The organism is Quisquiliibacterium transsilvanicum (assembly GCF_014202215.1).
GTDB lineage: Bacteria > Pseudomonadota > Gammaproteobacteria > Burkholderiales > Burkholderiaceae_E > Quisquiliibacterium > Quisquiliibacterium transsilvanicum.
Genome location: NZ_JACHGB010000003.1, coordinates 392,408 through 505,569, shown reverse-complemented (window position 1 = coordinate 505,569; position 113,162 = coordinate 392,408). Strand labels below are relative to the sequence as shown.

The following is a 113,162-nucleotide window of genomic DNA, read 5'->3' as shown; positions in this document are numbered from 1 at the left end:
GGGAGCGTCGGCCGCGGGGGTCTTCACGCGCAACCGCTTCTGCGCCGCGCCGGTGCGCGTCTGCCGCGAGCACCTCGAGCGCAGCGGCGGCGCAGTGCGCGCGCTGGTGGTCAACACCGGCAACGCCAACGCGGGCACCGGCGAGCGCGGACTTTCCGATGCGCGCAGCACCTGCGAGGCGCTGGCCGCCTCCCTGGGCTGCGCTCCCGAGCAGGTCCTGCCCTTCTCCACCGGGGTCATCCTCGAGCATCTGCCGATGGACCGGCTGCTGGCCGGGCTGCCGGCGGCGGTCGCCGACCTCGCGCCCGCAAGGTGGGCCGAGGCCGCCGAGGCGATCATGACCACCGACACCGTGCCCAAGGCAGTGTCGCGGCGCGTCGAGATCGAAGGCTGCCCGGTGACCGTCACCGGGATCTCCAAGGGCGCTGGAATGATCCGGCCCAACATGGCCACCATGCTGGGCTTCATCGCCACCGACGCCGCAGTGCCCGCGGCGCTGCTGCAGCGCTGGGTGCGCGAGGCCGCCGATGCGAGCTTCAACCGCATCACCATCGACGGCGACACCTCCACCAACGACTCCTTCGTGCTGGTCGCCACCGGCGCGGGCGGCCTGCGCATCGACAGTGACCAGAGCCCGGGCGCGGCGCAGCTGCGGGCGCTGCTGGTCGATGTGTCGCGCGAACTCGCCCAGGCGATCGTCCGCGACGGCGAGGGCGCCACCAAGTTCATCTCGGTCGTGGTCGAGGGCGCGCGCACCGGGGACGAGGCCGCCGCCGTCGCCTATGCGATCGCGCACTCCCCGCTGGTCAAGACCGCCTTCTTCGCCTCGGATCCCAACCTCGGCCGCATCCTGGCCGCGATCGGCTATGCCGGGATCGAAGACCTGGACGTCGACCGCGTCGACCTCCACCTCGACGACGTCCAGGTTGCCAGCCGGGGCGGGCGGCATCCCGCCTACCGGGAGGAGGACGGCCAGCGGGTGATGAAGCAGCAGGAAATCACCGTGCGCGCCGTGCTCGGCCGGGGCGACGCCTCGACCACGGTCTGGACCTGCGACCTCTCCCACGACTATGTCTCGATCAATGCCGACTACCGCTCCTGAAGGCCGCGCGGATCCGGCGCTGCAGCTCGAGCGCCTGGTGAGCCGCGCCGAGTCGCTGCTGGCGCGGCTCGAGCAGGCGCTGCCGCCCCCTGCCGCCGAGATCGACTGGAAGGCGCAGGCCTTCCGCTGGCGCCGCCTGCGCACCGCCTTCGGTGCGCAGGGCTGGCTGCAGCCGGTGCGCACCCTGTCGCGCATCCGGCTCGCCGACCTGAAGAACGTCGACGAGCAGAAGAAGGTCATCGACCGCAACACGCGGCAGTTCGTGGCAGGGCTGCCGGCCAACAACGTGCTGCTGACCGGCTCGCGAGGCACCGGGAAGTCCTCGCTGATCAAGGCCTGCCTCAACGCGCACGCGAAGAAGGGGCTGCGGCTGATCGAGGTGGACAAGGACGACCTGGTCGACCTGCCCGACATCGTCGACCTGGTTGCGGAGCGCCCGGAGCGCTTCATCGTTTTCTGCGACGACCTCTCCTTCGAGGAGGGCGAGCCCGGCTACAAGGCGCTGAAGGTGGCGCTCGACGGCTCGATCGCTGCGCAGTCGGACAACGTGCTGATCTATGCCACCTCCAACCGGCGCCACCTGATGCCGGAGTACATGGCTGAGAACCTCGACGCGAAACACCAGCCAGACGGCGAGATCCACCCCGGCGAGCGGGTCGAGGAAAAGGTCTCGCTGTCGGAGCGCTTCGGCCTGTGGGTCGCGTTCTACCCGTTCCGCCAGGACGACTACCTGTCGATCGTCGCCCACTGGCTGGGCACGCTCGGCTGCGCCGCCGAGGAGGTGGAGGCTGCGCGCGCCGACGCGCTGCGCTTCGCGCTCGAGCGCGGCTCGCGCTCCGGGCGGGTGGCGTGGCAGTTCGCCAAGGACTGGGCGGGCCGGCATCGCCGCGGATGAGCGCCAGGTCCCCGCTCGAGGTGGCGGTCGGCGTCGTGTTCCGCGCCGACGGCGCCGTGCTGCTCGGCCAGCGCATTCCCGGCAAGCCCTATGCGGGCTGGTGGGAGTTCCCCGGCGGCAAGCTCGAGGCGGGTGAGACGGTCGCGCAGGCGCTCGCGCGCGAGCTGCACGAGGAACTCGGCCTCGAGGTGCTCGCGTCCGATCCCTGGGTGGTGCGCGAGTTCACCTATCCGCACGCCAGGGTCCGCCTGCACTTCAGGCGCGTGACCGAATTTTCCGGCGCGCCGCGCTCGCGCGAGGGTCAGGCCTTCGCCTGGCTGCACCCTGAGGCGATCGACGTGGCTCCGCTGCTGCCCGCCACGGTGCCGGTGATCGCCTGGCTGCGGCTGCCGCCGGAGCTGCTGCGTTCCGCGGCTGCGGCGCTCGGCGACGATGCCTTCGTCGATGCGCTCCAGCGCCGGCTGCGCACGAGCCGCTCCGCGCTGCTGCTGCTGGACGAGCCGGCGCTGCCGGCGCCGCGCTTCGAGCGGCTGTTCCACCGGGTGCTCCCGCTGTGCCGCGCGCATGGCGTGACCCTGCTGGTGGGGCCTTCGCACCCGGCGAGTTTCGCTCGCGCTGCGGGCGGGCAGCTGCTGTCGGCGCCGCCGCCGGGGCCGCAGTCGGGTTCACCGTCGGGGCCGCAGTGCGGGCCGGCGCGTGCGCCCCTGCGGATGACGGGCGCCCTGGTCCGCGATCGCGAGAGCATCGCGCGCGCCGCCGCAGCCGGGCTGGACTTCGCGCTGCTCGAGGGCTGTCCGCCGGCGGCCTGGGCCCGGATGCTCGACGTCGCAGCGTTGCCGGTCTACGTGGCGACCGGGGGTGACGGCCGCGAGGTCGCGGACGCAGCGCGGGCTGCGGGCGCGCACGGAGTGGCGCCCGGCGCCGCCGTCTGGCAGCATGAGGGTCCGCGCGGCATTCAGCCGGGGAGGCTGACCATGGATCTGAAGGCCATCGAGGCGCTGTTCGCGCCGATGTTTCCCGGGCTGATGGGCGTGAAGATCGAGGAGGCCGAGCCGGATCGCGTGGTCGCGTCGATGCGCGTTCGCCCGGACCTCTGCACCGCGGGCGAGAACCTGCACGGCGGCGCGTTCATGGCCTTCGCCGACACTCTGGGGGCGGTCGCCACGGTGCTGAACATGCCCGCGGGGGCCCGCACCACGACCATCGAGTCCAAGACCAATTTCATGTCCGGGGCGCCGGTGGGCAGCACGGTGCGCGCGGTGTGCACGCCGCTGCACCGCGGCCGCAGCACGATGGTCTGGCAGACCGAGATCACCTCGGCAGCGGGCAAGCGCTGCGCGATCGTGATCCAGACGCAGATGGTGCTGCCCGGGGCGCCGCCCGCCTGACGCGTCCGGCGCGGTCGCTCACGCTCCCCGGGGGCGCCCGGGGCTGGCGCGGCCCCAGGCGCTCCGTTCAGTCGTTGCGGCGCGGCGCGTCCGGCCCGGAATCGCCTTCGTCGGGCGGCTCCTCCTCCCCCGGCGCGCCCCCGATCACGTAGGCCTCGCTGGCCCAGGCTCCGAGGTCGGTGGTCTTGCAGCGCTCCGAGCAGAACGGGCGCCAGCGATTGCTCCGGTCGTAGGCCAGCTTCCGGCCACAGGCCGGGCAGGCGACCATCAGGGGTCCATCCTTCTTCATGCGGGAATGGGCGCCGTGCCGGCGCCGGTCAGAGGTTGCACAGCGCGAGCTCGAAATCGACCGCATGCTCGAAGGGGCGCGGGCGCAGGTCGCCGTCCTGCGAGGTGAAGCGGATCCACAGCAGGTACTTGTTCGCGCTGATCTCGGGGATCGCGCCGAGCGCGGGGTCCAGGCGCACCTGGACCATCTGGTAGGCCTTGCCGCCCATCTGCTGCTGGAAGCCGCCGCCCGGCTGCGCGGTGAGGGCGATGCGCTGGGCGTTCTCCCGCAGCAGCCGCAGCACGATGGTCAGGCTGTCGTGCAGCGGACGGAAAGGGGCGGCCCAGGCGGCGATCTCTTGCCGACGCGCCTCGGCCGGCCGGTGCTGCCAGGCGTGGTACGAGGGCAGGTCGAATTCGCAGGCGCCGCCGGCGATGATGGCGCGGCTGCGAATGCTCATCAGCCAATCGTTGTCGCGCAGGTGCTGCCCGGTGCGGCCGGTCGTCGCGTTCAGCCCGGCCCAGGCGTTCTCGATCTGCGCGAGGATGCGCTCGAGGGTGTCCAGCGACACGCCCGGCGTGGTCCGGTACTGGGCGAGCGCCTGCCGTTGCCGGTCGAGCTCCTGCAGCAGGTCCGATTTCAGGTCGGCGCGGCCGGCGATGTCGAGGATGTCGAACAGCGTCATGATCGCGACGTGATGCTCGAGCGGATGCTCGCCCGCGGCGAAGTAGTCGAGCCGCTCGAACAGGTCCTCGAGCCGAAGCAGGATCCGGACGCGTTCGTTCAGGGGGTATTCGTAGAGGATCAAGCCGGCGATTCCGTGGCTGGATGGCGAGCCCGAGACGCGGGACGATTTTGAAGGAAAGCCGGGTCCGTGACAAACCTCGGGGGCGGCTGCGCGAAGGCCGGGCGCCGTTGCGCGGCCGACAGGCTCATGCCGCGCAGCGAAGCGCTGCCAGCTCGAGGAAGCGTTGGTGGATCGGGCCGATGCGCTGCGGCAGGGTCGAGGGCTCGCCCGCGTTGTCGACCACCTCGTCGGCGGCGGCCAGCCGGCGCTCGCGCGGGATCTGCACCGCGACGATCGCTTCGACCTGGGCGCGCGGCAGCCCGTTGCGTTTCATCACGCGCTCGAGCTGGACCTCCACCGGGCAGTCGACCACCAGCACCCGGTCCAGCCAGGTCTGCCAGGCGCCGGATTCCACCAGCAGCGGCACGACCACGATCGCGTAGGGATGATCCGCAGCCACAGCGATCTGCCGCCAGGTCTCCTCGCGGATCATCGGGTGCAGGATCGCTTCCAGCCGCTTGCGGCTGGAGGGATCGGAGAAGGCCAGTTCGCGCATCGCGGCGCGGTCCAGCCGGCCGTCCTCGGCGATCACGCCGGCGCCGAAGGCCTCGAGGATCGCCGGCATTGCCGCACCTTTCGGACCCGTGAGGGCATGGGCGATCAGGTCGGTGTCGATCAGGGGCACTCCAAGCTCGCCGAAGTGCCCGGCCACCGTGGTCTTGCCGCTGCCGATCCCGCCGGTCAGTCCGACCAGCAGGGCAGGGCGTGTCTTCGGGCGCGTCGTCATCGCCCGGAAGATAGCAGCAGAGTCCCCGGCGGGCCAAACGGTCCGCGGCGCGGCAGAGGTCCCGGACCGTTCAGGCCAGACCGAACCAGCGTGAGATCGGCTCCCCGAAGTAGAGCGCAAGCAGGCCGGCGCCGGCCAGGTAGGGGCCGAAGGGAATGGGGACGTCGCGGCCGTGGCGGCGGAAGATCATCAGGGCGATCCCGACCGCGGCGCCGACGATCGAGGACAGCAGGATGATCGCGGGCAGCGACTGCCATCCGAACCATGCGCCGAGCGCGGCCAGCAGCTTGAAGTCCCCGTAGCCCATTCCCTCCTTGCCGGTGGCGAGGCGGAACAGCCAATAGACGCCCCACAGCACCAGGTAGCCGGCGATCGCGCCGATCACCGCGGACTCGAGCGGCGCGTACACCCCCCAGAGGTTGAACAGCAACCCGAGCCACAGCAGCGGCAGCGTCATGTCGTCCGGCAGCAGCTGCGTGTCGAGGTCGATGAAGGTCAGCGCCACCAGGAAGAAGCCGAGCAGCAGCGCGCCGGCGCCGGCCGCGGTCGGGCCGAACTTCCAGATCGCCGCCAGGCTCAGCAGGCCGGTGAGCACCTCCACCAGCGGGTAGCGCGCGGGAATGCGCATCCCGCAGGAGGAACAGCGCCCGCGCAGGAAGAGCCAGCTCAGCACGGGGATGTTCTCGAGCATGCCGATCGCATGGCCGCAGCCGGGGCAGTGCGAGCGCGGCGTGACCAGGTTGAAGGCGGCCGCCTCGGTCTGGTCTTCGCCGCGCAGTTCAGCCGCCTGCTGCTGCCATTCCAGCTCCATCATCTTCGGCACGCGGACGATCACCACGTTCAGGAAGCTGCCGACGCACAGGCCGGCGACGAGGGCGACGGACAGCGCGAGCGCCGGGGATTGCTGCAGCAGCGTCAGGAGTTCCATGGGTCGGGCGGATGCGGTGTCTTCGAGGGGCGGGCCGCGAGGCGTCGACTATAGCCGAGGCGCCGGCGGCCCGGAGCGGGGTTCAGACCACCTGGCCGAGCTTGAAGATCGGCAGGTACATGGCGATCACGAGCCCGCCGATCAGCACGCCGAGGATCACCATGATCATCGGCTCGAGCAGGCTGGACAGGCTGGCCACCGCCTCATCCACCTCGCGCTCGTAGATGTCGGCGGCCTTGCCGAGCATCGAGTCCAGCGAGCCGGACTCCTCGCCGATCGACGACATCTGCAGCACCATGTTCGGGAACACCTGCGCGTTCTGCATCGCGACGGTCAGGCTGGTGCCGGTGGCCACCTCCTGCTGGATCCTCTTGGTCGCCATCAGGTAGACGTGATTGCCCGAAGCCCCGCCGACCGAGTCCAGCGCTTCGACCAGCGGCACGCCGGCGGCGAACATCGTCGACAGCGTGCGCAGCCAGCGCGCGATCGTCGCCTTGCGGATCACCGCGCCGAACACCGGGGTGCGCAGCACGGCGCGATCGAAGGCCATCTTCACCTTGGGCGAGCGCTTCCAGGCCTGCATCCCGAAGTAGCCGACTGCGCCGAGCGCCCCGAACAGCAGGTACCAGTTGTCGACGAAGAAGTCCGACAGCGCGATGACCATCATCGTCGGCGCGGGCAGTCCGGCGCCGAAGCTCTCGAAGACCTCCTTGAACGAAGGCACCACGAACAGCATGATCACGGTGACGACCACCGCCGCCACGACCATGATCGCCATCGGGTAGAACAGCGCCGACTTGATCTGTCCCTTGATGGCCTGGATCTTTTCCTTGTAGGTGGCGAGCCGGTCCAGCAGGTCGTCGAGGATGCCGGCCTGCTCGCCGGCGCCGACGAGGTTGCAGTACAGCGAGTCGAAGTGCAGCGGGTACTTCCTGAAGGCCTGGGACAGCGCGGTGCCGGTCTCGACGTCGCCGCGGATGTCGGTGAACAGCCGCGAGACCGCGGCGTTGCTGCTGCCCTTGGCCACGATGTCGAAGGACTGCAGCAGCGGCACTCCGGAGCGCAGCATGGTCGAGAGCTGCCGGGTGAACAGCGTGATGTCCTTGTCGCGGATCTTTCCGCCGCGGGCGTAGCGGCGCTTCTTGATCTTCGTGACGGCGATGCCCTGCCGGCGCAGCGCGGAGTTCACCACCGCCTCGCCGCCGGCCCGCATCTCGCCGCGGATCGTCTTGCCTGCCCGGTCCCGTCCCTCCCAGAGGAAGGTCGCTTCCTTGACCCCGCGGGGAGCCATCGCGCTGGTCGCCATCGTCATTCGCCTCGTGTGTCGGTTCGTGCGGGTCCGCTCGTGATCACTCGTTGGTGACGCCGAGCACTTCCTCGATGCTGGTGACGCCATGCATCACCTTGATCAGTCCGGAGCGCCGCAGGTCGCGCACGCCCTCGCGCCTGGCCTGGTCGGCGATCTGCAGCGCGTTGCCGTTGCCCAGGATGATCCGCTGAATCTCCTCGGTGATCGGCATCACCTGGTAGATGCCCAGGCGGCCCTTGTAGCCGCTGCCGCTGCAGTGCTCGCAGCCCACCGGCCGGTAGGGCTGCCAGCTGCCGTCCAGGTCGGACTCGAGGAAGCCGGCCTGCAGGAGCGCGTCCTCATCCAGATCCAGCGGCTGCTTGCAGGCGCATAGCCGGCGCGCCAGCCGCTGCGCGGTGATCAGGATGACCGAGGAGGCGATGTTGAACGGGGCCACCCCCATGTTCATCATCCGGGTCAGCGTCGTCGGCGCGTCGTTGGTGTGCAGCGTCGACATCACCATGTGGCCGGTCTGGGCGGCCTTGATCGCGATGTCCGCGGTCTCCAGGTCGCGGATCTCGCCGACCATGATCACGTCCGGATCCTGGCGCAGGAAGGAGCGCAGCGCCGCCGCGAAGCTCAGTCCCGCCTTGTCGTTCACGTTGACCTGGTTGATCCCCGGCAGATTGATCTCGGCCGGATCCTCCGCGGTCGAGATGTTGATGCCAGGCTGGTTCAGGATGTTCAGGCAGCTGTACAGCGACACCGTCTTGCCCGAGCCGGTGGGTCCGGTGACCAGGATCATCCCGTACGGCCGCCGGATGGCCTCGAGCATTGCCTCGCGCTGGTCGGGTTCGTAGCCGAGCGCGTCGATGCCCAGCTTCGTCGCCTGCGGGTCGAGGATCCGCATCACGATCTTCTCGCCGAACAGCGTCGGCAGCGTCGAGACCCGGAAATCGATCGACCGCCCCGGCCCGATCGCCAGCTTCATGCGGCCGTCCTGCGGCACCCGCCGCTCGGAGATGTCCATCCGCGAGATCACCTTGATTCGCGACGCCAGCTTTTCCTTGATGGCGAGCGGCGGCTGCGCGAACTCGCGCAGTTCGCCGTCCACCCGCATCCGGATCCGGTAGAACTTCTCGTAGGGCTCGAAATGCAGGTCGGACGCGCCGGCCTGGATGGCATCCAGCAGCACCTTCTGCAGGAACTTCACCACCGGCGCGTCGTCCACCTCGGAGTTCGTGTCGAGGGTGGCGGCGCCTTCGTCCGAGGCGAGGTCGAGCTCCAGGCTCTCGTCGACCAGCTCTGCCAGGCGCTGGGCTGCGCTGCGGCCGAGTCGCTCGACCAGCTTGAGAAGCTTGTCGTGCTCGACCACCACCGGGTCGAGCGTCGATTCGGTCTGGAACTTGATCCGGTCCAGCGCCTGCAGGTCGGTCGGGTCAGAGATCGCCACCGACAGCCGGCTGCCGCGCTTGCCCAGGGCGATGACCCGCGTCTCGATGGCGAGCTTGCGGTCGATCAGGTCGCCCGGGAGCCGCTCCACGTCCACCGCGGCGAGATCGAACAGCGGGTGGCCGAAGGTCTCGGCCACGAAGCGGGCGAGCTGCAGCGCGGGGAGGTGGCCGCCCTGGGTCAGTTCGTCGATGAAGGGCGTGCGCGCGGCGTCGGCCTTCTTCTGGATCGCCACCGCCTGGTCCGGGCGCAGCAGGCGATGCTGGACCAGCGCGCGCGCCAGTCCTGCCAGCACAGTCTGTTCCGTCGGATGCGTCGGTAGTGTCGCCACGGCCATGGGTCTTGATCGGGTCTGGCCCGGAAAGGAGCCGGGAGGGGCCCATCATGCGTCGTCGCGAAGGCCGCGAGAACCGTCGCGACCGGATCGCTTGACGAGCGGCGGTGCAGCGAAGGATGAACGGCGGCGCGGTGGGGCTTCAGGACACGTCGGCGTCGTCCGGCGGCGCCGGGGACGCAGTCGGCGCGCCGCCGATCCGGTGCAGGCGCAGGCTGCGGATGGTGCGGTCCTGGATCTGGACGACCTCGACGACGATGTTGCCGAAGCGCAGGCTCACGTTGCCCTCGGGGAGCTCCTCGATCGATTCGAGGACCAGGCCGGTGAGGGTCCGGGGGCCGTCGAGCGGGAATTCGGTGCCCAGCCTGCGGTTCAGCTCGCGCAGCGGGGCGGCGCCCTCCACCATCACTTCGTCGTCTTCGTCCCAGCGCAGGCCGCCGTCGCCGCCGGGGGCGGTGGTGGTGAATTCGCCGATGATCTCCTCGATGATGTCCTCGAGGGTGACCAGCCCGAGCACCTCGCCGTATTCGTCGACGACCATCGCGATCCGCTGCCGGTTCTCCTGGAAGAACTGCAGCTGGGTGAAGACCGGCGTTCCGCTGGGAACGAAATAGGGCTCGGAAAGCTGCTCGCGCAGCTCATCGGTGTCGAAGCTGTCGCGCGACAGCATCGAGAGCGCGCGGCGGACGTGAAGCACCCCGATGATCCGGTTGACCTCGCCCTCGTGCACCGGCAGCTTGTTGTGGAAGCAGGTCTCGAGCTGCTGGCGGATCACCTGCTCCGAGGTGGCGATGTCCAGCGACTCGATCCGGTGGCGCGGAATCATCACGTCGTCGACCGTGATGTCCTCGAGCTCGAACAGGTTGACCAGGATCGCGCGGTGCTTCTGCGGCATGAAGGTGCCGGATTCCAGCACGATCGTGCGCAGCTCCTCGGTGGACATGCGCGCTGCCTCGGGTCGGGTGTCGATCCTCATCAGGGCCAGCAGGCGGCCGACGACGAGGTTGATCGTCCAGACCGCGGGCGACGCGACCTTCATCAGCACGTTGAGCAGGTAGCTGGCGGGCAGCGCGATCCGCTCGGGGTAGGTGGCGCCGATCACCTTCGGCGTGATCTCGCAGAACACGATGATCAGCAGCGCCACCGCCGTGGTGGCGATCACCAGCGTCCGGTCGTCGTCGCCGTACTGCCGGATGGCGAGCGCAGTGACGATCGCGGTCAGCGCCGTGTTCGCGACGTTGTTGCCGAGCAGGATGGTGCCGAGCAGCTTCTCGGTCTGCTTCAGCAGAGACGAGGCCAGCGCCGCGCCGCGGCGCCCCTTCTTGACCAGGTGGCCGAGACGGTAGCGGTTAAGCGCCATCATGCTGGTCTCGGCGATCGAGAAGAACGCGGAGACCAGCAGCAGCATGAAGAGGGCGAGCAGCTGCGCCCAGAGCGGGATGTGTTCCAAGGCGGCGGTGGGAGTCGCAGACCCCCGAAGCGTACCCGATGCGACCGCGGGCACCGCTGCCCGGGGATTGCGGGAGGCCGAAGCGCGGCGCGCTGCGGAGCAGCATACTGGTGACTACCCGTATTGCGGCGCGCCGTGCCTGCCCCTAACCTCCCCTCAACACGGCGGCAGTGCCGGGCTTCAGTCGGTGCGATGACGACAGACTACATCCTAGAGACCCGGGACCTGGTACGGGAGTTCAAGGGCTTCGTGGCAGTGAACGGGGTGAACCTGAAGGTGCGCCGCGGGCAGATCCATGCGCTCATCGGGCCCAACGGCGCGGGCAAGACCACCGTCTTCAACCTGCTGACCAAGTTCCTCATCCCGACCAGCGGCAAGATCCTCTACAACGGCCACGACATCACCGCCGAGAAGCCCGCGCAGGTCGCGCGCCGGGGGGTGGTGCGCTCCTTCCAGATCTCCGCCACCTTCCCGAACCTCACCGCGCTCGAGAACGTGCGCATCGGTCTGCAGCGCGCGACGGGCACTTCCTTTCACTTCTGGAAGCCGGAGCGTTCGCTCGACGTGCTCGACGATCGCGCCATGGAGCTTCTCGAGACCGTGGGCTTGAGCGAGTTCGCCGACATCGTCACCGTCGAGCTCCCCTACGGCCGCAAGCGCGCGCTCGAGATCGCGACCACGCTCGCCACCGAGCCCGAGCTGATGCTGCTCGACGAGCCCACGCAGGGCATGGGCCACGAGGATGTCGAGCGGGTCACCCAGCTGATCAAGAAGGTCGCGGCGAACCGAACCGTGCTGATGGTCGAGCACAACATGAACGTCGTCTCCAGCATTGCCGACACCATCAGCGTGCTGCAGCGCGGCCAGGTGATCTCGGAAGGCCCGTACGAGACCGTGTCCGCCGATCCCCAGGTGCTCGAGGCCTACATGGGCAACGCCGACGCCGGCCTGGAGGGCGCCCATGGCCACTAGCAAGCCGGTGGAGTTCCTGCGCCTGACCGACGTCCACGCCTTCTACGGCGAGTCGCACATCCTGCATGGGGTCGACCTCACCGTGAACCGCGGCGAAGTGGTCACGCTGCTCGGCCGTAACGGCTCGGGCCGCACCACCACGCTGAAGTCGATCATGGGGCTGGTCGGGCGGCGCAGCGGTTCCATCATGATCAACGGCGTCGAGGCGGTCGGCCTGCCGCCGCATCGCATCGCCCAGCGCGGCATCGGCTACTGCCCCGAAGAGCGTGGCATCTTCGCCAGCCTCAGCTGCGAGGAGAACCTGCTGCTGCCGCCGGCCGTGGCGTCCGGCGGAATGGGGCTGGACGAGATCTACGCGATGTTCCCCAACCTGAAGGAGCGGCGCTCCAGCCCGGGGACGAGGCTGTCCGGCGGCGAGCAGCAGATGCTCGCCGTGGCGCGCATCCTGCGCACCGGCGCAAAGCTGCTGCTGCTCGACGAGATCTCCGAAGGGCTGGCGCCGGTGATCGTGCAGGCCCTTGCGCGCACGATCCGGATGCTGCGCGAGAAGGGCTTCACGATCGTCATGGTCGAGCAGAACTTCCGCTTCGCGGCGCCGCTTGCGGACCGTTTCTACGTGATGGAGCACGGGCGCATCGTCGAGGGCTTCGCCGCGGCCGAGCTGAACGACAAGATGGGCATGCTGCACGAGTACCTGGGCGTCTGAACATGCAGATGCGCCTTCATTCTGACTGGTAAAGGAGTGGGACATATGAAACGCAAGCTCTCGTCGATCCTGGTGGCTTCGGCGCTCGCCGCCGCGGCCGGTGCCGCCCAGGCCCAGATCTCCGACGGCGTCGTCAAGATCGGCGTCCTCAACGACATGTCCGGGCTCTACGCCGACATCACCGGGCCCGGCTCGCTGCTCGCCGCGAAAATGGCCGTCGAGGACTTCCAGAAGACCTCCAAGGCCGGCCTCAAGATCGAGGTCGTCTCCGCCGACCACCAGAACAAGCCCGACGTGGGCTCCACCATCGCCCGGCAGTGGTACGACGCCGACAAGGTCGACGCCATCTTCGACGTGCCCACCTCGTCGGTGGGCCTGGCGGTGAGCCAGGTCACGCGCGACAAGGGCAAGGCCTTCGTGAACAGCGGCTCGGCCTCCGCCGACCTCACCGGCAAGGCCTGCTCGCCGAACACCGTGCACTGGCTGTACGACACCTGGATGCTGGCCAACGGCACCGGCACCGCCGTGGTCAAGACCGGCGGCGACACCTGGTTCTTCCTGACCGCCGACTACGCCTTCGGTCATGCGCTTGAGCGCGACACCTCGGCGGTGGTCACCAAGAACGGCGGCAAGATCGTCGGTGGCGTGCGGCACCCGCTGAACACGCAGGACTTCTCCTCCTTCCTGCTGCAGGCGCAGGCCTCCAAGGCCAAGGTGATCGGCCTGGCCAACGCCGGCGGCGACACGATCAACTCGATCAAGCAGGCCGCCGAGTTCGGCATCACCAAGGGCGGCCAGAGCCTCGCCGGCCTGCTGGTGTTCCTGCCCGACGTCCACGGCCTCGGCCTGGACAAGGCGCAGGGACTGATGGTCACCGAGACCTTCTACTGGGATCTCAACGACCAGACCCGCGCGTGGTCCAAGCGCTTCGGTGCGCAGCACGGCGGCAAGATGCCCTCGATGGTCCACGCCGGCGTCTACGCCAGCGTGCTGCACTACCTGAAGGCGGTCGAGGCCGGCAAGACCGACGACGGCACCAAGACCATCGCCAAGATGAAGGAGCTGCCCACCGACGACCCGCTGTTCGGCAAGGGCACGATCCGCGCCGACGGCCGCAAGCTCCATCCGGCCTACCTGTTCCAGGTCAAGAAGCCCAGCGAGTCGAAAGGCCCGTACGACTACTACACCCTGAAGGCGACCATCCCGGCGGATCAGGCCTTCCGCCCGATCGACCAGGGCGATTGCCCGCTGGTCAAGAAGTGACCGGGGCCTGAGCCCACCACAAGCGCTGCTCGCGTTGCGCCGGACTCCCTGAGGTCCGGCGCGCCGCGAGGCGGCTGCACAAGAACGACAGCGACTACGGGTTCACGGCAAACATGGAGATCTTCGGCGTACCGACGCAGGCCCTCTTCGGCCAGCTGCTGATCGGGCTGATCAACGGCTCGTTCTACGCGCTGCTGTCGCTCGGCCTGGCCGTGATCTTCGGCCTGCTGAACATCATCAATTTCTCGCACGGCGCGCAGTACATGATGGGGGCCTTCGTGGCCTACCTGGGGCTGAACAAGCTGGGCATCGGCTACTGGCCGTCGCTGGTCGTGGCACCGGTCGTGGTCGGAGCCATCGGCATGATCATCGAGCGGCTGATGCTGTCGCGGCTCTACAAGCTCGATCACCTCTACGGGCTGCTGCTCACCTTCGGCATGGCGCTGATCATCCAGGGCCTGTTCCGCAACGAGTTCGGTTCCTCCGGGCAGCCGTATCCGATCCCGGCGGAGCTTTCCGGTGGCCAGAATCTCGGCTTCATGTTCCTGCCCAACTACCGGGCCTGGGTGATCGTCGCCTCACTGATCGTCTGCCTCGCCACCTGGTACGTGATCGAGCGGACCAAGCTCGGCGGCTACCTGCGCGCAGCCACCGAGAATCCTTCGCTGGTCCAGGCCTTCGGCATCAACGTGCCGCGGATGATCACGCTCACCTACGGTTTCGGCGTGGGACTGGCCGCGCTCGGCGGCGTGATGGCAGCGCCCATCTACCAGGTCAGCCCGCAGATGGGCGCCGACCTCATCATCGTGGTGTTCGCGGTCGTGGTCATCGGCGGCATGGGCTCGATCCTCGGCGCCATCCTCACCGGCTTCGGCCTGGGGCTGGTCGAGGGTCTGACCAAGGTCTTCTATCCCGAGGCATCGAACACCGTGATCTTCGTGGTCATGGTCATCGTGCTGCTGATCAAGCCCGCCGGCCTGTTCGGCACCGAAAAATAGGTTCGCAATGGCAGCTGCCGCTCCTTCTTCCGCGACCGTGCAGGCACCGCGCGGCGCCATGGGCCACATGCGCGTGGCCTTCCTGCTGATGGCCGCGTTCTTCGTTCTGGCCCCCGCGGTCGTCTACCCGGTCTTCCTGATGAAGGTGATGTGCTTCGCGCTGTTCGCGTGCGCATTCAACCTGCTGATCGGTTTCGGCGGACTGCTCTCGTTCGGACATGCGATGTTCCTGGGCACGGCCGGCTACGCCTCGGCGCACGCCGCCAAGGTGTGGGGGCTGACGCCGGAGCTCGCGCTGCTCTTCGCCACCGCGTGCGCCTGCCTGCTGGCCTGGGTGACCGGGCTGCTGGCGATCCGCCGCCAGGGCATCTACTTCGCGATGATCACGCTCGCGCTGTCGCAGATGGTGTTCTTCTTCTACCTGCAGGCGCCCTTCACTGGCGGCGAGGACGGCATCCAGGCCGTGCCCCGCGGCAGGCTGTTCGGCGTATTCGATCTCACCAACGTCACCGCGATGTACGTCTTCGTGCTGGTGGTGTTCCTGGGCGGCTTCCTGCTGATCTGGCGCATCGTCCACTCGCCGTTCGGCCAGGTGCTCAAGGCCATCCGCGAGAACGAGCCGCGCGCGGTTTCGCTGGGCTACGACACCGACCGCTACAAGCTGCTCGCCTATGTCCTGTCGGGTACCGTGGCGGGGCTGGCCGGGGGCACGAAGTCGCTGGTGTTCCAGCTGGCCTCGCTCACCGACGTCCACTGGTCGATGTCCGGCGAGGTGGTGCTGATGACCCTGCTGGGCGGACTCGGCACCCTGTTCGGTCCGGTGGTCGGCGCGGCGATCATCATCACCATGCAGAACTACCTGGCCCAGCTCGGCGCCTGGGTCACCGTGGTGCAGGGTGTCATCTTCGTGGTCTGCGTGCTGGCGTTCCGGCGCGGCGTGGTCGGCGAGATCGCGCACTTCATCCGCAAGCCGCTCTAGCTCCCGGCAGCCCTCCCGGAGCTTCCGCGCGCGCCCATCGCGGCGCGCTTGCAGGGATCCGCGATTCCGGTCCGAACGGAATGCTTTCTAGTGGAATACCCGCTGGTAACCTGGCTTGCGTCCGATGGTCCGACAGCATATAAATGCGGGTCCGCGCGGCGGGCCTCCCGTCGCGGGATCGAACAACCAACCAGGGAGCAGCTCGAAGAGCTGCAGAGGAGAGACATGGCGGCCACCAGCGACGCCCTGCTCAGTGTGCGTGGAATCACGGTCCGCTTCGGCGGCATCACGGCGCTGGACGGGGTGACTTTCGACGTTCCGCGCGGCGGCGTATGCGGGCTCATCGGCCCCAACGGCGCGGGGAAGACCACGCTCTTCAACTGCCTGAGCCGGCTTTATCAGTATCAGGAAGGCGACCTCCTCTGGGAAGGCAGGTCGATCACCAAGACGCCGATCCACGAGATCGCAAATCTCGGCATCGGCCGCACCTTCCAGAACCTTGCGATGTTCCGCACGATGACCGTCGAGCAGAACATCATGGTCGGCGCGCACTGCCGGTCCAAGGGCGGCTTCTTCGCCAACTCGGTGCGTCTGCCGGTCGTGAAGGCCGAAGAGGACCGCGTACGCCAGGAAGCCAGCGAGATCATGCAGTACCTCGACCTCGCGGTGCACAAGGACCGGGCGGTGGGCGACCTTCCGTTCGGCATCCAGAAGCGCGTCGAGATGGGGCGTGCGCTGGCCGCCAAGCCCAAGCTGCTCCTGCTCGACGAGCCGGCGGCCGGCCTGAACCACGAGGAGCTGAGCGGCCTCGAGGAACTCATCAAGGACATCCGCACGCGCATGGGCATCACCATCCTGCTGGTGGAGCATCACATGAGCCTCGTGATGGCGGTCACCGACCACATCGTCGTGCTGAACTTCGGCCGGAAGATCGCGGAGGGCACGCCCGCCGAGATCCAGAGCCATCCTGATGTGATTGCCGCGTATCTGGGGGCTCCGGCCGATGCCTAAGTTGCTTGAAGTCAAAGGATTGAACGCGTCCTACGGTGCGACGCAGGTGCTGTTCGGGATCGATTTCGCTGTCGAGCAGGGCAAGATCACCGCCGTCCTCGGCGCCAACGGCGCCGGCAAGACCACCTCGCTGCGCGCGATCTGCCAGATCGTCCAGACCAGCGGCAGCATCCTGTTCGACGGGCAGGAGATCATCGGCAAGTCCACTGCGAACATCGTCCGGATGGGCGTGGCGCACGTGCCCGACGGCCGCGGCACCTTCACCGGCCTGACGGTCGAGGAGAACCTGCGGCTGGGCGCGTACACGCGCAAGGACAAGGCCGAGGTCGAGCGCGACATCGAGAAGATGTACGCGCGCTTCCCGCGCCTGAAGGAGCGGCGCAGCCAGCAGGCCGGCACGCTGTCGGGTGGAGAGCAGCAGATGCTCGCGATCAGTCGCGCGCTGATGCTCCGCCCGCGCCTGCTGCTGCTCGACGAGCCTTCGTTCGGCCTGGCGCCGCTGATCGTGCTCGAGATCTTCCGGATCATGCGGCAGATCAACGAGGAGGATCAGGTGAGCATGCTGCTGGTCGAGCAGAACGCATCGATCGCTCTGGACCTGGCGCATGACGCCTACCTGCTCGAGACCGGGCACGTCCAGCTGTCCGGAACCAGCGAGCAGATCAAGGCCGACGAGACGGTTCGCCGCTCGTACCTCGGCTACTGATAACACAACCTACGGACGAGAACGGCATGGAGGCATTTCTTCATCAGGTCTTCTCAGGGCTGTCCACCGGGGGCATCTATGCCTCGGTGGCGCTGGCCCTGGTCATGATCTATCAGGCAACTCATCACATCAATTTCGCCCAGGGCGAGATGGCCACGTTCAGCACGTTCATCGCCTGGGCGATGATCAACAGTGGGATGCCCTACTGGGCCGCCTTCTTCCTGACCGTGGGCATCTCCTTCGTCGGCGGCTACCTGATCCAGCGCATCATCCTGAAGCCCGTCGAGAAGGCGCCGGTGCTGACGAACGTGATCGTGTTCATCGGCTTGCTGGTGATCTTCAACGCGATGGCCGGCTGGATGTTCGAGCACACGATCAAGGCCTTCCAGAGCCCGTTCCCGAAGGATGCCTGGTACGCGACCAAGTACTTCTCGGCGCATGAGTTCGGCTCGATCGGCGTCATGCTGTGCGTGCTGGGGCTGCTCTACGCGTTCTTCCGCTTCACCCCCCTGGGGCTGGCGATGCGCGGTGCAGCGCAGAACCCCGACTCCGCCAACCTCGTCGGCATTCGCGTGTCGATGATGCTCGCGATGGGCTGGGGCCTGGCGGCCGCCATCGGTGCCGTGGCCGGCATGATGATCGCGCCGGTGGTCTACCTTGATCCGAACATGATGTCCGGCATCCTGCTCTACGGCTTTGCCGGCGCCCTGCTCGGCGGCATCGACAACCCATGGGGCGCGGTCATCGGCGGACTCATCGTCGGCGTGCTGGAGAATCTGCTCGGCGCCTACGTGATCGGTACCGAACTGAAGCTGACGGTCGCCCTCGTGCTGATCGTCACCGTGCTCACGCTCAAGCCGAATGGTCTTTTCGGCAAGGTCCTGGTGACTCGCGTATGAACCCGTTGACGCTTTTCAAGAACTCCGGCGCCACCGCCGACCGCCAGAAGGGTGTCACCACCCTTGCGTGGGTGGGCGGCATCGTCGTCCTCGTGGCGCTGCTGTGCCTGCCCTTCCTGGTCAAGAACTACCGGGTATTCCAGTTCAACCTGGTGATCGTCTACGCGATCGCGCTGCTGGGCCTGAACATCCTCACCGGGTACAACGGTCAGTTTTCACTCGGGCACGGGGCGTTCTACGCCATCGGTGCGTACGTCACGGCGATCCTCATGGACCGCTACGACATGCCGTACTGGATCACGCCGGCGATCTCGTTCGCGGTGTGCCTGGTAGCCGGCTACCTGATGGGCTTTCCAGCCCTTAGGCTGGCAGGGCACTTCCTCGCACTTGCCACCTTTGCGCTGGCGCTGGCGACTCCGCAGATGCTGAAGTTCAAGGGCATCGAGGACTTCACCGGCGGCGTGCAGGGCCTGGTGCTGATGAAGCCGGAAGCTCCGTTCGAGTTCTCGATGTTCGGCCAGCCGCTGAACGCCGACCGGTGGCTCTACTTCTACACGCTGTTCGTCGCCGCGATCATGTTCCTGGTGGGCTGGAACCTGCTGCGCGGTCGCGTCGGCCGGGCGCTGATCGCCATCCGCGACCATCCGATCGCGGCTGCAGCCATGGGCATCAACCTGCCGGTGTTCAAGTCGATCACCTTCGGCATGTCCGCGGCTTTCACCGGGGTGGCGGGCTCGCTGGGCGCGATCGCGGTGGCCTTCGTGGCGCCTGACAGCTTCACGGTGTTCCTGTCGATCACCTTCCTGGTCGGCGTGGTCGTCGGCGGGCTGGCGACGATCTGGGGCGCGGTGTTCGGGGCGATCTTCATCCAGTTCATCCCGAACGTGGCCGACGAAATTTCGAAGTCGGCACCCTGGGCGATCTACGGCGTGTTCCTGATCGGTCTGATGTACCTGATGCCCACCGGCGTCATGGGACTGCTCAAGACCATCAAGTCCAAGCTGTTCCGTCCCAAGGCAGCCTGATCGGAGGCGGCGTCCAGCCGCCCACCGAGAAAACGCCGCGGTTCGCCGCGGCGTTTTTTTTTCGGTCTGTTCCCATGCCCGACGAGGCCACCTTGCAGGCCCGGCGAAGGGGCGGGCGGGCCATGGACGGGCCCTCGGACTGTCCCGAATGGTGTTTCCCCTATCATGGAAATCGATAGCCCGCGCTACGCCAATTCCATTACCGCGTCAAGCCAGTCGCCGCTATAGTCGTTTCCGGAACTCATTCCAACAGGAGACGACGGACATGAAGAGTCAGATTCGCCGCATGGTGCTCGCCGGGGTTGCCGGCCTGAGTGCAGCACTCATCGCCACTCCCGTGCTGGCGCAGAAGAAGTACGACACCGGCGCAAGCGACACGGAGATCGTCGTCGGCGGCATCAGCCCGTACTCGGGCCCCGCATCGGCCTATGGCGCGATCGGCAAGCTGTTGACGGCGTACTTCACAAAGGTGAACTCTGAAGGTGGCATCAACGGCCGCAAGATCAGGTTCGTCACCTATGACGACGGCTACAACCCGGCCAAGACCGTGGAGATGGCGCGCAAGCTGGTCGAGCAGGACGAGGTGCTGTTCGTGTTCAATACCCTGGGAACGCCGCCGAACTCGGCCATCCACAAGTACATGAACCAGAAGAAGGTGCCGCAACTCTTCGTGGCCACCGGCGCCACGAAGTGGGGCGACCCCAAGAGCTTCCCCTGGACCATGGGCTGGCAGCCGAGCTACCAGTCGGAAGCGCTGATCTACGCGCAGCACCTGCTCCAGACCAGGCCGAACGCGAAGATCGGCATCCTCTACCAGAACGACGACTACGGTAAGGACTACCTGAAGGGCTTCAAGGACGGGCTGGGCGAGCAGGGCCGCAAGCAGATCGTCGCGGAACTCACCTACGAGGTCACCGATCCGACGGTCGACAGCCAGCTCACCACGCTCAAGGGCTCTGGCGCCGACGCCTTCTTCAACATCACCACGCCCAAGTTCGCGGCCCAGGCGATCAAGAAGATGGCAGAGATCGGCTGGAAGCCTCAGCACTACCTGAACAGCGTCTCGGCGTCCGTCGGTGCGGTCATCATTCCGGCCGGCCCGGAGAACGCGAAGGACGTCTATACCGTCCAGTACCTGAAGGACCCTACCGATGCCCAATGGGCCAGCTTCCCGGACTACAAGGCCTGGAGCGAGTTCATGAAGAAGTGGCATCCCACCGGCGACCTGAAGGACGCGAACAACGTCTACGGCTACGTGGTGGCGCAGGGCCTGATGGAGGTGCTCAAGAAGGCCGGCGACAACCTCACCCGGGCGAACATCATGAAGCAGGCGGCCAGCCTCGACCTGCATTCGCTGCAGATGATCCTGCCCGGCGTCAACGTGAAGACCTCGGCGGACGACTTCTACCCGATCGAGCGACAGCAGATGGCTCAGTGGAACGGCAAGAGCTGGATCCTCGACGGCAAGACCTACGGCCGTTGATTCACCGCTCGGCCGGAGGGCGGCTGCCCTCCGGCCGGAGGCCGGTGCGCAGATGTGAGCTGCGCGTCCGGGATATCCCTGCCTCGCGTATTCCCCACTTAGGGTCAGGATTGCTTCGTCGTATCGTCGAAGGCTGTGCGCAGTTCGATCGGCGCCCGAGCCATATAGAGACAACGATGGAGACGATTGCATGACCATGAACAGACTTCGCCGCGGAATCGTCGCAGGCGTCGCCGCCGGCCTGCTTGCAGGCCCGGCCTTCGCACAGAAGAAGTACGACACCGGCGCGAACGACAAGGAGATCGTCATCGGGGGTATCAGCCCCTACTCCGGACCCGCATCGGCGTACGGGACGATCGGCAAGGGGATTGGCGCCTACTTCGACAAGGTCAACGCCGAAGGCGGCGTCAATGGCCGCAAGCTCAAGTGGGTGTCGTACGACGACGGCTACAACCCGGCCAAGACCGTGGAAATGGCGCGCAAGCTGGTCGAGCAGGACGAAGTCCTGCTGATCTTCAACGTGCTGGGCACGCCGCCGAACTCGGCGATCCACAAGTACCTGAACCAGAAGAAGGTGCCGCAGCTGTTCAACGCCACCGGCGCCACGAAGTGGGGCGACCCCAAGAACTTCCCCTGGACGATGGGCTGGCAGCCGAGCTACCAGTCCGAGGGGCGCATCTACGCGCAGCACGTGCTCGAGACCAAGCCGAACGCGAAGGTCGCGGTCCTCTATCAGAACGACGACTACGGCAAGGACTACCTGAAGGGCTTCGAGGACGGTCTCGGCGACAAGGCCAAGACCATGATCATCAAGAAGATCACCTACGAGGTCACCGATCCGACCATCGACAGCCAGCTCGTCGAGCTCAAGTCGAGCGGCGCGGACGTCTTCTTCAACATCACCACGCCCAAGTTCGCGGCGCAGGCGATCAAGAAGGCGGCCGACATCGGCTGGAAGCCGGTGCACTACCTGAACGGCGTGTCTTCGTCGGTGGGCTCGGTGATCATGCCGGCGGGCCCGCAGAACGCGGTGGACGTCATCACCGCCTACTACCTGAAGGACCCCACCGACTCGCAGTGGCAGGCCACCCAGGAGTACAAGGACTGGCTCGCGTGGATGCAGAAGCACCACCCCTCCGGCGACCTGAAGGACGCGAACAACGTCTTCGCCTACACGGTGGCGCAGACGATGGTCGAGGTGCTCAAGCGCGCCGGGGACAACCTGACGCGCGAGAACATCATGAAGGTCTCCGCCAACCTGGACCTCACCCTGCCGATGTTGCTGCCGGGCGTGAACGTCAAGACCTCCCCGGAGGACTTCTTCCCGATCGAGCGCCAGCAGCTGCAGCGCTGGGACGGCAAGCAGTGGGTGCGCTTCGGCAAGATCTACGGGCCCTGAGCTAGACTTCGCGTCCCGCGATCAGGAAAGGGCGGCTTCGGCCGCCTTTTCCGTTGCGAACGACAGGCGAGGGCGGCGAGTGACGGTGGCGTGGACGAGGGGCGCGGCAGGGGCCGCATCGGGTTCCGGCAGGCCGACGGGGCGTCGCCTTGCGCTTCGCGGCGTGCTGGCCGCGCTCCTTGCGGGGGCCGCTGCGATGTTCTCGCTGGTCTCGGCTTCGGCTGCAGCATCGGCGGCGCCCGCGTCCGGCGGCCCCGCGCCGCGCGAGATCCGCATCGGCCACCTGGCACCCTACTCGGGACCCGCGTCCGCGTACGGCGTCATCGGCAAGGCGATCGGCGCCTGGTTCGACAAGGTCAACGCCGAGGGCGGCGTCAACGGGCGCAGGCTGGTGCTGGTCAGCCGCGACGACGGCTACAACCCGGGCAAGGCGCTGGAGATGACCCGGCGGCTGGTCGAGCAGGACGAGGTGCTGCTGGTCTTCAACCCGCTCGGCACTGCGACCAATACAGCGATCCGCAAGTACCTGAACGACCGCGGCGTGCCGCAGCTGTTCGTGGCCTCCGGGGCCACCAAGTGGGGCGACTCCAGGCACTTCCCCTGGACCATGAGCGGCCAGCCCAGCTACCAGGCCGAGGCGCGCGTCTACGCGCGGCACATCCTCGAGACGCGGCCGAACGCGCGCATCGCGGTGCTCTACCAGAACGACGATTACGGCAAGGACTACCTGAAGGGACTGCGCGACGGACTGGGCGAGCGGGCCGGCGAGATGATCGTCGCGCAGGCATCCTACGAGGTGGCGGACCCGACGATCGACAGCCAGATGGTTTCGCTGAAGGCTTCGGGCGCCGACACCTTCTTCAACGTCACCACGCCGAAGTTCGCGGCACAGGCGATCCGCAAGGCCGCCGAGATCGGCTGGCGGCCGCTGCACTACCTGAACAACGTCTCCAGCGGCGCGCGCTCGGTGATGCTGCCGGCAGGGCCGGAGAACGGCGTCGGCGTGATCTCGGCCTTCTACCAGCGCGATCCCACCGATCCCCAGTGGGCCGACAGTCCCGAGTACCGGGAATGGCTCGCCTGGGTGGGTCGCTGGCATCCGCGCGGTGACGTGGCGGACAACCTGAACGTCTACGGCTACAACGTCGCTCAGCTGCTCGTGAAGGTCCTCGACCAGGCGGGTGACGACCTGACCCGCGCGAACGTGATGCGTCAGGCGGCCAGCCTGGACACCTCCCTGCCGATGCTGCTGCCGGGGGTGCGCGTGAAGACCTCGCCGCAGGACTTCTTCCCCTTCGAGCAGGCGCGGCTCGCGCGCTGGAACGGCAGCACCTGGGTGCTGTTCGGGCGGGTATACGGGGACTGATCGGTTCTGATCGGTGCTGCTCGCTGCTGCTTGCCGTTCAGCGGCCCAGCACGCGCATCGCCGCGCCGGTGCGGTTCTCGACCCCCAGCTTGCGGTAGATGTTCTGCAGGTGCTTTCCCACCGTGCGCGGGCTGACGCCCAGCAGCTCCGCGATGCCGGCGTCCGACTTGCCCGCCGTGATCCAGCCGAGCACCTCCGCTTCCCGGGCGGTGAGCGCCGTCGGGCGGACGCGCCTGCGCGGCGACTCGCCGGCCACGCGCTCGATCAGCAGCGTGCATCCCTGCGCATCCGGGTCGGGCACGCAGTGCAGGGCGAGGCTTGCGCCGTCGGGGACATCGACGACTGCAGGCTGCGGATGCGCTCCGGCCATGGCCGCGGCTTCGCCCATGCGCCCGCGAAGCCAATGCCGGAGCCCGGCTGGCAGCGCGCACCCGTCCGTGCCGGGCATGCGTCGGGCGCTCTCGCCGAGCCAGGCCAGCGCGGAGCCTGACGCGTCGGCGATGCCGAGGTTGCGATCGATCCGCACCGAGCCCAGCCGGTCGTTCGCAGCGAGCTGCCGGAGCATGGCGGTCGCACAAGCGGCGCAGGCCGAGGCCAGCGCCTGCCGGTAGAGCGCGCGCATCGGCCATCTGAGCTTCTCGAGGAGGCGCACCTCCTCGTCGGAGAAATCCTCGCCGCCGCGGTTGAGCTCGATGCCCGTCAGTCCCATGACATCGACAAGGTGCAGCGCGCATTCACCACCGGCACCGGGCTCGGCTGGCACGAACATCATCCCCTGCTCTTCTCGGGCACCGAGCGCTTCTTCCGTGCGGGGTACAACGCGCACCTGGTGCCCGAATGGATCCCTGCCCTTGATGGAGTCGATGAGCGGCTGCGCGCGGGGGCGAAGGTGGGCGACGTGGGCTGCGGCTTCGGCACCTCGACGATCGTGATGGCCAAGGCCTACCCGAAGTCGACCTTCACCGGCTTCGACCATCACTCGAAGTCGATCGACACGGCGCGCGAGAAGGCCCGCGAGGTCGGGGTCGCGGATCGCGTCAGCTTCGAGACCGCCGGCGCCAAGGACTACCCGGGCAAGGGCTACGACATGGTGGCGTTCTTCGACTGCCTCCATGACATGGGCGACCCGGTGGGCGCGGGCCGGCATGTCCGCGAGACCCTGGCGCCCGACGGGACCTGGCTGATCGTTGAGCCCTTCGCGGCCGACACGGTGGCCGAGAACATGAACCCGGTGGGGCGCGTGTACTACTCGGCCTCCGCGATGGTGTGCACGCCGTGCTCGCTGTCCCAGGAGGTTGGGCTCGGCCTCGGCGCCCAGGCCGGCGAGCGTCGCCTGCGCAAGGTGGCGGAGGAAGCGGGGTTCGGCCACTTCCGCCGTGCCACCCAGACCCCGTTCAACCTGGTCCTGGAGGCCCGGGCCTGAGGGCTGATCGCGTCCGGCGGGTCCCGGCGCCGCAGCGGTGCGCCGGGCCCGGCCGGCCGGATGCCCGCTGCCGGACGGCGAGCCCGGTCCGTTTCGCACAGGGGGGGCGCAACACGGCCGCGGGTTCGCGCCGATAATCCGGCCAAGCCTCGCCACCGGAAGCGCCTCCCGCCGTGTACCACCCGATCACCGAGCACGTCTGCCGGACCCCGCGTCACACCACGTTCTACCTGTCCTGCGGCGCGCAGGACGCGCCGCTGCTCGTCTTTGTCCACGGCTGGCCGGACCTCGGGATCGGCTGGCGCCACCAGCTCCGATGCTTCGCCGCACTCGGCTTCCGCGCGGTGGCGCCGGACATGCGCGGCTACGGGCGCTCGACGGTGCACCGCGACAAGGGCGCCTACGCGATCGAGGAGAGCGTCGCCGACATGCTCGAGCTGCTGGCGCACCTCGGCCGCGACCGGGCGATCTGGGTCGGCCACGACTGGGGCACGCCGGTGGTCTGGGGGCTGGCCGCGCATCACCCGGAGCGCTGCGCCGGCGTCGCAGGGCTGTGCGTCCCCTACCTGCCCGCGGGGTTCGCGCCGCCGGTGCTGATCCCCCTGGTCGACCGGTCCATCTATCCGGAGGACCGGTTCCCGGCCGGGCAGTGGGACTACCAGCTCTACTACGAAGAGCATTTCGAGGACGCGCAGCGGGTCTTCGAGGCGGACGTGCCCGCCACCGTCAGGGCGATGTTCCGCAAGGGCAATCCAAAGGGGCGCGGCAGGCCCGCGAAGTTCGCGACCACGCGCAGCGACGGCGGGCATTTCGGCGGCCTCGGCCGGGCCATCGACCTGCCGCTGGACACCGACATTCTCGGCGAGGAAGAGCTGCATCACTACGCCGCCACGCTGGAGCGCAACGGGTTCTTCGGCCCGGACGCCTGGTACGTCAACGGCGCGCGGAACATGGCCTTTGCGCAGCGTGCGCCCGGCGGCGGCCGGCTGCGGATGCCGGTGCTGTTCTTCCACGCCGAGAACGATTTCGTCTGCGAGACCCTGGAGTCGCGGCTTGCCGGGCCGATGCGCGCGCACTGCGACGACCTGACCGAGCTGCGCGTGCCTACCGGGCACTGGATGGCGATGGAGCGGCCGCAGGACGTCAACGCGGGGCTGGCGAAGTGGCTGGCGCTGAAGTTCCCTCGGCTGTGGGGGCCCCCTGAGGCAGGTTGAAGTGCTCATCAGGGAATCGACACAAGAAGCGCCGCGTAACACCGGCATGTCGATGACCGTCGGGGCCGTCGCACGAATGAGCACACTGGAGAAGTCATGAGAGCACGAATCAGATTCCTCGCGGCTACCGCGCTCGCGGCGGCTGCCGTCACGCTGCCGGCCACCGCGCGCGCTGCCGACCCTGCATACCCGTCGGGGCCAGTCACCATCGTCCTGCCGTTCCCGACTGGCGGCATCACCGACAACATCGCACGGCTGCTCGCGGGCGAGCTGTCCACCGCCTGGAAGCAGACAGTCGTCGTGGAGAACCGCCCAGGTGCGAGCGGGATGATCGGCGCAGGTGTCGTTGCCCGCGCGCCCAAGGATGGTCACACCGCGTTGTTCACGATCACCACCCACGTCCAGCTGCCGTCGCTGCACACGAAGATGCCCTACGACTCGGTGAAGGACTTCGCGCCGGTGAGTCTCATTGCGCTGTCGCAGACCGTGCTGGCGGTGGGGCAGGGCGTGCCGGTCGACTCCGTGAAGGGGCTCGTCGACAAGCTCAAGACCGAGCCCGGCCGCCACCCGTACGGCTCCTACGGCACCGGCACCACCGGCCACATCTACGGCGAGCTCTTCAGGAGGCAGGCGGGCGTGGAAATGCCGCACGTGCCGTACAAGGGCGGCGCACCCTTGGTCGCCGACCTGCTTGGCGGCCACGTCGGGATCGCATTCGTCGACGTCGGCACCTCGATGCAGCACCTGAAGTCGGGTCGCCTGAAGCCGCTGGGAATCATCGGCACGAAGCGTTCGGACATCTTCCCGACTGTGCCCACGTTCCAGGAGCTTGGGTACAAGGGCTTCGAGCCCTACGGGTGGATGGGGCTGTTCCTGCCCGCGGGCACGCCCAACGACCGCGTCGAGAAGTTGTCCGCGGAGGTCGACCGCATCCTGAAGCGACCGGATATCGTCAAGAAGCTGCACGAACTGAACCTGCAGCCGATGGGCGGCACCCCAGCGCAGTTCGCCGAGAACCTGCGTCGTGATGGGCCCATCTGGAAGGAAGTGATCGAGCTCGGCGGCGTGAAGCTCGATCAGTGATGCCTCTCGCGCCGCGCAGCTTCGCAACACGACACGAGAACGACAGGAGACAAAGCAGTGCCAGACCAGACCCTCGCAGACATCATCCGGCGCCAGGGCCGCGAACGCCCGGATGCCATCGCCTTCATCACGCCCGAGCGCACCTGGACTTTCGGCGAGATCGACGCGGAGTCGAGCCGCGTTGCCGCCGGGCTCGCGGCGCTGGGCCTGGGCCCGGGCGACCGCGTCGCCTGCCTGACGAAGCACATGGCCGAATGCGGCGTCCTGCTGCTGGGCGCGGCCAAGCTCGGCGCGGTCTGCATGCCCGTCAACTGGCGGCTGGCGCCCCCCGAGATCGAATACATCGTCGACCACGGCCAGGCGAAGTTCATGATGGCCGACGAGGCCTTCCTGCAGCTGCTGGCGCGCACCAACCTGCCTTCGCTGCGCGAGACCGTGGTCACCGAGCCGGGGCGCAGCCGCCTGCTGCCCTCGTTCGGGGAGTGGCGCGCCGGCTTCCCGGCGAGCGATCCGGGCCACCGCGCGGCGCCGATGGACACCGCGCTGCAGCTCTACTCGTCGGGCACCACCGGCCTGCCCAAGGGTGTTGAGATCGCCAATCGCGGTTACTTCGAGGTGCTGGACATCGGCCCGAAAATGGTCGGGCTGGACCCCTCGAGTTCGGTGATGCTCAACGTGCTGCCCACTTTCCACATCGCCGGCATGGGCAACCTGATGATGCCGCTGAAGGCCGGCTGTCCGTCGGTGTTCCATCCCGAGTTCGACCCCGCGAAGGTGATCGCCGCGATCGGCGAGCACCGGGTCACGCACAGCTTCCTCGTGCCCGCGATGATCCAGTTCGTGCTGCAGTCGCCGGCCGCCGCCGCTGGCGATTTCTCGTCGCTGCAGGTGATCTCATACGGCGGGTCGCCGATCAGCGACACCGTGCTCACCGAGGCCAAGCGGGTGCTCGGCTGCGGACTGCTGCAGGCCTACGGCATGACCGAGGCGCCGTTCATGACGCACCTGCTGCCGCAGGACCACGACCCCGATGGCCCGAAATCCCACCTGCTGCGCTCGGCGGGAACGCCGGTGCCGGGCGTCGAGATCCGCATCGTCGATGGCGAGGGCAGGGACGTTCCCGCTGGCGGGGTGGGCGAGGTGTGGGCCCGCACCCGGCAGAACATGAAGGGCTACTGGCGCAACCCGAAGGCCACCGAGGAGACCTTCCCCTGCGGGCGCGAGGACGGCGTCGGCTGGATGCGCACCGGTGACGCCGGCTACCTGCGCGAGGGCTACCTGTTCATCCATGACCGGATCAAGGACCTGGTGATCTCGGGCGGCGAGAACGTTTATCCGGCCGAGGTGGAGAACGTGTTGGCCCGCCATCCCGCGGTCGCCGAGTGCGCGGTGATCGGCGTTCCCGACGAGCGCTGGGGCGAGGCGGTGAAGGCCTGCGTCGTGCTGCGCCCGGGGCAGCAGGCCACGGCAGGCGAGATCATCGAATTCATGCGGGCCAACATCGCCCACTACAAGTGCCCGAAGTCGGTCGACTTCTTCGATGTGCTGCCGCGCAATCCGAGCGGCAAGCTGCTCAAGCGGGTGCTGCGCGAGCCCTACTGGTCCGGGCGCGAACGCGCCGTCAGCTGAGGAGACGCTCATGGCAGCGCCGGCAGGCTTTCTCTCCCCCTATCGTGTCGTCGACCTGACCGACCATCGCGGCCTGCTCGCCGGCCGGATGCTCGCGCAGCTCGGCGCCGACGTCCTCCAGGTCGAGCCGCCCGCCGGCTCGCCGGCCCGCGGTCTCGCGCCGCTGGATGCCGAAGCTCCGGTGGGCCAGCAGTCGCTGTACTGGGCGGCCTACGCGTGCTGCAAGCGCGGCGTCACCTGCGACCTCGACAGTCCCAGCGGCCAGGAGCTCCTCCTGCGCCTGGTCGAAAAGGCGGACTTCCTGATCGAGTCGGAGCCGCCGGGCGTGATGGCGGCCCGCGGGCTGGGCCACGAGCGGCTGCTCGCCGCCAATCCCGCGCTGATCCACGTCTCGATCACGCCCTTCGGCCCCACCGGGCCGAAGGCGGACTGGGCCGATTCGGAGCTGGTGCTCTGGGCGGCGGGCGGTCCGCTGCTGCAGGCGCAGGACGGCGACCGGGCGCCGCTGCGGATCAGCGTCCCGCAGGCGTACCTGCACGCGGCCGGCGACGCCGCCGGCGGCGCGCTGGTCGCGCACTTCGCGCGGCTGCGCAGCGGCCGGGGCCAGCACGTCGACATCTCGGTGCAGCAGAGCGTCGCGCAGGCCACCCTGTCCAGCATCCTCGCCGCCGCGGTGGGCCACGAGAACTTCACGCTGCGCCCCGAGCCCAAGAGCCGGACCCGCAAGACGCTGGACCTCAGCGGCAGCGGGGCGCGCACCCGCCGCTCCAAGTGGCCGGTCAAGGACGGCCTGGTCGAGATGCACCTGGCGATGGGGCCGGCCGCGGGGCGCTTCACCAACAACCTGTTCGCCTGGATCCACGACGAAGGCGGTTGCGACGCGGCGCTGGCCGCCTGGGACTGGGTCACGCTGCCCGCGCGCATCGAGGCCGACGAGATCACCGAGGAGGACCTGGAGCGGGTGCGCAACCTGGTCGGCGCCTTCCTCGCGCCGAGGTCCAAGGCGGAGCTGGCCGAGATCGCGATGCGCCGCAAGCTGCTGCTCGCGCCGGTGGCCACCACCGAAGACCTCGCCAACAGTCCGCACCATGGCGAGCGCGGCTTCTTCCGTACGGTGGAGCATGCCGCGGGGCGGGAAATGCGTCTGCCTGGCAACTTCGCAATGGGCGTGCCGCAGGGCTTCGTTCCGGTCACGCCGGCGCCGCTGCCCGGACAGCACGACGAGGAAGTCTGGTGCGGCCTGGTCGGTCTGTCGGCTGGCGAGCTGGCCAAGCTTCGCAACGAGGGGGTAATCCGATGAGCCGCGACGGCATGCAGGGTGAGCCGGTGAGCGCGCTGCCTCTGGACGGACTGAAGGTGCTCGACCTGGCCTGGGTGGTCGCCGGGCCGGTGATCGGGCGGATGCTCGCCGACTACGGCGCCACCGTCGTGCGGGTCGAGTCGACCAAACGGGTCGATACTACCCGGGTGATGGGGCCCTTCCCGGGCGGCCGGATCGACACGCGCCAGTCGGCGCTCTACGAGAACTGCAACGCCGGCAAGCTCGGCATCACGCTGGACCTGGCCTCGCCGGGCGGCCAGCAGGTGGCGCGCGATCTCGCCAGGTGGGCCGACGTGGTCGTCGAGTCCTTCTCGCCCGGCCAGATGCGGCGCTGGGGCCTCGGCTACGAAAGCCTGCGCGAGTCGAACCCTGGCCTGGTGATGCTGAGCACTTCGCTGATGGGCCAGACCGGCGCCTACGCGTCCTTCGCCGGCTACGGCAACATCGGCGCCGCAATGGCCGGCTTCCAGCAGCTGGTGGGCTGGCCGGGCGAGCTGCCGATCGGCCCCTACGGTCCCTACACCGACTACGTCGGGCCGCGCTTCGGCATCGTCGCGCTGCTGGCTGCGCTGGACCATCGCAGGCGCACCGGTGAAGGCTGCCACCTGGACATCTCCCAGGCCGAGGCCGGGATGCAGTTCCTCGCGCCGCAGATCGCCGACTACTCGGTGACCGGCCGCGTCGCAGCCCACGAGGGCAACCGCGATGCGCAGATGGCCCCGCATGGCGTGTTCCGCTGCCGCGGCGATGCGCCGCCCGGCGCGATCGAGCGGCCGGCGCCGCATGCTTCGGGCGAGCCCGCCCCCGAGGCCTGGGTGGCGATCGTGGCACGCAGCGACGCCGAGTGGCTGGCGCTCGCGGCGCTGGTCGGCGGCGAGGAGCTGGCCGGCGACCCGCGCTTCGCGACGCTGGCGCAGCGCAAGGCCAACGAGGATGCGCTCGAGGCGATCGTCGCCGGCTGGGCGGCGCAGCGCGATGCCGACGAGATCGTCGAATCGCTGCAGTGGCTGGGCGTGCCCGCGCACCGCGCATCGTCCAGCCTGGACATGATCGAGGACCCGCAGCTGCGCCAGCGCGGGCACTTTGTCGGCGTCGCGCATCCGCTGATGGGAACGAGCTGGGTGGAGGGCTCGCGCTACCGGCTGTCCGACACGCCCGGCGGGCCCCAGCGCTGCGCGCCGATGCCCGGCGGCGACAATGAGCATGTGCTGCGCGAGCTGCTGGGCTATGGCGACGACGAGATCGCGTCGCTGCGGGACGCCGGCGTGCTCAGCTGAGCGCGCCGCGGACGTCCGCCCCGAACCCCCTCACTTTCCAGACCCATTCCTTCGCAACATGAACCACAGACCCGAGAACACCCCGGTCATCGTCGGCGTCGGCGAGATCACCCACCGCACCAAGGACCTCGAGCAGGGCATCGAGCCGATCGACCTGATGGCCGGCGCGCTGCGCGAGGCCGAGCGCGACGCCGGCGCCGCGCTGCTCGCGCAGCTCGACTCGCTGGACATGGTGCTGGTGCGCTCCTGGCCCTATCCGGATCCCTGCGGCCTGATCGAGCGCCGGCTTGGCGTGAAGCCCGCGCGCAACGTCTACGGGCCCTCGGGCGGAGAGTCGCCGGTGCGGCACATCCACGAAGCGGCGCTGCGCATCGCGCGCGGCGAGAGCAGGGTGGCCGCAGTGACCGGCGGCGAATCCCGCTACACGGTCGAGGCTGCCAGCAAGGCCGGCGTCACGCTGCCCTGGTCCGAGCGCGAGCCCTTGCAGCCCACGCCGGTGGCCGCGGCCTTCCTGCACGAGGTGGCGGTAGCCCATGGCATGTTCCTGCCGATCTACCTGTACCCGCTTTACGAGAACGCCTCGCACGCCGCCTGGGGCCAGACCCCGCGCGAGGCGATGGCCGAGTCGGCGCTGCTCTGGTCGCGCTACTCGGAGGTCGCCGCGACCAATCCCTACGCGTGGCTGAAGAAGACCTACTCGCCCGCGCAGATCGGCGAGGCCACCGCCCACAACCGGATGATCGCCTGGCCCTACACCAAGCACATGGTCGCGAACCCGCTGGTCAACATGGGTGCGGCAGTGCTGATGACCGGCCTGGGCGTGGCGCGCGAGCTGGGCATCCCCGAGGAGCGGCTGATCTACGTCTGGGGCGGGGCGCAGGCCAACGAGCCGCGCGACATCCTCGGGCGCGACCAGTATGCGCGCTCGCATGCGCAGGACCTGGTCATGGAGACCATCCTGGCGCAGGCCGGCGGCGACGCGTCGGCGTTCTCGATGCTGGAGCTCTACAGCTGCTTCCCGGTGGTGCCCAAGATGGCGCGGCGCACGCTCGGCCTGGCCGCCGACGCGCGGATGACCTCCACCGGCGGCCTGAGCTTCTTCGGCGCGCCGCTCAACAACTATATGACGCATGCCGCCGCGGGCCTGGTGCGCGCGCTGCGCGAAGACCGCGGCAAGCTCGCGCTGCTCTACGGCCAGGGCGAGTTCGTCACCAAGCACCATGCGCTGGTGCTGGCGTCGAAGCCGCCCGCGCCGGATGCGCTGCAGGAGGACTACAGCGTGCAGTCGGCCGCGGATGCGCGCCGCGCGCCGGTGCCGCCGGTGGTCGCCGAGCATGCTGGGCCGGCGACGATCGAGACCTTCACGGTGATCTACGAGCGTGACGGCAGGCCGAACCGCGCCGTGGTGGTGGGCCGCACGCCCGCCGGCGCGCGCCTGATGGCCAGGGTCGACGCCACGGAAACCGCGACGCTGGCACAGCTCACCTCGCTCGAGCGGAGCCCGATCGGCAGCCGCGGCGAGGTATCGAAAGGTCCGGACGGGCTGCTGCGCTGGAAGGCGTCGGCCTGATACGTCGCCGGCGCCGCAGTGGCGACCCGGAATGTCAGGGATTTCGCTGGCTGCGGAATCGAGGTGACCGAACCGTGGCGTGGGGTGGCGGCCAGTCCGGCAGCAGATTGACGCAAGACCGCTCGGTGGCCGGCCGATACGCTCTTCACTCGGCAGGCAACCCGACCCCCAAGACTTCGAGGCGACCAGCATGAGCGCAACCGCGAACCCCAGCCCCTTCGACCTCACCGGCAAGGTCGCGCTGGTCACCGGCTCGACGATGGGCCTCGGCGAGGCCACCGCGCGCGTGCTCGCCGCGCAGGGCGCCCATGTGATCGTCAGCAGCCGCAAGGCCGAGGCCTGCGCCGAGGTCGCCAGTGCGATGAGCGCGCGCGGGCTCAAGGCCGATGGCAAGGCCTGCCACATCGGCCGCATGGAGGACATCGCCGAGATGTACCGCTGGATCGACGAGCGCTTCGGCCGCATCGACATCCTGGTCAACAACGCAGTGCTGAGCCCCTGGCGCTCGATCGAGGACACCGACGTCGGCATCTTCACCAAGGCGGTCGAGGTCGATCTGCGCGGCTACTGGTACATGTCGGTCGAGGCCGCGAAGCGGATGAAGGCCCAGGGCGGCGGCAGCATCGTCAACATCGCGTCGGTCGCCGCGCTGCACCCGGACCGGATGCTCGGCCTGTACTCGACGCTGAAGACCGCGCTGATCGGCATGAGCCGGTCCTTCGCGCTGGAGTTCGGCAAGGACCAGGTGCGCGTGAACACCGTGCTGCCCGGGCTGTTCCAGACCCAGCTCGCGGATGCCTACGACGAGGAAGCCAAGAAGCGCATCACCGACAAGGCGGCGCTGGGGCGGCTGGGGCGGGTCGAGGAGATCGGCTACGCGGTGGCCTACCTGAGCTCGGCGGCAGGTGCCTACGTGACGGGGGCGAGCCTGGTGGTGGACGGCGGGCTCAGCATCGCAAGCATGTAGCGGCCCGCCGCACGGTGCGGCGGATCATGATGGCAGAGCGGTCACAAGGCCGCCGATGAGGAGACAGGACATGCGATTGAAGGGCAGGACGGTGATCGTCACCGGCGCAGGTGGCGGCATCGGCCGCAGCATCTCCACGCGGCTCGCTTCGGAGGGCGCTCACTTGGCCCTGTTCGATGTCGCGGAATCGGTCGAAGAGACCGCGGCGCTCGCCCGAGAGGCCGGCGCCGCGGCCGGCGTGCAGGTGCACACCGCCCGCGTCGACGTCGGCGACGCGGCGCAGGTCAACGATGCGGTCGCCGCGGCGGCCGCGCGTTTCGGCGCGCTCGACGGCCTCGTCAACAACGCCGGCCTCACCGCCAACCTCGCGCCGATCACCAGGATGAGCGACGAGGCCTGGGCGCGCGAGCTCGCGGTCAATCTCACCGGGCCCTTCTACATGACCCGCGCGGTGCTGCCGCACATGGTCGAGCGCGGCTGGGGCCGCGTCGTCAACATCTCCTCCGGGGCGGCGCGCGGCGGGCTGTTCCGGCAGGCCGGCTACTCGGCGACGAAATCCGGGCTGCTCGGCTTCACGCGCAACGTGGTGCTCGAGTACGCGCAGCACGGCATCACCTGCAATGCGGTGCTGCCCGGCCTGATCGAGACGCCGGTCGTCGCGAAGATGCCGCAGCCGATCAAGGACTTCGCGCTGAGCATGACGCCGGCGCGCCGGATGGGGCGCACCGAGGAGATCGCGGCACTGGTCGCCTTCCTGTGCTCGGAAGAATCGGCCTACGTCAACGGCGCGGAGATCGACATCGATGGCGGCGGCCGGCTGTCGCCGATGGTGCTGGGCAGCGTGCGCGAGATCGAGGCGCGCCGCAACTACCGCAGCTGAGGATTCAGGATGAACATCGAAGGCAAGGTGGCCGTGGTCACCGGCGGCGGCAACGGCATCGGCCAGGCGCTGTGCCGGGCGCTGGCTGCGGCAGGTGCGCGCGGCGTGGTCGTGGCCGACCTGGAAGGCGACGCGGCCAGGGCCACGGCCGACGGAATCGGCGGGCTGGCGGTGCGCTGCGACGTCTCGCGGGAGGCCGACGTGATCGAACTCGTCGCGCAGGCGCGGGACCGCTATGGCGACATCGACCTGTTCTGCTCGAACGCAGGCCTCGCGGTGGGCGGCGGTATCGAGACCACCGACGCCGACTGGCGCCGCGTGATGGACGTCAATCTGATGGCCCATGTCTACGCGGCGCGCGCGCTGCTGCCGCACATGCTCGAGCGCGGCGAGGGCTACCTGATGCAGACCGTGTCGGCCGCCGGGCTGCTGTCGGTCTCGGACCCCTCGTATGCGGTGGCCAAGCATGCGGCGCTCGCGTTCGCCGAGTGGCTGTCGATCACCTACGGCGACCGCGGCATCAGGGTCAGCTGCTTCTGCCCGCAGGGCGTTCGCACGCGGATGCTGCTGGGTTCCAGCGGCGGCGCCGACCTGCCCGTGCTGCTCGAGGGGTCGGTGTCTCCCGAGCAGGCGGCACAGGCGATCCTCGAGGGCCTGGCGGCCGAACGCTTCCTGATCCTCACCCATCCCGAGGTGCGCGACTACGTGCGCCGCAAGGCCGAGGACCCCGACCGCTGGCTGCGCGGCATGCGCCGCTTCCAGGGGACGACGAAGAACGCTTCCTGATCCGCCCCGCAAACGGGCCGGTTCGACGACGACAACCGAGAAGGACGCAAGGATGGATTTCGAGCACAGCGACAGGGCGCGCGAGCTCCGTGACCGGATCGCCGGCTTCATGGACCGCTACGTCTACCCCGCGGAGCACCTCTACGAAGAACAGGCCACCGGCGCCGGCCGCTACGACAACCCGCCGATCGTCGAGGAGTTGAAGGCGAAGGCCCGCAAGGAGGGACTCTGGAACCTGTTCCTGCCGGGCTCGCATGGCGCGGGACTCTCCAACCTCGACTACGCGCCGCTTGCCGAGCTGATGGGCCGCGTGGAGTGGGCCTCCGAAGTGTTCAACTGCTCGGCGCCGGACACCGGCAACATGGAGGTCCTGTCGATGTACGGGACGCCCGAGCAGAAGGCGCAGTGGCTCGAGCCGCTGATGGCCGGCGAGATCCGTTCTGCGTTCTCGATGACCGAGCCCGAGGTGGCCTCCAGCGACGCCACCAACATCCGCTGCGAGATCCGCCGCGACGGCGACGAGTACGTGATCAACGGCCGCAAGTGGTGGACCTCGGGGGCGATGAGCAATCGCTGCAAGCTGCTGATCGTGATGGGCAAGAGCGATCCGGACAATCCGCAGGTTCACAAGCAACAGTCGATGATCCTGGTGCCCAAGGACACGCCCGGCGTGCGCATCGTGCGCGACATGCGGGTGTTCGGCTACGACGACGCCCCGATGGGCCATCCCGAGATCGTCTACGAGAACGTGCGGGTGCCCGCCACCAACATGCTGCTCGGCGAGGGCCGCGGCTTCGAGATCGCGCAGGGCCGCCTCGGGCCCGGACGCATCCACCACTGCATGCGGCTGGTCGGCGTCGCGCAGCGTGCGCTCGAGCTGATGTGCCAGCGCGCCGAGTCGCGCGTCGCCTTCGGCAAACGGCTCTCCGAGCAGGGCTCGGTGCGCGAGGACATCGCCAACTCCTTCTGCGACATCGAGCAGGCGCGCATGCTCACCTTCATGGCCGCCGACAGGATGGATCGCGAGGGCAACAAGGCCGCCAGGGACCTGATCGCAGCGGCCAAGATCGTGGTGCCCCGGATGGCGGCGCAGGTCTGCGACCGCGCGATCCAGGTGTTCGGCGGCAAGGGCGTCTCGCAGGACACCTTCCTCGCCAAGGCCTATACGTACGCACGCATCATCCGCATCGGCGACGGCCCCGACCAGGTCCACCTGTCGGCGCTCGCCAAGCATCTGCTCAAGATCCACGGCAATGGAGGCCGCGCATGAAAGCAGTTCTCTGCGAGAAATTCGGTCCGCCCGAGACCCTGGTGGTCCGCGAAGTGGCGGATCCGGTCGCCGGCAAGGGCCAGGTGGTGATCCGGATCCATGCCGCCGGCGTGAACTTCCCCGACACCCTGATCATCGAGGACAAGTACCAGCTCAAACCGGCGCTGCCCTTTTCGCCGGGCGGCGAGATCGCCGGCGTGGTCGAGTCGGTGGGCGAGGGCGTCACGCGCGTGAAGGCAGGCGACCGGGTCATCGCCTTCCCGGGCTACGGAGGCTACGCGGAGAAGGTCTGCGTCGACCAGACCCGCATCACCCGGCTGCCCGAAGGAGTGAGCCTGGTGCATGCGGCAGCGCTCACCACCACCTACGGCACCACCCACCACGCGCTGAAGGATCGCGCCCAGATCAGGCCGGGCGAGACCCTGCTGGTGCTGGGCGCCGCCGGCGGCACCGGCATCTCGGCGGTGGAGCTTGGCAAGCTGATGGGCGCGCGCGTGATTGCGGCCGCTTCCAGCCAGGAGAAGCTCGACTTCTGCCGCGCGCACGGCGCCGACGAGACCATCGACTACAGCCGCGAGGATCTGCGCGAGCGGATCAAGGCGCTGACCGGGGGCAGGGGCGTCGACGTGGTCTACGACCCGGTGGGTGGCAAGTACAGCGAGCCCGTGATCCGCAGCATGGCCTGGAACGGCCGCTTCCTGGTGATCGGCTTCACCGCGGGAGAGATCCCGCGCATCCCGCTGAACCTGCCGCTGCTCAAGGGCTGCTCGATCGTCGGCGTCTACTACGGCGGCTCGCTGCAGGCCGAGCCCGAGCGCGGCGAGGCGAACATGGCCGAGCTGATGGAATGGTTCCGCAGCGGCCGCGTTACGCCCTACGTCTCGCAGACCTATCCGCTGGAGCAGGCGGCGCAGGCGCTGGACGACATCGCCAGCCGGCGCGCGAAGGGCAAGATCGTGCTGGTGACGGCGGCCGGCATGCTTGATCGATAACCACCGAACGGAGACGCAATGAAGGAAGTCTGCGCAGACCTGCTGGCCGAGTACACCGAACTGGCCGACCTTGCCGCCACCCTGACGCCCGAGCAGTGGCAGGCCACCACGGCCTTCTACGGCTGGACGCCGTGGGACGAGATCGCGCACCTCTGCTATTTCGACGAGACCGGCCTGCTCGCCGTCACCGACGCCGGGGCCTTTGGCAGCGACGCCGCGGCGATGGCGCAGGCGATGGCCGCGGGCAAGGAGATCAGCCAGGTCACCCGCGAGAAGTACGGCCACATGAGCGGCGCGCAACTGCTGCCGTTCTGGCGCGAGCGCTTCACGAAGCTGGTCGCCGCGCTCGCCGCGCGCGATCCGAAGGACCGGCTGCCCTGGTACGGGCCGACGATGAGCGCCCGCTCCTTCGCCACCGCCCGGATGATGGAGACCTGGGCGCACGGGCAGGACGTCTTCGACGTCGCGCGCAAGCGCCGCCCGGGCAACGCACGGCTGAAGCACATCGCCCACATCGGCGTCACCACCTTCGGCTGGTCCTTCGTGAACCGCAAGCTGCCGGTGCCCGCGCAGGCGCCGTACATCGAATTGCGCGCCCCCGACGGCAGCAGCTGGACCTGGGGCGAGCCCTCCGCCACGGAGTGGCTCAAGGGCGACGCGCTGGACTTCTGCCTGGTCGTCACCCAGCGCAGAAATCCGTCGGACACCGGGCTGCGGTTCGTCGGCGAGGGCGCCACTGCCTGGATGAAGATCGCCCAGTGCTTCGCTGGTCCGCCGGCGGACGGCCCGGCGCCGGGCGTGCGCAAGGTGGAGTACATGGACGCGTGACCCCGATCGAGACCCTGCAGCAGGCCGGCGACGCCGGCTCGCCGGCCGCTGCTTCTGCTGCTTCCGCGGCGGGCGGCGTCCAGGCGTTACCGGCCGGCGAGTCCGGTCAGCCGCTCGAGCTTGGCCTGCTGCAGTCGATCGAGCCGGCGCTTGCGCGGGTGCGGCAGGCACTCGGCAGCCGCGCGCTGTCCGAGTACGCGTTCGCCAACCTCTACCTGTTCCGCGACGCCCACGCCTATCGTCACCTGCCGGGCCCCTGGCCCTGCGTGGCCGGCCGCACCTACGACGGCGCGCGGCACCTGCTGCCGCTGTTCGATCCGCGCGAAGCATCTGCCGACACCCTGGCCGGGCTGCTGCGCGGCCACGACTGCTTCTTCCCGATCCCGGAAGAGGCGCTCGGTGCGTTCGATCCCGCCCGCTTCGAGTGGAGCACGGTGGCCGACGATTCCGACTACCTCTACCCGGCGGCCAACTTCCGCGACTACCGGGGCGAGAAGCTGCGCAAGAAGCGCAACCTGATGAAGCAGTTGCTGGCGGCCCACCGCGTCGAGACCTTCCCGCTGGACGCCTCGCGCATCCTCGATGCGATGAAGCTGCTCAGCGGCTGGATGGACGACAAGGGCAAGGTCACCGGCGATGCCGACGAGCTGCCCTGCATCGACGCGCTGCACCTGGTGGCTCACTTCGGCCTCGACGCCGAGATCCACTACGCCGACGGCCGGCCCGCAGGCTTCGTGATCGCGCAGCCGATGGCAGCGGGGGTGGCGGTGATGCGCTTCGCAAAAGGCGTCGAAGCCTACAAGGGCATCTACCAGTACATGTTCCACATCTTCTGCGCCCGCCGCGAGGGCCTGATCGACTGGCTGAACTTCGAGCAGGACCTGGGGCTGGCGAACTTCCGCAGCACCAAGCAGTCCTACCAGCCGCTGGCGCTGCTGCCCAAGTACCGGGTGCGGCTGCGCGCAGCAGCTTGACGCAAGAACCGCTCTGCGCGCTGCGCTAAGCTGTTGCGTTCGCGCACGCGAGGGCGAAGCGCGGCCCTGGACAGCGCAAAGACCGCGTCCGTCCCCGAACCGGCGGACGCGCAACAGACGGACCAACAGGAATCTCCCGGAATGGCACAGATCGAAACCAACATTTCGACCGGAAGCGAGGCGTTCAAGGCCAATCGCGACGGCATGCTGGCGCTGCTCGCGCGCGTGCGAGGGCTCGAGGAACGCACCCGCAAGGCATCTGCCGCGTCGAAGGCGCGCTTCGAGAAGCGCCAGCAGCTGCTGCCGCGCGAGCGCATCTCGCTGCTGCTCGATCCCGGCACGCCCTTCCTCGAACTGTGCTCGCTGACCGGCTACCTGCTCGACAACCCGGACCCCGAGAAGAGCATTCCGGGCGGCGGCAGCATCGCGGGCATCGGCTATGTGTCCGGCGTGCGCTGCATGGTCTCGGCGAGCGACTCCGGCATCGACGCCGGCGCGCTGCAGCCGCGCGGCCTCGACAAGGCGCTGCGGGTGCAGGAGCTCACGCTGGAGAACAAGCTGCCCTTCCTGCAGCTGGTCGAGAGCGCCGGCGCCAACCTGATGCAGTACAAGGTCGAGGACTTCGTGGTCGGCGGCCAGACCTTCCGCAACCTGGCGCGCATGTCCGCTGCCGGCCTGCCGGTGGTCACCATCACCCACGGTTCCTCCACCGCCGGCGGCGCCTACCAGACCGGCCTGTCCGACTACATCATCATGGTGCGGGGCAGGTCGCGCGCCTTCCTGGCCGGCCCGCCGCTGCTCAAGGCCGCCACCGGCGAAGTGGCCACCGAGGAGGAACTGGGTGGCGCCGAGATGCACACCCAGGTCTCCGGCCTGGGCGACTACCTCGCCGAGGACGATCGCGACGCGATCCGCATCGCGCGCGACATCATGTCCAAGCTCGACTGGAACGCCCACGTGCCCCACGAGCAGTCGCGCAGCAGCAAGCCGCCGCGCTACGACGCCGACGAGCTGCTCGGCATCATGCCGATGGACTACAAGCGCCCGGTCGACATGAAGGAGGTGATCGCGCGCATCGTCGACGATTCCGATTTCCTCGAGTTCGGCGCGCTGTATGGTTCCTCCACCGTCTGCGGCAACGCGATGATCGAGGGCATGCCGATCGGCATCATCACCAACAACGGCCCGATCGACCCGGCCGGCGCCGCCAAGGCCACCCACTTCATCCAGGCCTGCTGTCAGGCGCAGGTGCCCATCCTGTACCTGAACAACACCACCGGTTACATGGTGGGGCGTGCCTACGAAGAGGCCGGCATCATCAAGCACGGCTCCAAGATGATCCAGGCGGTCACCAACGCCACGGTGCCGCAGATCACCATTTACTGCGGCGCGTCCTTCGGCGCAGGCAACTACGGCATGTGCGGGCGAGGCTTCCATCCGCGCTTCTGCTTCTCCTGGCCCAACGCCAAGACCGCGGTGATGGGCGGCGAGCAGGCCGCGAAGACCATGTCGATCGTCACCGAGGCGGCGATGGCGCGCAAGGGCGCGCCCGTGGATCGCGCGCAGCTCGACAAGATCGAGAAGAAGATCATCGACAACTTCGACTCGCAGATGGACGTCTTCACCACCAGCGCCCGCGTGCTCGACGACGGTGTGATCGATCCCCGCGACACCCGCGCAGTGCTGTCCTACGTGCTGTCGATCTGCCGTGAGGCGGACGCGCGCAAACCGCACAAGATGCAGTTCTCGGTGGCCCGTCCCTGAACGCCCGGATCCAGACGCCATGACCAAGAAAACGCCTTTCCAGAAGATCCTGATCGCCAACCGCGGCGAGATCGCGCTCCGGGTGATCCGCACGGCGCGCGCGCTGGGCTACCGCACGGTGGCGGTCTACTCCAGCGCCGACCGCGATTCGCGCCACGTGAGCGCCGCCGACCAGGCGGTGCACATCGGCGAAGCGCTGCCGGCGCATTCCTACCTGAACATCCAGAACATCATCGACGCCGCGAAGAAGAGCGGCGCCGACGCGGTGCATCCGGGTTACGGCTTCCTGGCCGAAAACGAGGACTTCGCCCAGGCCTGCCGCGACGCGGGCCTGGTGTTCATCGGCCCGTCGCCCGAGGCGATCGTCTCGATGGGCAACAAGGCCGGCGCCAAGCGCCTGATGCTGGATGCGGGCGTGCCCTGCGTGCCCGGCTACCAGGGCGAGGACCAGGGCGAAGCCAATCTGATCGCCGAGGCGGCCAAGGTGGGCTTCCCGGTGATGATCAAGGCCACCGCCGGCGGCGGCGGGCGCGGCATGCGCCTGGTCGCCGACGCGGCGTCCTTTCCCGACGCGCTGCGCAGCGCCAAGAGCGAGGCGCTGGGCGCCTTCGGCAGCGAGGAGGTGATCCTCGAGCGCGCCATCGTCGAGCCGCGCCACATCGAGATCCAGGTCTTCGCCGACCGCCACGGCAACGCGATCCACCTCGGCGAGCGCGACTGCTCGGTGCAGCGCCGCCACCAGAAGGTGGTCGAGGAGGCGCCGTCGCCTGCGGTGTCGCCCGAGCTGCGCGCGCGGATGGGCGCCACCGCGGTCGCCGCGGTCAAGGCGATCGCCTACGAGGGCGCGGGCACGCTCGAGTTCCTGCTCGACGCCGCCGGCAACTACTACTTCATGGAGATGAACACCCGCCTGCAGGTCGAGCACCCGGTCACCGAGGCGATCACCGGCCTCGACCTGGTCGAGCTGCAGCTGAGGGTCGCCGCGGGCGAGCCCCTGCCGATCTCCCAGGAGGACGTGCGCTTCCAGGGGCATTCGATCGAGGTGCGGCTGTGCGCCGAAGACGTCGCTCAGGGCTTCATGCCGCAGAGCGGAGTGATGTCGCTGTGGCAGATGCCGGCCAGCATCCGGGTCGAGCATGCGCTTGGCTCGGGCGCGGAGATCTCGCCCTACTACGATTCGATGATCGCCAAGCTGATCAGCCACGGCGCCGACCGGGACGAGGCGCGGCGCAAGCTGGCCAGCGCGCTGGACGACACCGTGGCGCTGGGCGTCACCACCAACCAGTCCTTCCTGGCCAACTGCCTGCGCCATCCGGTGTTCGCCGCCGGCGGCGCCACCACGGCCTTCATTGCCGCGCATTCCGATGCGCTACTGAAGCCCGACGCCGAGGCGGACGCCCGCGCCCATGCGCTGGCCGCGGTGCTGCTGTACGCGACCGCGGCCGAAGGCGCCGGATCGCTGCGCCGCGGTTTCCGGCAGGCCGGCTCCTCGATCGCGCACCGCCTGCCGATCGCGTTCCGCTTCGAGGCGGACACGCGCGCCTGCGTCGCGAGCCTGGTCAACCTGGGCGAGCGCCGCTACGGCGTCAGCATCGGCGAGCGCGAGTTCGCGATCCGCATCGTCGAGCTGGACACGAACCGCGTGCGCTTCGACTGCGACGGCCTGGGCGAGAGCGCGGTGCTGATGCGCGACCGTGCCGAACTGCTGCTGCAGTACCGCGGAGTCGCCTACCGGATCCAGGACCAGACCCACGCGGCGGCGGTGCGCCAGGGCGCGGCCGCCGGCGACGGCAAGATCCGCGCATCGATGAACGGCCGCGTGGTCGCGGTGCACGTCGCGGTCGGCGACATGGTCAAGGCGGGCCAGCCGGTGCTGACGCTCGAGGCGATGAAGATGGAACACGTCCACTCGGCGCCGGTCGCCGGCAAGGTCGTCAGCCTGGCCGCGGCGATGGGCGACCAGGTCTCGGCCTTCCGGGTGGTCGCCGAGATCGAGAATCCTGAAGCAGCCAAGGGAGAGCAGGCATGAGCGAGAGCAAAGGAAAGATCGTCCGCATCGGCGGCGCCTCGGGCTTCTGGGGCGACAGTTCGGTGGCCGCGCCGCAGCTGGTGCTGGGCGCGAAGATCGACTACCTGGTGTTCGACTACCTTGCCGAGCTGACCATGGCGATCATGGCCGGCCAGCGCAGCAAGCGGCCGGAGATGGGCTATGCCACCGACTTCGTCGACGTGGCGATGCGCAGCGTCCTGCCGGAGATTGCCAGGCGCGGCATCAAGGTGGTCGCCAACGCCGGCGGAATCAACCCGCAGGGCTGTGCCGACGCGCTGGCGAAGCTGATGGACGAGCTCGGCGTCAAGCTCAAGGTCGCGGTGGTCGAGGGTGACGACGTCAGCGGCAGGATCCCCGCGCTGCGCGAGGCCGGGGTCAGGGACATGTTCACCGGCGCGCCGCTGCCCGAGCGCATCGTGAGCGCCAACGCCTACCTGGGCGGAATTCCCGTGGCGCAGGCGCTCGCTGCCGGTGCCGACATCGTCATCACCGGCCGCTGCGTCGACAGCGCGGTGACGCTGGGTCCGCTGATGCACGAGTTCGGCTGGAAGGCCGGCGACTATGACAGGCTCGCGATGGGCAGCCTGGCCGGCCACATCATCGAGTGCGGCGCGCAGGCCACCGGCGGCCTGCACACCGACTGGGACAAAGTGCCCGACTGGGCCAACATCGGCTACCCCGTCATCGAGTGCGAGGCCGACGGCAGCTTCACGGTGACCAAGCCCGCCAACACCGGCGGGCTGATCGCTGCGGCCAACGTCGCCGAGCAGATGCTCTACGAGATCGGCGATCCCGGCGCCTACATCCTGCCGGACGTGGTCTGCGATTTCCGCGACGTGAAGATCGAGCAGCAGGGGCCGGAGCGCGTGCGCGTCAGCGGCGCGAAGGGCCTGCCGCCCACCGACACTTACAAGGTGTCGGCCACCTACATGGACGGCTTCCGCTCGGCCGGGATGATGGTGATCGTCGGCATCGATGCGGTCGCCAAGGCGCAGCGCACGGGCGACTCCATCCTGGAGCGCACTCGCGCGATCTTCCGCCAGCGGGGCCTGCCCGACTTCACCGCCGCGCACGTGGAGGTGATCGGCGCCGAGACCTGCTACGGCCCGCACTCGCGGGCGCGCGGCGCGCGCGAGGTGCTGATGCGCGTGACGGTCAACCACCCGGTGAAGCAGGCGCTGGACATCTTCGCCCGCGAGATCGCGCCGGCCGGCACCTCCTGGTCGCCGGGCACCACGGGCCCCGGCTTCGGGCGTCCGGGCTCCTCGCCGCTGGTCAAGCAGTTCGCCTTCACGCTGCCCAAGCGCGAGCTGTCGGTGCGCATCGTGGTCGACGGCCAGCCCCAGCCGGTGCAGATCCCGGTCGACGGCGGCTGGCGCCCGGCGCCCGAGGCGCCGGACACGGTCACCGCGCCGCCGCTGGCTGGCGCCGCGCCCGCCGCAGGTCCCGCGGCGGCGCCCGCGGGCAAGGTGCGCGTGCCGCTGGTGCGGATCGCCTACGCCCGCAGCGGCGACAAGGGCGACAACTCCAACATCGGCCTGATCGCGCGCAGTCCCGAGCTGCTGCCGGTGATCCTCGAGCAGGTGACGCCGGCCGCGGTGCGCGACTGGTTCGCGCACATGGTGAAGGGACAGGTCAAGCGCTACGCGGTGCCCGGCATCCACGCGGTCAACTTCCTGCTGTTCGAGGCGCTCGACGGCGGCGGCACGGCCTCGATGCGGCTCGACCCGCTGGGCAAGGGCATGGGCCAGATGCTGCTCGACATGCCGGTGGACGTGCCCGCCGAGCTCGCGCGCGGGCTCGAGGGTGGCGCGACGCAGGCGCAGGGCGCGGCGGTTGCGGCCTGAGGCCGCGGCTGCTCATTCCAACGAACAGACGGCATCGAGAAGACGGCAAGCAGATGGAAATCTCCAACACCCTGACCGCGTTCCGCAACCCCCTCTACTACACGCCGGACCATGAGCAGTTCCGCGACACGGTGCGCGCCTTCGTCGCGAAGGAGATCGCCCCCTACGCCAACGAATGGGACGAGGCAGAGACCTTCCCGCGCGAGCTCTACAGGAAGGCCGCCCAGGCCGGCCTGCTCGGCCTGGGCTACGACGAGCAGTATGGCGGCACCCCCTGCGACCAGTTCTACAAGCTGATCCTCTCCGAGGAGATGTCCCGCTGCGGCGCCGGCGGCGTGGGCGCCTCGCTGATGTCGCACAGCATCGGTTCGCCGCCGATCGCTGCCGCGGGCAGCGAGGAGATGAAGCGGCGGGTGCTTCCCGCGGTGCTGGCCGGCGAGAAGATTTCGGCGCTGGCGATCACCGAGCCCTCGGGCGGCTCGGACGTGGCCAGCCTGAAGACCACGGCGGTCCGCGACGGCGACCACTACGTGGTCAACGGCTCGAAGATCTTCATCACTTCGGGCATCCGCGCCGACTACTTCACCGTCGCGGTGCGCACCAACCCGGCGGACCCGGGCGCGGGCGGGGTGTCGATGCTGCTGCTCGAGCGCGACATGCCGGGCTTCACGCGCACGCCGCTCAAGAAGATGGGCTGGTGGGCGTCGGACACGGCGCAGCTGCACTTCGAGAACGTGCGGGTGCCGGTTTCGAACCTGATCGGCCGGGAGAACCAGGGCTTCCCGATCGTGATGCGCAACTTCAACTCGGAGCGCATCGGCATGGCTGCCGGCGCGCTGGGCCTGGCCCAGGTCTGCTACGAGGATGCGCTGTCGTGGGCGCGCGACCGCAAGACCTTCGGAGTGCCGCTGGTCGAGCGGCAGGTGATCCGGCACAAGCTGGTCGACATGGCGGTGCGCATCGAGACCACGCGCGCCTTCGTCGAGGACCTCGCCTGGCGCGTGGAGCACAACGCTGGCGACCCGAAGATCCTGGTCGCGCAGCTGTCGATGCTCAAGGTCCACGCGATGCAGTCGCTTGCCTTCTGCGCGGACACCGCGGTGCAGATCCTGGGCGGCATGGGCTTCATGCGCGGCACTCGCGTGGAGCGCATCTACCGCGAAGTGAAGGTCAACATGATCGGCGGCGGGTCCGAGGAAATCATGAAGGACCTGGCCTCCCGCCAGCTGGGCTTCTGACGGCATAGGCTTGCAGTCCCCCACGGGCCCGGCCGGGGTGCGGGAGACGCACCGGATCGTCCGGCTGGTCATGGTCGCGGCGTTCGCGAGCAGCGCCGCGATGCGGGTCTGCGATCCGATGCTGCCGGAGCTTGCCGCCGAGTTCGGCGTCGGGCTCCCGGCGGCGGCCGGCGTCATCACCGGGTTCTCAGTCTCCTACGCCCTGCTGCAGCTCGTGATCGGGCCGCTGGGCGACCGCTTCGGCAAGTTCCTGGTCATCCGGCTTGCCACGACCATGGCGGCGCTGGCTTCGCTGGGCTGCGCGCTGGCGCCCGGCCTCGACTGGCTGGTGTTCGCCCGGGTACTCGCGGGCGGAGTCGGCGGCGCGATCATGCCGGTGGCCTTCGCGTGGATCGGCGACGAGGTTCCCTACGCAGAGCGCCAGCCGGTGCTGGCGCGCGTGATGAGCGGCGCACTGCTGGGCGTGATCTGCGGTCAGCTGATCGGCGGCATCTTCGTGGACACGGTGGGCTGGCGCTGGGCCTTCGCTGCGCTCGCGCTGGTGTTCTCGGTGGTCGCAGTGACGATGTGGCGCAGTCCCGCGGCCCGGCCGGCCGCGGCGTCCCTGCCCGCTGGCGCGGCGCTGGGCCCGGCGACCCTGCTGCGCGACTACGCAGCCATCCTCCGGCCCCGGTGGTCGCGCTGGGTGGTCACGGTGGTGCTGGTCGAGGGGGCCCTGTTCTATGGCGCGCTGGCCTTCGTGCCGTCCGCGCTGCACGCGGGTTTCGGCATTCCGCTCTGGCAGGCGTCGATCGCGTCGGCGGTGGTCGGCGCCGGCGGCTACCTGTACACGATGATGGCCTCGCGCCTGATCGCCCGCTTCGGCGAGCGCGGCCTGGCCGCGGTGGGCGGCTCCTGCGTCTGCGCCGCCCTGCTGTCGATCGGTTACGCGCCGGCGCCGGCCTTCGCGGTTGCCGCGTGCCTGCTGCTGGGCGTCGGCTTCTACGGTTTCCACAACACGCTCCAGGTCCATGGCACGCAGCTCTCGACCAGCCACCGCAGCATGGGCATGGCGCTGTTCGCGCTTGCGCTGTTCGCAGGTCAGTCGGTCGGGGTGGCCACTGCGTCGATGCTGGTGGCGCTGGCCGGGTTCCCCGCGGCCTTCGCCTGCGCCGCGCTGGCCTTCCTGCTGCTGACCGTGGCGCTCGTCCGCTCGCTGCGCACCCGCCCGCCGGCGGCGCCTGCCTGAAGCGGGAGCATCTCCGCCAGCGAATGCGGACCATTTTACCGACCAAGCGCTTGCTTGGTGTTCGGCGCTGTGGCAGGCTCAAGTCTCTCCGGTCGCGGGATGCCGGCAATCCGGTTCCGGCACTGCGGGCTGCACGGGCGGCAGCGACCCCGCGCGGACTGGCCGGCCAAACGATGCAGCGAGGGGAAGAGATGGCGCAGATCCTGACGCGCGCGCGGAGCGGCGCGGCAATGCGGTCATCGGTGCGGGCCGGCAAGGTCATGATCCTGGGCCGGGACCGGGTGGCCTATGCGGGCCTGCTGGGCGAGCCCACGGTGCGCAACTTCGGCTGCCTGACCGTCTATTCGGCACTGGCAAGTCCGCTCAAGGTCCTCGCGCAGGGCGGCAGCTTTCAGGCCGCCGGCATGGCGGTCGTCCCTCCCTACGTACCGCACCGCGTGTCCACCAGGGACCGCATGATCGGCGTCCTGATGATCGAACCCGAGAGCGTCGACCCCGACGGGCTGCCGGGCTGGCTGGCTGGCGCGCAGGCCCGCGAGGTGACCGATCCGGTGGCAGCACGCGTGCGCGACTCGTTCCTCGGGCTGGTCCGCGGCGACTATGGCCGCGACCTCACCGGGGTGGATACCGACCAGCTGTTCCTCGGCCGCACGTTCGAGCCGCGCGCGCTGGACCCGCGCATCGCTGCGATCGTCGGGCGCATCTGCGGCAGTCCGCACGGACAGCTCTCCGCCGAGGAGAGCGCGCTGCTCACCGAGCTGTCCTTCTCGCGCTTCCTGCACCTGTTCCGCGCAGAGGTCGGGGCCACCTTCCGGGGCTTTCGCGCCTGGAAGCGCGCCCGCAGCTTCCTGCGCTACGCCAACGGAACGGCCAGCCTCACCGACCTGGCGCTCGAGATCGGCTACCCGGACTCGACGCACTTCAGCCATACCATCCGGCAGGTCTACGGGCTTCGCCCGAAGGACATCTTCGCCGGCTCGCGCGACCTGTCGATCGTCCGCCAGGACGTCGAGCGGCTGGCCCCTCCGATGGGCGCCCCGGCGGCTGCGAGATGAGCGAACCGGCGATCCAGCGGCAGGAGCGAGGCGGCGGCTCGATCCCGCGCGAGCGCATCCTGCACGCGGCGGCGCGCCTGTTCAGGGAGCGCGGCTACCAGCGCACCACGGTTCGCGACATCGCCGAGCGCGTCGGCATCCTGTCCGGCAGCCTCTTCCATCACTTCCGTTCCAAGGAGGAGATGCTGCTCGAGATCATGCGCGAGGCGGCGATCGCGGTCTGCCTGAAGGCCGAGGACATCGTCTTGCGTCAACAGGGCGCGGCGCAGCGGCTGCGCGCGCTGATCTCGCTGGAGCTCGATTGCGTGGTCGGCGATCCCAGCAGCGACTACCACGCGGTGCAGTTCACCGAGTGGCGCGAGGTGCCGGAGTCGGCGCGCCCCGAGTTCAGGATGCTGCGGCGGCGTTACGCGGGCGTCTGGCTCGCGGTGCTCGAGGACTGCGAGCGGCAGGGGCTGCTGCGCTGCGAGCCGCTTGCCGCCTTGCACGTGCTGCACGGCGCGATGGTGGGCGCGATGACCTGGTTCCGGCCGTCGGGCCGCTACAGCGTCGGCCAGTACGCGGACATCCTCGCGCAGCTGGTGCTCCAGGGGGACGGTGCGCCGGCCCCGGGCGCCGGTGCGCCGCGGACCGGCGACAGGGCCGGCGACGGGACCGGCGACGAGGCGGGTGCAGGTGCGTAAGGCGGCGCTTCAGTCCGCGAAGCGGTAGGCGCCTCCGCGCGCCAGCGCCCTGCGGTAGGCCGGCCGGTCCTGCATGCGGCGCACCCAGGCGTCGAGGCTCGGGTAGGCGCTGCGCTTGCCATAGCTGCCCGCCACTTCGCCGATGAAGCTCATCTGGATGTCCGCCGCGCTGAAGGTGTCGCCGAGCAGCCAGCGGCAGCCCTCCAGGCAGACGTTCACGTAGCCGAGATGATTGGCGATCTCGCTCTCGATGCGCGGCCACAGCGGCGCGCCGGCCTCGCCGAGACGCGACACGTACAGGTGCAGCATCATCGGCAGCATCGCCGAGCCCTCGGCATAGTGCAGCCATTGCTGGTACTCGTCGTAGTCGGGATGCTCCGGCGCGGGCTGCAGCCGGCCGCCGCCGTGGCGTCGCACCAGATAGTCGACGATCGCGCCCGACTCGATGATCGTGCGTCCCTGGTCGACGATGACCGGCGCCTTGCCCAGCGGATGCACGTCGCGCAGTTCCGGCGGCGCCAGCCGCGTGTGCGGGTCGCGTCGATGCAGGACGATCTCGTAGGGGAGCTCCAGCTCCTCGAGCAGCCAGAGCACGCGCTGCGAGCGGGAGTCGTTCAGGTGGTGGAGTGTGATCATGGCCTGGCTTCCGGTGGCACGGCGGTGGGTGGAGAGGCCAGTTCAGTATAGCCATCGCCGGGCGCCGCCGGCTTGCGGTACGCTGGCCGTTTTCCCGGAGGACGTCCGATGACGAAGTGCGTTGCAGCCGTGCTGCTGGGGCTCGCAGCCAGCGCCTCGGCCGAGCAGATCGGCGAGGTGGACACCGTGTTCAAGTGGATCGGTCCGGACCACAAGATCGTCGTCGATGCGCATGACGATCCCCGGGTCGCGGGCGTCACCTGCTACGTCGCCCGCGCCAAGACCGGCGGAATCAAGGGCGCGGTCGGCCTCGCCGAGGACCGCTCGGAAGCCTCGCTCGCCTGCCGCCAGGTCGGCCCGATCTCGTTCAAGGGCCCGCTGCCGGAGCAGGAGGAGATGTTCAGCGAGCGCATCTCGTTGGTCTTCAAGAAACTGCGCGTGGTGCGAATGGTCGACCGCACCCGCAACACGCTGGTCTACCTGACCTACTCCGAGCGCGTGATCGAGGGCTCGCCGCAGAACAGCGTCACCGCGGTGCCGGTCGACCGGTCGATACCCATTCCGGTGAAGTGAGGCGGACCGCCGGCGCTCACCCGCCGGTGAGCGCCGCGTTCATGCAGGTTCCCTCCTCAGGACACCTTGCTGGTCTTGTTCTTGAAGCCCTCGATGCGGGCCTGCATGTCGGGGCCGCGGCCCTCGGTGCGGTGGATCTCGTAGGACAGGCCGGCGCGCAGCGGCATGCCCTCGGTCTCCATGTAGAGGCGCTTGTTGGCGCGCAGGCTGAACCAGGAATTCGCGAGGATGCTGCGGGCGAACTTCTCGAGTTCCGCGTCGAAGCCGGCATCGGGCGCGCACCAGTTGGCGAGGCCCATGTCCACCGCCTCGCGGCCGGTGTAGGTCCGCGCGGTGTAGGTCATCTCTTGAGCCTTCGCGATGCCGACGCGCCGCGGCAGCCGCTGGCTCATCCCCCAGACCGGCGTCAGCGCCCAGCGCGCATGGGTGTCGGCGAACTTCGCGGATTCGGCGGCCACGATCATGTCGCCGGCCAGCGCCAGCTCCAGCGCGCCGGTGTAGCAGTGGCCGTGCACCGCGGTGATCACCGGCTGCGGCAGGCTGGCCAGCGCCTCGATGACGTCGGCCTGGAAGCTGGGCTTGGGCGGGCGCTCGCCGGCGGAGATGTCGGCCAGGTCGTGCCCGGCCGAGAAGCACTTGCCTGCGCCGCGCAGCACCACCAGGCCGATGCGCTCGGTCTCGGTGGCGAGCCGCAGCACATGCTCGTGCAGCTGCTCGAAGACGGCGACCGTCAGCGCGTTGAGCTTGTCGGGGCGGTTGATCGTGAGGGTGGCGAGGCCGTCGCGGTCTTCGCGCAGGACGAGGTCGGTCATGAGGGGCTCCTTGGTGCGGTTCGGTGGGCGTTGCCGTGCGCGCAGGATACCGCCGCCGCTTGCGGCCGCTGCTGCCGGAGCCCCCGAAATCGGTCCGCGCGCCGAGCCGCTCAGCGGGCTGGAGGCAGCACCCGCTTCGCCTGCAGCACCGCGAACCACTCCCTGAACATCCGCTCGGTGTCGATGCAGTCGCCGAAGCCGGCCTCGCGCAGCCTGATCGTGCTGACGATCACCGGCGGCGGCGCCTCCCGCGCATGGAAGCCGAAGCAGAAATCGGCGTAGTGGTGCGATTCGCCCAGCAGCGCCGGCAGCCGCATCTGGCGAAGCCCGTGCCGGGCGACGGCGCGATCCCAGGCTTCGGCCTGCGCGGGCAGCCACGCGGCCATCGATGCGGGCGTGTCCGGCCCCTGGGCCACGCCGAGCGCCTCGCAGATCGCCGGCCAGACGTTGCGCCAGACGAAGACGTCGCCGTTGGTCACGTTGAAGGTCTCGCCGTGCGCGGCTGGCGCCCGGGCGGCCCAGGCGAAGGCGCGGGCGAGCAGCCGCGCGTCGGTCGCCTCGAGGATGTTCGAGGGGCCTCCCGGGAAGGCCATTGGCAGTCCGAGCTCGCGGCAGACCGCGGCGCAGGCGCCGATCACCGGGATCAGGTTCATCGCGACCCCCAACTGGTCGCCGAAGACCAGCTGAGGCCGCCAGATGGTGAACGCGAAGCCGTGGCGCGCGGCAGCCTCGCGCAAGTGGTCTTCCTGCAGCCAGTAGAAGTTCTCGTGCGGATCGCGCGGGCTGCGTTCGCGGGCCGGGATCGCGACCGGGTGCAGGTGCACGCCGTAGGCCTTCGTGCCCTGCAGCAGGCTGACGTGCTGCAGGCCGCCCGCCGCGCACAGCGGATCGAGCAGGTTGCGCAGCATCGCGAGGTTGCGCTGCATCTGGTCGTGCTCGCGCCAGCCACGCACCAGGCCGGGCTTCTCGAAGAGCGCGGCGTACACCAGGTGCGTCACGTGCGGCATCGAGGCCATCGCTGCCCGGCAGGCCTGCGCATCGGCGAGATCCAGGGTCAAATGTCGGCCGGCAAAGCCTTCGGGAAGCTCCGGCGCGCGGCGCGAGACGGCGATCACTTCCCAGCTGCCGTCGCGCGAGAAGTGCTCCAGCGCGGCATGGCCGACGACGCCGGTGGCGCCCGCGATCAGAACGGTCGGTTTCGACATCAGGGATTCCTCGAAGGCATGCGCCGATCATAACCACAGGAAGTACACTCGACGCCGATGAATTGGCGCAGCAGTCCCGGAGACACGGGGCGCGCGCCGCAGGTCCGGTCCCACGGAATTCTGGAGGAGACGAAATGAAGATTGCTCGCAGCATGGCGGCGGCAGCCGCGTTCGCGTTCGCAGCCTTGGCCGGCGTGGCCCAGGCGCAGCCGGTCAAGGTCGGCACCATCTTCCCGCTCAGCGGCGGCGCGGGTCCCCAGGGCCAGCACCTTGTGCAGTCCATCGAGGCGATGGCGGCGCTGATCAACGAGTCGGGCGGCGTGATGGGCCGCAAGATCGAGATCGTCGCCCGCGACGACGAGTCCACCCCGGCCGTCGGCGTGTCCCGCGCCAATGAGCTCATCTCGGCGGGCGTCTCGGTGATCATCGAGGGCTGGAACAGCCCGGTGACGCTGGCGATGCAGCCGGTGATCAGCCGCGCGGGCGTGCTCGACATCACCGCGATCTCCAAGGCCGACCCCATCCTCTCGGGCGAGGGCAACCCGCTTGCAGTGCGCCTGAACAGCTCCAACTCCCAGGACGGCGCGGTGATCGCCGCCTACATCGCCAACCGCGCGAAGGCGAAGCGGGTCGCCTTCATGACCCAGAACGATGCCTACGGCAACGGCGCCCAGGCCTCGATCGAGGGCGAGCTCAAGAAGCTGGGCCACGCCTACGAGAAGGTGGCCGAGGAGAAGTTCCCGTTCACCCAGGCGGACTTCCGGGTGGCCATCACCAACGTCCGCGCCGCCAACCCCGAGGTCACCGTGTTCATCAACGCGAGCGAAGGCCTGGGCATGCCGGCGATGATCCGGCAGGCCAGGCAGGCCCGCCTGGGCGGCCAGGTTGTCGCCGCGGTCGGCACGATCGCGCCAAGCGTGATCGCGGTGGCCGGCGAAGCAGCCAATGGCGTGGTGGGCGCCGACATCTACTTCCCGGATGTCGAGCCCTTCGCCTCCAATCCGGTGAACCAGCGCTACATCGCCAAGATGCAGCAGATGCACAAGACCACGCCGGACAAGTTCATGGCGCTGGGCGCGGCTGCGCTGCAGGTCTGGGCGCAGGCCGCCAACGAGCTCAAGACGCTGGATCGCGAGGCCATCGCCAAGCGCATCCGCGGCGGCAGCTTCAAGGACACCATCCTCGGCGAGATGAACTTCGCGCCCAATGGCCAGCTGGCGACGCGGCACTACATTTTCACGATCAAGGACCGCCAGATGGCGGTCGAGAAGTAAGGCAGGCCAGGCGGTCGGCGAAGTGACAGCGGCGAAGGTGCCGGTCCTGCGGGTCGAGGGCCTGGGCGTCAGCTACGGCGCGCTCACCGCCCTCGACGACGTCTCGTGGTCGGTGGCGGCGGGCGAGCTGCTCGGCATCATCGGCCCCAATGGCGCGGGCAAGAGCTCCTGCTACGACGCGGTCACCGCGATGGCGCCGCACCGGGGCAGCGTGTTCCTCGACGGCGCGGACGTGACCGCAGTGCCTGCGCACCGGCTGCCGGAGCGCGGGCTCAAGCGGGCCTTCCAGCAGAACGCCTTCTTCCATGAGCTCACGGTGCTGGACAACATGCTGGCAGTGATGCACGAGGCCGCGGGCACCGGCCTGCTCGCGTCCACGCTGGCGCCCTTGCGCGCCGCGCGGCGCCGCAGGGCGGCCACCGCCGATGCGGTCGCCACGCTGGAGCGTTTCGGCGTGGGCGCCGAGTACCACCATCGCATGCCCACCGCGATTCCCTACGGCACGCAGCGCATGCTGTCGGTCGCGCTTGCGCACGGCTCCAGCGCCCGCGCGCTGCTGCTGGACGAGCCCGGCGCAGGGCTCGGCGGCGCCGACATGGAGCGGCTGGTCCGGCTGCTGCGCTCGCTCAAGGACCATGGGCTGGCGCTGGTCGTCATCGAGCATCACATGGACCTGATCATGGCCGTCGCCGACCGCATCGTCGTGCTCGACCAGGGACGCTGCATTGCCAGCGGCACGCCGCGCGAGGTGCAGAAGGACCCGGCGGTGCTCGAGGCCTACCTTGGGCGCGCCGCATGAGCCCGGCGGCGCCGGTGCTCGAGGCCACCGGCCTTCGGGTGGCCTACGGCGGGAACACCGCGCTCGATCTCGAGGCGCTGTCGCTGCGCCCGGGCGAGGTGCTGGGCGTGGTCGGCGCCAATGGCGCGGGCAAGTCCACCCTGGTGAACGCGATTGCGGGCTGGTCGCGCGGCGCGCCGCGGGTCTCCGGAGCCGTGCGCCTGGACGGCCGGGACGTGTCGACGCTGCCCCCGCACCAGCGCGCGCGCGCCGGACTGCTGCTGGTTCCGGAGGGCAAGCTGGTGTTCGGGCAGATGAGCGTCGACGAGAACCTGACGATGCCGGCGCGCATCGAGGCTTCGCCGGGGCGGCACATCTACGACCGGGAGGAGGTGTTCGGCCTGTTCCCCCGGCTGCGCGAGCGGCGCGGCCACCTGGGCAGCCAGCTGTCCGGCGGCGAGCGCCAGATGCTGGGCATCGGCCGCGCGCTGATGCTGGGCCCGCGGGTGCTGATGCTCGACGAGCCCTCGATCGGACTGGCGCCGCGGCTGGTGTCGGCGGTGCTCTCCACGATGCGCACCCTGGCGTCGTCCGGGCTGGCCATCCTGCTGGTGGAACAGAACGTCCGGGCTGCCATCGAGGTGGTCGACCGCCTGGTGCTGCTCGAGCGCGGCCGGGTCGTTGTCGAAGGACCGGCCGCGGAGATGCGCGACGATCCGCGGATCGCTGAAGCCTACCTTGGCGGAGGTGCCGATTGAATCTCGGCCAGCAACTCATCAACGGTCTGGTGCTTGGCCATGCCTTCGCGCTGGTGGCGATCGGCTGGACCGTGCTGCTGGGCGTGGCGCGGCTGGTCAATTTCGGCCACGGCCAGATGTACATGCTCGGCGCCTTCGTCTGCTGGTGGGCGATCGCCGGGCTGGGTCTGCCCTACCTGGTGGCGATTCCAGTCGCGATGGCCGCCGGCATCCTGGTGGGGCTGGTGCTGCAGCGCGTCATGCTCAAGGCCACCATCGAGCAGAACCTGGTGTCGATCATGATCATGACGCTGGGCTTCGGCTACGTGCTGCACGGCGGCGCCGCGCTGGTGTTCGGCTCGACCGGGCAGATCCTCGACACGCCGCTCGCGCAGCGGGAGATCGTGTTCGGCGACCTGTGGCTGTCCTGGCAGGACGTGGCGATCATCCTCGTCTGCATCGTCGAGTTCGCGCTGCTCAAGCTGGTGCTCGACCGCACCCGGGTCGGCCGGCTGGTGCGCATGGTGGCCGAGGATCCCAAGCTCGCCGAGCTGGCCGGCGTCAACATCCGCAACGTCTACCTGGGCGTGTTCGCGTTCGAGGGCGCGGCGGTCGCGCTGGCCGGCGCAATGGTCGGTCCGCGCACCCCCATCCTCACGTCGATGGGCTTCGAGGAGGTGATCATGACCTTCGTCGTCGTCGTGCTGGGCGGCATCGGCAGCGTGCTTGGCAGCTACCTCGCCGGCATCGCGCTCGGCCTGTTCACCGCGCTGTTCGGCGCGCTGGTGTCGCCCGCCTACACGACCGCGGCCGCCTTCGCGGTGCTGATCGCAGTGCTGGTGCTGCGGCCCGGCGGACTCGCGGCCCGCTGACCGCAGATGCGCGCGCCGACGGAATCCGGCGTGCGTCCTGCAGGCCTGCGCCTCCCCGCCGCAATGGAACCTCTCCGATGAACACCACCGCCCGTGTCCTCGCGCTGCTCGTCCTGGGCGTCGCGGCCTTCTTCGCCCCCGGCCTGGCCGGCGGCTCCAGCGCGGTCTACAGCGCAGCGGTGCTGATCGCGATCTTCGCAGTGATGTCCTACGGGCTGGACCTGGTCGTCTCCGACCTCGGCGAGGTCAGCCTGGCGCACACCGTGTTCTTCGCCGTGGGCTGCTACACCACCGCGCTGCTGTCCACCCGCGTGGGCGCCGGCGGCTGGACCACGCTGGCCGCGTCGATCGCGATGGCGCTGCTGTTCGCAGCGGTGCTCGGCCTGGTCACGCTGCGGCTGCGCGAGTTCGTGTTCTCGCTGGTCACCTATGCGATCGCGGTGGTGGCGGCCACGGTGGCGCAGAACTGGGAGTTCCTCGGCGGCTCGGACGGCATCCGCGGCATCCCGGTGCTGGAGCTCGCGCTGCCTGGCTTCTCGCTGAAGGCTGGCAACGACCGTGAGCTCTGGCCGATCGCCTTCGGGCTGCTGGTGGTCACCCTCTACCTGGTGGACCGCTTCAGGAGCTCGCGCCTCGGCTCGGCGGCAGTGATGACCCACCTGAACCCGCGGCTGGCGATCGTGTCCGGGATCGACCCCCAGCAGGTCCGCCTGCGCGTCTTCCTCGCCTCCGCACCGATCACCGCGTCGGCGGGCTGGCTCTACGCCTACCAGCGCGCCTACGTCAGCGCGGACGTCCTCGACGCCTACTTCCTGATCCTGATGCTGACCGCGGTGGTGCTGGTCGGCCGGCGCCTGCTGCTGGGGCCGGTGCTGGCGACCCTGCTGGTGCTGGGCCAGGAGAAGTTCCTCTCGCTGGGCGGCTACGCCGACAAGATCATCCTGGGCAGCGTGCTGATCGCCACGCTCGCGCTGTTTCCCAAAGGACTGATCGGGTTCGTCGAGCCGCTGCGGCGGCTGCTGCGATCCGGGCGCGGGGCCGCGTCCGGATGACCCGGCTACGCGCGCCCCGGCGGGCGTGCGCGGCGTCCCGGCGCCGCCGGGCCGAGATCATCACAGGAGAACGACCTTGGATACGAAACTCTGCAAGCGGCTGGGCATCCAGTTCCCGCTGTTCGCGTTCAGCCACTGCCGCGACGTGGTCGCGGAGGTCAGCAAGGCTGGCGGCTTCGGCGTGCTGGGCGTGGTCGGGCACACGCCCGAGAGCGTGAAGATCGAGCTCGACTGGCTGGACGCGCAGGTGGGCGGCGCGCCCTACGGCGTCGACCTCATCGTGCCGAACAAGCTCGACGCCAAGGAGGGCGGTCTCACGCCCGCCGACCTCGAGGCGCGGGTGCCGCCCGAGCACCGCCGGCACGTCGAGGGCATCCTCAAGGCGCACGGCATCGAGACCGCGAACCTGTGGAGCGCGCCCGTCGGCGAGGGCTTCGGCGACAACCTGCGCGAGGCCGGCGCGCGCGGCGTGCTGGAGGAGGCGCTGCGCCATCCGAACGTGAAGCTGGTGGTCAACGCGCTGGGCGTGCCGCCGCCGTTCATGATGCGGGCGGCGCGCGAGAAGGGCGTGCTGGTGGGCGCGCTGACCGGCGCGCGCGAGCACGCCCTCAAGCACGTGCAGGCGGGCGTCGACGTGCTGGTGGCCGCGGGCGGCGAGGCCGGCGGGCACTGCGGCGAGGTCGCCACCATCGTGCTGGTGCCCGAGGTGCTCGACGCGGTGCAAGACCACCCGGACGTGTTCGTGCTCGCCGCGGGCGGCATCGTCACTGGCCGGCAGATGGCCGCCTGCATGGCGATGGGCGCGGACGGCGCCTGGTGCGGCTCGGTGTGGCTGACCACGCGCGAGGCGGAGACCAACCCGGTGGTCAAGCAGAAGATGCTCGAGGCCGACTCGCGCCAGACGGTGCGTTCGCGCAGCCGCACCGGCAAGTACACCCGCCAGCTGCGCTCGCCCTGGACCGATGCGTGGCAGGCGCCCGGCGCGCCGGATCCGCTGCCGATGCCGCTGCAGGGCCTGGTGAGCGGGCCGGCCCTCGATCTGATCGACAAGCTCTCGCAGCAGGGGGACGAGGGCGCCAAGGCGCTGGCCACCTACTGGGTGGGGCAGGGCGTTGGCCTGATGAACCAGCCGCTGAGTTCGCGGCAGGTGGTGCACGAGTTCATGGAAGACTTCGCCGAGGCCGCGGAGCGGCTGGCTGCGTTCACGCGCTGAGCGGCAGGGCCGGCGCCGCAGCCGCCGGCCGCATCATGGAGAAGATCCCGATGGCTGGAGCGTTCGTCGTCGAGCCCTGTCCCGAGGCCCCGCAGGCGGCCGACCCACGCATCCCGCCGCGCGACTGCGTCGTCACGCGGGAGCTGCTGGACCGCTGGGCCCGCGAGAAGCCCGACGAGGTGTTCGTGAAGTTCGCCGACGACGGCGAGCAATGGACCTGGCGCGAGCTGCGCGAACGGGTTCTGCGCACCGCCGTCGGGCTTCAGCAACTGGGCGTCGGGCAGGGCGAGCACGTGCTGGTCTGGCTGCCCAACGGCCGCGAGAACCTGCTGGTGTACTTCGCGGTGAACTACCTCGGCGCGGTCTACGTACCGATCAACACCGCCTACAAGGGCACGCTCCTGGCGCACGTCGTCGCGCTGTCGGATGCCGAGGTCGCCGTGGTGCACGCGGACCTCGCCGGGCGCCTCGAGGGCGTGCCGCCGGCCCGCCTGCGCACCGCGGTGCTGGTCGGCGGCGAGGCGCGCTGCGCCGGGCTGAAGTCCCACCGTTTCGCCGACGCCCTGATGCCGGCCGGCGGTACGCTGCGCGCGCCGCAGCGTCCGATCGAACCCTGGGATCCGCAGACCATCATCTTCACCTCGGGCACCACCGGCCCCTCCAAGGGCGTGCTCTCGTCCTACCTGCACTGCTACACCTCCGCCAGCGAGCAAACCTGGCCCTGTCTGCGCGCGGACGACCGCTTCATGATCAACATGCCGATGTTCCACGTCGGCGGCACCGCGGTGATCTTCGCGATGTTCGCGCGCGGCGGCTCGGTCACGCTGCTCGAGCGCTTCGACACAGAGAGCTTCCTGCCAACGGTGCGAGCCACCGGCACCACCGCGGTGTTCCTGCTGGGCGTGATGGCGAGCTTCCTGGAGAAGATGCCGCAGCGCCCCGACGACGCCGACAGTCCGCTGCGCCTGGCCTTCATGGTGCCGCTGGCCGGCGACATCGCCGCGTTCTCGCGGCGCTTCGGCTGCGACATCTACACCATCTTCAACATGACCGAGATCTCGACGCCGGTGATCTCGGAGGCCAACCCGCTGGTGCGCGGCACCTGCGGCAAGGCGCGGGCGGGCGTCGAGGTGCGGCTGGTCGACGAGAACGACTGCGAGGTGCCCGTCGGCGAGATCGGCGAGATGATGATCCGCACGGACCGCCCGTGGGCGATGAATTCGGGCTACTACCGGAACCCGGAGGCCACTGCGCGCGCCTGGCGCAACGGCTGGTTCCACACCGGCGACGCCTTCCGCAAGGACGCCGACGGCTACTTCCACTTCGTCGACCGGATGAAGGACGCAATCCGCCGGCGCGGCGAGAACATCTCGTCCTTCGAGGTGGAGGCCGAGGTCTGCGCGCACCCGGACGTGCGCGAGGCTGCGGCGGTGGGCGTGCCCAGCGAGTTCGCGGAGGAGGACGTGCTCGTCGTGGTGGCGCCGGTCGAAGGGCGCAGCCTGGATCCCGCCGCGCTGCTCGACTTCCTGCGCGCACGGATGGCGCACTTCATGATTCCGCGCTACGTCCGGGTGCTCGACGAGCTTCCGAAGACGCCGACCGCGAAGGTGCTCAAGCACGAGCTGCGCGCGCAGGGCGTCACCGCCGACACCTGGGATCGCGAGGCGGCCGGGCTGCGCGTGAAGGCCGAGCCGATCGGCAGGGCGCTGCCCTCATAGCATCGCGGCGTCGGTCGGCAGTCCCATCAGCACGCGGCCCGCCAGCTCCCAGCTCGGCGGGGCGATCATCATGTGCTGGGTTGCAGCGTAGGCGTCGCGGAAGCGGCGCTGCAGGGGGTGGGACGAGAACAGCACGGTGTCGCCGCCGAGTTCGTACATCCTGCGCACGACGTCGGCTGACGTGCGCGTGGCGTGCGTGGCGGCGAGCCGCAGCGCTGCCCGCTGCTCCAGGCCGATTTCCTCGCCCCGGTTCGCCATCTGCCAGGCCTCGCCGAGCGCTTCGTAGTAGAAGGCCCGCGCCGAGCGCAGCATCGCCTCCGCCTGCGCGAGTTCGCTCTGCGACATGCCGCGCTCTGCCAGGGTGCGGCGCGAGCCCTGAGGCTTCTTCGATCCGGCCAGCTCGAGCAGGTCGTCCACGGCGGCGCGGGCATTGCCGAGCGCCACCGCGCCGATTCCCAGGGCGAGCAGGCCGAAGGCCGGGAAGCGATACAGCGGCCCATCTTCGCGCGGTTTGTCGCTGACCAGCGAGTAGGTGAAGCCCTCGGGCACGGCGATGTCGGTCACCTCCATGTCGCCGCTGCCGGTGCCTTCAAGTCCCGCCACCTGCCAGGTGTCGATCAGCGTGGCTTGCGCGGCAGGGAAGACCATCATCCGCACGTCGGGCCTGCCGTCGTCGCGCAGCCGCGGCTTTCCGTCTGCGAGCAGCACGGAGATGCCCTTGAGCCAGAGGCAGTTGGCGCTGTGACTCACCCACGGCCAGCGTCCGCTCAGGCGGAATCCGTCGCCGGCAGCCTGCGCGCGGCCCGTGGGCGTGTTCGAACCGCCGGTGATCGACAGCGGGTCGCCATAGACCTCGCGGGCTGCGGACGGCTCCAGGTAGGCGCCGGACAGCCCGGCGGTGGCGCTGACCATCACGCACCAGGCTGCCGAAGCATCGGCCTGCGCCAGTGTCTCGATGGTCACCATCGTCACCTCGGGGGCGCATTCCAGTCCACCCAGGCTGCGCGGCACCACGGTGCGGAAGAAGCCGGCCTCGGCGAACTGCCGGGCGCCGGACCAGGGGAGGGCGTCCGGGACCATTCTGCAGCAGCCCGTCGATCGCGAGGCCGCGCTGTAACATCGTGGCCACAACTCGAACGCACCGGAGAAGACAACGATGGACTACGTTAAGTTCGGCCGCACTGGCCTCGAGGTTTCGCGGCTCTGCCTGGGCTGCATGAGCTACGGCGAGCCGGGCCGCGGCAGCCACCCCTGGACGATCGGCGAGGCCGAGAGCCGGCCCTTCCTCAAGCGCGCGCTCGACCTCGGGTTCAACTTCTTCGACACCGCCAACGTCTACTCCGACGGCAACAGCGAGGAGATCGTCGGCCGCGCACTGACCGACTACGCGCGCCGCGAGGACGTCGTCATCGCCACCAAGGTGAACGGCCGGATGCGGCCCGGCCCCAACGGAATGGGCCTGTCGCGCAAGGTCATCATGCATGAGATCGACGCGAGTCTGCGGCGGCTCGGCACCGACCACGTCGACCTCTACCAGATCCACCGCTGGGATCCGCGCACCCCGATCGAGGAGACGATGGAGGCGCTGCACGACGTGGTGCGCGCCGGCAAGGCCCTCTACATCGGCGCGTCCTCGATGTACGCCTGGCAGTTCGCCAAGGCCCTGCACGTCGCGGAGCGCAATGGCTGGACCCGCTTCGTCTCGATGCAGAACTACGTGAACCTTCTGTACCGCGAGGAGGAGCGCGAGATGCTGCCGCTGTGCCGCGACGAGGGCATTGCGGTGATCCCCTGGAGCCCGATGGCGCGCGGGCGACTGACCCGCGACTGGGACCAGTCGAGCGCGCGGGTCGAGACCGACGAGTTCGGCCGCACGCTGTACGCGAAGACCGGCGACGCGGACCGCAAGGTGGTCGAGGCGGTGGCGGCGGTCGCCGCGCAGCGCGGCGTGCCGCGCGCGCAGGTTGCGCTGGCCTGGGTGCTGGGCAAGCGGGACGTCACCGCGCCCATCGTCGGCGCCACCAGGCTCGGCCAGCTCGACGACGCGGTGGCGGCGCTGTCGCTGAAGCTGACGCCCGAGGAGACCGCTGCGCTCGAGGCGCCATACGTGCCGCACGCAGTGGTCGGGCACGCCTGAGCAAGCGTCTCCAAAGTCGGGCGCCGGCCGTCGCTGTTGCCTTCCTGGCAGGATCGGGCAGGCGGGCTTCGAATCCTTCTGGCACCCTCGACCCATGGCGAACGCTCCGGACTTCCTGCAGCTGCACGGCATCGACGAGCGCGCACTGGCCGCCGAGGCGGCTGCGGGCCTCGTCGAATCGCCCGCGCGGGTGTCGCCCAAGTTCCTCTACGACGCGCTCGGCTCCCGGCTCTTCGATGCGATCACCGAGCTGGCCGAGTACTACCCGACGCGGACCGAGGCCTCGATCTTCGCCGCCCATGGTGCGGAGATCTGCAGCGCTGCGCTCGGCATGACCGGCGCCGCTCCGGCGCTGGTGGACCTGGGCGCCGGAAACTGCGCCAAGGCGGCACGCCTGTTCGGACCCCTGCGGCCGCGGCGCTATGTGGCCGTGGACATCTCGGTGGACTTCCTTCGCGAGGCGCTGCATGCGCTGCAGCGGGAGCATCCGGAGATCGAGATGGCCGGCGTCGGCCTGGATTTCTCGGCGCGGCTGCAGCTTCCCGCCGGCCTGGTCGGCGGACCGGCCCTGGTCTTCTTCCCCGGCTCCAGCATCGGCAACTTCGGGCCGGAGCCTGCGCTGCGCCTGCTGCGCGAGGCGCGGGAGCTTGCCGCGGGCGGCGCACTGCTGATCGGCGCCGACCTGGTCAAGCCAGCGGCCGTGCTCGAGGCCGCCTACGACGATGCCTTGGGGGTGACCGCTGCCTTCAACCTGAACATGCTCGAGCACCTGAACCGGCTGCTGGGGGCCGACTTCCGCGTCCGCGAATGGCGGCACGTCGCGCTGTACGACGCGCGGCTGTCGCGGATCGAGATGCACCTGGAGGCGCGGGCCGCGACCCGCGTGCACTGGCCGGGCGGCGAGCGCAGCTTCCTGGCCGGCGAGCGCATCCACACCGAGATCTCCTGCAAGTGGCGCCCCGAGGCCTTCGAGGCGCTGCTGCGTGAGGCGGGCTTCGCGGACATCCGGCGCTGGACCGATCCGCGCGGCTGGTTCGGCGTGTTCCTGGCGGGCGGCTGAGCGTGGGCTCGGACGCGGACTCGTGGTCCGGGTCTCCGCGCGCGGCTCAGGGCGCGGCTCAGGGTGCGCAGCTGCGGAATCCCGCCGGCACGTCACTGCGGTGGGCCGGGAAGTAGTTGCGGTAGCGCGGATGGCGCATCCGCGGCTGTGTCATGAACGAGGCGCCGCGCAGCACCGGTCGTCCGTCGAACCAGGGCGCCGAGTAGTCCCGGTAGGGATGTGGGCGGAACCCGGGGTAGCGGGCGAAGGGGCTGGCGGTCCACTCCCAGACGTCGCCCCACCGGAAGGCGTCCGGACGCGTCACCGCGGCACGCTCCCATTCGGCTTCCTGCGGCAGCCGCCGGCCAGCCCAGTGGCACCAGGCGCGCACCTCGTGCAGCGTCAGGTGGCAGGCGGCCTCGCGCAGGTCGAGCGCCGTCCATTCGCCGTCCAGCCATCGCTGCCATCCGGCCCCCGTGCGGCGCAGGTGAAGCGGCGTGGTCCGCCCCGAGGCGGCGAGCCATCCGCGCCCGTCGGCATCCCAGAAGCGCTCGTCCGAATGGCCGCCGGTCTCGACGAAGGGCAGGTATTCGGCCCAGCGCACCGCCTGCGCATCGATCTCGGTCGCGCCCAGGGACACCGGATGCGCGCGCAGCTCGTTGTCGAAGGCGAAGCCCTGGTCGGCGGCGCTGCCGAGGGTCCAGGCGCCCGGCTCGAAGCGCAGCGCAGGCGGCGCCTCCGGCAGCGCCGCGGGGCGCCAGCGCGGATCGCCGATCCGCACGCCGAGCAGGCGCGCCATGTAGAGCGCGGCTTCGTGGTGCATGTCCTCGTGCAGCAGCGCGAGCCGGAAGAAGTAGAGCTCGTCGTCGTCCGGGCCCGCCCGTTCGAGCAACCCCAGCGTGCGCTCCAGTTGGGCAGAGAGATCGGCGCGGGTGGCGTGCGCGTCCGGCAGCGGCAGCCGCCAGCGGCTGGCATGCGGTACGCGGCTCGAGTGGTACAGCGCATCGGCGCCGGCGCGCAGGCCGGCCGGGCGCGGCGCGTCGGGGTCGGCATCGACGCCCAGCCCGCGCTGCGGGTTGCGTGCGAGCCAGAACTCCTGGAACCAGCCGATGTGGCCCAGCTCCCAGAGCGGCGGGTTCAGCTCTTCGCGTTGCGGGACCACGAGCCCCGCGATCGCCCGTTCGCAGGCGGCGAACGAGGCCAGCGTGTCGCGGCGCGATTCCTGCAGCGCCTGCGCCAGCGCAGCCGCGTGGCCGGAGCGCGCGGTCCGCGCCGCCTCCCCCACCGCCGCCATGCTCGTCTCGCTCATCGCAACCCTTCGTGGCCGCTCGGCCGCCCGCCGCATGTCCGCACGGTAGCAGACGGAACGGCGCCATCGACGCAGAGCCGGAAACCGGGATGCCGGCGGCGGCCTCGCGTTGCCCGGCCGAATCCGGGCCTGTAGCATCGGCCCGACTTCCCTCCCTTCAGCCGGGCCGCCGGCGCGACCGAATCCGATGACCCTTCCCACCCGACAGCAGGCCATCGAGGCGCTCACCGCGCCTGGGCAGCCCTATGAGCTCGAGGCCGTCGAGATCGGGGGGTGCAGCGTGCGCGTGTTCCGCAACGCGCCGCGCTCGCTGCGGGAGCTCTTCGAGCAGACCGCCAGCGAGCTGCCCTTCATCGTCCATGGCGAAGAGCGGATCGGCTTCGCGCAGGCGCTGGTGCGCGCCGCGCGCATCGCGCAGGTGCTGGTGCGGGACTTCGGCGTTCGCAAGGGGGATCGCGTCGCGATCTCGATGCGCAACCACCCCGAGTGGATCCTCGCGTTCACCGCGGCCACCTCGATCGGTGCGATCGCGGTGGCGATGAATGCGATGTGGCAGGCCGAGGAGATGGAGTACGCGCTGGACGACTGCGGCGCCAGGGTGCTGTTCGCGGACCAGGAGCGTCTGGACCGGCTCGAGGGCTTCGCGCGGCCGCCGCGCGCCGCGGTGATCGCGGTCCGTGCCGGGCGCCTGCCCGCGGGCGCGCACCGCCTCGAGGATCTCCTGGCGGCGCAGGGCGAGGTGCCGATGCCGCCCGCGGACGTTGGGCCCGCCGATCCGGCGATCATCTTCTACACCTCGGGCTCCACCGGCCATCCGAAGGGCGCGCTCTCGTCCCACCGGGCGGTGCTGTCCGCGCTGCTGTCCTGGGAGCTCGACTGGCAGTCGATCGCGCTGACCAGCGGCGTGACGCCAGCCGCGCCCGAAGAGCAGCCCGCCACGCTGCTCGGCATCCCGCTGTTCCATGCCACTGGCTCCCACGCGGTCTACCTGTCGAGCTATCGCGCGCAGCGCAGGCTGGTCTGCATGAACAAGTGGGATCCGGAGCTCGCCGCCGAGCTGATCGAGCGCGAGCGCATCTCCAGCTTCGTCGCACCGGCCGCGATGACCGGCGACCTGGTGCGGGTCGCCCGCAGCACCGGCCGCGACCTCTCCTCGCTGGCCTCGGTCGGCGGCGGCGGGGCGCCGCGGGCCCCGGAGCAGGTGCGGCAGATCGACGCGGTGTTCGACGGCGTCGCGCCCAACACCGGCTGGGGAATGACCGAGACCAATGCGATCGGCACCGGGATCTCCGGCGCGGACTACCTGGCACGTCCCGCAAGCTCGGGCCGGTGTTCCGCGGTGATGGAGCTGCGGGTCGTCGGCGACGACGGCCAGGCGTTGCCCTCGGGCGAGCGCGGCGAGCTGCTGGTGCGCGGCGCCGGGATGTTCGACGGCTACTGGAACCGTCCCGACGCCAACGCCGAATCCTTCGCCGCCGACGGCTGGTTCCGCACCGGCGACGTCGCCTACCTGGATGACGAGGGCTACCTGTTCATCGTCGACCGGGTGAAGGACCTGATCATCCGCGGCGGCGAGAACATCGGCTGCGGCCACGTCGAGGCGGCGCTGCTGATGCACCCCGGCGTCCACGAGGCCGCGGTGTACGCGGTGCCCGACGAGCGCCTCGGCGAGGAGGTCGGCGCCACGGTGCATGGCGACCCCTCGCTCGATCCCGACGAGCTGCGCGCCTTCCTCGCGAAGCACCTGGCCAGGTTCGAGATCCCCAGCCATCTGGTCCTGTCCGGCGCGCCGCTGCCCCGCACCGCGTCCGGAAAGATCCTCAAGCGCCGTCTGCGCGACGACGCGCTCGCATCGCTCGAAACGACAACTTCCAAGGAACCCACCCAGACATGACCGCCACTGCAAGACTGCCCGGATACGACATTCCCGCCGTCGAGGCCTGGATCGCCCGCAACGTCGAGGGCATCTCGCCCCCGTTCACCTGGACGCGGCTGGAAGGCGGGCACTCGAACCTCACCTGCCTGATCGAGGACGGCGCCGGCCGCAAGGCGGTGATCCGGCGCCCGCCGATGGGCGAGCTGCTGCCCAAGGCCCACGACATGGGCCGCGAGTGGGCGATCATCAGCGCGCTGGGCCCCACGGCGGTGCCGGTGCCGAGGGCGCTGGGTTTCTGCGAGGACCCCGCGGTCACCGGCGCGCACTTCTACGTGATGGGCTTCATCGATGGCCATCCGCTCTACTCGTCCGCGGACACCGAGCGCTGGGTGCCGCTGGCCAACCGCGAGCGCTTCGGCCATTCCTTCATCGACGTGCTGGCCGACCTGCACTCGGTGGATCCGGACGCGGCGGGCCTGGGCGACCTGGGCAAGAAGGAGGGCTACATCGAGCGCCAGCTCAAGACCTGGTACCGCTCCTGGACGGCCTCGATCGAGGATGCCCGCTTCGACGACCCCAGGGCGCATTCGCTGCAGAAGTACCTGCTCGAGAACACCCCCGAGCAGGGTCCGGCGCGCGTCGTCCACGGCGACTACGGCACCCACAACTGCCTGGTCGGCGCCGACGGCAGCGTGGCCGCGGTGGTCGACTGGGAGATCTCGACGCTGGGCGATCCCCTGGCCGACCTGGCCTACGCGCTGAACCAGTGGTCCGAGCAGGGCGACCCGGTGCCCTTCCGCGACGACGCTCCCACCGCGATGCCGGGGTTCCCCAAGCGGGCAGAGCTGGCCGAGCGCTACGCGAAGCGCACCGGCCGTGACCTGTCCCGGCTGGATTTCTACGTCGGCTTCAACCGATGGAAGTCCGCGGCGATCATCCACGGCGTCTACGCGCGCTACATGGCCGGCAAGAAGAGCACCGAGGGCGTGGACCTCGAAGCCCTGAGGCGGCGCATGGTGAGCTTCCTGGATCTGGCCGAACAGGCGGTGGAGCGGCTTGAGTGCAAGGCCTGAGCCCGAGCGCTGCCCCGACCAACTTCAGGTAGCCTCCGCACCCATGAAAGACCTGTACTCGCATCATTTCGAATCCGCCGACGAGTTGCGCGCCCTCTTCGCCGAGGTCGGCTACATCGCCAGTCCGCAGATCGCCACCACCACCTACCTCTCCTTCCACCTGCAGAAGCCGGTGCTGGTCGAGGGGCCTGCCGGCGTCGGCAAGACCGAGCTCGCCAAGGCGCTGGCGGAGATGCTCGACGTGCCGCTGATCCGGCTGCAGTGCTACGAGGGGCTGGACGAGGCCAAGGCGCTGTACGAATGGAAGTACGGCAAGCAGCTGCTGTACACGCAGCTGCTCAAGGACAAGCTGGCCGACGTGCTCGATGGCGCGGTCGGCCTGGCCGCCGCGATCGACCGCCTGCACGGCCACGACGACCTGTTCTTCTCCGAGCACTTTCTCGAGCCGCGGCCGCTCTACCAGGCGCTGCAGCAGCCCGGCGGCTGCGTGCTGCTGATCGACGAGATCGACAAGTCCGACCCCGAGTTCGAGGCCTTCCTGCTCGAGGTGCTGTCCGATTTCCAGGTCTCGGTGCCGGAGCTGGGCACGATCAAGGCGCTGGTGCGGCCGATGGTGGTGCTGACCAGCAATGCCACGCGTGAGCTCAGCGATGCGCTCAAGCGCCGCTGCCTGCACCTGCATATCCCCTTCCCGGATGCCGCGCTCGAGCGGGCCATCCTGCAGAAGCGGGTGCCAGGGCTGTCCGAGCACCTGCAGCGCGAGCTGGTGGCCTTCGTGCAGGCGGTGCGCACGATGGACGTGCGCAAGGCGCCCTCGGTCAGCGAGACGCTCGACTGGGCGCGCACGCTGCTGCTGCTCAACGCCGAGCATCTGTCGCCGGACCTGGTGCGCAGCACGCTCAACGTGATCCTGAAGTTCGAACAGGACATCGCCAGCGCCAGCGAGCAGCTCCCCAGGCTGCTGGCGGACGTGGCCAAGGCCGCCTGAGGACGCGGGCGGCACGCTGACGATGCAGGCAACGCTCGAGGACTTCTTCAAGGCACTGCGCGGCGCAACGCTCGAGCCCACCCTGGACGCCGAGCTGGATGCGTCCAGGGCGGTGGCGCTGGTCGGCTGGTCCGACCGCGAGCTGCTCAAGTCCGCGCTCGGCACCACGCTGGCCAAGTCGGCCGACGAGCGCGAGCTCTTCGACGAGACCTTCGAGCGCTTCTTCGAGTTCGATGCCTTCGCCGGCATGCCGCCGCAGGGCGGCGCCGGGGGCCAGGAGGGCGAAGGCGCCCCGGGCAAGGAAGCCGGCGGCGAGGGCGAACAGGGGCGCGGCGACGAGGAGCCGGGCGAGCGCGATGCCGACGACGGCGAGCCCGAGGGCAGCGACCTGGGCGTCGGCGAAGGCGAGGGCGACAACGACGGCAGCGGCGGCGGCGACGGCCGCAGCGGCGGCGGCGGGGGAGGCGGCAGCAGTGCGCGCCCGGAGGTCGATGCCGGCGAGCTCGCCGAACTGCTGCTGTCTGGCGACCAGGCCGAACTGACCCGGCGGCTGGCGGTGGCCGCGCGTGCGGTGGGCATCACCGACATCTGGGTGCGCACCCAGCGCGGCTGGTACACGCAGCGCATCCAGCAGGAGATGGGGTCGGGCGACCTGAACCGCGCGATCACCGAGGTCGAAGCCGCCGAGGGGCATTCGCCGCGCGCCGCGACGCTGCGGCGCGCCCGCGAGCGGCTGTTCGACGAGGTGCGCGCCTTCGTCGACCGGCAGCTGGCGCTGTACGCCGCCGCGCCGACCCGCGCGATGCACGAGGAGTTCCTGCGCACCAAGCCGCTGTCCGCGATCGAGCGGCGCGACCTGCCCAGGGTGCGCGAGATCGTCCGGAAGATCGCGCGCAAGCTCGCGGCCCGTCATGCGCGCCGCACCCGGCGCAAGCGCCGCGGCACCCTGGACGTCCGTCGCACCATGCGCCACAACGCCGCCTACGGCGGGGTGCTGTTCCAGCCGGTCTGGCGCACCGAGGTGGTCGACCGGCCCCGGGTGATCGTGATCTGCGACGTCAGCGGCTCGGTCAGCTCCTACGCGCGCTTCCTGCTGCTCTTCGTCTACAGCCTGCAGGAGCTGCTCTCCGGCCTGCGCAGCTTCGCCTTCATCTCCGATCTCGTCGAGGTCAGCGAGCTCTTCGAGGCGATGCCGGTCGAGCGCGCGGTCGACGAGGTGATCCGCAGCGTCGGCGGCAGCGGCAGCGACTACGGCCGGATGCTCGAGGACGTCGAGCAGCGCCTGCTCGCCAGCATCGACCGCAAGACCACGGTGCTGGTGCTGGGCGATGCGCGCAACAACAACGGCGATGCCCGGGTCGACCTGCTCGAGGCGGTGCACCGCCGGGCGCGCCGGCTGATCTGGCTGAACCCCGAGTCGCGCGGCGTCTGGGGCTATGGCGACTCCGAGATGCTGCGCTACGCGGTGCACTGCGACCTTGCGCGGCCCTGCCGGTCGCTGCGCGACCTGGAGCGCGTGCTGGACGACCTGCTGAGGCCGGGGCAGGCGAACGGGTGAGGGCCCGACGGGGCCCTCGAGCATTGAGGGCCTGGGAGGTGCTGGAACTGAATCGGTGCCCGTTTCGGGCCGCTGCTCTAAATCCGTTGCCGCCGTACCGTCACGCCGGCTTTCTCGCGATCCCAGGTGTCCGCGGTGATGCCTTCGTTGCGAAGCAGGTGCTTCTGCACCTTCTGCGTCGGGGTCTTCGGCAGCGACTCGACGATTCTCACGTACCTTGGGATCATGAAATGCGCCAGCCGTGGCACGAGGAAGGTGATCAGCTCCGCGGGATCCAGTTCCTTGCCTGGCACCGTCGCAACGGCGCACATGACCTCGTCCTCGGCGATCTCGCTCGGCACCGCGTACACGGCCACTTCGGACACGGCTGGAAACGCTGCGACCTCGGCCTCCACCTCGAACGAGGAGATGTTTTCTCCGCGGCGGCGGATTGCATCCTTCATCCTGTCCACGAAGAAGTACGTGCCGTCGGCGTCTACGCGGAATGCGTCGCCAGTGTGGAACCATCCGTTGCGCCAGGCCTTCGCCGTTGCCTCGGGGTTCTTGTAGTACCCGTGGTTCAGGGCCCAGGGGCGGTCAGTGCGCACGATCAACTCGCCGACGCTGCCCTGCGGCACTTCGCAATCGTTCTCGTCGACGACCCGCAGCTCGACCCCGGAGCGCGGCTGCCCGCAGGATCCGGTCTTGTCGGGGTTGAGTCCCGAGACCAGGGGCGTGGAGATCTCCGTCATGTTGTAGAGCGTGTAGACCTCGACGCCGAAGCGCCTGGAAAAGGCAGGCGCGTCCTCGGCAAGCGGAACGATGATCACTTTGCGTAATGGATGATCCCGATCCTCCGGACCGGGCGGGCGCTTTGTGATGAACCCGGCCATGACACCAAGCAGCAGGACGACCGTGGTTTGCGTGTCGCGTACCACTGGCCAGAATTCCTCGGTCGAGAAGGCGGACACGAGCGAGATCGAGGCGCCGCGCGCGAGCATCCCCATCACCGGGATCGTGCCCCCGACGTGGAACAGGGGAAGGTTGCACATGTAGCGGTCGTCTTCCGCGAGCATGTGGAAGCCCTCGCGCCCCGCCATGGCATGGAGATGCGCGTACGAGGACATCACGCCCTTCGATGCACCTGTGGTTCCCGACGTGTAGACGATCGACTGCGTGTCCCACGGATGGACTTCAGGCAGGTGCGCTGGCAAGGTCGATTCGGGGGCGTCGAGGGCAGCCTGCGCATGCAGCTCCAGCGCCGCGGGAATACCGGACACCGGCAGGCCGTCGCCGCCGACCACGATCGCCTTGCGCAGCGTCGCAGTATTCACCTCGCACAACCGTGGCAGCAGCTCGGCGTGGACGACGATGAGGTCGGCGCCCGCGTTGTCCAGCACGTGCTCCAGGAGTCTTCCGCGGTAGGCGGTGTTGATGGGAACATAGGTCGCGCCGAGCCAGTTGATGCCGAACCAGACCCTCAGGCAATCGATGCCATTGGGCAGCCAGACGACGACATTCTGGCCCTGCCGAACCCCGAGCGCATGCAGGGCCGCGGCGGTGCGTGCGCTCATGTCGCGCAGCTGGCGATACGTGAGCTCGCGCCCGGCGCCTTCGCTGACGAAAATCTTGTCGGGTTGCACCCGCGACCACTTTTCGAGGACCGGGCGGAGCACGCATTCGTCGTCAGCTGGGACGCTGGAGTTCCGGTCATTGCTCATGGGGCAGTACTCCATCGGGTGCGCCTGGCTTGCGGAGTCGGGTTCCACTTCCGACGAGTGCTTCAGGGCATGACGCCGTGGCGCATGGTCGGTGAGGGCTGCTGCGTGCGCCGACTGCGGGCGAGCTCTAGGGCGCGACGGATGCGCGCCCGGGTTTCGTTGGGTGCGATGACGTCGTGGACCGTGAAACGTGCCGCCGCATTGAACGGATCTGTGCCATCCTTGAAGCTCGCTTCGATCTCGCGCTGCCTGGCCGCCGGGTCGGGGGAGCTAGCGATCTCCTCCTTGAAGGCGGCGGCGACTCCGCCGGATACCGGCAGTGAAGCGAAGTCCGCGGTCGGCCACGCCACGACTAGGCTTTGCTCACCGCCCCAGCCGCCCATCGCGCATGCACCGAAGCCGAATGCCTTGCGCAGTACGACGGTCACTTTCGGGACATCCGCCCAGGCGAGGGCATATACGACAGCCAATCCCTCACGGAGGGTGCCTTCCTTCTCGGCGGCCGGGCCGGTCATCACGCCGGGTACGTCCTGCAGGAAAACGAGCGGGATGTGATACGCGGAGCACAGGTCGATGAAGCGTCGGGCCTTGCGTGCTGCCGCGGCTGTGATTGCCCCTGCGAACACCATCGGCTGGTTCGCGATCACCCCGACGGGGTGCCCATCGATGCGCGCCAGCCCTGTGACGAGCATGCGGGCATAGTCCGGTTTGATCTCGAAGAAGCTGTCGGCGTCGACCAGGCCCAGGATCACCTTCTGCACGTCGAAGGGCGCCCTTGGCCTCGACGGCAGAACGGCCTCTAGGTTCACCGGCGCCGGATCCCGAGGCTCCGTGGCCGGCGGGTAGGCCCAGGCGTTCGTGGGAAGGTAGGACAAGAACCGGCGCGTGAGTTCCAGCGCCTCTTCATCGGTCTGGGCGACACGGTCGACGATCCCCGAAACCTTCGCGTGGATCTCGGCGCCGCCGAGCTCCTCCTTGCTCACCTCCTGCCCGGTGGCTGCCTTGACCACTGGCGGACCGCCGGCGGCCATCATGCCGGTGCCCGCTCGCATCACGATGAACTCCGTCGCAGCCCCCACCAGCGCAGCGTCCCCGGCGCATGGCCCCAGTACCACCGACACCTGGGGCGAGATTCCAGATAGCCGGGCAATCTCCAGGAAATGGGTGACGTCGGGCAGCCCGTCGTTCATCAGTTCCTGGCCCCGTGCGCCGGCGCCGTCCAGCAGCCAGACCATGGGCACGCGCTCCCGGCGAGCCATCTGCACCATGTGGAGCTTCTTGCGCGCGTTCACGACGCCGTGCGAGCCTCCCTTCACAGTGAAGTCCTCGGCGATGACCGCGGCAAATCGGCCGGCGATCTTGCCGAAGCCGCTCACGACGCCGTCGGCCGGAGTCACCTCGTCGGTCTGCTGTGCGTGCACAGAAACGTGCGAGGTCAGCTGCCCATACTCTTCGAACGAGCCGTCGTCCAACAGCATCGCGACGCGTTCGCGCACGTTGAGCTTGCCGAGCTCGCGCTGCCTCTCAAGCCGTTTCTCGCCGCCCATCTCGAGCGCGCGCGCGCGGCGCTGCTCGAGCTTGGCAATTCCTTCCGACAGATCCATCCGGTTCGATTCCTATCGCTTGGCGACGAGTGGGCAACCGCCATCGGCCATCGAAGCGAAGGCCTCTTCACCCGGGATCGTCGTGACGGTCTTGTAGTAATCCCAGGGGTACTTCGATTCGGACGGATGCTTGACCTCGTAGAGCTTAAGGTCGTGAACGAAGCGACCGTCCTCGCGGATTCTGCCTTCGTGGCCGAAGTACTTCATGGGGGCGGCCTTCATGCGCGCAACGACCGTCCTCGAGTCATCGGTTTTCGCGTGATCGATGGCCCGCAGGTAATGGACTACCGTTGCATAGGTGGTGGCCTGTTGGCGTGTCGGCATCTTGCCGAATCGCTTGTGGAAGCGCTGCGACCACTCCCGTGCCACCGGGTCCATGTCCCAGTAGAAGCCCTCGGTGAGCATCAGGCCGTGGGCATTCTGGAGGCCGAGGGCGTGGATGTCCGAGATGAAGAGGATCAGGCCGACAAGCCGCTGTCCGCTTTGGGTCAGGCCGAACTCCACCGCCTGCTTGATCGACGTGATGGTGTCGTTGCCGGCGTTGGCCAGACCGATGGCTTTTGCGCCGGACCCCTTGGCGCGAAGCAGGTAGGACGCAAAGTCAGCAGTGTTCTGCGGATGTCGCACGCCGCCCAGCACGGTGCCGCCGTGGGCCTTGATGACCTTCGTGCTCTCGGCTTCCATCGCGTGGCCGAACACGTAGTCCGCCGTCAGGAAGAACCAGGAATCGGCGCCGCTCTTGACAACGGCGCGCGTGGTTCCTATGGAAAGTGCGTTCGTATCGTCAGATGTTTGGATGCTGAACGGGGAACAATCCTTCCCCGATAGAGAGGCAGCAGCGGCGCCGGAGATGAGGAATACCTTCTGCTTGTCGCGGACGATGTTCTGGACGGCCAGCGCGACGGACGAGGTGGGGACGTCGGCGATCGCGTCGACCTTGTCTTGGTCGACCCAACGCCGCGTAATCTCGGCACCGACGTCGGGCTTGTTCTGGTGATTTGCGGAAACGATCTCGACCGGGACGCCAGCCACCCGATTGCCGAATTCTTCCGCCGCCATCTGGGCCGCGAGCACGGATCCCGGCCCGGCGAGGTCGGCATAGGGGCCGTTCATGTCGTTGAGGATGCCGATTCGGACCACGCCGTCCGACATCTGTGCCGTGGCCGCGGCAGGCAAGACGCCGAGCAGGCTCGCAGCTAGCGCGAGCGAGCGGAGTTGTCGCATGTCTGTCTCCTCTTGTATACGAATTAGTACGTTGACCATACTGATCAGTATATTTTGTGTCAAGACGTGCAGCAGCACACCGTGGTGCGGCGGGATACCCTCCTGCGGCTCGGGCATGCCATGAGGATGGAGGTGCTCCGGTCGGGGTCTGGCAGTCCCCGCGCAGCTTCGTCAGCCCGAAGCGAGCTCCCTCGGCGGGCGCTTAGTCACCATCGACAACACCAGGCGTGCCATCTCATCGGCCATCTGCTCCGGAGAAAGCGGGCCGTCGGCGCGATACCAGTTGAATAGCCAAGTGGTCATGCCCGTGATCGCTTGGGTGACCACCGACACGTGCGGGATGTCGAACTCACCCGACTCGACTCCCTGCTTGAGCAGCCGCGACAGCGCCCGGTCGAACCGACGACGGTTGCTCGACAGGGATCGGTACGCGTCGGCTGGCAGGTGCATCTCTTCCCGGAAGTAGACAGCGAGATAGATGCGGCCTTCGATGATCCGGATCGTCAGTTCCCAGACCATCGCGGCCAGCCGCGCGCGCACCGGTCCGGGCTGGTCGGCGTGGGCCTCGGCTGCGGAAGCGGCGAAGGCAGTGGTTCGGCCGCAGACGCCGGCCAGAATCTCCGCCTTTCCCTTGAAATGTGCGTAGACAAATGGCTTGGTCACGCCGAGCCGCTCGGCGATCGCGTCGACGCTGGTCCCGCGGTAGCCGAACTCATGGAAGAGCGTGCTTGCCGCGTCCAAGATGCGGGTGCGCTTCAACTCCGCCGTGTCCTGGTTCTGCCGTCTCCGTAGATCGGCGAGTTCCTCGACTACCGCCAGCTTTTTCTTCGGCATGGCTTCCCCGTCAGCCCGTCATCGCCCGGGTGTACGTCGGCATGTCGAAGTAGTCACGCCAGGCCTTGGTCTTGCCGTCGGTCATCTCGAAGACGCCGCAGCAGGGCAGGTCCAGCTTCCGCTCACCGGCGGTGGTGCGATCCAAGCGCTCGGCGATGACCAGGTCGCCGCGGGAGATGATGTTCAGCATGTCCAATTGCGTGCTGGTCCATGGCTTCAGGAAGCCGGCGACGAAGGCGCGAATCTGCTCGCGGCCCTGCACCGGCCTGCTGGGCATGTTGTGGTACACCCCGTCGTCTGCGAAGTAGGACACGATCTCGTCGGCGTCCAGCCGCGACCACGCCGCGATGAAGTCCATGATGATTCGCTCGTTGTCGTTCATGCGATGTCTCCGTCGAAATCGGGCCAAATCATCGCGCAGGTGTACGGCCCGCGCTATTCTCGCGCGGATCCGGCGTGAAACGCACCAGGAGGGTCGACATGTCCGAGGCGCCTGCCGACGACCGCTTCCGGGTGACCCAGTCGTATCCCGCAGGGATCGGCCAGCTCTGGGCAGTCCTGGGCACGCGCGACTACGTCGAGCACAAGTACCGCGCGCTCGGTTCGAGGGCACTGCGGATCCTGCGCTTCGATGCTGACGAGACACGCATCGAGGTCGAACTCGAGCGCAGTGCACCGGTCGCGGCCGAGGGGTTGCCGCGATGGGCCGGGGTGGTCGCGGGCCGCTGGCAGACGATGCGGCATCGTTCGCGCTGGCAGCGGGTCGACGTCGCGCGGGTCGATGCCTGGCTGGACATCCGGATGGCAGCGCTGCCGGTGTTTGCCACGGGCGTCGGTCGACTCGTCGAGCGCTCGCCGGCCAGCAGTCGATTGACGCTCGAGTTCCAGGCGGGATGCGGCCTCCCGGTCGTCGGACGGGAGGTGGCGCGGCTGTTCGCGGGCCAGGTCCAGCGAGGTCTCGCGGAGGACTTCGCCTTCACCGTCGATCACCTGGAGGCGTCCCGAGGCCGGTCGCAGGGGCAGGGCGATCAGGCTAATCCGATGCCCCGGTGAGGGTGCATCGGGCCTGCATGACGAAAGCCGGAACCGGCGCGTGCCTGCGCACTGGCGCAGGATCCACTACCGGCCTAGAGTCGACCGCTGGCAAGGAGCGACGAGACGTGCTGGACGTGCTGGTGGTCGGAGGAGGCAACGCCGCGCTGTGCGCCGCACTGAGCGCGCGCGAGGCGGGGGCGAGCGTCCTGCTGCTCGAGGCCGCGCCGCGCGAATGGCGGGGCGGCAACTCGGCGCACACGCGCAACATCCGCTGCATGCACGATGCGCCGCAGGACGTGCTGGTCGACGCCTATCCGGAGGAGGAGTACTGGCAGGACCTGCTGACCGTGACCGGCGGGCTGACCGACGAGCGGCTGGCGCGCATCGCGATCCGCGCTTCGTCGACCTGCCGCGACTGGATGCGCGGGCACGGGGTGCGCTTCCAGCCTTCGCTCTCTGGCGCGCTGCACACCGCGCGCACCAACGCCTTTTTCATGGGCGGCGGCAAGGCGCTGGTCAACGCCTATCACCGCAGCGCGCAGCGGATGGGCGTGGCGGTCCGCTACGACGCGCCGGTCGACCGGCTGGCGCTGCGCGACGGCCGCTTCGAGGCCTCCTTCGTCGGCGGCGAGCGCATCGAGGCGCGCGCCTGCGTGCTGGCCGCGGGGGGCTTCGAGTCCGACCTGGACTGGCTGCGCGAGGCCTGGGGCCGCAACGAGCGCGGCGAGTGGCCCGCGGAGAACTTCCTGATCCGCGGCACCCGCTACAACCGGGGCACGGTGCTGCGCTTCATGCTCGACGCCGGCGCGGACTCGGTGGGCGACCCGACGCAGGCGCACATGGTGGCGATCGACGCGCGCGCGCCGCTCTACGACGGCGGCATCTGCACCCGGATCGACTGCGTCTCGCTGGGCGTCGTCGTCAACCGGGAGGCCGCGCGCTTCCACGACGAGGGCGAGGATTTCTGGCCCAAGCGCTACGCGATCTGGGGCCGGCTGGTGGCGCAGCAGCCCGGGCAGATCGCCTGGTCGGTCATCGACGCCAAGGCGCTCGGGCGCTTCATGCCGCCAGTGTTTCCGGGTGTGCGGGCCGGCTCCATCGCGGAGCTGGCGCGGGCACTGGGACTGGACGAGGCGGCCTTCGTGCGGACGATCGGCGAGTACAACGCGGCCTGCCGCCCGGGAAGCTTCGACCACACCCGGCTGGACGACTGCCGCACCGAGGGGCTGGCGCCGCCCAAGAGCCACTGGGCGCTGCCGATCGACACGCCGCCCTTCCACGGCTACGCGCTGCGTCCTGGCGTGACCTTCACTTACCTCGGCCTCAGGGTCGACGAGCGGGCGGCGGTGCACTTCGGCGGCGAGCCCAGCGCCAACCTCTTCGCCGCGGGCGAGATGATGGCCGGCAACGTGCTCGGCCAGGGCTACACGGCGGGCGTGGGCATGGCGATCGGCACCGCGTTCGGGCGGATCGCGGGGGAGCGCGCAGCGGCCGCCTCACGCGCTCAGCGCGGGCCCGCCGCGCGACGGACGACCGCGACGCCACCGGGGCGTGCGACGCCTGCGGACACGGAGGCTTCCGATGCTGCCTGACCTGCACGCGCCCGGCCCCGACGAGGCGGAGGCCGCGCGGGTCCTCCAGGTCTGCAACGCCTGCCGCTACTGCGAGGGCTTCTGCGCGGTATTCCCGGCAATGACGCGGCGGCTCGAATTCGGCAGGGCCGACGTCCACTTCCTGGCCAGCCTGTGCCACAACTGCGGCGCCTGCCTGCATGCCTGCCAGTACGCGCCGCCGCACGAGTTCGCGATCAACGTCCCGCGGACGATGGCCAGGGTGCGGGTGCGCACCTACACCGACCACGCCTGGCCGGCCGCGCTCGGCAGGCTCTATGCGCGCAACGGACTCGTGCTGTCGGTGGCGCTGGCCGCGGGGCTCGCGCTGTTCCTGGTGCTGGCGCTGCTGCGGGAGGGGGCGCTCTGGAGCGCGCGGCCGGCGGGCGACTTCTATGCCGTCTTCCCCCACGGGCTGATGGTGGGGATGTTCGCCCCGGTGTTCCTGTTCGCGGTGCTGGCGCTGGGCATCGGCGTGCGCCGCTTCTGGAGGGAGGCGCCGCCGGGGCGGCCCGGCGCGGACGCGGTACGAGAGGCCGCCGGCGACGCGCTTCGGCTGAAGTACCTCGACGGCGGCCACGGCGACGGCTGCAACGAGGAGGACGATGCGTTCACGCTGGCGCGGCGGCGCTGGCATCACTTCACCTTCTACGGCTTCATGCTGTGCTTCGCGGCGACCAGCGCGGGCACCCTCTACCACTACGGCTTCGGCTGGACGGCACCCTACGGGTTCGCCAGCCTGCCCAAGCTGCTGGGCACGGCGGGAGGCCTGTCACTGCTGGCCGGCACCGCCGGGCTGTGGCGGCTGAACCTGCGCCGCGACCCGATGCAGGGCGAGCCGGCGCAGCGCGGCATGGACCGCGGCTTCATCGCGCTGCTGTTCCTGGCGGCGCTCACCGGCCTGCTGCTGATGCTGGCCCGGCAGACCGCGGCGCTGCCGCTGCTGCTGGCAATCCACCTGGGCGTGGTGATGGCGCTGTTCCTCACGCTGCCCTATGGCAAGTTCGCCCACGGGGTCTACCGCGGCGCGGCCCTGCTGAAGTGGTCCATCGAGCGGCGCCAGCCGAACCGGCTGGGCCTGGGCGACGATTGAATCGGCGCCGGCTCGGGCGCGCGAACCAACCCCACGAAGGCGAGGAGAAGGCATGAACCGAACCGATGCAGCGACGCAGTACGAGGTCTACGCGATCCGCTACGCCAGCGTGCACCGCATGCGCAGCGACAACTTCATCGGCCACGATCCGCACGACGGCCCGATGCCGCTGGACTTCTTCGTCTGGCTGCTGCGCGGCGGCGGACGCAACATCCTGGTCGACACCGGCTTCAACGCACAGAGCGCCGCGAGCCGCGGCCGCGTGCTCACCCGCTGTCCGATCGAGTCGCTGCGCGTCTTCGGGCTGGCGCCGGAGGACATCAGCGACGTGGTCCTGACCCACCTGCACTACGATCACGCCGGCAACCTCGACAAGCTGCCGAAGGCGCGCTTCCACGTCCAGGACGCCGAGCTGGACTTCGCCACCGGCCGCTGCATGTGCCACGCGCAGATGCGCCACGCCTACTCGGTGGACGACGTGGTCGGGCTGGTGCGCAAGGTGTATGCGGACCGCGTGGTCTTCCACGCCGGCGACGCGACGATCACGCCGGGAGTGGACCTGCTGCTGATCGGCGGCCACACGCGCGGCCTGCAGTCGGTGCGGGTCGCCACGCAGCGCGGGCGCGTGGTGCTGGCCTCCGACGCCAGCCACTACTACGAGAACCTCGAGCAGGGCCGGCCCTTCCCCATTGTCTACAACGTGGCGGACATGCTCGACGGCCACCGGCGGCTGCTGGCCGAAGCCGATTCTCCGGAGCACGTGGTGCCCGGCCATGACCCGCTGGTGCTGCAGCGCTACCCGCGGCTGGAGGGCGACGAGCTGGGGATCGCCTGCCTGCACCTGCCGCCGCGGGGGTGAGCGCAGCGCGGCGGCCTGCCGGGTTCAGGAGCCCGGCAGCGTGCTGATCACCGGAAAGTAGCGGTCCGCCACGCCCGCCTCCTCGGCCTGCTCGAACAGCGCGCGCACCAGTTGCGCGCCCCGCGCCGCCACGCCGGTGTCCGCGGCCAGCGCCAGCGCGTAGGCGAGGTCTTTCGCCGCGTAGCTGACCGAGAAGGCGCGCTCTGGGAAGTCGCCCGGCAGCATCGCCTTCATGCCGTGGTTGCGCAGCGCGAAGCTGTCGGCCGAGCCCTTCGAGAGCGTCTCGAAGAGCAGTGCCGGATCCACGCCGGCGCGCTCGCCGATCGCCTTGGCTTCCGACAGCGCCATCACGGTCTCGAACAGCACCATGTTGTTCAGCAGCTTGACGATCTGGCCGCCGCCGGAGGGGCCGCACAGCGTGATGTCGCTGGCGAAGCAGGCCAGCCAGGGCCGGATGCGCTCGAAGACCGGGGCGTCGGCGCCCACCATCACCGACAGCGTGCCGGCCTCGGCGGCCGCGCGGGTGCGCGCCACCGGCGCGTCCACGAAGACCGCGCCGCGCTCGGCGAAGCGCCGGGCGAGCTCGCGCGTGAGGTCCACCGGGGAGGTGCTCAGGTCGACGATGATCTGCCCGGGAACGGCGTTCTCCAGCAACCCGCCGGGCGCTTCGGCAAGCGACTGGACGACCGCGCCCGAGGGCAGCGACAGGAAGACCGCGTCGGCGTCGCGTGCCGCCTCGGCGACGCTGCCGGCCGACCGGATGCCGTGCGCCCGCAGGCGTTCCAGCGGCGCGGGGTCCAGGTCCGAGGCGCGAACCTCGGCGCCCGACTTCAGCGCGAGATTGCGGCACATCGGTTCGCCCATCACGCCCAGGCCGATGAAGCCGAGGCGCGCGGGCCGGTCTGCGAGAGTCATGCGGTGTCCTCCTGGAGTGGGCGTTCAGCGCGCAAGGCCGACGTAGATGCCCTTGGCCTGCTGGTACAGCCGCATCCCCGTGATGCCCTTCTCGCGGCCGAGTCCGCTGTCCTTGAAGCCTCCGAAGGGTGTGGCGATGGACAGCTGCTTGTAGGTGTTGATCCAGACGGTGCCCGCCTGCAGCGCGCGAGCGATGCGCCAGGCGCGCGGGAAGTCGCGGGTCCAGATGCCCGCAGCCAGCCCGTAGCTGGAGTCGTTGGCCTGGGCGACCAGGTCGTCCTCGTCGTCGAAGGGCAGCGCGCAGAGCACCGGGCCGAAGATCTCCCGGCGTGCGACCTCGGCCCGGTTGTCGATGCCGGCGATCACCGTGGGCAGGTAGAAGGCGCCGCGCGCCAGCCGTGCCTGCTCGGGCCGGCCGCCGCCGGCGAGGACCTGCGCCCCGCCGGCGCGTGCCGCGTCGACGATGCGCTCGATGCCGTCCCGATGCGCGAAGGATGCGATCGGCCCCATCTGGGCGCCGGGCGCATCCGGCAGGTCGACCCGCAGCGCGCGCGCGCGGGCAAGGACGCGCTCGAGCACCCCCGCCCAGGCGGAGCGCTGCACGAACAGGCGCGAGCCGGCCACGCAGGATTGCCCGCTGCCCTCGAAGATCCCGCCGCAGACCGCCTCGGCCGCGGCGTCCAGGTCGGCGTCCTCGAAGACGATGTGCGGCGACTTGCCGCCGAGCTCCAGCGCCACCGGCAGCAGCCGGCGCGCGGCCGCCTCGGCGATGCGCAGGCCGCTGGCGGTGCCGCCGGTGAAGGACAGCATCCGCACGCCGGGATGGGCGAGCAGCGCGGCGCCGGTTTCCGCGCCGCGGCCCGGGAGCACGTTGAGGACGCCCGGCGGCAGTCCGGCTTCGAGCGCGATGCGGCCGAGCTCGAGCGCCGTGGACGGCGTGAGCTCAGAGGGCTTGAGCAGCACCGCATTGCCCGCTGCAAGGGCGGGCGCGACCTTCTGCGCCTCCATCGTCAGCGGCGAGTTCCAGGGGGTGATCGCGGCCACCACGCCGTAGGGCTCGTGCACCGTCATCGACAGGTAGTCGCCGCGCGCGGGCGTCAGTTCCGAGCCCTGGGTCTCGCACACCGCAGCGTAGTAGCGGAAGGTGGCGGCGGCGCTGCGCACCTGCGCCTCGCACTCCGCCTGCACCTTGCCGTTCTCCAGCCGCTGCAGGCGCGCGAGCAGGGCGGCGTCGCGGGTCATCAGCTCGCCGATGCGATGCAGCAGCGCCGCGCGCTGCGGCGGCAGCAGCGCGGACCACGAGCGGTGCGCGGCCGCGGCCGCCGCGCAGGCGACCGCCGCGTCGACCTCCGCGGGGCCTGCGCTGCCGACGAGGTGGTTGATCGCGCCGGTGGCGGGGTCGATCGAAACCAGCGGGGCCAGGCTGCCTGGCACCTGCTGGCCGCCGATCAGCATCGGGCGGGGCCCGTCTGCGGGTGTCACGTGAGGGCGTCCTTGCGGTGGGCTGCGCGGGCGTCGTTCCGCCTCGGGCAGCCGGCGGGCGCCTCTCGAAGGTATCGGCGGGCGGGCGCCTGCGTCAAGGGAGGGCAGCGTGTAAGCTTGCCCTGACCAGGCGCCCCGCCCACTCGGCGCCGCTCAACCGGCTCGGCGCGCAATGGATTCCGTCATCGATCTTCCCGCGGACACGCTCCGCCAGCCGGCCGTGCTGCGGGCTCGCGAGCTGAGCTTCGGGCACACCGGCCTCGTCCTGTTCGAGGAGCTCTCGTTCACGCTGCCCGCCGGGCTCTCGCTGGTGCGAGGCGGCGACGGCCGCGGCAAGACCACGCTGCTGCGCCTGCTGTCGGGCGGGGTCCGGCCGCGGGCCGGCCGGCTCGAGGTCAGGGGCATCGAACTCGATCGCGACCCCTCCGGCTACCGCAGGCAGGTGCATCTCGCGGGCGCAGGAGCCGAGGCCTTCGAGCAGGTGACGCCGGTCGAGGCGCTGGCGGCGGTGCGCGCGCAGTGGCCGGACTTCGACCTCGACCTGCTGGATGCGCTGGTCGAGGGGCTCTCGCTGCAGGAGCACATGGGCAAGAAGCTGTTCATGCTCTCCACGGGTTCCCGGCGAAAGCTCTGGCTGGCCGCGGCGTTGGCTTCGCGCGCGCCGGTGACGCTGGTCGACGATCCCTTCGGCGCGCTGGATCGGCCGTCGATCGCGTTCGTGCGCGAGAGGCTGCACGCCGCCGCGGGCGACCCCGACCGGGCGCTCGTCTTCTCGGGCTGGGAGACGCCGCCGGACCTTCCGCTCGCGACGGTGGTCGACCTGGGAGACTGAACGGCGCGTCCGGGCTCGGCTGGTGCGCCTGCGCGGACCGGCCCTTCGCCTGCCGGCGCCTCAGAACCGGCGGCTGACCGTGATGCTGCCGAAGGCGGGGCGCGCGCGCTGCCCGTCGAACTCGCGGGTGCGGTTGTAGTGGGCCAGCGCCAGCTTCCAGGGGCCGTAGGTGACCGCGAGCCCGCGGCCGAAGTCGGCGACGAAGGTCCGCCTGTGCACGCTGTGGCTGTTCTTCCAGAGGTTGCCGTCCAGCGTGATGTTGTGGGCCACTGCGCGGACGTCGACGCTGGCGAACGCGTGCCAGCTCCACTCGTCCGGCGGCGTCCGGCGCAGCGGCGCGGTGTTCTCGCCGGCCGGGCGCAGGGGGTCGCTGCCGAAGTCGTCGGGCAACCGGCTCCCCATCCGCACCTCGATGCCGGCGTTGGCGTAGGTGAGCAGGTTGCCCAGGCTCGCGCCCCAGTGCCCGATGGCATCCCAGCTCAGCCGGTCCGCTGGCGGCGGCGCCCAGCGCTGCATGCGCTCGTGCACCAGCTGGAACACCGGCTCGTCGCGCAGCTGGTTGTCCCAGCCCCGAAACTGGTCGATTCCCCAGATCTTGTGCCAGCCGTTCTGCGTCTGCTCGCCCAGCGCCGAAGGGCCGACGATGCCGACCCTGAGGTGGGAGGTCTGCAGCCGGTCGCCGCTGCGCGCGTTGTAGCCGACGGACAGCAGCAGCGCGGCCGCATAGGGCCGGTCGTCGGGCAGCAGCGCGGTGGGCTCCCGATCGGTTGGCGTGAACAGCGCCTGCCCGAATCCGACCACAACGTTCTTCTGGTCAAGCCCGCGCGGATGCATCCAGGTCAGGTAGCGGTCGACCCAGCGCACCGGGGTCGGCAGGCATTCCGGGTCGCCGAATTCCTTAAGGTTGGCGGACATCAGCGTGACCTGGAAGCCGTTGCTGTAGCCCTGGTCCTGGCCCAGGCCGCCGAACATGTCGTTGTCGACGCGGACGTTGATGACCGGGCGGATCGCTTCCGCGCCGTCCGCGGCGCAGGCGGCGCGGGCGGTGCCTGTCGATGCGATCGCCAGCAGCGCCGTCGCGAGGGCGGCGCCCAGGGCTTGGGCGACCGCGGCGTGCGCGGACCGTGGATCGAGTCTCTTCCAGTTCATGCCATCCTCCCGAGGGTCCTGCGGAATCGCGCCAGGGAGAACGAGAAGAGCAGGCCTCCGATCGCGGCTAGCCACAGGAGGGAACTCCAGACCGTCTCGAAGCCGGCGCCGCGGAAAAGGATCGCCTGGCTGAGTTCGGTGTAGTGCGTGGTTGGCGCCGCCAGCATGACGAACTGGACGAACTCCGGCATGCTCTCGCGCGGCGTCATTCCGCCCGAGAGCATGTCCAGCGGCATCATCGTCAGCATCATCAGCAGGCCGAACTGCGGCATGCTGCGCGCGAGGGTCGCCATGAAGATCCCCATCGAAGTGGTTGCGAAGAGGTGCAGCGCCGTCCCCGCGAGGAAGAGCGCCACCGAGCCCTCGATCGGCACCTGCAGCGCGCCCTGGACGACGAAGCGCAGCGAGAGCCCGGTCGCGGCCAGCACCACCAGGACCATCGCCCAGACCTTGCCGAGCATGATCTCGGCCGGAGTCACCGGCATCACCAGCAGGTGCTCCACCGTGCCGTGCTCCCGCTCGCGGATCAGCGCGGCGCCGGCCAGGATGATCGACAGCATGCTGACGTCGCTGACGATTCGCATCAGCGAGCCGAACCAGGACGGGTCCATCGCGGGGTTGAAGCGGGCGCGCAGCGCGAGGTCCACCGGCGGCACGGCGCTGCCCCGGTGGCGCTGGAGGAACTCGGTGACCTCACCCATCACGATCTGCTGGATCGCCCCGGCGCCGCCGAGGGCCTGGCTCATCCGGGTCGCGTCGACGTTCAGTTGTGCCTGCGGAGCCCTGCCCGCGAGTACGTCGCCCTGGAAGCCCGGCGGGATGGTCAGCGCGAAGGTGGTGCGGCCGGCGTCGAGTTCGCGGTCGACCTCCCCGAGCGCGATCCTGGCGGGATGCGTGAAGTGCGGCGGGTGGAAGGCCGAAGCGATCCGCGCCGACAGCGCGGAGTCGTCCTCGTCGACGAACGAGATCGGCGCCATGTGCAGGGTCTCGGGCATCGACGCGCCGGAGGTGTACACCGACACCGTGAAGGTGAATGCGATCAGAACCAGCATCGCCGGGTCGCGCCACAGGCTCCAGAGCTCCTTGACGCCCAGGCGCCAGATGTTCGCCAGGCTGCGCAGGACGCCCGAACCGGTGCTGGCGTTGGCCATTGCGCTCAGGCCTCCTGCTTGCGAAGCAGCGCGATCGACGCCGCCAGGATCGCCGGTGCGGCCAGCAGCAGCGGCCAGAAGGACGACTTCAGGTCCTCGTAGCCCAGGGCCTTGCTGAACACGCCGCGGCTGATCGTGAACATGTGGCTGGCCGGGTAGAGCTCGCCGATGACCCGCCCGGCGCCCTCGAGCGAAGCCACCGGATTGATCAGGCCGGCGAACTGGGTCGCCGGGATCATCGTGCCGATCATCGTGATGAACATGGCGGCAATCTGGCTGCGGGTGACCGTCGACGCGAGCAGGCCCATGCCGGTTGCGCTGAAGGCGAACAGCAGCGCTGCCAGCGTCAGCGTCGCGAAGCTGCCGGTGATCGGCACCCCAAAGACGGTCACTGCGAGCAGGCACATCAGCAGGTAGTTCACCATCGACAGGCCGACGTAGGGAAGCTGCTTGCCTAGCAGGAACTCGCTGCGCCGGACCGGCGTGACGTAGAGGTTGACGATCGATCCGAGCTCCTTCTCCCGCACCACCGAGAGCGCGGTCAGCATCGCCGGCAGCATGAGCAGCAGCAGCGGGATCACCGCGGGCACCATGGCAGGCAGGCTGCGCACGTCCGGGTTGTAGCGGAAGCGGGTCTCGACCGATGCAGGTGCGCCGGGCACCGATCCCGCGCGCTCGAGCGCCTGCTGCGACAGCCAGTGGACGTGCATGCCCTGGACGTAGCCGGCGATGGTCTCCCCGCGCGCGGGCATTGCGCCGTCGATCCATGCGCCGATCGAAACCGGGGTGCCGCGCAACACGTCGCGCGCGAAGCCGTGCGGGATCTCGAGCGCCAGCGAGATCTCGCCGCTGCGCATGCGCCGGTCGATGTCGTCGTGGCCGGCCAGCGGCGGGCGCTCGGTGAAGTAGCGCGAGCCGGAGAGGCCGTAGGCGTAGTCGCGGCTCAGCGAGGTCTGGTCGCGGTCGAGCACCGCGAAGCGCAGGTCCTCGACGTCCATGCTGATGCCGAAGCCGATCACGAACATCAGCAGCAGCGAGCCGAGCAGCGCCAGGGTGGCCCGCACGCCGTCCCGGCGCAGCTCCAGCGCTTCGCGCCAGGTGTAGCTGTAGGCGCGCCCGAAACGCCGGCGCATCCGCGCCATCGTCGAAAGCGGGGCGGCTGCCGCGCCCGCTGGGGCTTCGGCCACGCCGCCGACGGTCACGTCGCCAGAGGGTTCCCCGGCGCCCGCTGCGTTCCCCGCCCCTGCGTCCGCCTCCAGCAGGTAGTCGATGAAGGCCTCCTCCAGCGTCGACTTGCCCCTGCGTTCGATCAGCGCGGCCGGAGTGTCGCTGTCGAGCACGCGGCCGGCGTGCATCATCGACATCCGGTCGCAGCGCATCGCCTCGTTCATGAAGTGAGTGGAGATGAAGATCGTGACGCGGTCGCGCCGAGCGAGCTCGACCATCAGCCGCCAGAACTCGTCGCGCGCGACCGGGTCTACGCCGGAGGTCGGCTCGTCGAGGATCAGCAGTTCCGGCTTGTGCACCATCGCCACCGCCAGCGAAAGCCGCTGGCGCACCCCCAGCGGCAGCCGCTCGGGCAGTTCGTCGAGCACCTCGCGCAGCCCGAAGCGCGTCACCATCTCGTCGACGCGGCCGGGCACCTGCGGTTCTGGCACGTGGAACAGCCGGGCATGCAGCTCCAGGTTCTGGCGAACGCTGAGCTCGCCGTAAAGCGAGAAGGCCTGCGACATGTAGCCGACGCGGCGCCGGGTGGCCATGTCGTGCGGGTCGATCTCCCTGCCGAACAGCCGTGCGCTGCCTTCGCTGGCCGGCAGCAGTCCGGTCAGCATCTTCATGGTGGTGGACTTGCCGCAGCCGTTGGAGCCGAGGAAGCCGAAGATCTCGCCGCGGCGGATGCGGAAGCTGACCTGGCTGACCGCGACGAAGTCGCCGAAGCGCATCGTCAGGTCCTGCGCCTCGATCGCGATCTCATCGTCGGCGGACAGCCGCAGCGGCGGGATCTCCACCGGGCGATGGCCGCGGCGCCTGGCCTCGGGCAGCAGTGCGACGAAGGCCTGCTCGAGCGTGGCGCTGCCGGTGCGGTCGAGCAGCTCTCCCGGGGTGCCGGTGGCAAGCACCCGGCCCGCGTCCATGGCGACCAGCCAGTCGAAGCGCTGCGCCTCGTCCATGTAGGCGGTGGCCACGATCACGCTCATCCCCGGCCGCTGCGCGCGCATGCGCGCGATCAGCTCCCAGAACTGCGCCCTTGCCAGCGGGTCCACGCCGGTGGTCGGCTCGTCGAGGATCAGCAGGTCGGGGTCGTGGATCAGCGCACAGCACAGCCCGAGCTTCTGCTTCATGCCTCCGGACAGCTTGCCGGCAGGCCGCGCGAGGAAGTCGTGCAGGCCGGTGCTGCGCGTGAGCGCGTCGATCCTGCGCCGGCGCTCGCCGGCGCCGTGGCCGAACAGCCGCGCGAAGAACTGAAGGTTCTCCTCGACCGACAGCGTGGGATACAGGTTGCGCCCCAGCCCCTGCGGCATGTAGGCGATGCGCGGGCAGGCCCGCCGCCGGTGGCCGGCGTCGCGCATGTCGCCATCGAGCACCATCGCTTCGCCGTCCTGCAGCGCACGTGCACCGGCGACGATTCCGAGCAGGGTGGACTTGCCGACCCCGTCGGGACCGATCAGCCCGACGATCCGGCCCGCGGGCAGCTCGAGCGTGATCCCGTCGAGCGCCACGGTGCGGCGGAACCGATGGCGCAGGCCGGAGATCCGCGCCACCGGCGCGACGGGATGTTCGCGGCTCGTCATCGGGTTCGCGGGCTCAGCGGCCCACGTCGACCGCCAGCCGGGCGGGCCACTCAGCCTGCGGGTCGATCCGCACCCAGGCCACGCCCGGCAGCCCGGTCTTCACCTGTTCGAGGTGCTTAAGCAGCAGTTCGCGGTCGATCTGCGCGCGCACGCGGAACATCAGCTTCTCGCGCTCGCTGGCGGTTTCCACCGTCTTGGGCGTGAACTGCGCGGTGCTGGAGACGAAGGAGATCTTCGCCGGGATCACGTACTGGGGCGCGGCATCCAGCACGATCCTGGCCTCGCTTCCCAGCGCCACGCGTCCGGCCAGCGTCTCAGGCAGGAAGAAGGTCATGTACACGTCGGACAGGTCGACCAGGTTCATCACCTTGCCTCCGGCGCCGAGGACCTCGCCGGGCTGTGCCACCCTGAACTGCACCCGCCCGTCGCGCGGCGCCGTCAGCGTGCTGTCGGCGACGTCCGCGTCGATACGCGCAAGGCTGGCCTCGGCCGCCTGCACCGCAGAGCCGGCCGCGGTCACCTGGGTGCGCGCCGCCTGGACTGCGGCGTCGGCGGCGCGGGCCTGGGCCCTGGTTGCCGCCAGCGCGGCCTGCGCGCTGCGCACCCGGGCGCGGTCGTCGTCGAGCTCCTGGATCGACGCTGCGCCCTCGCGCGACAGCGTCTCCGAGCGCTGCAGCCGGCGGCGCGCCGCGTCGAGCTCGCTCTCGCGCTGGCCGACCAGCGCGCGCGCGGCCTCGCGGTCGCTCTCGCGCAGCGCCACCTGGGCCTCTGCGGTCGCAACCGCGTGCAGAGACTGCTGCCGGCGCGCCTCGGCCTCGTCGCGCTGCGCCCGCAGGGAATCCGTCTGTATCCGCGCCAGCGGCTGGCCTGCGCGCACGAACTCGCCCTCGGCGACCAGCAGTTCCTCCAGGCGGCCGGGGATTCGCGTGGCAAGGTCGATCTCGACCGCCTCGATCCGGCCGTTGCCGCTGGCGAAGCCTTCGGTGTCGTCGGCGCCGCGCGTCGACTGCCAGTAGTAGACGGCGCCAGCGGCGGCGATCGCCAGCAGCAGGGCCAGGGTCTTCTTGCGTGCAGGGGTCATCGTCTTGCTTCCGGGGCAGCCGGGTTGGCTCGGTTCGAGGCGCCGGGGTCGGCGGCCGGCAGGTGCCGCGCACCTCCGCCGAGCGCCGCGTACAGGGCAACCTGGGCGGAGAGGTGGGCGCGCTGCGCCTGCACCAGCTGCTGCTCGACGGTGAGCAGCTCGCGCTCGGCGTCCAGCACTTCAAGGTAGCTGGCCGCGCCGCTGGCGTGCCGCAGCCGTGCGAGCCGCGCGCGCTCGGCCTGCAGCTGCAGCGTCTCCTCCAGGATCGAGGCCTGTTCGCCCAGCCAGCGGCGCGCCGAAAGCGCGTCGGCGACGTCGCGGAACGCCGCCTGCACGGTATTCTCGTAGTCGACCACCGCCTGTTCGCGACGGATCGCCGCGAGCTCCAGCGCCGCGCCCAGCCTGCCGCCGTCGAAGATCGGCAGCATCACCGAGGGCGCGAAGGTCCACGCCCGTCCGCTGCCCTCGAACAGGCCGCCGAGCGCCGCGCTGGCGGTGCCGGCGGTGGCAGTCAGCGCGATCCGCGGGAAGAAGGCCGCCCGCGCCGCGGCGATGTTCGCGCCCGCGGCGCGCAGCCGGTGCTCGGCCGCGACCAGGTCGGGGCGCTCGAGCAGCAGCGAGGAGGGCAGGTCGGCAGGAAGTTCCGGCAGGCGCGCAAGCGGCGAGCCGTCCGCGGTCGCCTGCGGCAGATCGGGCTCGCTGCCGGCCAGCAGGCGCAGTGCATTCGCCTGCGCTGCGCGCGCCTGCTCCAGTTGCGCGCGCAGGCTGGCCGCCTGACGGAAAAGCAGCTCCACCTGGGTGAGCTCCAGCCGCGAGCTTGCGCCGAGTTCGACACGGCGCCGGTGGATCCTCAGCGATTCCGCACGGCTGTCCAGCGCGCGCTGCGCCAGCAGCAGCCTGCGCTCGGTCTCGCGCAGAGCGAGCCAGGACTGCGCAACCTGTGCGACCAGGCCGATCGTGGCTGCGCGCCGGGCAGCGTCGGTGGCCAGGTAGCCCTCGATCGCTGCGTCCTCCAGGCTGCGGATCCGCCCCCAGAAGTCGAGCTCCCAGCTGGTGAAGCCCACGCCGAGCTGGAACTGGTCGCCGACGACGGGCTGGCCGGTCGGGCTGAGGTCGCCGGGAATCCGGCTGCGCGCCCCCTCCAGCGCCAGGGCGAGCCCCGGGGCGCGCTGCGCCCGCTGGATTCCCCAGGCCGCACGGGCCTCTTCGGTGCGCAGCACCGCGGCGCGCAGGCTGCGGTTGTGCTCGAGCGCGCCCGAGATCAGCGTGCGAAGCTCCGGCTCGGTGAAGAAGTCCTGCCATGCGGTTGCCGCTGCGACCGGCGCGGAGTCGCCGCCGGAGGCGCCGGGGAAGGCGGCCGGGATGCCCGGCCGGGGCTCGGCCGCCGGCGGCGCCAGCGGCGCGCATGCGGCGAGCGCCGCCAGCAGCGCGGCGCACGCGCCGGCACGCCGCAGCGGTGCCAGCGTCGTTGAAGGGGAGGGCATTCCTGGCGACTCTCCGGTCGGTCGGGCCGACAGGATACCCCCCTGGCGCCCTCCGGATCAGTGCCCGTGCCGCAGCACCTGTCCTGCGCGCTCGCCGGTGAGCTCGCCGTCGAGCAGGTTCACCCGGCCGTTGACCAGCGTTGCCCTGTAGCCGACGGAGCGCTGGACGTAGCGCGGCGCGCCGCCGGGGAAGTCGTGGACGATCTCGGGCTGGCGCTCGCCGATGCGGGTTGCGTCGAAGACGTTGACGTCGGCGCGCATGCCGGGCGCGAGCACGCCGCGGTCCTTCAGGCCGATCACGCGGGCCGGCGCGGAGGTGATCCGCCGCACGCCTTCCTCCAGCGAATACAGGCCGCGCTCGCGCACCCAGTGCGACAGGATGAAGGTGGCCCAGCCCGCGTCCATCACCTGCGTGACGTGCGCGCCGGCGTCGCCCAGCCCCGGCAGGCAGTCATCGCTGCTGATCAGGTGGCCGAGCGCCTCCATGTCCGGGTTGAACATGCGAAGCGTGAACAGCGCGCGGCCGCCGGTCTCGATAGACAGGCGCAGGAAAGTTTCCGACCAGTGCTCGCCGGCCGCCGCCGCCATCGCGGACAGCTGGCGCTCGTCGCCGGCGGCGTAGTCGGGCGTGGGCCCGTCGCCCATGTAGTAGACGCGCTCGATCCCGGCGCCGAGGATGGTCGGGAAACCGTGCTGCTTCGCCTCCTCGACCAGCGTTGCGCGCAGGCCGGCGTCGCGGATCGCAGCGAGCCGCTCGTCCAGCCCCATTGCGCGCAGCCGCTTCCAGGCGGGGCCGCGGTTGGCGATCGGCAGCCCCGACTGCAGGCCGAACAGCAGCCCCGAGCTGCGCACCTGCGCCACCGCGGTCATTTCGCGGCCGCGGCACAGCTCCTCGAGCTCGGCCCGCCGCTGCGGCGCCAGCGCGCCGTCAGGGCCCACGCCGTAGCTGAACAGCACGCGGCTGTGGCCGTCGTCCGCCAGCGTTCGCAGCAGGTCGAAGTCGGCGCCCACCGCCTGCATCAGCGCCTTGCGCGGGCCGACCTGGCGCGCGATCTCGACCAGCTCGGCCGGGTCGGCGAAGGTGCCTGGGATCGCCCGGCCGTCGGGCAGCTTGTGGGCGGCGAAGCGGTTGGTGGAGAAGCCCACCGCGCCGCGGTCGATCGACTGCGCGGTGAGCTCGGCCATGCGCCGGCGCTCCTCGTCGGTTGCCTGTTCCTCCACGGCGCGCTCGCCCATCACGTAGAAGCGCAGCGCGCTGTGGCCCACCAGCCCTGCCACGTTGATGCCCGGCTTCAGGCGCTCGATCGCGTCCAGGTAGCCGCCGTAGTCCTCCCAGTCCCAGGGCAGGCCGGAGAGGATCGCCTCGCGCGGGATGTCCTCCACGGTTTCCATCATCGCGGCGAGCAGCTCGCGGTCGCCTGGCCTGCAGGGCGCGAAGGTCACGCCGCAGTTGCCCAGCAGCGCGGTGGTGATGCCGTGCCAGCACAGCGGCGTGCAGTCCGGATCCCAGCCGATCTGCGCGTCGAGATGGGTGTGGATGTCGACGAAGCCGGGCGTCACCGTCATGCCCTCGGCGTCGATCTCCCGCCGGCCCGGGCCGTCGACCCGCCCGACGGCAGTGATGCGGCCGTCGTCGATGGCGACGTCGCCGCGGAAGGCCTCGCGGCCGCTGCCGTCGACGACCGTGCCGCCGCGGATGACGATTTCGTGGGACATCGTTCGTTTCCTTTTCCTGGGTCGTGGAGCGTCCGGGCTTCCCGGTGCAGGGGCGAAGCGGGGATCATCCGGGGGTCGGGTCGAGTGTATCGAGGCCGGCCTGTCCAACTTCTCGAAAACAGGAAAAGCGATGTCCTACGATCCGTCCCCGAAAGTCGTCGAACTCCAGAAACGGCTCAACGCGTTCATGGAGGAATACATCTATCCGAACGAGGATCGGCACGTGCGCGAGGCCGAGGAGCTCGGCCCCTGGAAGGTGCATCCCATCGTCGAGGAGCTCAAGCCGAAGGCGAAGGCCGCGGGGCTGTGGAACCTGTTCCTGCCGCAGTCCGAGCGCGGCGCGGGGCTGACCAACCTGGAGTACGCGCCGCTGTGCGAGATCATGGGCCGATCCTTCCTGGCGCCCGAGGTCTTCAACTGCTCGGCGCCCGACACAGGCAACATGGAGGTGCTCGAGCGCTACGGCACCGAGGAGCACAGGAAGCAGTGGCTCGAGCCGCTGCTGGCCGGCGAGATCCGCTCCTGCTTCGCGATGACCGAGCCGAACGTGGCCTCCAGCGACGCCACCAACGTGGAGACCTCGATCCGCCGCGACGGCGACTTCTACGTCATCAACGGGCACAAGTGGTACACCACGAATGCCACCGACCCGCGCTGCAGGATCGCCATCCTGATGGGCAAGACCGACCCGGACAACCCGGATCGGCACCGCCAGCAGTCGATGATCCTGGTGCCGATGGACACGCCCGGGGTGAAGGTGGTGCGCCCGCTGCCGGTGTTCGGTTTCTACGGCATGCCCGACCGCGCCTCCGAGGTGATCTTCGAGAACGTGCGCGTGCCTGCGTCCAACCTGCTGCTGGGCGAGGGGCGCGGCTTCGAGATCGCGCAGGGCCGGCTCGGGCCGGGGCGCATCCACCACTGCATGCGGCAGATCGGCCTGGCCGAGCGGGCGCTGGAGAAGATGTGCCGGCGCAGCATGTCGCGCGTGGCCTTCGGCAAGCCGGTGGCCGAGCAGGGCGTGACCGTGGAGCGCATCGCCGAGTCGCGCATCATGATCGAGCAGGCCAGGCTGCTGACGTTGCACGCGGCGCACCGGATGGACACCGTGGGCAACAAGGTGGCCAAGACCGAGATCGCGATGATCAAGGTGGCGGTGCCCAACATGGCGGCGAAGGTGATCGATTGGGCGATCCAGGCGCACGGCGGCGGCGGCACCAGCAACGACTTCGGCCTGACCCACGCCTACGCGATGTCGCGCGTGCTGCGCCTGGCCGACGGTCCGGACGAGGTGCACCGCAACCAGATCGGCAAGCTGGAGCTGCGCAAGTACAGGTGAGCTGCGGACGGGCGCCGCCTGGTTCCGTGACAGGACTCAGTGCAGGCGCCTGACGAGGAGGCCTGCTGCCGCGTTCTCTTGACACGGAACCACCGTCAGGCTGAGTGTGCTTGCATCAGATTGGATCCGAGCCCCGAGCAATGCAAGCCGTGGACATCCACGAGGCCAAGGCCCAGCTTGCCAAGCTGGTCGACAAGGCCGCTTCGGGCGAGGACGTCGCGATCAGCCGCAACGGCAAGCCGCTGGTGCGCATCACCCGGCTCGCGCCGCCGAAACGCCGCGTCAGGTTCGGGCTGCTCGAGGGCAGGCTGATCGTTCCGGCGGATTTCGATGCACCGCTGCCGGACGAGCCCCTGGCTGGCTTCGAGGGCCGCTGATGCGCCGCCTGCGGGTGCTCGAGGCATCCCGGGCGGCGCTCCGGCGCTCCACGCCGCGCGTTCAGCGCTCGTAGAACCTCTCCAGCTCCCCGCGGATCACGTGCTTCTGGATCTTGCCCGTGCCGGTGCGCGGGAAGGCGTCGACGAACACGATGCCCTTGGGCACCTTGAAGCCGGCCAGGTGCGCGCGGCAGTGCTCGAGCAGCGCGGCCTCGTCCACCGTGCCGCCCGGCGCGCGCACCACCACCGCGGTGATCGCCTCGCCCCAGCGCGGATGCGGCGCGCCCACCACCGCGGCCTCGGCCACTTCGGGGTGTTCCATCAGGCAGCGCTCGACCTCGATCGAGGCGACGTTCTCGCCGCCGGTCTTGATCACGTCCTTGAAGCGGTCCTTGAACCAGATCGCGCCGTCCTCGTCGATGTGCGCCACGTCGCCGCTGTGGAACCAGCCGTGGCGCAGGCTCTGCCGGCTGACCTCGGGCTGGTTCAGGTAGCCGCTCATCACCTGCGGGCCGCGGTAGACCAGCTCGCCGGTCTCGCCGCGCGGCAGCAGCCGGCCTTCCTCGTCCATCACCGCCACGCGGGTCATCGCGGTGGCCGTGCCCCAGGTGGCGGACTTGCTCCACTGATGCTCGGGGCGCTGCACGCAGGTGGCCGGCGTGAACTCGGTCTGACCCGAGCCCAGCACCACGTCGGCGTTCGGGAACATTGCGTGGATCTGGTGCAGCCGCTCCTCGGGCATCGGCGCCATCGCGTACATCGCGCGCTTCATCGACGGGAAGGTGCGCGACTTCAGGCCGGGATCGGTCAGCAGCAGCCCGTACATCATCGGCAGCAGCACCATCAGCTGCACGCCGTGCTCGTCGAACAGCCGCGCCGCCTCGTGCGGCTCGAAGCCCTTGGCCAGCACCACGGTGCCGCCCAGCACCATCACCGGCATCGTGATCGAATTGAGCATTGCGCAGTGGAACAGCGGCAGCGCCACGTAGGTGACCAAGCCCGGCCCGGTGTGATGCGCGATCGCGTTCGACAGCCCGGCCATGGTCACGGCCAGGTGGCTGGTGAGCACGCCCTTCGGGTTGGCGGTGGTGCCGCTGGTGTAGAGCAGCTGCACGATGTCGCGGTCGCCCACCATCGCCTCCAGCGGCGCCTCGCTGCCGCGGTCCAGCAGCGCATCGAAGCCGTCCTCTCCGTCGCCGCCGATCCAGAAGCGGTGCTCCAGCGCGGGCATCTCCACCGCGAGCACCTGCGTGGCCATCTCGCCCAGCGCCTGCTCGGCGAACAGCACTTTCGCCTTCGCGTCGTTGAGGCACCAGGCGATCTCGTCGGGGCGCAGCCCGAGGTTCACCGGCGCGCAGATCAGCCCGGCGCGCGCGCAGGCGAAGTAGGCCACCATCATCTCGGTGCAGTTGCGCGCCATCACGCCGACCACGTCCTGGTGCTTGAGTCCCAGGCTCAGCAGGGCGCTGCCGAGCCGGTTCACCTGCCGCTCCAGCGTCGCGTAGTCGGTGCGGCGGTCGCCGTCGACGAAGGCGGCGCGGTCCGGGTAGAGGTCGGCGGCGCGGGTGACGATGTCGCCGACGTTGACCCGCTCGATGAGGTTGATCTCGAGCTCGGTGGGCGTTGCAGGCTGGCCGTTCATGAATGTCCTCGGGTGACGGTTTCGGCCGGCATTGCCGGGCCGGGAAGTCCGCGGGCCGGGCGCGCGCGTCGAACGCGCACACGCCATCCCCGGCGGCGCCTGCGGGCATCCTAGGCAGGTGGGGCGCCCGCAGTCTTGCGTATATTGGCTGCGCCCTGCCCACCAGTGGAACGCGCGCAGGTGCCGATCGGAACGCTTGCGGCCAGAATGGCGCGGTGCGCCGCCGCGGCGCCCGCGCTTGCGCGAACCGACCTGCCCCGAGGAACAACGATGTCGAACACCGAAGCCACCCTCTACGAAGTCCGCGACGGCGCGGCGTGGATCACGCTCAACCGCCCCGAGAACCGCAACGCCCTGTCGGCGGTGCTGGTCAACGAGCTGTTCGCGCACCTGCAGGCCGCGCTGCAGGACCCGGCGGCACGCTGCATCGTGCTGACCGGCAACGGTCCGGCGTTCTGCGCTGGCGCCGACCTCAAGAGCCCGCCGGGAAGTGCGGTCGACGGCAAGGCCAGCGCCAGCCTGCCCGAGGTGCTGGACCTGATGCTGGACAGCCCCAAGCCGGTGATCGCCGCGGTCAACGGCGCGGCCTTCGCAGGCGGCCTGGGCCTGGTCGGCGCCTCCGACATCGTGGTCATCGCCGAGGACGTCGACTGCAGCTTCTCCGAAGTGCGCATCGGCGTGATCCCCGCGGTGATCGCGGTGGTCTGCGTGCCCAAGCTCGGCACCCACCACGCGATGAAGCTGTTCCTGACCGGCGAGCGCTTCAAGGGCGCGCAGGCGGTGACGATGGGGCTGGCGCACCGGGCCGTGCAGAAGGATGCGCTGCGCGCCGCGGTGCAGGAGGAGATCGACATGATCCGCCTGGGCGGCCCGATCGCGGTGGCCGAGTGCAAGAAGCTGGTGCGCCGGGTGCCGCAGCTCTCCACGCAGGAGGGCTTTGTCGAGATGGCCGAGTGGAGCAAGCGCATGTTCCTGTCGGCCGAGGCGGCCGAGGGCATGGCGGCCTTCCGCGAGAAGCGCAAGCCGGCCTGGGTCGGCAAGGAATGAACAGGGGCACACGATGAGCGAACTCGAACAATTCCGCCTCGAGGTCCGGAACTGGCTGCGCGCCAACCGGCCTCCCCAGCCCGATTTCCTGCTGCCCGAGACCTTCATGGAGGTGGGCACCGACCAGCAGTTCGAGTACCTGCGCGACTGGCAGCGCAAGGTCTACGAGGCCGGCTATCTCGGCATGGCCTGGCCGAAGCAGTACGGCGGCGGCGGCCGGCCGCAGGTCTACCAGGACATCGCCGACGAGGAGATGGCCAGCGAGCAGGTGCCCTTCGTGCCGAACACCATCGGCCTGAACTGGGCGGGGCCGCTGATCCTGGCGATCGGCACCGAGGAGCAGAAGAAGCGTTTCATCCCGGGCATCCTCAGCGCCGACGACATCTGGTGCCAGGGCTTCTCGGAGCCCGACCAGGGCTCCGACCTGGCGAACAGCCAGACGCGCGCCGAGCGCAAGGGTGACGAGTATGTGATCAACGGCTCGAAGATCTGGACCAGCCTGGGCAGCTACGCGAAGTACATGATCCTGCTGGCGCGCACCAATCCCAAGGAGAAGCGTTACGCCGGCCTGTCCTATTTCCTGATCCCGATGCGCACGCCCGGCATCGAGACCCAGCCGATCCGCAAGCTCACCGGTGAATACGGCTTCACGCAGACCTTCTTCACCGATGCGCACGTTCCCGCCGACACCTTGATGGGCCGCGAGGGCGAGGGCTGGAAGATCGCGATGATGACGCTGACCTTCGAGCGCGGCGCCTCCGGCGGCCAGGCCGGCGGCCTGGCGAAGATGGCGGTGGGGCTCGACGACGTGGTGGAGCTTGCGCGAAGATCGCGCCGCAACGGGCGCCCCGCGCTCGAGGATCCCTTCGTGCGCGACAGCCTGGTGCGCTTCGCGGTCGAGGAGCAGGGCGACCTGCTCTGCGGCGCGCGCTCGGAGATCCCCGCGCTGTGCAGCGAGCGTCCCGATGCCATCGCGCTGTCGAACAAGCTGCGCATCACCGAGCATCGGCGCAGGCTCTTCCAGTTCTCGCTGTCGCTGCAGGGCGCCAATGCCGCGCGCTTCGTCGGCGACTCCCAGGCGGTGGACGGCGGCCTCTGGCAGCGCTCCTACCTGAACGCCTTCTCGTCGACCATCGGCGGCGGCACCAGCCAGATCCAGGCCAACATCATCGGCGAGCGCGTGCTCGGCCTTCCGAAGGACTGACGCCATGCACGGACTCTCCAATCGAATCGTCTTCACCGACGAGCAGGCGATGCTGCTGGACGCGGCCACCGCGTTCTGCCGCGACAAGGCGCCGATCACATCGGTGCGCGCGCAGATGACCTCCGAGCACGGCTTCGAGCGCGCCATATGGGACGAGATGGTCGCCCTGGGCTGGTCTGGCATCGCGGTGCCCGAGCGCTTCGGCGGCAGCGGGCTGTCGCTTGCCGAAGCGGCCACCATCGCCGAGCCGATGGGGCGCAGGCTGTTCGCCACCCCGTTCGGCAGCACGCAGATCTTCGTGCACGCGGCGCTGGCCGGCGGCAGCGAGGCGCAGCAGGCGGACTGGCTGGCCCGCGTGGCCGCAGGCGCGATCGCCACGACCGCGGTACTGGAGCCCGAGGGCGACTGGACGCTGGCGCATGCCCAGGCCAGCGCGGTGCGCGAGGGCGGCGCGCTGGCGCTGGCCGGCACCAAGACGCTGGTCTGCGACGCGGACGTCGCCGAGCTGCTGATGGCGACCGTGTCGCTCGACGGCGCGCCGGCGCTGGTGGTCCTCGAGCGCGGCGAACTTCCCGTGGGCGCGCTGCGGCGCGACGCCGCGATCGACGAGACCCGGCGCGCGTACACGCTGACGCTCGACGGCATGCGCGTGCCGCAGGAAAGGCTGATCGCGGGCGCGCACGCGCAGGCGGCGCTGCGCGCGCTGAGCGACGCCGCACTGCTGCTGGCCTCGGCCGAGGCCGCAGGCGGCATCGCGGGCGCGCTGGACCTGATGGTCGACTACCTGAACACGCGCACCGCCTTCGGCCGCAAGATCGGCAGCTACCAGTCGCTCAAGCACACCTGCGCGGAGATCCTGATCGGCCTGGAGCGCTCGCGCTCGCACCTGTACCACGCGGCCACGCTGCTGGCCGCGGGTGAGGATGCCGAGGTGGCGCTGAGAATGGCCAAGCTGGAGTCCGGCGAGACCTTCGCCTGGGCGGGCGACCGCGCGGTGCAGTTCCACGGCGGTTTCGGCTTCACCTGGGACTGCGACGCGCAGATTTTCCTGCGCCGGGCGCTGTTCCTGCACGGCGTCTATGGCGACGGCGCGCATCACCGGGCGCGGCTGGGGGAGCTCTTGTTTGGTTGAGGGTCGGCGTCGGGCGCAGCGGCCGCGGGCCGCTGGCGCATGACCCCGGCGCGTGCCGCCGCCTGGTCAGGCGGCGGTCTTCCTCACCGGTGCCGGGGCCTGGCCCCCGGCATTCCGGAGCCCCTGCAGCATCTCCTCGATCGCAGCCGCAGTCTCCTGTGGCCGCTCCATCGGGAACAAGTGCGAGCCCTCGACCATGCGCATCCGCTCCGGGTGGGTGCGGCCGACCACCTGGCGGGTCATCGTCATGCCCACCTGCTTCATTTCCACCGAGCGGGTGCCGCCGATGAAGCCCACCGGGCACTGCAGCGGGTGCCGGCGCAGCAGCCGGTCGAGGTTGTGCGGCAGGGTGTTGTAGATCGCGGTCTCGACGTCGCGGTCGAAGTCCAGCATGCGCCGGGTGCCGCCGTCCGGAGCGGGCTCGTCGCGGGTGCAGTGAGCGACGTAGTCCAGCAGCATCTGCGGGTGCCAGCGCATGAAGGGCCGCTTGTGGCGGAAGTGCTCCAGCACCGCCTCGGCGTCCGGCCACTGGTTGCGCCGCTTGCGGCTGACGCGGCCCGGCGAGACCGAGCCAACGACCTGGGCCCGCTTCATCAGCGCCAGCGTTTGCGCCTTCCAGCCGCCGAGGATCGGCGAGTCCAGCAGCAGCACGCCCTGCGCCCCCTTGCCGCCAAGCCGGGGGTGGCGCGCTGCGCACATCAGACTGAGGAAGCCGCCCAGCGAGTGTCCGACCAGATAGGCGGGGCCGCCATGCGCCTCGATCTCCGGGGCGGCGAAGTCAGCCAGCTGCTGCACCAGGAAGGGCCAGTTGCTGGTCACCGGGTAGGCCGGGTCGTGGCCGAACTTGTCGATGGCCTTGACCGTGAAGCCGCGCGCCCGCAGCGAGCGGAACAGCATCGCGTAGGTGGCCGCAGGGAAGCTGTTGGCGTGGGAGAAGACGATCAGGGGCATCGCGTGGGCGGCGTGGTCGGGGCGGGCGGATCATAACGGAGCCGCCGCGCCAGCCGCCTCAGTCTCGTCAGCCGCCGATCAGCGCTGCCGGCAGCCGGTAGGCCCGGATCGCGGCGCCCGCGAACAGCGCGCGCTTCTCGTCGGCGGAGGCGCCGGCCGCAACCCGCTTGAAGGCGTTCCACACCACCCCGTAGCTGCACCAGCGCTTCTGCACCGGGAAGTTGCTTTCGAACATGCAGCGCTGCGCGCCGAACAGCTCGACGCAGGTCTCGACGAAGGGCTGCCAGGCGCCCGCCACCGTCTCGGACGAGGGCGGCCCCGAGGCCTCGCTGCGGGCGGCGCCGGGCAGGCGGATCGGGATCGCGCCGACCTTCAGAAACACGTTGGGCCGCCTGGCGAGTTCCGACAGCCCCGCCCGCCAGCTCGCCAGCACCTCGTCGCGGCGGCCGGCGTAGGGGCCGCCCAGGATCGGCGCGCCGATGTGGTTGAGGATGATCGTCAGCTCGGGAAAGGCGTCGGCGACCGCCGCCAGCTGGGGAAGCTGCGGGTGGTAGACCCAGGCGTCCAGCGACAGGCCCAGCGGCGCGAGGCAGGCCAGGCCGCGGCGCACCCGCGGGTCGGCGAGCAGCGCCTGCTCGGGCACCACACGGTGCACCCGCTCGTCCGCGTCCCAGGCGGTGGAGAAGCGGACGCCGCGGAAGCGGTGGCCGCTGGCGGCGATGTGCGCTTCCAGGATCGGCCGCGCACGCTCGCCGAGCCGCATGTCGACGTTGCCGAACATCGCGGCGCAGGCCCGCGTGCGGCCGAACAGCCCGCTTGCGCTCATCGCCGCCACGCCTGTGACGAACTCGGTTTCGCCCAGCGAGCGCCATTCCTCGGGGCCGTCGGCCCGGTACATCGAGCCGCACTCAGCGTAGACCGTGGCGCGCACGTCGTGTCCGCAGTCCAGGTCGGCGAGTAAGTCCGCGAACAGGTAGCTGCCGCTTTTCGTGACCCACAGGTGATGGTGCGGATCGACGATCGGCAGGCCGGGCTCGAGCGCGTCCTCGCGGTGCTGCGCGAGCCAGTCGTCGTTGACGGTGCCTGCGAAGTGGTTCTGATTCGGCATGGGCAGCTCCGGTATGCACGTCTCTGGTAAGGGCGCCGCGAGGGCCCTGTGGACCGCAATTGTCCTTGCCATTCACAGGGTTTTGTTGACCGGCGTCAAGACTGCTGCTCAAATCCGCTTCGCCTCCATCGGGGAGTAGCCGGCGCGGATCTTCAGGATTTCCGCGCCGCGACATCGTCATTACGGCAGCGGTCGGTCTGGCACTCGATCGCATGCCCGGTGTCGTGAACCGGCGCGCAGCCATGCGCGATCCGGTCGGCCAGACCGGCGAGGACCTTCGACAAACCCCGTCGTCCTGCCCTTGCCAGGCTGGTGAGAAAGGTCTTCCCCGATGCTCTCCATCGGCACGCCCCTGCTGTGGTCGTTTTTCGCGGCCTTCGTCCTGGTCGCCCTCGTCGTCGATTTCGTCGCTCTCAACCGCCGCGGCGCCCAGGCCGTGTCGCTGCGCGAAGCGGGCATGTGGTCGCTGGTCTGGGTGGCGGTCTCCTTCGTGTTCGTCGGCTGGCTCTGGTGGTACCTGGGCGGCGCCTCGGGTGACGCCGCGGCGCGCGAACTGGCCGACGCCAAGGCGCTCGAGTTCGTCACCGGCTACCTGGTGGAGAAGGCGCTGGCGGTCGACAACATCTTCGTGTTCCTGATGCTGTTCACCTACTTCGCGGTGCCCGCGGAGTTCCAGCGGCGGGTGCTGATGATCGGCATCATCGGCGCGCTGATCCTGCGCGCGGTGATGATCCTGGTCGGCGCCTGGCTGATCGCCAGCTTCCACTGGGTGATGTACCTGTTCGGCGTCTTCCTGGTCTTCACCGGCGTGAAGATGTGGTGGGCCGCGGGCCAGGAGCCCGACCTCGACGCGAACCCCGCGCTGCAGTGGGTCAAGCGCCGCGTGAAGATCGCCCCGGGCTACGACGGTGAGCGCTTCTTCACGACCGTGAACGGCGTGCGAATGGCCACGCCGCTGCTGGTGGTGATCCTGCTGATCGGCATCGTCGACGTGGTGTTCGCGGTCGACTCGATCCCGGCGATCTTCGCGATCACCACCGATTCCTTCATCGTGCTCACCTCCAACGTGTTCGCCATCCTGGGCCTGCGCGCGATGTACTTCCTGCTGGCCGGGATGCACGAGCGCTTCCACCTGCTGCCCTACGGGCTGGCCGTGGTGCTGGTGTTCATCGGCACCAAGATGCTGCTGGTCGACATCTACAAGATCCCGATCGTCTGGTCGCTGGGCTTCACAGTGACCACGCTGGCGGTGACCATGCTGCTGTCGCTGCGCATCCCGGCGCGGCCGGGCGAGACGGGCAGTGCCTATCCGTTCGGGGCGAAGAAGCGCGACGCCAGCTCGCCGGAGGAGGAGGGCTGAACGCGGGCCGCGACCCCCGGCAATCCTCGGGATGGATCGAAACGCCATAGAATCGCCCGGCACTGTCGCGCATTTCCGGGCCGCGCGTCTCTGCGGGCGTGCCTCGGCGCGGCTTCGGGGCGCTTTCCATCCATGACGAGAAACTTCACCACCAGGCTGGCGGAGCACGCGCGCCACTTTCCTGCCGCAGTGGCCCTCGCGCACAGGGGCGGGGACTACACCTACGCTCAGGTCGACGCGGCGGTCTGGACCGCTGCCGCCGGGATCCACGCCGCCGGCGTCAGGCCGGGTATGCGCGTCGGCCTGACCTGCGTCGACCAGCTCGGCTACGCGCTCGCGATGCTGGCGGTGTGCCGGCTGGGGGCTTCCTGCGTCAGCCTGCCGCCCGGCGACCCGGTGGTCTACCGTGAAGACCTCGCCCGCAGGCTCGCCCTGGATTTCATTCTCGTGGACCGACAGGCCAACCGCTTGCCGGGGTTTCGCGGTGGGCTGGTCGACTGCGCCTGGGGGCTGCGTGAACCGGGCGATCCGGTCGATCGCGCGCTCGAGGACCCCGCGCCCCCTGCGCCCTGCCAGATCATCGTGGGTTCCGGATCGACCGGCAGGAAGAAGCTGATCCCGGTGGGCCACGAGGCGCTGATTGCCCGCGCGTCGATCTTCGCCGGGATGATCGGCATGACCGAGCACGACCGCGTGGCCTGCCTGTCGCCGCTGGACTTTGCGATGTGCAACCAGCGCCTGTTCGAGGCGATCTGGCTGGGGGCGGCGTTCGTGGTCCTCGAGCCCTTGTCGAACAGGACCGTGGACGAACTGCGGTCGGCCCGCGTCTCGGTTCTCCACGCCTCCGTGTTCCACGCCCAGCACATGCTGCGCGGGCTCCCCGACTCCGCTCGCGACGTCCTCGGTTTCCTGCGCGTGCTCCGCATCGGTTCGGCGACGGTCACCGAGACGCTCAGGCGCCGGGCGATGCGGCAGCTCACGCAGAACCTGTTCATCCGGCTGGGTGCCAACGATTGCGGTCCGATCACGATCGCCCGTCCGGCGGACATCGCGTCCACGCCGGGGACGGTGGGCCGCCCTTGCGAGGGCGTCGACCTCCGCCTGACGGGCCCGGACGGCGCGCCGGTCGCGGCCGGCGAGGTCGGCCAGATATGGATGCGCAGCCCCGGAATGGTCGAGGCCTACATCGACGATCGAGAAGCGAACGCCGCGGCGTTCCGCGATGGCTGGTTCACGACCCACGACCTGGGTCGCCTGACGCCGGACGGGCAGCTGATTTACTGCGGGCGCGCCGACGACATGATCGTCTACAACGGCATCAACATCCATCCGGCCGAAGTCGAGAACGCGATGTCCGGCTACCCCGGCGTCGCGGACGTCGTCTGTGTGCCGTACCGGGTTGCCGAGGGGCAGGCCTTGCCGGCCTGCGTGATCGCGTTCCAGGCGGGCCGCGAGGCGCCCCGCGAGGACCTGGCGCGTTTCGCGGCCGAGCGGCTCGGGCCGCAGCGCCCGCGCCAGATCGTCGTGGTCGACGCGATCCCGCGCACGGAGACGGGCAAGCTGGTCCGCGACGCGCTGATCGTCAAGATCCGCTCGGCGCTGGCGCCTCGCATGCGGAACGCGGACGACGAAGGGGCGCGGCAGTCGGTCGCCGTCGACGCCGCGCGGCCGGTCGGCCTCGACGTCGCGCGGCCGGACGGCCCCCAAGGTATGCTGCAGCGCTTCGCCTTGCTTCGGCCGCGCTTCGCGGTCCCCAGGGCCGAGGGCATCGAGCGGCTGTCCCGGTCGATCTCCGAGGTGCTGTCGATCGAGCCGGGCCCAGGCGACGCGGACGCGCGTGCGCTGGACGAGACCGGGCTCGCGGCGGCATTCGCCGATCGGGTCGCGCGAGTCGCACGGCTGTTCCTGGAACTGGGGCGTCTGCCGGTGTTCGACCCACCTCGCGTGGTCTCCCTGGAGTGCTCCGGCGAGCGGCCGCGCGCCTGTGCTGCAGCACTGGCTTTCCCGGTGGTGGAGAACGTGCCGTTGGAGTGCCAGCGCATCGCACTCCAGTCTGCCCTCCAGTTCTGCAACCAGGCCTGCGCCGGCCCGCTCGGCGCGGAAGCGCGCGAGTCCCTGCTGCAGGCAATCTCATCGGGCGTCGTGGCGCAGCTGCGCCGCCTCGTCCCCGCCGGCGCTTCCACCATCCCGGTCCTGCGCGTGGCGCATGAGCTGGGCATTCCGTACATCCACCTCGGGGCCGGGGTCTACCAGCTCGGATGGGGCAGCAGGGCTCGCCGGATGGACCGGAGCATCACCGACCGGGACTCGGCGATCGGCGCGCGGCTTTCCCAGGACAAGATGGTCGCGGCGGGCCTGCTGCGCATGGCGGGCTTGCCCGCCCCGGTGCACGCGGCCGTGCAGGAACGCGAGGGGGCCCTGCGCGCGGCGCGCGAACTGGGTTATCCGCTCGTCGTGAAGCCATCGGACCGGGACCGCGGCGAGGGCGTGACGGTCGACGTCGCCGACGAGGCCTCGCTGCTGGCTGCATTCGACGAGGCCAGAGCGCTCGCCCGGAACCGGCGCGCGATCGTGGAGCGCCAGGTGCCCGGTGTCTGTCATCGCCTGTTCGTCGCCGGCGGGCGGCTGCTGTACGCGGTGAAGCGGCTGCCGATGTCGGTCAGGGGCGATGGCCGCAGCAACGTCGCCGAGCTCGTCGACGCGGAGCTTGCCCGCCAGCGGTCGCTGCCGCCCTGGCAACGCACCGAAATCCGGCCGATCGACGATCTCGCGCTCGCGGCGATGGCACGAGAGGGGTTCGCGCCGACCTCGATTCCGGCCGACGGCACGCTGGTGCCCTTGCGCCGGATCGAATCAAGCCGCTGGGGCGGGGTCGACGAGGCAGTCAGCGATCGTGTCCATCCCGACAACCTGGCGATCGCGCTGCGCGGGGCCGCGCTGTTCGGCCTGGACGTTGCCGGAATCGACATCATCACGCCAGACATCGCGGTGCCCTGGCATCGCAACGGCGCGATCGTCAACGAAGTGAACATCGCACCCCTGTTCGGTGGCGGGGAGATATCGAAGGCCCACATCGGGGGTTTCCTGAAGGCCTTCGTCGATGGCGACGGACGGATTCCGGTCGAGTACTTCGACGGGGCGGATGCGATTGCGAGGGCGAGAGCACGGTTCGCGGAGCTGCGCGCGGCGGGCCGGCGTTGCTTCGTGACCTCGGCCGTCGTCACGCTCGACGCGGGCGGAGCCCCGCTCCAGCTGGAGACAAGCGGACTGGAGGCGCGGATGCTCGCGCTGGCGTGCCGCCCGGATGTCGATGCGATTCTCGCGGTGCGCAGTCAGGCGTGCGCATCCGATACTGGCGCTGACCGCCTGCAGAAGTAGCGGCCGCTCAACGCTCCACCCTCGTCTTCACCATGTCGATGAGCCGCATCCGGTCCACCTTGCCAAGTTCGTTGCGCGGGATGGCGTCCAGGATGACGATCCGGCGCGGGCCCGCAGCACCGAGTCGCGCGCCAGCGTACTTCAGCAGCGTCGCTTCAGAGGCGGGTGGGCTCTCGCGCACCGACACCGCGCAGACCGGAATGTCACCGTGCACGCTGTGCCGGACCGGGAAGGCGGCAGCGTCGGTGACCGACGGGTGGAGCAGCAGGCACTCGGTGATCGCCGAAGGGTGGATGTTGATGCCGTGCATGATCATCATGTCGTCCGCGCGGCCGAGCCAGGTCAGTTCTCCGGACTCCCCCAGCACACCGAGGTCGCCGGGCAGGAAGTATCCGTTCCTGAAGTACCTGGCGGTATTCACGGCATCGTTCCAGTAGGCGTCGATGGCGTGGCCCGACTTCACGCAGATCAGCCCCGGCCTGCCCGTCAGCGGGGCGCCGGTGTCGCGATCGACGACACGGACCTCGACGCCGTCCAGTGGCCTGCCCACCGTGCCCGGCCGGTCGCGCACCTCGTCCGGGGTGGCGATCGCGATCGCCCCCGATTCGTTCGTGCTGTAGGTGACGTAGACGTTCGGGCTGAGCGCCTGCCGCGCCCGACGGCGCAGGTCGTCGCTGACGCTCGAAGCCGAGATCTCGAGCACCCTCAGGTTCAGCGGGGGCAGGGTCTCCGACTGGCGCTGCTGCCTGAGCAGCGCTTCCACCTGCACCACTACAGCCGACAGGAAGGTCACCTGGTGATCGACACAGGTCTCCCATACGCCATGCAAGGGGTCTTCCGGGAACACGATGGCGGCGCCGGCGAGCAGCGCGCTCAGGTGCCGCACTTTCGAACCGATGTAGGAGAACGAGGAGACCCTGAGGAACCTGTCGCTCGGGCCCAGTCCGAAGAACGACACCCGTTGCCACAGTCTGCGCAGGAGGAGTTCCTGGCTCAGGTGGAATCGCTTGGGCGCGCCGGTCGAGCCGGAACTGCTTACATGGATGAAATCGGCGGCGACCTCCCCGCGGCCCAGCACGGCGGCTCCATTTTCCGGCTGCAGTCCGAGCTGTTCGAGGCTCACGACGCCGGTGGGCACGCCGGCAACCCGATGCTTCGGGTTGTCGCAGAGCAGCACGCTCACGCCGGCAGCCCTGCAGGTTTCGCTGCGAACCGGCAGCGGCGCGCCGCGTGCCAGCGAAACCAGCCGTCCGCCCAATGATGCGATCGCCAGCGTCAGCACCAGCTCGAGGACTTCGTCGTCGAAGCTCAGGGCGATCCTGCCGCGGGCGGTCACGCCCGCCCGGGCCAGCATCGACGCTGCGCGGCCGACCAGAGCGTCCAGGGCGGCATACGTCAGGGACGTGCGGGCGGAGATGACGGCGGGCGCCTGCGGGCGCGCCCGGGCATGCAGCGCGATCATCTCGTCGAGGGTATTCATTGGATTCTGGAGCAGTCGATCATGGGGCGGACCTTGCTGGGAACGCGGCATTCTGATCCGCCGAAGCTACACCGGGACGCCCGCGGCCGCGAGCGCCGGACACGGTCCGGTCGGCACTGTGCGCCTGGCACGCGCCGGCCTGAGCTTGCGTTCGAGCGTGGGATCGGGGTCGATGCAGCGGCTTGGGGGACGGCTTGCCGGGAGTCTTGGTGGAGGGCGTTGGTGGCCTCAGCGCCGGAGAGATTCCCGTCGACCTTGACTGGAATCCTCAAGCGCCGCTTCGCACTCCAGCAGCGAACTCGTGAACCTCGGAACAGGGGTAACTGATTCGGCCCACGCCCAGAAACGCGGAATTCTGGGTAGGGCGGCGGCGTGGGCTATGACAGTATCGAGCTCATTCGTAGTGGCTGCGGAATCAGGGGCATGCCGCACAGCCGACATTGGGAATTGAAGGAAAGGGCGATGCACTGCATTGCCCCCGGAGGGGACATGGACGACGCGCAATCCGGCAGCACCGACGCAAGTGCCGAGCAGGCAGCAAAGCTCGATATCAGGGTCGAGGCGACCGTGGCGGCCAAGCTCAATCTGGCCGATTGCCAGAACGCCGTGCCGATGCCGTCCGTGCAGTGGAGGACATCGCAATCGAAGAGCTTGCGGGCCTCGCCGCAGAGTTGCAGGGAAGCGGCGTGGTGCTGGAAGCGGGTGTGGTCGAGATGGCCCGGGTGATCTGCCTGAAGCGGGTCCGCGCGGTGAGTCGGAGGCGTCTGGAGGAGGCCTGGCGGCGTGCTGCCGCAGGCGCGGCCAGTTAGGCCGGTCTAGCCGCACCTCCTGGTGCGGTGCGTCTTGCCTTCGCCCGGCGCTGGCAAAGAGCCGGTGCAAGCTGCACGGCGGAGTGAGCCAAGGTGCCCCTGGCGGCAACCACAACGGCAACCATCGGCACGGCGACCGAATACTGTAGGGCAAGCGGATGTCGCGCGGCACGCGCCCCGATCGGCCGCCATCCTCCGCTTGACGCGCTGGCCCGCCCGTGAGCCGCTCAGCGCAGGCCGAGGAACCCGAGGATGAAGAGGACGATGACCACGGCCCCGACCAGCCAGACGATGTTGTTCATGATGCGAATCTCCCAGGCTGCGTTGAAGGATGCGAGGACAAGTCGACCTCCGAACGCATGCGCAAGTCGACGCGTTCAATTTACGCCGGCATGACTCGTCGTTCTGTGCGGTGGCGAACACTGGCCGTCATGCCATCCTGCGGGCATGTTCACCAGTGCTTGATTTGATTGGTCGGGGTGAGAGGATTCGAACCTCCGGCCTCTACGTCCCGAACGTAGCGCTCTACCAGGCTAAGCTACACCCCGAATCCTGCGTTGCGCCCGGTGACCCGGTGAACACTGAAGACGGCTTCGATCTGTCGGGAACCGGGCCAGCGTCGGGAAACGCCCGGGTCCGTAGCGCTACCTAGCGGTCACGCTCGATCGAGTAAGTCGAAAAGTATAGCAGAGCCTCGCGGTAAGCGGAAGGGGCCAGGCCAGCGACCGCGTCGGCCGCGGCCTTGGCCTCGGTCCGAGCGCGCTCGCGCGTGTATTCCAGCGCGCCGGTGCGGTGGATCGCGGCCATGATTTCGTCGAAGCGCTCGGTGTGGCCCTGTGCGATCGCCTCGCGGATCATTGCGCGCTCGGCGGCGGTGCCCTGGGCCATGGCGTGCAGCAGCGGCAGCGTGGGTTTGCCCTCGCGCAGATCGTCGCCCACGTTCTTGCCGATGTCGTTGGTAATGCCGGAGTAGTCGAGCACGTCGTCGATCAGCTGGAAGGCGGTGCCCAGCCGGCGGCCGTACTCGGCGGCGGCTTCTTCGACTGCGGCGGGCGCCTTGCACAGGATGGCGCCCACCTGGGCCGCGGCCTCGAACAGCTTGGCGGTCTTGTAGCGGATGACCTGCAGGTAGCGCTCTTCGTCCACGTCGGGGTCGTTGCAGTTCATCAGCTGCAGCACCTCGCCCTCGGCGATGACGTTGGTGGCGTTGGCCAGCACCTGCATCACGCGCATGTCGTCGGCCTCCACCATCATCTGGAAGGAGCGCGAGTAGAGGAAGTCGCCCACCAGCACCGAGGCGGCGTTGCCGAAGACGGCGTTGGCGGTCTGGCGCCCGCGCCTCAGGTCGGACTCGTCGACGACGTCGTCATGCAGGAGCGTTGCGGTGTGGATGAACTCGACCACCGCCGCGAGCTGGTGATGCGTGCGCCCGTCGTAGCCCAGCGCGCGGGCCACCAGCAGCAGCAGCACGGGGCGCATCCGCTTGCCGCCCGCCGCGATGATGTAGTCGGCGACGGTGCTGACCAGCGCCACCTCGGAGCTCAGGCGCGAGCGGATCACGCGGTCGACCTCGGCGAGGTCGGCTGCGAGCACCGGGAACATTTCGGCGGGCTTCAAGGCGCTTGTCGGCGGCGCGACCACGGCGGTCGCTGGGTGACGGTTCAGGGCGGCCCCGGCTGGGACCGCAGCGCCGGATTATACGTTCGGGGCGGCACGAGGCGACGGCGGGCGTTCGGCAGGATTATCCTGAGTGTTGCGAAGGCAGCGAAGCCGTCGTACCATATCGGGTTTTCCGCCTCCGCTATTTTCCTTGCGGGGCGTTCTCGTCCGGTTTTTTCATCAATCAGAGGTTCCCATGTACGCGGTCATAAAAACCGGCGGCAAGCAGTACAAAGTTGCTGCCGGCGACAAGATCAAAGTAGAACAGATGCCGGCGGACATCGGGGCTGAAATCGTGATCGACCAGGTTCTGGCGGTTGGCGCGGGCGATCAGCTCGCGATCGGCACGCCGCTCGTGGCAGGTGCGACGGTTTCGGCAACGGTGGTTTCCCAGGGTCGGCACGACAAAATCCGCATCTTCAAGATGCGCCGCCGCAAGCACTATCGCAAGCAGCAGGGCCACCGCCAGAACTACACCGAGCTCTTCATCGGCAAGATCGCGTCGGCGCTGGGCGAGAGCACCGTTGCCGCCGACGACCTCGAGAAGATCGAAGGCATCGGTCCGAAGATCCGTCAGGTCTTCGCCAAGGCCGGCATCGTCACCTTCGCGCAGCTGGCGCAGACGCCGGTGGAACGCCTGAAGGAAGTGCTGCACGCCGCTGGCTCGCGTTTCGGCCTGGCCGATCCGGGCACCTGGCCCGAGCAGGCCCGGCTGGCCGCCGCTGGCGACTGGGATGCGTTCAAGAAGCTTACCGACGAGCTCGTCGCCGGCAAGCGCGCTTAAGGAGTAGATCACCATGGCACAGAAGAAAGGCGGCGGCTCTACGCGCAACGGTCGCGATTCCCAGCCGAAGATGCTGGGCGTCAAGGCCTACGGTGGCGAAACCGTCTCAGCGGGTTCGATCATCGTTCGCCAGCGCGGCACCAAGTTCCATGAGGGCGTCAACGTGGGCCGCGGCAAGGACCACACGCTCTACGCGCTGGTCGACGGCCAGGTGAAGTTCGCTGTGAAGGGCGCGCTGCGCCGTCACACCGTGGAAATCGTTCCGCTGCAGTAATTCCGTTCGCGGCTCGGTTCGCCACCGACCCGTTCGTGCGCCGGTGTCCGCTCGCGCGGCATCCGGCGGCGGGACGGGCCGGTTGCAAAGCCCCGCCGTGCGGGGCTTTTTCATTGGAAGATCATGAAGTTCATCGACGAAGCACGCATCGAGGTCATGGCCGGCGACGGCGGCACGGGCGTCTCGTCCTTCCGCCGGGAGAAGTTCATCCCGAAGGGCGGTCCCGACGGCGGTGACGGCGGCCGCGGCGGCAGTGTCATCGCGGTGGCCGATCGCAACATCAACACGCTGGTCGACTTCCGCTTTGCGCGCAAGCACCAGGCGCGCAACGGCGAGCGCGGCCGCGGTTCCGACCAGTACGGTGCGGCCGCCGACGACATCCGGCTGCGGATGCCGGTGGGCACCCAGGTCTGGGACGACGAGACCGGCGAACTGCTGTTCGACCTCACCGAGCACGGCCAGACGGTGGTGCTGGCCAGGGGGGGCGGGGGCGGCCTGGGCAACATCCACTTCAAGTCGAGCACCAACCGGGCGCCGAAGCAGTTCACCCCCGGCATGCCGGGCGAGAGCCGGCACCTGCGCCTCGAGCTCAAGGTGCTCGCCGACGTCGGCCTGCTGGGTCTGCCCAATGCCGGCAAGTCCACGCTGATCACTGCGGTCAGCAACGCGCGTCCCAAGGTGGCCGACTATCCGTTCACCACGCTGCACCCCAACCTGGGCGTGGTGCGCGTGGGGCCGGAGAAGAGCTTCGTGGTCGCCGACATTCCCGGGCTCATCGAGGGTGCGGCGGAAGGCGCGGGCCTGGGTCACCAGTTCCTGAGGCACCTGCAGCGCACCCGGCTGCTGCTGCACCTGGTGGACCTCTCGCCCTTCGACCCCGAAGCCGATCCGGTGCGCGACGCGCGCGCCATCGTCAACGAGTTGCGCAAGTACAGTCCGGACCTGGCAGAGAAGCCGCGCTGGCTGGTGCTGAACAAGATCGACATGATCCCGGCCGAAGAGCGCAAGGCGCGCATCGACGACTTCGTCGCAAAGCTGAAGAAGGGCCGCGGGCGCAATGCGGTGAAGGTCGACCGCGTGTTCGCCGTCTCGGGCCTCACGCACGAGGGCTGCCAGGGGCTGATGCTGGCGGTCAACGACTATCTCGAGTCGATCCGGCCGCCGGTGCACGTGGAGCGCGATGCGCGCTTCGATGCGCCCGATGCGCCCGATGCGGAGACAGGCAATGGCTGAGGACGCCATCGTCAGCCCGTCGTCGCGCGCGTCGGGCCGGGCAGAGGCCGCGGTGCGCGCGGCGCGCCGGATCGTCGTCAAGGTGGGCTCCAGCCTGGTCACCGACGAGGGGCGGGGGCTGGACGCCGCGGCCATCTCGCAGTGGGGCGAGCAGATCGCGCTGCTGCGCGGGATGGGCAAGGACGTCGTGATGGTGTCCTCGGGGGCCATTGCCGAGGGAATGAAGCGCCTCGGCTGGGCGAAGCGCCCGAAGGAGATGCACGAACAGCAGGCCGCCGCAGCGGTGGGGCAGATGGGGCTGGCGCAGGTCTACGAGAGCTGCTTCCGCGAGCACGGGCTCGCCACCGCGCAGGTGCTGCTCACGCATGACGATCTCGCCGACCGCAAGCGCTACCTGAATGCGCGTTCCACG

The 113,162-nt window shown here is 69.7% G+C and carries 97 protein-coding genes, 1 tRNA gene and 2 pseudogenes (2 of these 100 running past the window's edge); 67 read left to right on the top strand and 33 right to left on the bottom strand.

The window, feature by feature from the left end:
* The 3 genes in view from argJ to HNQ70_RS08825 are tightly spaced (each overlapping or abutting the next) and all read left to right on the top strand, a layout consistent with a single transcriptional unit that may run on beyond the window.
* Nucleotides 1–1,102, top strand: partial view of a bifunctional glutamate N-acetyltransferase/amino-acid acetyltransferase ArgJ gene (argJ, locus tag HNQ70_RS08835; RefSeq protein WP_183966436.1) — the 3' portion only. The gene continues 128 nt to the left of window position 1, outside the view; 1,102 of the gene's 1,230 nt are visible here — the last part of the coding sequence; its start codon lies off the left edge, out of view; the stop codon is at nt 1,100–1,102.
* Nucleotides 1,083–1,997, top strand: coding sequence for an ATP-binding protein (locus HNQ70_RS08830; protein ID WP_183966434.1), 915 nt, complete (start codon nt 1,083–1,085; stop codon nt 1,995–1,997). The genes argJ and HNQ70_RS08830 overlap by 20 nt, the downstream gene beginning before the upstream one ends.
* Complete coding sequence (locus tag HNQ70_RS08825; protein WP_183966432.1) at nt 1,994–3,385, top strand: hotdog fold thioesterase; 1,392 nt, start codon at nt 1,994–1,996, stop codon at nt 3,383–3,385. Before HNQ70_RS08830 ends, HNQ70_RS08825 begins: the two co-directional genes overlap by 4 nt.
* A gap of 67 nt (nt 3,386–3,452) precedes the next feature.
* Here the strand turns inward: HNQ70_RS08825 and HNQ70_RS08820 are convergent, their stop codons facing one another.
* The 7 genes from HNQ70_RS08820 to HNQ70_RS08790 form a co-directional block, all read right to left on the bottom strand.
* Nucleotides 3,453–3,674: a DNA gyrase inhibitor YacG gene (locus HNQ70_RS08820; RefSeq protein ID WP_183966430.1), complete on the bottom strand. Its 222-nt coding sequence runs from the start codon at nt 3,672–3,674 to the stop codon at nt 3,453–3,455.
* A gap of 28 nt (nt 3,675–3,702) precedes the next feature.
* Nucleotides 3,703–4,461: a cell division protein ZapD gene (gene zapD, locus HNQ70_RS08815; protein ID WP_183966428.1), complete on the bottom strand. Its 759-nt coding sequence runs from the start codon at nt 4,459–4,461 to the stop codon at nt 3,703–3,705.
* A 124-nt stretch (nt 4,462–4,585) separates the two neighbouring features.
* Nucleotides 4,586–5,227: a dephospho-CoA kinase gene (gene coaE / locus HNQ70_RS08810; RefSeq protein WP_183966426.1), complete on the bottom strand. Its 642-nt coding sequence runs from the start codon at nt 5,225–5,227 to the stop codon at nt 4,586–4,588.
* Nucleotides 5,228–5,297: 70 nt separating this feature from the next.
* Nucleotides 5,298–6,155 carry a prepilin peptidase gene (locus tag HNQ70_RS08805; RefSeq protein ID WP_183966425.1) on the bottom strand — a complete coding sequence of 286 codons (858 nt, stop codon included), beginning with the start codon at nt 6,153–6,155 and terminating at the stop codon, nt 5,298–5,300.
* A gap of 82 nt (nt 6,156–6,237) precedes the next feature.
* Nucleotides 6,238–7,461, bottom strand: coding sequence for a type II secretion system F family protein (locus tag HNQ70_RS08800; protein WP_183966765.1), 1,224 nt, complete (start codon nt 7,459–7,461; stop codon nt 6,238–6,240).
* A gap of 43 nt (nt 7,462–7,504) precedes the next feature.
* On the bottom strand, nt 7,505–9,232 hold the full coding sequence (gene pilB / locus HNQ70_RS08795) for a type IV-A pilus assembly ATPase PilB (RefSeq protein WP_183966423.1): 1,728 nt from the start codon (nt 9,230–9,232) through the stop codon (nt 7,505–7,507).
* Between the two features lie 139 nt (nt 9,233–9,371).
* Nucleotides 9,372–10,679 (bottom strand): HlyC/CorC family transporter, encoded by a 1,308-nt coding sequence (locus HNQ70_RS08790; protein WP_183966421.1) that lies wholly within the window; start codon nt 10,677–10,679, stop codon nt 9,372–9,374.
* A 192-nt stretch (nt 10,680–10,871) separates the two neighbouring features.
* On the opposite strand from HNQ70_RS08790, the gene HNQ70_RS08785 reads away from it, so the two are divergent.
* The 12 genes from HNQ70_RS08785 (at nt 10,872) to HNQ70_RS08730 (ending at nt 23,486) form a co-directional block, all read left to right on the top strand.
* Complete coding sequence (locus HNQ70_RS08785) at nt 10,872–11,651, top strand: ABC transporter ATP-binding protein (protein WP_183966413.1); 780 nt, start codon at nt 10,872–10,874, stop codon at nt 11,649–11,651.
* Nucleotides 11,641–12,357: an ABC transporter ATP-binding protein gene (locus HNQ70_RS08780; RefSeq protein ID WP_183966411.1), complete on the top strand. Its 717-nt coding sequence runs from the start codon at nt 11,641–11,643 to the stop codon at nt 12,355–12,357. The genes HNQ70_RS08785 and HNQ70_RS08780 overlap by 11 nt, the downstream gene beginning before the upstream one ends.
* A 45-nt stretch (nt 12,358–12,402) precedes the next feature.
* Nucleotides 12,403–13,620, top strand: coding sequence for an ABC transporter substrate-binding protein (locus HNQ70_RS08775; protein WP_183966409.1), 1,218 nt, complete (start codon nt 12,403–12,405; stop codon nt 13,618–13,620).
* A 113-nt stretch (nt 13,621–13,733) separates the two neighbouring features.
* Nucleotides 13,734–14,618 carry a branched-chain amino acid ABC transporter permease gene (locus tag HNQ70_RS08770; protein WP_183966407.1) on the top strand — a complete coding sequence of 295 codons (885 nt, stop codon included), beginning with the start codon at nt 13,734–13,736 and terminating at the stop codon, nt 14,616–14,618.
* Between the two features lie 58 nt (nt 14,619–14,676).
* Entirely contained in the window at nt 14,677–15,597 is a 921-nt protein-coding gene (locus HNQ70_RS08765; protein ID WP_221302722.1) for a branched-chain amino acid ABC transporter permease, read from the top strand.
* Between the two features lie 225 nt (nt 15,598–15,822).
* The gene (locus HNQ70_RS08760) at nt 15,823–16,608 is read left to right on the top strand and encodes an ABC transporter ATP-binding protein (protein ID WP_183966764.1); all 786 of its coding nucleotides are present in this window, start codon (nt 15,823–15,825) and stop codon (nt 16,606–16,608) included.
* Nucleotides 16,601–17,314 (top strand): ABC transporter ATP-binding protein, encoded by a 714-nt coding sequence (locus HNQ70_RS08755; RefSeq protein WP_183966403.1) that lies wholly within the window; start codon nt 16,601–16,603, stop codon nt 17,312–17,314. Before HNQ70_RS08760 ends, HNQ70_RS08755 begins: the two co-directional genes overlap by 8 nt.
* A 26-nt stretch (nt 17,315–17,340) precedes the next feature.
* Entirely contained in the window at nt 17,341–18,213 is an 873-nt protein-coding gene (locus HNQ70_RS08750) for a branched-chain amino acid ABC transporter permease (protein ID WP_183966401.1), read from the top strand.
* Nucleotides 18,210–19,238: a branched-chain amino acid ABC transporter permease gene (locus HNQ70_RS08745; protein WP_183966399.1), complete on the top strand. Its 1,029-nt coding sequence runs from the start codon at nt 18,210–18,212 to the stop codon at nt 19,236–19,238. The genes HNQ70_RS08750 and HNQ70_RS08745 overlap by 4 nt, the downstream gene beginning before the upstream one ends.
* Before the next feature lie 265 nt (nt 19,239–19,503).
* On the top strand, nt 19,504–20,721 hold the full coding sequence (locus HNQ70_RS08740) for an ABC transporter substrate-binding protein (protein WP_183966397.1): 1,218 nt from the start codon (nt 19,504–19,506) through the stop codon (nt 20,719–20,721).
* A 196-nt stretch (nt 20,722–20,917) separates the two neighbouring features.
* The gene (locus HNQ70_RS08735; RefSeq protein ID WP_183966763.1) at nt 20,918–22,120 is read left to right on the top strand and encodes an ABC transporter substrate-binding protein; all 1,203 of its coding nucleotides are present in this window, start codon (nt 20,918–20,920) and stop codon (nt 22,118–22,120) included.
* A 163-nt stretch (nt 22,121–22,283) separates the two neighbouring features.
* Entirely contained in the window at nt 22,284–23,486 is a 1,203-nt protein-coding gene (locus HNQ70_RS08730) for an ABC transporter substrate-binding protein (RefSeq protein WP_343060701.1), read from the top strand.
* Between the two features lie 37 nt (nt 23,487–23,523).
* On the opposite strand, the gene HNQ70_RS08725 is transcribed toward HNQ70_RS08730, so the two are convergent.
* On the bottom strand, nt 23,524–24,195 hold the full coding sequence (locus HNQ70_RS08725) for a helix-turn-helix transcriptional regulator (protein ID WP_246434846.1): 672 nt from the start codon (nt 24,193–24,195) through the stop codon (nt 23,524–23,526).
* Between HNQ70_RS08725 and HNQ70_RS08720 the strand changes: the two are divergent.
* The 21 genes and pseudogenes from HNQ70_RS08720 to HNQ70_RS08620 all read left to right on the top strand — a co-directional run.
* Nucleotides 24,196–24,909, top strand: a pseudogene (locus tag HNQ70_RS08720) (class I SAM-dependent methyltransferase); the annotation flags it as partial.
* Between the two features lie 173 nt (nt 24,910–25,082).
* A complete protein-coding gene (locus HNQ70_RS08715) occupies nt 25,083–26,123 on the top strand; it encodes an alpha/beta fold hydrolase (protein ID WP_221302720.1) in 1,041 nt (346 codons plus the stop codon).
* Nucleotides 26,124–26,219: 96 nt separating this feature from the next.
* A complete protein-coding gene (locus HNQ70_RS08710; RefSeq protein ID WP_183966391.1) occupies nt 26,220–27,206 on the top strand; it encodes a Bug family tripartite tricarboxylate transporter substrate binding protein in 987 nt (328 codons plus the stop codon).
* Between the two features lie 57 nt (nt 27,207–27,263).
* Nucleotides 27,264–28,835, top strand: a complete 1,572-nt coding sequence (locus HNQ70_RS08705) for a long-chain-fatty-acid--CoA ligase (RefSeq protein WP_183966389.1) — start codon at nt 27,264–27,266, stop codon at nt 28,833–28,835.
* Between the two features lie 10 nt (nt 28,836–28,845).
* Entirely contained in the window at nt 28,846–30,135 is a 1,290-nt protein-coding gene (locus tag HNQ70_RS08700; protein WP_183966387.1) for a CaiB/BaiF CoA transferase family protein, read from the top strand.
* Nucleotides 30,132–31,433 carry a CaiB/BaiF CoA transferase family protein gene (locus HNQ70_RS08695; protein WP_221302719.1) on the top strand — a complete coding sequence of 434 codons (1,302 nt, stop codon included), beginning with the start codon at nt 30,132–30,134 and terminating at the stop codon, nt 31,431–31,433. The genes HNQ70_RS08700 and HNQ70_RS08695 overlap by 4 nt, the downstream gene beginning before the upstream one ends.
* 58 nt (nt 31,434–31,491) lie before the next feature.
* Entirely contained in the window at nt 31,492–33,003 is a 1,512-nt protein-coding gene (locus tag HNQ70_RS08690) for an acetyl-CoA acetyltransferase (RefSeq protein WP_183966385.1), read from the top strand.
* Nucleotides 33,004–33,193: 190 nt separating this feature from the next.
* Nucleotides 33,194–33,970: a glucose 1-dehydrogenase gene (locus HNQ70_RS08685; RefSeq protein WP_183966383.1), complete on the top strand. Its 777-nt coding sequence runs from the start codon at nt 33,194–33,196 to the stop codon at nt 33,968–33,970.
* Between the two features lie 70 nt (nt 33,971–34,040).
* Nucleotides 34,041–34,850: an SDR family NAD(P)-dependent oxidoreductase gene (locus HNQ70_RS08680; protein WP_183966381.1), complete on the top strand. Its 810-nt coding sequence runs from the start codon at nt 34,041–34,043 to the stop codon at nt 34,848–34,850.
* Between the two features lie 9 nt (nt 34,851–34,859).
* Nucleotides 34,860–35,636: an SDR family NAD(P)-dependent oxidoreductase gene (locus HNQ70_RS08675; RefSeq protein ID WP_183966379.1), complete on the top strand. Its 777-nt coding sequence runs from the start codon at nt 34,860–34,862 to the stop codon at nt 35,634–35,636.
* A 52-nt stretch (nt 35,637–35,688) separates the two neighbouring features.
* Nucleotides 35,689–36,906 (top strand): acyl-CoA dehydrogenase family protein, encoded by a 1,218-nt coding sequence (locus HNQ70_RS08670; RefSeq protein ID WP_183966377.1) that lies wholly within the window; start codon nt 35,689–35,691, stop codon nt 36,904–36,906.
* On the top strand, nt 36,903–37,898 hold the full coding sequence (locus HNQ70_RS08665) for an NADPH:quinone oxidoreductase family protein (RefSeq protein WP_183966375.1): 996 nt from the start codon (nt 36,903–36,905) through the stop codon (nt 37,896–37,898). The genes HNQ70_RS08670 and HNQ70_RS08665 overlap by 4 nt, the downstream gene beginning before the upstream one ends.
* An 18-nt stretch (nt 37,899–37,916) precedes the next feature.
* The gene (locus HNQ70_RS08660) at nt 37,917–38,726 is read left to right on the top strand and encodes a TIGR03084 family metal-binding protein (RefSeq protein WP_183966370.1); all 810 of its coding nucleotides are present in this window, start codon (nt 37,917–37,919) and stop codon (nt 38,724–38,726) included.
* Nucleotides 38,723–39,700: a phosphatidylglycerol lysyltransferase domain-containing protein gene (locus HNQ70_RS08655; RefSeq protein WP_183966369.1), complete on the top strand. Its 978-nt coding sequence runs from the start codon at nt 38,723–38,725 to the stop codon at nt 39,698–39,700. The genes HNQ70_RS08660 and HNQ70_RS08655 overlap by 4 nt, the downstream gene beginning before the upstream one ends.
* A gap of 141 nt (nt 39,701–39,841) precedes the next feature.
* A complete protein-coding gene (locus HNQ70_RS08650) occupies nt 39,842–41,464 on the top strand; it encodes an acyl-CoA carboxylase subunit beta (RefSeq protein WP_183966368.1) in 1,623 nt (540 codons plus the stop codon).
* A 19-nt stretch (nt 41,465–41,483) separates the two neighbouring features.
* Complete coding sequence (locus HNQ70_RS08645; protein WP_183966366.1) at nt 41,484–43,493, top strand: acetyl/propionyl/methylcrotonyl-CoA carboxylase subunit alpha; 2,010 nt, start codon at nt 41,484–41,486, stop codon at nt 43,491–43,493.
* Nucleotides 43,490–45,361 (top strand): acyclic terpene utilization AtuA family protein, encoded by a 1,872-nt coding sequence (locus tag HNQ70_RS08640; RefSeq protein ID WP_183966364.1) that lies wholly within the window; start codon nt 43,490–43,492, stop codon nt 45,359–45,361. The genes HNQ70_RS08645 and HNQ70_RS08640 overlap by 4 nt, the downstream gene beginning before the upstream one ends.
* Before the next feature lie 53 nt (nt 45,362–45,414).
* On the top strand, nt 45,415–46,599 hold the full coding sequence (locus HNQ70_RS08635) for an acyl-CoA dehydrogenase family protein (RefSeq protein WP_183966362.1): 1,185 nt from the start codon (nt 45,415–45,417) through the stop codon (nt 46,597–46,599).
* Between the two features lie 10 nt (nt 46,600–46,609).
* The gene (locus tag HNQ70_RS08630; RefSeq protein WP_183966360.1) at nt 46,610–47,827 is read left to right on the top strand and encodes an MFS transporter; all 1,218 of its coding nucleotides are present in this window, start codon (nt 46,610–46,612) and stop codon (nt 47,825–47,827) included.
* A 191-nt stretch (nt 47,828–48,018) separates the two neighbouring features.
* On the top strand, nt 48,019–48,882 hold the full coding sequence (locus HNQ70_RS08625) for a helix-turn-helix domain-containing protein (protein WP_183966358.1): 864 nt from the start codon (nt 48,019–48,021) through the stop codon (nt 48,880–48,882).
* Nucleotides 48,879–49,565 carry a TetR/AcrR family transcriptional regulator gene (locus HNQ70_RS08620; protein WP_183966356.1) on the top strand — a complete coding sequence of 229 codons (687 nt, stop codon included), beginning with the start codon at nt 48,879–48,881 and terminating at the stop codon, nt 49,563–49,565. Before HNQ70_RS08625 ends, HNQ70_RS08620 begins: the two co-directional genes overlap by 4 nt.
* 9 nt (nt 49,566–49,574) lie before the next feature.
* Here HNQ70_RS08620 and HNQ70_RS08615 read toward each other — a convergent pair whose 3' ends face one another.
* A complete protein-coding gene (locus tag HNQ70_RS08615; protein ID WP_183966354.1) occupies nt 49,575–50,201 on the bottom strand; it encodes a glutathione S-transferase family protein in 627 nt (208 codons plus the stop codon).
* Nucleotides 50,202–50,309: 108 nt separating this feature from the next.
* On the opposite strand from HNQ70_RS08615, the gene HNQ70_RS08610 reads away from it, so the two are divergent.
* Nucleotides 50,310–50,774: a CreA family protein gene (locus tag HNQ70_RS08610; RefSeq protein ID WP_183966352.1), complete on the top strand. Its 465-nt coding sequence runs from the start codon at nt 50,310–50,312 to the stop codon at nt 50,772–50,774.
* A 56-nt stretch (nt 50,775–50,830) separates the two neighbouring features.
* On the opposite strand, the gene HNQ70_RS08605 is transcribed toward HNQ70_RS08610, so the two are convergent.
* Both HNQ70_RS08605 and HNQ70_RS08600 read right to left on the bottom strand, forming a co-directional pair.
* Entirely contained in the window at nt 50,831–51,586 is a 756-nt protein-coding gene (locus tag HNQ70_RS08605; RefSeq protein WP_183966350.1) for an enoyl-CoA hydratase/isomerase family protein, read from the bottom strand.
* A 110-nt stretch (nt 51,587–51,696) separates the two neighbouring features.
* Nucleotides 51,697–52,791, bottom strand: a complete 1,095-nt coding sequence (locus HNQ70_RS08600; protein ID WP_183966348.1) for an NAD-dependent epimerase/dehydratase family protein — start codon at nt 52,789–52,791, stop codon at nt 51,697–51,699.
* A gap of 134 nt (nt 52,792–52,925) precedes the next feature.
* Between HNQ70_RS08600 and HNQ70_RS08595 the strand changes: the two genes are divergently transcribed.
* The 7 genes from HNQ70_RS08595 to HNQ70_RS08565 all read left to right on the top strand — a co-directional run bounded on the left by HNQ70_RS08595 (nt 52,926) and on the right by HNQ70_RS08565 (nt 60,435).
* Nucleotides 52,926–54,065 carry an ABC transporter substrate-binding protein gene (locus HNQ70_RS08595; protein WP_246434845.1) on the top strand — a complete coding sequence of 380 codons (1,140 nt, stop codon included), beginning with the start codon at nt 52,926–52,928 and terminating at the stop codon, nt 54,063–54,065.
* 22 nt (nt 54,066–54,087) lie between these two features.
* Nucleotides 54,088–54,864: an ABC transporter ATP-binding protein gene (locus tag HNQ70_RS08590; RefSeq protein ID WP_343060696.1), complete on the top strand. Its 777-nt coding sequence runs from the start codon at nt 54,088–54,090 to the stop codon at nt 54,862–54,864.
* Nucleotides 54,861–55,601 carry an ABC transporter ATP-binding protein gene (locus HNQ70_RS08585; RefSeq protein WP_183966338.1) on the top strand — a complete coding sequence of 247 codons (741 nt, stop codon included), beginning with the start codon at nt 54,861–54,863 and terminating at the stop codon, nt 55,599–55,601. Before HNQ70_RS08590 ends, HNQ70_RS08585 begins: the two co-directional genes overlap by 4 nt.
* Nucleotides 55,598–56,452 carry a branched-chain amino acid ABC transporter permease gene (locus HNQ70_RS08580; RefSeq protein WP_183966336.1) on the top strand — a complete coding sequence of 285 codons (855 nt, stop codon included), beginning with the start codon at nt 55,598–55,600 and terminating at the stop codon, nt 56,450–56,452. The genes HNQ70_RS08585 and HNQ70_RS08580 overlap by 4 nt, the downstream gene beginning before the upstream one ends.
* A 77-nt stretch (nt 56,453–56,529) precedes the next feature.
* A complete protein-coding gene (locus tag HNQ70_RS08575) occupies nt 56,530–57,504 on the top strand; it encodes a branched-chain amino acid ABC transporter permease (protein WP_183966334.1) in 975 nt (324 codons plus the stop codon).
* A 76-nt stretch (nt 57,505–57,580) separates the two neighbouring features.
* Nucleotides 57,581–58,717 (top strand): NAD(P)H-dependent flavin oxidoreductase, encoded by a 1,137-nt coding sequence (locus tag HNQ70_RS08570; protein WP_183966332.1) that lies wholly within the window; start codon nt 57,581–57,583, stop codon nt 58,715–58,717.
* A 35-nt stretch (nt 58,718–58,752) separates the two neighbouring features.
* Nucleotides 58,753–60,435, top strand: coding sequence for an AMP-binding protein (locus HNQ70_RS08565; RefSeq protein ID WP_246434844.1), 1,683 nt, complete (start codon nt 58,753–58,755; stop codon nt 60,433–60,435).
* On the opposite strand, the gene HNQ70_RS08560 is transcribed toward HNQ70_RS08565, so the two are convergent.
* Nucleotides 60,430–61,515 carry an acyl-CoA dehydrogenase family protein gene (locus HNQ70_RS08560; RefSeq protein WP_183966330.1) on the bottom strand — a complete coding sequence of 362 codons (1,086 nt, stop codon included), beginning with the start codon at nt 61,513–61,515 and terminating at the stop codon, nt 60,430–60,432. The two genes, HNQ70_RS08565 and HNQ70_RS08560, sit on opposite strands and share 6 nt — an antisense overlap.
* Nucleotides 61,516–61,591: 76 nt before the next feature.
* On the opposite strand from HNQ70_RS08560, the gene HNQ70_RS08555 reads away from it, so the two are divergent.
* Together HNQ70_RS08555 and egtD are read left to right on the top strand one after the other, a co-directional pair.
* Nucleotides 61,592–62,572, top strand: a complete 981-nt coding sequence (locus HNQ70_RS08555; RefSeq protein ID WP_183966328.1) for an aldo/keto reductase — start codon at nt 61,592–61,594, stop codon at nt 62,570–62,572.
* Between the two features lie 94 nt (nt 62,573–62,666).
* A complete protein-coding gene (gene egtD, locus HNQ70_RS08550) occupies nt 62,667–63,632 on the top strand; it encodes an L-histidine N(alpha)-methyltransferase (RefSeq protein WP_183966326.1) in 966 nt (321 codons plus the stop codon).
* A gap of 58 nt (nt 63,633–63,690) precedes the next feature.
* Here the strand turns inward: egtD and senA are convergent, their stop codons facing one another.
* On the bottom strand, nt 63,691–64,920 hold the full coding sequence (gene senA / locus HNQ70_RS08545) for a selenoneine synthase SenA (RefSeq protein ID WP_183966324.1): 1,230 nt from the start codon (nt 64,918–64,920) through the stop codon (nt 63,691–63,693).
* Between the two features lie 187 nt (nt 64,921–65,107).
* On the opposite strand from senA, the gene HNQ70_RS08540 reads away from it, so the two are divergent.
* The 4 genes from HNQ70_RS08540 to HNQ70_RS08525 are packed head-to-tail and all read left to right on the top strand — an operon-like array spanning nt 65,108 to nt 70,415.
* The gene (locus tag HNQ70_RS08540; RefSeq protein ID WP_183966322.1) at nt 65,108–66,814 is read left to right on the top strand and encodes a class I adenylate-forming enzyme family protein; all 1,707 of its coding nucleotides are present in this window, start codon (nt 65,108–65,110) and stop codon (nt 66,812–66,814) included.
* Nucleotides 66,811–67,869, top strand: a complete 1,059-nt coding sequence (locus HNQ70_RS08535; protein ID WP_183966320.1) for a phosphotransferase family protein — start codon at nt 66,811–66,813, stop codon at nt 67,867–67,869. Before HNQ70_RS08540 ends, HNQ70_RS08535 begins: the two co-directional genes overlap by 4 nt.
* A gap of 43 nt (nt 67,870–67,912) precedes the next feature.
* On the top strand, nt 67,913–68,857 hold the full coding sequence (locus HNQ70_RS08530) for an AAA family ATPase (protein WP_183966318.1): 945 nt from the start codon (nt 67,913–67,915) through the stop codon (nt 68,855–68,857).
* A 22-nt stretch (nt 68,858–68,879) separates the two neighbouring features.
* Nucleotides 68,880–70,415, top strand: a complete 1,536-nt coding sequence (locus tag HNQ70_RS08525) for a VWA domain-containing protein (RefSeq protein ID WP_183966316.1) — start codon at nt 68,880–68,882, stop codon at nt 70,413–70,415.
* Between the two features lie 77 nt (nt 70,416–70,492).
* Here HNQ70_RS08525 and HNQ70_RS08520 read toward each other — a convergent pair whose 3' ends face one another.
* The 5 genes from HNQ70_RS08520 to HNQ70_RS08500 all read right to left on the bottom strand — a co-directional run bounded on the left by HNQ70_RS08520 (nt 70,493) and on the right by HNQ70_RS08500 (nt 76,159).
* The gene (locus HNQ70_RS08520) at nt 70,493–72,130 is read right to left on the bottom strand and encodes an AMP-binding protein (RefSeq protein ID WP_246434843.1); all 1,638 of its coding nucleotides are present in this window, start codon (nt 72,128–72,130) and stop codon (nt 70,493–70,495) included.
* Nucleotides 72,131–72,177: 47 nt separating this feature from the next.
* Nucleotides 72,178–73,719: an acyl-CoA carboxylase subunit beta gene (locus HNQ70_RS08515; RefSeq protein WP_183966314.1), complete on the bottom strand. Its 1,542-nt coding sequence runs from the start codon at nt 73,717–73,719 to the stop codon at nt 72,178–72,180.
* Nucleotides 73,720–73,731: 12 nt separating this feature from the next.
* Nucleotides 73,732–74,943 (bottom strand): ABC transporter substrate-binding protein, encoded by a 1,212-nt coding sequence (locus tag HNQ70_RS08510; protein WP_183966312.1) that lies wholly within the window; start codon nt 74,941–74,943, stop codon nt 73,732–73,734.
* Nucleotides 74,944–75,114: 171 nt separating this feature from the next.
* Nucleotides 75,115–75,777, bottom strand: coding sequence for a TetR/AcrR family transcriptional regulator (locus tag HNQ70_RS08505; protein WP_183966310.1), 663 nt, complete (start codon nt 75,775–75,777; stop codon nt 75,115–75,117).
* A 10-nt stretch (nt 75,778–75,787) separates the two neighbouring features.
* Nucleotides 75,788–76,159, bottom strand: coding sequence for an SgcJ/EcaC family oxidoreductase (locus HNQ70_RS08500; protein WP_183966308.1), 372 nt, complete (start codon nt 76,157–76,159; stop codon nt 75,788–75,790).
* Nucleotides 76,160–76,257: 98 nt separating this feature from the next.
* On the opposite strand from HNQ70_RS08500, the gene HNQ70_RS08495 reads away from it, so the two are divergent.
* The 4 genes from HNQ70_RS08495 to HNQ70_RS08480 all read left to right on the top strand — a co-directional run bounded on the left by HNQ70_RS08495 (nt 76,258) and on the right by HNQ70_RS08480 (nt 80,374).
* Entirely contained in the window at nt 76,258–76,830 is a 573-nt protein-coding gene (locus HNQ70_RS08495; protein ID WP_183966300.1) for a DUF2505 family protein, read from the top strand.
* A gap of 107 nt (nt 76,831–76,937) precedes the next feature.
* On the top strand, nt 76,938–78,404 hold the full coding sequence (tcuA, locus tag HNQ70_RS08490; RefSeq protein WP_183966298.1) for an FAD-dependent tricarballylate dehydrogenase TcuA: 1,467 nt from the start codon (nt 76,938–76,940) through the stop codon (nt 78,402–78,404).
* Nucleotides 78,394–79,515: a tricarballylate utilization 4Fe-4S protein TcuB gene (gene tcuB / locus HNQ70_RS08485; RefSeq protein ID WP_183966296.1), complete on the top strand. Its 1,122-nt coding sequence runs from the start codon at nt 78,394–78,396 to the stop codon at nt 79,513–79,515. Before tcuA ends, tcuB begins: the two co-directional genes overlap by 11 nt.
* A gap of 52 nt (nt 79,516–79,567) precedes the next feature.
* Nucleotides 79,568–80,374, top strand: a complete 807-nt coding sequence (locus HNQ70_RS08480; RefSeq protein ID WP_183966289.1) for an N-acyl homoserine lactonase family protein — start codon at nt 79,568–79,570, stop codon at nt 80,372–80,374.
* Nucleotides 80,375–80,398: 24 nt separating this feature from the next.
* Here the strand turns inward: HNQ70_RS08480 and HNQ70_RS08475 are convergent, their stop codons facing one another.
* Together HNQ70_RS08475 and HNQ70_RS08470 are read right to left on the bottom strand one after the other, a co-directional pair.
* Nucleotides 80,399–81,289: an NAD(P)-dependent oxidoreductase gene (locus tag HNQ70_RS08475; RefSeq protein ID WP_183966287.1), complete on the bottom strand. Its 891-nt coding sequence runs from the start codon at nt 81,287–81,289 to the stop codon at nt 80,399–80,401.
* A 24-nt stretch (nt 81,290–81,313) separates the two neighbouring features.
* Nucleotides 81,314–82,744: an aldehyde dehydrogenase gene (locus tag HNQ70_RS08470; protein ID WP_183966749.1), complete on the bottom strand. Its 1,431-nt coding sequence runs from the start codon at nt 82,742–82,744 to the stop codon at nt 81,314–81,316.
* A gap of 199 nt (nt 82,745–82,943) precedes the next feature.
* Here HNQ70_RS08470 and HNQ70_RS08465 point away from each other — a divergent pair, with 199 nt between their 5' ends.
* Nucleotides 82,944–83,603, top strand: coding sequence for an ABC transporter ATP-binding protein (locus tag HNQ70_RS08465; protein ID WP_183966285.1), 660 nt, complete (start codon nt 82,944–82,946; stop codon nt 83,601–83,603).
* 60 nt (nt 83,604–83,663) lie between these two features.
* On the opposite strand, the gene HNQ70_RS08460 is transcribed toward HNQ70_RS08465, so the two are convergent.
* The 6 genes from HNQ70_RS08460 to HNQ70_RS08435 are packed head-to-tail and all read right to left on the bottom strand — an operon-like array spanning nt 83,664 to nt 92,976.
* Nucleotides 83,664–84,752, bottom strand: a complete 1,089-nt coding sequence (locus HNQ70_RS08460; protein WP_183966283.1) for a lipid A deacylase LpxR family protein — start codon at nt 84,750–84,752, stop codon at nt 83,664–83,666.
* Nucleotides 84,749–85,903, bottom strand: coding sequence for an ABC transporter permease (locus HNQ70_RS08455; RefSeq protein ID WP_183966281.1), 1,155 nt, complete (start codon nt 85,901–85,903; stop codon nt 84,749–84,751). The genes HNQ70_RS08460 and HNQ70_RS08455 overlap by 4 nt, the downstream gene beginning before the upstream one ends.
* Before the next feature lie 5 nt (nt 85,904–85,908).
* The gene (gene rbbA, locus HNQ70_RS08450; protein WP_183966279.1) at nt 85,909–88,695 is read right to left on the bottom strand and encodes a ribosome-associated ATPase/putative transporter RbbA; all 2,787 of its coding nucleotides are present in this window, start codon (nt 88,693–88,695) and stop codon (nt 85,909–85,911) included.
* A 13-nt stretch (nt 88,696–88,708) separates the two neighbouring features.
* Nucleotides 88,709–89,776 (bottom strand): HlyD family secretion protein, encoded by a 1,068-nt coding sequence (locus tag HNQ70_RS08445; protein WP_183966277.1) that lies wholly within the window; start codon nt 89,774–89,776, stop codon nt 88,709–88,711.
* Entirely contained in the window at nt 89,773–91,260 is a 1,488-nt protein-coding gene (locus tag HNQ70_RS08440) for an efflux transporter outer membrane subunit (RefSeq protein ID WP_183966275.1), read from the bottom strand. The genes HNQ70_RS08445 and HNQ70_RS08440 overlap by 4 nt, the downstream gene beginning before the upstream one ends.
* Before the next feature lie 57 nt (nt 91,261–91,317).
* Nucleotides 91,318–92,976 carry an N-acyl-D-amino-acid deacylase family protein gene (locus tag HNQ70_RS08435; RefSeq protein WP_183966273.1) on the bottom strand — a complete coding sequence of 553 codons (1,659 nt, stop codon included), beginning with the start codon at nt 92,974–92,976 and terminating at the stop codon, nt 91,318–91,320.
* Between the two features lie 130 nt (nt 92,977–93,106).
* Here HNQ70_RS08435 and HNQ70_RS08430 point away from each other — a divergent pair, with 130 nt between their 5' ends.
* On the top strand, nt 93,107–94,312 hold the full coding sequence (locus HNQ70_RS08430; protein WP_183966271.1) for an acyl-CoA dehydrogenase family protein: 1,206 nt from the start codon (nt 93,107–93,109) through the stop codon (nt 94,310–94,312).
* A gap of 140 nt (nt 94,313–94,452) precedes the next feature.
* A complete protein-coding gene (locus tag HNQ70_RS08425; protein ID WP_183966269.1) occupies nt 94,453–94,689 on the top strand; it encodes a type II toxin-antitoxin system Phd/YefM family antitoxin in 237 nt (78 codons plus the stop codon).
* Between the two features lie 61 nt (nt 94,690–94,750).
* Here HNQ70_RS08425 and HNQ70_RS08420 read toward each other — a convergent pair whose 3' ends face one another.
* Nucleotides 94,751–96,331, bottom strand: coding sequence for a class I adenylate-forming enzyme family protein (locus tag HNQ70_RS08420; protein ID WP_183966267.1), 1,581 nt, complete (start codon nt 96,329–96,331; stop codon nt 94,751–94,753).
* Nucleotides 96,332–96,601: 270 nt separating this feature from the next.
* Here HNQ70_RS08420 and HNQ70_RS08415 point away from each other — a divergent pair, with 270 nt between their 5' ends.
* The 3 genes from HNQ70_RS08415 to HNQ70_RS08405 are packed head-to-tail and all read left to right on the top strand — an operon-like array spanning nt 96,602 to nt 99,714.
* A complete protein-coding gene (locus HNQ70_RS08415; protein WP_183966265.1) occupies nt 96,602–97,378 on the top strand; it encodes an enoyl-CoA hydratase/isomerase family protein in 777 nt (258 codons plus the stop codon).
* 13 nt (nt 97,379–97,391) lie between these two features.
* Complete coding sequence (locus HNQ70_RS08410; protein ID WP_183966263.1) at nt 97,392–98,582, top strand: acyl-CoA dehydrogenase family protein; 1,191 nt, start codon at nt 97,392–97,394, stop codon at nt 98,580–98,582.
* Between the two features lie 4 nt (nt 98,583–98,586).
* Nucleotides 98,587–99,714, top strand: coding sequence for an acyl-CoA dehydrogenase family protein (locus HNQ70_RS08405; RefSeq protein WP_183966261.1), 1,128 nt, complete (start codon nt 98,587–98,589; stop codon nt 99,712–99,714).
* A 66-nt stretch (nt 99,715–99,780) separates the two neighbouring features.
* Here HNQ70_RS08405 and HNQ70_RS08400 read toward each other — a convergent pair whose 3' ends face one another.
* The 3 genes from HNQ70_RS08400 to HNQ70_RS20400 form a co-directional block, all read right to left on the bottom strand.
* Nucleotides 99,781–100,665 carry an alpha/beta fold hydrolase gene (locus HNQ70_RS08400; RefSeq protein ID WP_183966259.1) on the bottom strand — a complete coding sequence of 295 codons (885 nt, stop codon included), beginning with the start codon at nt 100,663–100,665 and terminating at the stop codon, nt 99,781–99,783.
* Between the two features lie 67 nt (nt 100,666–100,732).
* The gene (locus tag HNQ70_RS08395; protein ID WP_183966257.1) at nt 100,733–101,773 is read right to left on the bottom strand and encodes an amidohydrolase family protein; all 1,041 of its coding nucleotides are present in this window, start codon (nt 101,771–101,773) and stop codon (nt 100,733–100,735) included.
* 152 nt (nt 101,774–101,925) lie between these two features.
* Nucleotides 101,926–102,057: a hypothetical protein gene (locus tag HNQ70_RS20400; RefSeq protein WP_281381554.1), complete on the bottom strand. Its 132-nt coding sequence runs from the start codon at nt 102,055–102,057 to the stop codon at nt 101,926–101,928.
* A gap of 47 nt (nt 102,058–102,104) precedes the next feature.
* Here HNQ70_RS20400 and HNQ70_RS08390 point away from each other — a divergent pair, with 47 nt between their 5' ends.
* Entirely contained in the window at nt 102,105–103,133 is a 1,029-nt protein-coding gene (locus HNQ70_RS08390; RefSeq protein ID WP_183966255.1) for a TerC family protein, read from the top strand.
* Between the two features lie 132 nt (nt 103,134–103,265).
* Complete coding sequence (locus HNQ70_RS08385; protein WP_183966254.1) at nt 103,266–106,511, top strand: AMP-binding protein; 3,246 nt, start codon at nt 103,266–103,268, stop codon at nt 106,509–106,511.
* 7 nt (nt 106,512–106,518) lie between these two features.
* On the opposite strand, the gene HNQ70_RS08380 is transcribed toward HNQ70_RS08385, so the two are convergent.
* Complete coding sequence (locus HNQ70_RS08380; protein ID WP_183966251.1) at nt 106,519–107,991, bottom strand: class I adenylate-forming enzyme family protein; 1,473 nt, start codon at nt 107,989–107,991, stop codon at nt 106,519–106,521.
* Between the two features lie 489 nt (nt 107,992–108,480).
* Between HNQ70_RS08380 and HNQ70_RS08375 the strand changes: the two genes are divergently transcribed.
* A complete protein-coding gene (locus HNQ70_RS08375) occupies nt 108,481–108,717 on the top strand; it encodes a hypothetical protein (protein ID WP_183966249.1) in 237 nt (78 codons plus the stop codon).
* A gap of 554 nt (nt 108,718–109,271) precedes the next feature.
* On the opposite strand, the gene HNQ70_RS08370 is transcribed toward HNQ70_RS08375, so the two are convergent.
* Nucleotides 109,272–109,348: transfer RNA gene (locus HNQ70_RS08370), tRNA-Pro, on the bottom strand.
* A 100-nt stretch (nt 109,349–109,448) separates the two neighbouring features.
* Nucleotides 109,449–110,402: an octaprenyl diphosphate synthase gene (gene ispB, locus HNQ70_RS08365; RefSeq protein WP_183966747.1), complete on the bottom strand. Its 954-nt coding sequence runs from the start codon at nt 110,400–110,402 to the stop codon at nt 109,449–109,451.
* Between the two features lie 253 nt (nt 110,403–110,655).
* On the opposite strand from ispB, the pseudogene rplU reads away from it, so the two are divergent.
* From rplU to proB, 4 genes and pseudogenes are all read left to right on the top strand, one after another.
* Nucleotides 110,656–110,964: pseudogene (rplU, locus tag HNQ70_RS08360) on the top strand (50S ribosomal protein L21); the annotation flags it as partial.
* Nucleotides 110,965–111,256: 292 nt separating this feature from the next.
* The gene (gene rpmA / locus HNQ70_RS08355) at nt 111,257–111,517 is read left to right on the top strand and encodes a 50S ribosomal protein L27 (RefSeq protein WP_183966247.1); all 261 of its coding nucleotides are present in this window, start codon (nt 111,257–111,259) and stop codon (nt 111,515–111,517) included.
* Nucleotides 111,518–111,640: 123 nt separating this feature from the next.
* Entirely contained in the window at nt 111,641–112,750 is a 1,110-nt protein-coding gene (gene obgE, locus HNQ70_RS08350; protein WP_183966245.1) for a GTPase ObgE, read from the top strand.
* On the top strand, nt 112,743–113,162 hold the start of the coding sequence (gene proB, locus HNQ70_RS08345) for a glutamate 5-kinase (protein ID WP_183966243.1). The gene runs 747 nt beyond the window's last position; 420 of the gene's 1,167 nt are visible here — the first part of the coding sequence; it begins with the start codon at nt 112,743–112,745; its stop codon lies beyond the right edge, outside the window. The genes obgE and proB overlap by 8 nt, the downstream gene beginning before the upstream one ends.

Excerpts from the sequence above, each read along its gene's own strand:
- HNQ70_RS08750 (WP_183966401.1), top strand. The coding sequence starts at position 17,341 with ATGGAGGCATTTCTTCATCAGGTCTTCTCAGGGCTGTCCACCGGGGGC.
- HNQ70_RS08675 (WP_183966379.1), top strand. The coding sequence starts at position 34,860 with ATGAACATCGAAGGCAAGGTGGCCGTGGTCACCGGCGGCGGCAACGGC.
- HNQ70_RS08520 (WP_246434843.1), bottom strand. The coding sequence starts at position 72,130 with ATGGAGTACTGCCCCATGAGCAATGACCGGAACTCCAGCGTCCCAGCT.
- rbbA (WP_183966279.1), bottom strand. The coding sequence starts at position 88,695 with ATGACGAGCCGCGAACATCCCGTCGCGCCGGTGGCGCGGATCTCCGGC.
- HNQ70_RS08565 (WP_246434844.1), top strand. The coding sequence starts at position 58,753 with ATGGAGAAGATCCCGATGGCTGGAGCGTTCGTCGTCGAGCCCTGTCCC.
- HNQ70_RS08440 (WP_183966275.1), bottom strand. The coding sequence starts at position 91,260 with ATGCCCTCCCCTTCAACGACGCTGGCACCGCTGCGGCGTGCCGGCGCG.
- HNQ70_RS08760 (WP_183966764.1), top strand. The coding sequence starts at position 15,823 with ATGGCGGCCACCAGCGACGCCCTGCTCAGTGTGCGTGGAATCACGGTC.
- HNQ70_RS08445 (WP_183966277.1), bottom strand. The coding sequence starts at position 89,776 with ATGACCCCTGCACGCAAGAAGACCCTGGCCCTGCTGCTGGCGATCGCC.
- HNQ70_RS08645 (WP_183966366.1), top strand. The coding sequence starts at position 41,484 with ATGACCAAGAAAACGCCTTTCCAGAAGATCCTGATCGCCAACCGCGGC.
- HNQ70_RS08390 (WP_183966255.1), top strand. The coding sequence starts at position 102,105 with ATGCTCTCCATCGGCACGCCCCTGCTGTGGTCGTTTTTCGCGGCCTTC.
- HNQ70_RS08670 (WP_183966377.1), top strand. The coding sequence starts at position 35,689 with ATGGATTTCGAGCACAGCGACAGGGCGCGCGAGCTCCGTGACCGGATC.
- HNQ70_RS08480 (WP_183966289.1), top strand. The coding sequence starts at position 79,568 with ATGAACCGAACCGATGCAGCGACGCAGTACGAGGTCTACGCGATCCGC.
- HNQ70_RS08560 (WP_183966330.1), bottom strand. The coding sequence starts at position 61,515 with ATGGTCCCGGACGCCCTCCCCTGGTCCGGCGCCCGGCAGTTCGCCGAG.
- HNQ70_RS08500 (WP_183966308.1), bottom strand. The coding sequence starts at position 76,159 with ATGAACGACAACGAGCGAATCATCATGGACTTCATCGCGGCGTGGTCG.
- HNQ70_RS08505 (WP_183966310.1), bottom strand. The coding sequence starts at position 75,777 with ATGCCGAAGAAAAAGCTGGCGGTAGTCGAGGAACTCGCCGATCTACGG.
- obgE (WP_183966245.1), top strand. The coding sequence starts at position 111,641 with ATGAAGTTCATCGACGAAGCACGCATCGAGGTCATGGCCGGCGACGGC.
- HNQ70_RS08755 (WP_183966403.1), top strand. The coding sequence starts at position 16,601 with ATGCCTAAGTTGCTTGAAGTCAAAGGATTGAACGCGTCCTACGGTGCG.
- HNQ70_RS08455 (WP_183966281.1), bottom strand. The coding sequence starts at position 85,903 with ATGGCCAACGCCAGCACCGGTTCGGGCGTCCTGCGCAGCCTGGCGAAC.
- HNQ70_RS08610 (WP_183966352.1), top strand. The coding sequence starts at position 50,310 with ATGACGAAGTGCGTTGCAGCCGTGCTGCTGGGGCTCGCAGCCAGCGCC.
- HNQ70_RS08510 (WP_183966312.1), bottom strand. The coding sequence starts at position 74,943 with ATGCGACAACTCCGCTCGCTCGCGCTAGCTGCGAGCCTGCTCGGCGTC.
- HNQ70_RS08525 (WP_183966316.1), top strand. The coding sequence starts at position 68,880 with ATGCAGGCAACGCTCGAGGACTTCTTCAAGGCACTGCGCGGCGCAACG.
- HNQ70_RS08430 (WP_183966271.1), top strand. The coding sequence starts at position 93,107 with ATGTCCTACGATCCGTCCCCGAAAGTCGTCGAACTCCAGAAACGGCTC.
- HNQ70_RS08770 (WP_183966407.1), top strand. The coding sequence starts at position 13,734 with ATGGAGATCTTCGGCGTACCGACGCAGGCCCTCTTCGGCCAGCTGCTG.
- HNQ70_RS08680 (WP_183966381.1), top strand. The coding sequence starts at position 34,041 with ATGCGATTGAAGGGCAGGACGGTGATCGTCACCGGCGCAGGTGGCGGC.
- HNQ70_RS08595 (WP_246434845.1), top strand. The coding sequence starts at position 52,926 with ATGAAGATTGCTCGCAGCATGGCGGCGGCAGCCGCGTTCGCGTTCGCA.
- HNQ70_RS08615 (WP_183966354.1), bottom strand. The coding sequence starts at position 50,201 with ATGATCACACTCCACCACCTGAACGACTCCCGCTCGCAGCGCGTGCTC.
- HNQ70_RS08410 (WP_183966263.1), top strand. The coding sequence starts at position 97,392 with ATGAGCGAACTCGAACAATTCCGCCTCGAGGTCCGGAACTGGCTGCGC.
- HNQ70_RS08785 (WP_183966413.1), top strand. The coding sequence starts at position 10,872 with ATGACGACAGACTACATCCTAGAGACCCGGGACCTGGTACGGGAGTTC.
- HNQ70_RS08405 (WP_183966261.1), top strand. The coding sequence starts at position 98,587 with ATGCACGGACTCTCCAATCGAATCGTCTTCACCGACGAGCAGGCGATG.
- egtD (WP_183966326.1), top strand. The coding sequence starts at position 62,667 with ATGGCGAACGCTCCGGACTTCCTGCAGCTGCACGGCATCGACGAGCGC.
- HNQ70_RS08780 (WP_183966411.1), top strand. The coding sequence starts at position 11,641 with ATGGCCACTAGCAAGCCGGTGGAGTTCCTGCGCCTGACCGACGTCCAC.
- HNQ70_RS08585 (WP_183966338.1), top strand. The coding sequence starts at position 54,861 with ATGAGCCCGGCGGCGCCGGTGCTCGAGGCCACCGGCCTTCGGGTGGCC.
- HNQ70_RS08460 (WP_183966283.1), bottom strand. The coding sequence starts at position 84,752 with ATGAACTGGAAGAGACTCGATCCACGGTCCGCGCACGCCGCGGTCGCC.
- HNQ70_RS08825 (WP_183966432.1), top strand. The coding sequence starts at position 1,994 with ATGAGCGCCAGGTCCCCGCTCGAGGTGGCGGTCGGCGTCGTGTTCCGC.
- HNQ70_RS08620 (WP_183966356.1), top strand. The coding sequence starts at position 48,879 with ATGAGCGAACCGGCGATCCAGCGGCAGGAGCGAGGCGGCGGCTCGATC.
- HNQ70_RS08395 (WP_183966257.1), bottom strand. The coding sequence starts at position 101,773 with ATGCCGAATCAGAACCACTTCGCAGGCACCGTCAACGACGACTGGCTC.
- HNQ70_RS08695 (WP_221302719.1), top strand. The coding sequence starts at position 30,132 with ATGAGCCGCGACGGCATGCAGGGTGAGCCGGTGAGCGCGCTGCCTCTG.
- HNQ70_RS08775 (WP_183966409.1), top strand. The coding sequence starts at position 12,403 with ATGAAACGCAAGCTCTCGTCGATCCTGGTGGCTTCGGCGCTCGCCGCC.
- HNQ70_RS08700 (WP_183966387.1), top strand. The coding sequence starts at position 28,846 with ATGGCAGCGCCGGCAGGCTTTCTCTCCCCCTATCGTGTCGTCGACCTG.
- HNQ70_RS08635 (WP_183966362.1), top strand. The coding sequence starts at position 45,415 with ATGGAAATCTCCAACACCCTGACCGCGTTCCGCAACCCCCTCTACTAC.
- HNQ70_RS08465 (WP_183966285.1), top strand. The coding sequence starts at position 82,944 with ATGGATTCCGTCATCGATCTTCCCGCGGACACGCTCCGCCAGCCGGCC.
- HNQ70_RS08495 (WP_183966300.1), top strand. The coding sequence starts at position 76,258 with ATGTCCGAGGCGCCTGCCGACGACCGCTTCCGGGTGACCCAGTCGTAT.
- HNQ70_RS08640 (WP_183966364.1), top strand. The coding sequence starts at position 43,490 with ATGAGCGAGAGCAAAGGAAAGATCGTCCGCATCGGCGGCGCCTCGGGC.
- HNQ70_RS08435 (WP_183966273.1), bottom strand. The coding sequence starts at position 92,976 with ATGTCCCACGAAATCGTCATCCGCGGCGGCACGGTCGTCGACGGCAGC.
- coaE (WP_183966426.1), bottom strand. The coding sequence starts at position 5,227 with ATGACGACGCGCCCGAAGACACGCCCTGCCCTGCTGGTCGGACTGACC.
- tcuB (WP_183966296.1), top strand. The coding sequence starts at position 78,394 with ATGCTGCCTGACCTGCACGCGCCCGGCCCCGACGAGGCGGAGGCCGCG.
- HNQ70_RS08400 (WP_183966259.1), bottom strand. The coding sequence starts at position 100,665 with ATGCCCCTGATCGTCTTCTCCCACGCCAACAGCTTCCCTGCGGCCACC.
- HNQ70_RS08740 (WP_183966397.1), top strand. The coding sequence starts at position 19,504 with ATGAAGAGTCAGATTCGCCGCATGGTGCTCGCCGGGGTTGCCGGCCTG.
- HNQ70_RS08690 (WP_183966385.1), top strand. The coding sequence starts at position 31,492 with ATGAACCACAGACCCGAGAACACCCCGGTCATCGTCGGCGTCGGCGAG.
- senA (WP_183966324.1), bottom strand. The coding sequence starts at position 64,920 with ATGAGCGAGACGAGCATGGCGGCGGTGGGGGAGGCGGCGCGGACCGCG.
- HNQ70_RS08820 (WP_183966430.1), bottom strand. The coding sequence starts at position 3,674 with ATGAAGAAGGATGGACCCCTGATGGTCGCCTGCCCGGCCTGTGGCCGG.
- HNQ70_RS08375 (WP_183966249.1), top strand. The coding sequence starts at position 108,481 with ATGGACGACGCGCAATCCGGCAGCACCGACGCAAGTGCCGAGCAGGCA.
- HNQ70_RS08665 (WP_183966375.1), top strand. The coding sequence starts at position 36,903 with ATGAAAGCAGTTCTCTGCGAGAAATTCGGTCCGCCCGAGACCCTGGTG.
- HNQ70_RS08515 (WP_183966314.1), bottom strand. The coding sequence starts at position 73,719 with ATGGATCTGTCGGAAGGAATTGCCAAGCTCGAGCAGCGCCGCGCGCGC.
- rpmA (WP_183966247.1), top strand. The coding sequence starts at position 111,257 with ATGGCACAGAAGAAAGGCGGCGGCTCTACGCGCAACGGTCGCGATTCC.
- HNQ70_RS08535 (WP_183966320.1), top strand. The coding sequence starts at position 66,811 with ATGACCGCCACTGCAAGACTGCCCGGATACGACATTCCCGCCGTCGAG.
- HNQ70_RS08685 (WP_183966383.1), top strand. The coding sequence starts at position 33,194 with ATGAGCGCAACCGCGAACCCCAGCCCCTTCGACCTCACCGGCAAGGTC.
- HNQ70_RS08415 (WP_183966265.1), top strand. The coding sequence starts at position 96,602 with ATGTCGAACACCGAAGCCACCCTCTACGAAGTCCGCGACGGCGCGGCG.
- HNQ70_RS08600 (WP_183966348.1), bottom strand. The coding sequence starts at position 52,791 with ATGTCGAAACCGACCGTTCTGATCGCGGGCGCCACCGGCGTCGTCGGC.
- HNQ70_RS08800 (WP_183966765.1), bottom strand. The coding sequence starts at position 7,461 with ATGGCGACCAGCGCGATGGCTCCCCGCGGGGTCAAGGAAGCGACCTTC.
- HNQ70_RS08530 (WP_183966318.1), top strand. The coding sequence starts at position 67,913 with ATGAAAGACCTGTACTCGCATCATTTCGAATCCGCCGACGAGTTGCGC.
- HNQ70_RS08650 (WP_183966368.1), top strand. The coding sequence starts at position 39,842 with ATGGCACAGATCGAAACCAACATTTCGACCGGAAGCGAGGCGTTCAAG.
- HNQ70_RS08735 (WP_183966763.1), top strand. The coding sequence starts at position 20,918 with ATGAACAGACTTCGCCGCGGAATCGTCGCAGGCGTCGCCGCCGGCCTG.
- HNQ70_RS08605 (WP_183966350.1), bottom strand. The coding sequence starts at position 51,586 with ATGACCGACCTCGTCCTGCGCGAAGACCGCGACGGCCTCGCCACCCTC.
- HNQ70_RS08625 (WP_183966358.1), top strand. The coding sequence starts at position 48,019 with ATGGCGCAGATCCTGACGCGCGCGCGGAGCGGCGCGGCAATGCGGTCA.
- HNQ70_RS08555 (WP_183966328.1), top strand. The coding sequence starts at position 61,592 with ATGGACTACGTTAAGTTCGGCCGCACTGGCCTCGAGGTTTCGCGGCTC.
- HNQ70_RS08380 (WP_183966251.1), bottom strand. The coding sequence starts at position 107,991 with ATGAATACCCTCGACGAGATGATCGCGCTGCATGCCCGGGCGCGCCCG.
- HNQ70_RS08540 (WP_183966322.1), top strand. The coding sequence starts at position 65,108 with ATGACCCTTCCCACCCGACAGCAGGCCATCGAGGCGCTCACCGCGCCT.
- HNQ70_RS08725 (WP_246434846.1), bottom strand. The coding sequence starts at position 24,195 with ATGGGACTGACGGGCATCGAGCTCAACCGCGGCGGCGAGGATTTCTCC.
- HNQ70_RS08470 (WP_183966749.1), bottom strand. The coding sequence starts at position 82,744 with ATGCTGATCGGCGGCCAGCAGGTGCCAGGCAGCCTGGCCCCGCTGGTT.
- HNQ70_RS08710 (WP_183966391.1), top strand. The coding sequence starts at position 26,220 with ATGAGAGCACGAATCAGATTCCTCGCGGCTACCGCGCTCGCGGCGGCT.
- HNQ70_RS08475 (WP_183966287.1), bottom strand. The coding sequence starts at position 81,289 with ATGACTCTCGCAGACCGGCCCGCGCGCCTCGGCTTCATCGGCCTGGGC.
- HNQ70_RS08660 (WP_183966370.1), top strand. The coding sequence starts at position 37,917 with ATGAAGGAAGTCTGCGCAGACCTGCTGGCCGAGTACACCGAACTGGCC.
- HNQ70_RS08745 (WP_183966399.1), top strand. The coding sequence starts at position 18,210 with ATGAACCCGTTGACGCTTTTCAAGAACTCCGGCGCCACCGCCGACCGC.
- HNQ70_RS08830 (WP_183966434.1), top strand. The coding sequence starts at position 1,083 with ATGCCGACTACCGCTCCTGAAGGCCGCGCGGATCCGGCGCTGCAGCTC.
- ispB (WP_183966747.1), bottom strand. The coding sequence starts at position 110,402 with ATGTTCCCGGTGCTCGCAGCCGACCTCGCCGAGGTCGACCGCGTGATC.
- HNQ70_RS08420 (WP_183966267.1), bottom strand. The coding sequence starts at position 96,331 with ATGAACGGCCAGCCTGCAACGCCCACCGAGCTCGAGATCAACCTCATC.
- HNQ70_RS08575 (WP_183966334.1), top strand. The coding sequence starts at position 56,530 with ATGAACACCACCGCCCGTGTCCTCGCGCTGCTCGTCCTGGGCGTCGCG.
- pilB (WP_183966423.1), bottom strand. The coding sequence starts at position 9,232 with ATGGCCGTGGCGACACTACCGACGCATCCGACGGAACAGACTGTGCTG.
- HNQ70_RS08385 (WP_183966254.1), top strand. The coding sequence starts at position 103,266 with ATGACGAGAAACTTCACCACCAGGCTGGCGGAGCACGCGCGCCACTTT.
- HNQ70_RS08805 (WP_183966425.1), bottom strand. The coding sequence starts at position 6,155 with ATGGAACTCCTGACGCTGCTGCAGCAATCCCCGGCGCTCGCGCTGTCC.
- HNQ70_RS08425 (WP_183966269.1), top strand. The coding sequence starts at position 94,453 with ATGCAAGCCGTGGACATCCACGAGGCCAAGGCCCAGCTTGCCAAGCTG.
- HNQ70_RS08765 (WP_221302722.1), top strand. The coding sequence starts at position 14,677 with ATGGGCCACATGCGCGTGGCCTTCCTGCTGATGGCCGCGTTCTTCGTT.